General features: G+C 71.7%; 118 protein-coding genes, 2 tRNA genes and 1 pseudogene. 54 read left to right on the top strand and 67 right to left on the bottom strand.

All coding sequences use genetic code 11. The features are described from left to right. Nucleotides 1-5 precede the first annotated feature (5 nt). From ACIBQ8_RS36985 to ACIBQ8_RS36975, 3 genes are all read left to right on the top strand, one after another. Nucleotides 6-413, top strand: a complete 408-nt coding sequence (locus tag ACIBQ8_RS36985; protein WP_397194386.1) for a DUF5655 domain-containing protein — start codon at nucleotides 6-8, stop codon at nucleotides 411-413. A gap of 208 nt (nucleotides 414-621) precedes the next feature. After that, nucleotides 622-1185, top strand: a complete 564-nt coding sequence (locus tag ACIBQ8_RS36980; RefSeq protein ID WP_397194385.1) for a hypothetical protein — start codon at nucleotides 622-624, stop codon at nucleotides 1183-1185. 1986 nt (nucleotides 1186-3171) lie between these two features. Next, nucleotides 3172-3450, top strand: a complete 279-nt coding sequence (locus ACIBQ8_RS36975) for a hypothetical protein (RefSeq protein ID WP_397194383.1) — start codon at nucleotides 3172-3174, stop codon at nucleotides 3448-3450. Nucleotides 3451-3480: 30 nt separating this feature from the next. On the opposite strand, the gene ACIBQ8_RS36970 is transcribed toward ACIBQ8_RS36975, so the two are convergent. The 4 genes from ACIBQ8_RS36970 to pyrH form a co-directional block, all read right to left on the bottom strand. Continuing rightward, nucleotides 3481-3735, bottom strand: a complete 255-nt coding sequence (locus ACIBQ8_RS36970) for a hypothetical protein (RefSeq protein ID WP_357967010.1) — start codon at nucleotides 3733-3735, stop codon at nucleotides 3481-3483. Then, nucleotides 3732-3911 carry a hypothetical protein gene (locus tag ACIBQ8_RS36965; protein ID WP_397173260.1) on the bottom strand — a complete coding sequence of 60 codons (180 nt, stop codon included), beginning with the start codon at nucleotides 3909-3911 and terminating at the stop codon, nucleotides 3732-3734. The genes ACIBQ8_RS36970 and ACIBQ8_RS36965 overlap by 4 nt, the downstream gene beginning before the upstream one ends. A gap of 124 nt (nucleotides 3912-4035) precedes the next feature. Next, nucleotides 4036-4575: an SMI1/KNR4 family protein gene (locus ACIBQ8_RS36960; protein WP_397194382.1), complete on the bottom strand. Its 540-nt coding sequence runs from the start codon at nucleotides 4573-4575 to the stop codon at nucleotides 4036-4038. A 21-nt stretch (nucleotides 4576-4596) separates the two neighbouring features. Continuing rightward, entirely contained in the window at nucleotides 4597-5313 is a 717-nt protein-coding gene (gene pyrH / locus ACIBQ8_RS36955; protein WP_397173256.1) for a UMP kinase, read from the bottom strand. Between the two features lie 126 nt (nucleotides 5314-5439). Between pyrH and ACIBQ8_RS36950 the strand changes: the two genes are divergently transcribed. Beyond that, nucleotides 5440-5676 (top strand): phosphoglycerate mutase family protein, encoded by a 237-nt coding sequence (locus ACIBQ8_RS36950; RefSeq protein WP_397194381.1) that lies wholly within the window; start codon nucleotides 5440-5442, stop codon nucleotides 5674-5676. 387 nt (nucleotides 5677-6063) lie between these two features. Here the strand turns inward: ACIBQ8_RS36950 and ACIBQ8_RS36945 are convergent, their stop codons facing one another. From ACIBQ8_RS36945 to ACIBQ8_RS36930, 4 genes are all read right to left on the bottom strand, one after another. Continuing rightward, on the bottom strand, nucleotides 6064-6525 hold the full coding sequence (locus ACIBQ8_RS36945; RefSeq protein ID WP_397173252.1) for an NUDIX hydrolase: 462 nt from the start codon (nucleotides 6523-6525) through the stop codon (nucleotides 6064-6066). Nucleotides 6526-6594: 69 nt separating this feature from the next. Beyond that, nucleotides 6595-7116, bottom strand: coding sequence for an EF-hand domain-containing protein (locus tag ACIBQ8_RS36940; RefSeq protein ID WP_352355651.1), 522 nt, complete (start codon nucleotides 7114-7116; stop codon nucleotides 6595-6597). Nucleotides 7117-7214: 98 nt separating this feature from the next. Further along, nucleotides 7215-7388 (bottom strand): hypothetical protein, encoded by a 174-nt coding sequence (locus ACIBQ8_RS36935; protein ID WP_397194380.1) that lies wholly within the window; start codon nucleotides 7386-7388, stop codon nucleotides 7215-7217. Nucleotides 7389-7655: 267 nt separating this feature from the next. Next, entirely contained in the window at nucleotides 7656-8180 is a 525-nt protein-coding gene (locus ACIBQ8_RS36930; RefSeq protein ID WP_397194379.1) for a sensor histidine kinase, read from the bottom strand. Nucleotides 8181-8312: 132 nt separating this feature from the next. Here ACIBQ8_RS36930 and ACIBQ8_RS36925 point away from each other — a divergent pair, with 132 nt between their 5' ends. The 3 genes from ACIBQ8_RS36925 (at nucleotide 8313) to ACIBQ8_RS36915 (ending at nucleotide 10076) form a co-directional block, all read left to right on the top strand. Further along, nucleotides 8313-8813, top strand: coding sequence for a hypothetical protein (locus ACIBQ8_RS36925; protein WP_397194378.1), 501 nt, complete (start codon nucleotides 8313-8315; stop codon nucleotides 8811-8813). A 104-nt stretch (nucleotides 8814-8917) separates the two neighbouring features. Further along, entirely contained in the window at nucleotides 8918-9253 is a 336-nt protein-coding gene (locus ACIBQ8_RS36920; RefSeq protein ID WP_397194377.1) for a hypothetical protein, read from the top strand. 10 nt (nucleotides 9254-9263) lie between these two features. Beyond that, a complete protein-coding gene (locus ACIBQ8_RS36915) occupies nucleotides 9264-10076 on the top strand; it encodes an inositol monophosphatase family protein (RefSeq protein WP_397194376.1) in 813 nt (270 codons plus the stop codon). Nucleotides 10077-10187: 111 nt separating this feature from the next. Here the strand turns inward: ACIBQ8_RS36915 and ACIBQ8_RS36910 are convergent, their stop codons facing one another. The 3 genes from ACIBQ8_RS36910 to ACIBQ8_RS36900 form a co-directional block, all read right to left on the bottom strand. Beyond that, nucleotides 10188-10691: an HIT family protein gene (locus tag ACIBQ8_RS36910; protein ID WP_397194375.1), complete on the bottom strand. Its 504-nt coding sequence runs from the start codon at nucleotides 10689-10691 to the stop codon at nucleotides 10188-10190. A gap of 67 nt (nucleotides 10692-10758) precedes the next feature. Then, entirely contained in the window at nucleotides 10759-11325 is a 567-nt protein-coding gene (locus ACIBQ8_RS36905; RefSeq protein WP_397194374.1) for a hypothetical protein, read from the bottom strand. Between the two features lie 79 nt (nucleotides 11326-11404). Next, on the bottom strand, nucleotides 11405-12451 hold the full coding sequence (locus ACIBQ8_RS36900) for a trypsin-like serine peptidase (protein ID WP_397194373.1): 1047 nt from the start codon (nucleotides 12449-12451) through the stop codon (nucleotides 11405-11407). A 173-nt stretch (nucleotides 12452-12624) separates the two neighbouring features. Here ACIBQ8_RS36900 and ACIBQ8_RS36895 point away from each other — a divergent pair, with 173 nt between their 5' ends. Beyond that, nucleotides 12625-12756: a hypothetical protein gene (locus ACIBQ8_RS36895; RefSeq protein ID WP_397194372.1), complete on the top strand. Its 132-nt coding sequence runs from the start codon at nucleotides 12625-12627 to the stop codon at nucleotides 12754-12756. A 5-nt stretch (nucleotides 12757-12761) separates the two neighbouring features. On the opposite strand, the gene ACIBQ8_RS36890 is transcribed toward ACIBQ8_RS36895, so the two are convergent. Further along, nucleotides 12762-13520 carry an NAD(P)H-binding protein gene (locus ACIBQ8_RS36890; RefSeq protein ID WP_397194371.1) on the bottom strand — a complete coding sequence of 253 codons (759 nt, stop codon included), beginning with the start codon at nucleotides 13518-13520 and terminating at the stop codon, nucleotides 12762-12764. Nucleotides 13521-13688: 168 nt separating this feature from the next. Here ACIBQ8_RS36890 and ACIBQ8_RS36885 point away from each other — a divergent pair, with 168 nt between their 5' ends. Together ACIBQ8_RS36885 and ACIBQ8_RS36880 are read left to right on the top strand one after the other, a co-directional pair. Next, nucleotides 13689-14576 carry a maleylpyruvate isomerase N-terminal domain-containing protein gene (locus ACIBQ8_RS36885; protein WP_397194370.1) on the top strand — a complete coding sequence of 296 codons (888 nt, stop codon included), beginning with the start codon at nucleotides 13689-13691 and terminating at the stop codon, nucleotides 14574-14576. 41 nt (nucleotides 14577-14617) lie between these two features. Then, the gene (locus tag ACIBQ8_RS36880; RefSeq protein ID WP_352327393.1) at nucleotides 14618-14845 is read left to right on the top strand and encodes a hypothetical protein; all 228 of its coding nucleotides are present in this window, start codon (nucleotides 14618-14620) and stop codon (nucleotides 14843-14845) included. 264 nt (nucleotides 14846-15109) lie between these two features. Here the strand turns inward: ACIBQ8_RS36880 and ACIBQ8_RS36875 are convergent, their stop codons facing one another. Continuing rightward, nucleotides 15110-16909: an alkyl/aryl-sulfatase gene (locus tag ACIBQ8_RS36875; protein WP_397173235.1), complete on the bottom strand. Its 1800-nt coding sequence runs from the start codon at nucleotides 16907-16909 to the stop codon at nucleotides 15110-15112. Nucleotides 16910-17058: 149 nt separating this feature from the next. On the opposite strand from ACIBQ8_RS36875, the gene ACIBQ8_RS36870 reads away from it, so the two are divergent. From ACIBQ8_RS36870 to ACIBQ8_RS36850, 5 genes are all read left to right on the top strand, one after another. Then, on the top strand, nucleotides 17059-17697 hold the full coding sequence (locus ACIBQ8_RS36870) for an HAD family hydrolase (protein ID WP_397173546.1): 639 nt from the start codon (nucleotides 17059-17061) through the stop codon (nucleotides 17695-17697). Next, nucleotides 17694-18152, top strand: a complete 459-nt coding sequence (locus ACIBQ8_RS36865) for a GNAT family N-acetyltransferase (protein ID WP_397194369.1) — start codon at nucleotides 17694-17696, stop codon at nucleotides 18150-18152. The genes ACIBQ8_RS36870 and ACIBQ8_RS36865 overlap by 4 nt, the downstream gene beginning before the upstream one ends. An 18-nt stretch (nucleotides 18153-18170) precedes the next feature. Next, nucleotides 18171-19109: a ribose-phosphate pyrophosphokinase gene (locus ACIBQ8_RS36860; protein WP_357966942.1), complete on the top strand. Its 939-nt coding sequence runs from the start codon at nucleotides 18171-18173 to the stop codon at nucleotides 19107-19109. Between the two features lie 54 nt (nucleotides 19110-19163). Next, the gene (locus tag ACIBQ8_RS36855) at nucleotides 19164-19910 is read left to right on the top strand and encodes a nucleotidyltransferase domain-containing protein (RefSeq protein WP_397173231.1); all 747 of its coding nucleotides are present in this window, start codon (nucleotides 19164-19166) and stop codon (nucleotides 19908-19910) included. A gap of 99 nt (nucleotides 19911-20009) precedes the next feature. Then, a complete protein-coding gene (locus ACIBQ8_RS36850; RefSeq protein ID WP_397173229.1) occupies nucleotides 20010-20648 on the top strand; it encodes a maleylpyruvate isomerase N-terminal domain-containing protein in 639 nt (212 codons plus the stop codon). A gap of 53 nt (nucleotides 20649-20701) precedes the next feature. Here the strand turns inward: ACIBQ8_RS36850 and ACIBQ8_RS36845 are convergent, their stop codons facing one another. After that, complete coding sequence (locus tag ACIBQ8_RS36845; RefSeq protein ID WP_397173228.1) at nucleotides 20702-21271, bottom strand: TetR/AcrR family transcriptional regulator; 570 nt, start codon at nucleotides 21269-21271, stop codon at nucleotides 20702-20704. 73 nt (nucleotides 21272-21344) lie between these two features. Between ACIBQ8_RS36845 and ACIBQ8_RS36840 the strand changes: the two genes are divergently transcribed. Further along, nucleotides 21345-22520, top strand: a complete 1176-nt coding sequence (locus ACIBQ8_RS36840) for an FAD-dependent monooxygenase (RefSeq protein ID WP_397194368.1) — start codon at nucleotides 21345-21347, stop codon at nucleotides 22518-22520. Between the two features lie 61 nt (nucleotides 22521-22581). Then, complete coding sequence (locus ACIBQ8_RS36835; protein ID WP_397194367.1) at nucleotides 22582-23406, top strand: NmrA family NAD(P)-binding protein; 825 nt, start codon at nucleotides 22582-22584, stop codon at nucleotides 23404-23406. 1 nt (nucleotide 23407) lies between these two features. On the opposite strand, the gene ACIBQ8_RS36830 is transcribed toward ACIBQ8_RS36835, so the two are convergent. Genes ACIBQ8_RS36830 through ACIBQ8_RS36810 form a run of 5 tightly spaced genes read right to left on the bottom strand, consistent with a single transcriptional unit; the run spans nucleotide 23408 to nucleotide 29136 of the window. Then, the gene (locus ACIBQ8_RS36830; protein ID WP_397173223.1) at nucleotides 23408-24412 is read right to left on the bottom strand and encodes an ABC transporter ATP-binding protein; all 1005 of its coding nucleotides are present in this window, start codon (nucleotides 24410-24412) and stop codon (nucleotides 23408-23410) included. After that, nucleotides 24409-25389: an ABC transporter ATP-binding protein gene (locus tag ACIBQ8_RS36825; protein WP_397194366.1), complete on the bottom strand. Its 981-nt coding sequence runs from the start codon at nucleotides 25387-25389 to the stop codon at nucleotides 24409-24411. Before ACIBQ8_RS36825 ends, ACIBQ8_RS36830 begins: the two co-directional genes overlap by 4 nt. Beyond that, on the bottom strand, nucleotides 25386-26267 hold the full coding sequence (locus ACIBQ8_RS36820) for an ABC transporter permease (protein WP_397173221.1): 882 nt from the start codon (nucleotides 26265-26267) through the stop codon (nucleotides 25386-25388). The genes ACIBQ8_RS36825 and ACIBQ8_RS36820 overlap by 4 nt, the downstream gene beginning before the upstream one ends. Then, nucleotides 26264-27319, bottom strand: a complete 1056-nt coding sequence (locus tag ACIBQ8_RS36815) for an ABC transporter permease (RefSeq protein ID WP_397173219.1) — start codon at nucleotides 27317-27319, stop codon at nucleotides 26264-26266. Before ACIBQ8_RS36815 ends, ACIBQ8_RS36820 begins: the two co-directional genes overlap by 4 nt. After that, on the bottom strand, nucleotides 27316-29136 hold the full coding sequence (locus ACIBQ8_RS36810; protein WP_397173218.1) for an ABC transporter substrate-binding protein: 1821 nt from the start codon (nucleotides 29134-29136) through the stop codon (nucleotides 27316-27318). The genes ACIBQ8_RS36815 and ACIBQ8_RS36810 overlap by 4 nt, the downstream gene beginning before the upstream one ends. A 146-nt stretch (nucleotides 29137-29282) precedes the next feature. Here ACIBQ8_RS36810 and ACIBQ8_RS36805 point away from each other — a divergent pair, with 146 nt between their 5' ends. Beyond that, nucleotides 29283-29633: a DUF2809 domain-containing protein gene (locus tag ACIBQ8_RS36805; protein WP_397173216.1), complete on the top strand. Its 351-nt coding sequence runs from the start codon at nucleotides 29283-29285 to the stop codon at nucleotides 29631-29633. Nucleotides 29634-29637: 4 nt separating this feature from the next. Here ACIBQ8_RS36805 and ACIBQ8_RS36800 read toward each other — a convergent pair whose 3' ends face one another. Further along, nucleotides 29638-29898, bottom strand: coding sequence for a heavy-metal-associated domain-containing protein (locus ACIBQ8_RS36800; protein ID WP_352325934.1), 261 nt, complete (start codon nucleotides 29896-29898; stop codon nucleotides 29638-29640). 110 nt (nucleotides 29899-30008) lie between these two features. Here ACIBQ8_RS36800 and ACIBQ8_RS36795 point away from each other — a divergent pair, with 110 nt between their 5' ends. Next, on the top strand, nucleotides 30009-30554 hold the full coding sequence (locus ACIBQ8_RS36795; RefSeq protein ID WP_397173214.1) for a type 1 glutamine amidotransferase domain-containing protein: 546 nt from the start codon (nucleotides 30009-30011) through the stop codon (nucleotides 30552-30554). Nucleotides 30555-30647: 93 nt separating this feature from the next. Here ACIBQ8_RS36795 and ACIBQ8_RS36790 read toward each other — a convergent pair whose 3' ends face one another. Beyond that, entirely contained in the window at nucleotides 30648-31202 is a 555-nt protein-coding gene (locus tag ACIBQ8_RS36790) for a TetR/AcrR family transcriptional regulator (RefSeq protein ID WP_397173212.1), read from the bottom strand. Between the two features lie 92 nt (nucleotides 31203-31294). Here ACIBQ8_RS36790 and ACIBQ8_RS36785 point away from each other — a divergent pair, with 92 nt between their 5' ends. The 4 genes from ACIBQ8_RS36785 (at nucleotide 31295) to ACIBQ8_RS36770 (ending at nucleotide 35336) form a co-directional block, all read left to right on the top strand. Continuing rightward, nucleotides 31295-32209: a zinc-binding dehydrogenase gene (locus tag ACIBQ8_RS36785; RefSeq protein ID WP_397173210.1), complete on the top strand. Its 915-nt coding sequence runs from the start codon at nucleotides 31295-31297 to the stop codon at nucleotides 32207-32209. 97 nt (nucleotides 32210-32306) lie between these two features. After that, complete coding sequence (locus ACIBQ8_RS36780) at nucleotides 32307-33836, top strand: amino acid permease (protein ID WP_397173208.1); 1530 nt, start codon at nucleotides 32307-32309, stop codon at nucleotides 33834-33836. 116 nt (nucleotides 33837-33952) lie between these two features. Beyond that, nucleotides 33953-34789 (top strand): alpha/beta fold hydrolase, encoded by an 837-nt coding sequence (locus ACIBQ8_RS36775; protein ID WP_397173206.1) that lies wholly within the window; start codon nucleotides 33953-33955, stop codon nucleotides 34787-34789. Beyond that, complete coding sequence (locus tag ACIBQ8_RS36770) at nucleotides 34782-35336, top strand: TetR/AcrR family transcriptional regulator (protein WP_397173204.1); 555 nt, start codon at nucleotides 34782-34784, stop codon at nucleotides 35334-35336. The genes ACIBQ8_RS36775 and ACIBQ8_RS36770 overlap by 8 nt, the downstream gene beginning before the upstream one ends. Before the next feature lie 4 nt (nucleotides 35337-35340). On the opposite strand, the gene lipB is transcribed toward ACIBQ8_RS36770, so the two are convergent. From lipB to ACIBQ8_RS36750, 4 genes are all read right to left on the bottom strand, one after another. After that, nucleotides 35341-35976, bottom strand: coding sequence for a lipoyl(octanoyl) transferase LipB (gene lipB / locus ACIBQ8_RS36765; protein WP_352355707.1), 636 nt, complete (start codon nucleotides 35974-35976; stop codon nucleotides 35341-35343). Between the two features lie 97 nt (nucleotides 35977-36073). Next, on the bottom strand, nucleotides 36074-36262 hold the full coding sequence (locus ACIBQ8_RS36760) for a PspC domain-containing protein (RefSeq protein WP_352325923.1): 189 nt from the start codon (nucleotides 36260-36262) through the stop codon (nucleotides 36074-36076). A gap of 62 nt (nucleotides 36263-36324) precedes the next feature. After that, a complete protein-coding gene (locus ACIBQ8_RS36755) occupies nucleotides 36325-36834 on the bottom strand; it encodes an HAD domain-containing protein (RefSeq protein ID WP_397173202.1) in 510 nt (169 codons plus the stop codon). Further along, the gene (locus ACIBQ8_RS36750; RefSeq protein ID WP_397194365.1) at nucleotides 36831-37751 is read right to left on the bottom strand and encodes an AraC family transcriptional regulator; all 921 of its coding nucleotides are present in this window, start codon (nucleotides 37749-37751) and stop codon (nucleotides 36831-36833) included. Before ACIBQ8_RS36750 ends, ACIBQ8_RS36755 begins: the two co-directional genes overlap by 4 nt. Nucleotides 37752-37826: 75 nt before the next feature. On the opposite strand from ACIBQ8_RS36750, the gene ACIBQ8_RS36745 reads away from it, so the two are divergent. Beyond that, nucleotides 37827-38639 carry an NmrA family NAD(P)-binding protein gene (locus ACIBQ8_RS36745; protein WP_397194364.1) on the top strand — a complete coding sequence of 271 codons (813 nt, stop codon included), beginning with the start codon at nucleotides 37827-37829 and terminating at the stop codon, nucleotides 38637-38639. A gap of 142 nt (nucleotides 38640-38781) precedes the next feature. Continuing rightward, nucleotides 38782-39612, top strand: coding sequence for an undecaprenyl-diphosphate phosphatase (locus ACIBQ8_RS36740; protein ID WP_397173197.1), 831 nt, complete (start codon nucleotides 38782-38784; stop codon nucleotides 39610-39612). On the opposite strand, the gene ACIBQ8_RS36735 is transcribed toward ACIBQ8_RS36740, so the two are convergent. Both ACIBQ8_RS36735 and ACIBQ8_RS36730 read right to left on the bottom strand, forming a co-directional pair. Continuing rightward, complete coding sequence (locus ACIBQ8_RS36735; protein WP_397173195.1) at nucleotides 39609-40295, bottom strand: hypothetical protein; 687 nt, start codon at nucleotides 40293-40295, stop codon at nucleotides 39609-39611. The genes ACIBQ8_RS36740 and ACIBQ8_RS36735 overlap by 4 nt on opposite strands. An 80-nt stretch (nucleotides 40296-40375) precedes the next feature. Next, the gene (locus ACIBQ8_RS36730) at nucleotides 40376-41341 is read right to left on the bottom strand and encodes a hypothetical protein (protein ID WP_397194363.1); all 966 of its coding nucleotides are present in this window, start codon (nucleotides 41339-41341) and stop codon (nucleotides 40376-40378) included. A 70-nt stretch (nucleotides 41342-41411) separates the two neighbouring features. Between ACIBQ8_RS36730 and ACIBQ8_RS36725 the strand changes: the two genes are divergently transcribed. Further along, nucleotides 41412-42026: a TetR family transcriptional regulator gene (locus ACIBQ8_RS36725; RefSeq protein WP_397194362.1), complete on the top strand. Its 615-nt coding sequence runs from the start codon at nucleotides 41412-41414 to the stop codon at nucleotides 42024-42026. Here the strand turns inward: ACIBQ8_RS36725 and ACIBQ8_RS36720 are convergent. Beyond that, the gene (locus ACIBQ8_RS36720) at nucleotides 41975-43126 is read right to left on the bottom strand and encodes an MFS transporter (protein WP_397194361.1); all 1152 of its coding nucleotides are present in this window, start codon (nucleotides 43124-43126) and stop codon (nucleotides 41975-41977) included. The two genes, ACIBQ8_RS36725 and ACIBQ8_RS36720, sit on opposite strands and share 52 nt — an antisense overlap. Before the next feature lie 89 nt (nucleotides 43127-43215). Between ACIBQ8_RS36720 and ACIBQ8_RS36715 the strand changes: the two genes are divergently transcribed. Genes ACIBQ8_RS36715 through ACIBQ8_RS36705 form a run of 3 tightly spaced genes read left to right on the top strand, consistent with a single transcriptional unit; the run spans nucleotide 43216 to nucleotide 46593 of the window. After that, on the top strand, nucleotides 43216-43533 hold the full coding sequence (locus ACIBQ8_RS36715; RefSeq protein WP_397173188.1) for an ArsR/SmtB family transcription factor: 318 nt from the start codon (nucleotides 43216-43218) through the stop codon (nucleotides 43531-43533). After that, nucleotides 43520-45907, top strand: a complete 2388-nt coding sequence (gene hrpB / locus ACIBQ8_RS36710; RefSeq protein ID WP_397194360.1) for an ATP-dependent helicase HrpB — start codon at nucleotides 43520-43522, stop codon at nucleotides 45905-45907. The genes ACIBQ8_RS36715 and hrpB overlap by 14 nt, the downstream gene beginning before the upstream one ends. After that, entirely contained in the window at nucleotides 45904-46593 is a 690-nt protein-coding gene (locus tag ACIBQ8_RS36705) for a hypothetical protein (protein WP_397194359.1), read from the top strand. The genes hrpB and ACIBQ8_RS36705 overlap by 4 nt, the downstream gene beginning before the upstream one ends. A gap of 14 nt (nucleotides 46594-46607) precedes the next feature. Here ACIBQ8_RS36705 and ACIBQ8_RS36700 read toward each other — a convergent pair whose 3' ends face one another. Further along, nucleotides 46608-47786, bottom strand: coding sequence for a pyridoxal-phosphate dependent enzyme (locus ACIBQ8_RS36700; RefSeq protein WP_397194358.1), 1179 nt, complete (start codon nucleotides 47784-47786; stop codon nucleotides 46608-46610). A 57-nt stretch (nucleotides 47787-47843) separates the two neighbouring features. Here ACIBQ8_RS36700 and ACIBQ8_RS36695 point away from each other — a divergent pair, with 57 nt between their 5' ends. Genes ACIBQ8_RS36695 through ACIBQ8_RS36685 form a run of 3 tightly spaced genes read left to right on the top strand, consistent with a single transcriptional unit; the run spans nucleotide 47844 to nucleotide 50299 of the window. Continuing rightward, on the top strand, nucleotides 47844-48674 hold the full coding sequence (locus ACIBQ8_RS36695) for an SPFH domain-containing protein (protein WP_397173182.1): 831 nt from the start codon (nucleotides 47844-47846) through the stop codon (nucleotides 48672-48674). After that, entirely contained in the window at nucleotides 48667-48840 is a 174-nt protein-coding gene (locus ACIBQ8_RS36690) for a hypothetical protein (protein WP_357706347.1), read from the top strand. The genes ACIBQ8_RS36695 and ACIBQ8_RS36690 overlap by 8 nt, the downstream gene beginning before the upstream one ends. Nucleotides 48841-48859: 19 nt before the next feature. Continuing rightward, nucleotides 48860-50299 carry an amidase gene (locus tag ACIBQ8_RS36685; RefSeq protein ID WP_397194357.1) on the top strand — a complete coding sequence of 480 codons (1440 nt, stop codon included), beginning with the start codon at nucleotides 48860-48862 and terminating at the stop codon, nucleotides 50297-50299. A gap of 12 nt (nucleotides 50300-50311) precedes the next feature. Here the strand turns inward: ACIBQ8_RS36685 and ACIBQ8_RS36680 are convergent, their stop codons facing one another. From ACIBQ8_RS36680 to ACIBQ8_RS36665, 4 genes are all read right to left on the bottom strand, one after another. Further along, nucleotides 50312-51157 carry an aldehyde dehydrogenase family protein gene (locus ACIBQ8_RS36680; protein WP_397194356.1) on the bottom strand — a complete coding sequence of 282 codons (846 nt, stop codon included), beginning with the start codon at nucleotides 51155-51157 and terminating at the stop codon, nucleotides 50312-50314. A 179-nt stretch (nucleotides 51158-51336) separates the two neighbouring features. Continuing rightward, on the bottom strand, nucleotides 51337-52782 hold the full coding sequence (locus ACIBQ8_RS36675; protein WP_358289725.1) for an aldehyde dehydrogenase family protein: 1446 nt from the start codon (nucleotides 52780-52782) through the stop codon (nucleotides 51337-51339). 84 nt (nucleotides 52783-52866) lie between these two features. Further along, on the bottom strand, nucleotides 52867-55722 hold the full coding sequence (locus tag ACIBQ8_RS36670; RefSeq protein WP_397173176.1) for an AAA family ATPase: 2856 nt from the start codon (nucleotides 55720-55722) through the stop codon (nucleotides 52867-52869). A gap of 105 nt (nucleotides 55723-55827) precedes the next feature. Next, on the bottom strand, nucleotides 55828-55974 hold the full coding sequence (locus tag ACIBQ8_RS36665) for a hypothetical protein (RefSeq protein WP_397173174.1): 147 nt from the start codon (nucleotides 55972-55974) through the stop codon (nucleotides 55828-55830). A 209-nt stretch (nucleotides 55975-56183) separates the two neighbouring features. Between ACIBQ8_RS36665 and deoC the strand changes: the two genes are divergently transcribed. Together deoC and ACIBQ8_RS36655 are read left to right on the top strand one after the other, a co-directional pair. Then, nucleotides 56184-57113, top strand: a complete 930-nt coding sequence (gene deoC / locus ACIBQ8_RS36660; RefSeq protein ID WP_352355741.1) for a deoxyribose-phosphate aldolase — start codon at nucleotides 56184-56186, stop codon at nucleotides 57111-57113. Nucleotides 57114-57142: 29 nt separating this feature from the next. Beyond that, entirely contained in the window at nucleotides 57143-57808 is a 666-nt protein-coding gene (locus tag ACIBQ8_RS36655) for a hypothetical protein (protein ID WP_397194355.1), read from the top strand. A gap of 46 nt (nucleotides 57809-57854) precedes the next feature. Here the strand turns inward: ACIBQ8_RS36655 and ACIBQ8_RS36650 are convergent, their stop codons facing one another. The 8 genes from ACIBQ8_RS36650 to ACIBQ8_RS36615 all read right to left on the bottom strand — a co-directional run bounded on the left by ACIBQ8_RS36650 (nucleotide 57855) and on the right by ACIBQ8_RS36615 (nucleotide 63386). After that, nucleotides 57855-58421, bottom strand: coding sequence for a TMEM165/GDT1 family protein (locus ACIBQ8_RS36650; protein ID WP_397173170.1), 567 nt, complete (start codon nucleotides 58419-58421; stop codon nucleotides 57855-57857). Nucleotides 58422-58647: 226 nt separating this feature from the next. After that, nucleotides 58648-59760: a UDP-N-acetylmuramate dehydrogenase gene (locus ACIBQ8_RS36645; RefSeq protein ID WP_397194354.1), complete on the bottom strand. Its 1113-nt coding sequence runs from the start codon at nucleotides 59758-59760 to the stop codon at nucleotides 58648-58650. Nucleotides 59761-60021: 261 nt separating this feature from the next. Further along, nucleotides 60022-60864 (bottom strand): hypothetical protein, encoded by an 843-nt coding sequence (locus tag ACIBQ8_RS36640; protein WP_397173167.1) that lies wholly within the window; start codon nucleotides 60862-60864, stop codon nucleotides 60022-60024. A 150-nt stretch (nucleotides 60865-61014) separates the two neighbouring features. After that, the gene (locus tag ACIBQ8_RS36635; protein ID WP_397173165.1) at nucleotides 61015-61443 is read right to left on the bottom strand and encodes a MaoC family dehydratase; all 429 of its coding nucleotides are present in this window, start codon (nucleotides 61441-61443) and stop codon (nucleotides 61015-61017) included. Nucleotide 61444: 1 nt separating this feature from the next. Then, on the bottom strand, nucleotides 61445-61894 hold the full coding sequence (locus tag ACIBQ8_RS36630) for a MaoC family dehydratase N-terminal domain-containing protein (RefSeq protein WP_397173163.1): 450 nt from the start codon (nucleotides 61892-61894) through the stop codon (nucleotides 61445-61447). 334 nt (nucleotides 61895-62228) lie between these two features. Next, a complete protein-coding gene (rpmG, locus tag ACIBQ8_RS36625) occupies nucleotides 62229-62393 on the bottom strand; it encodes a 50S ribosomal protein L33 (RefSeq protein WP_019632658.1) in 165 nt (54 codons plus the stop codon). 71 nt (nucleotides 62394-62464) lie between these two features. Then, nucleotides 62465-62538, bottom strand: a tRNA-Met gene (locus ACIBQ8_RS36620). Nucleotides 62539-63065: 527 nt separating this feature from the next. Continuing rightward, nucleotides 63066-63386 (bottom strand): hypothetical protein, encoded by a 321-nt coding sequence (locus ACIBQ8_RS36615; protein ID WP_352355753.1) that lies wholly within the window; start codon nucleotides 63384-63386, stop codon nucleotides 63066-63068. Between the two features lie 1585 nt (nucleotides 63387-64971). Here ACIBQ8_RS36615 and ACIBQ8_RS36610 point away from each other — a divergent pair. After that, the gene (locus ACIBQ8_RS36610) at nucleotides 64972-65538 is read left to right on the top strand and encodes a hypothetical protein (RefSeq protein WP_397173161.1); all 567 of its coding nucleotides are present in this window, start codon (nucleotides 64972-64974) and stop codon (nucleotides 65536-65538) included. A gap of 224 nt (nucleotides 65539-65762) precedes the next feature. Continuing rightward, nucleotides 65763-65987, top strand: coding sequence for a hypothetical protein (locus ACIBQ8_RS36605; RefSeq protein ID WP_397194353.1), 225 nt, complete (start codon nucleotides 65763-65765; stop codon nucleotides 65985-65987). A 57-nt stretch (nucleotides 65988-66044) separates the two neighbouring features. On the opposite strand, the gene ACIBQ8_RS36600 is transcribed toward ACIBQ8_RS36605, so the two are convergent. The 3 genes from ACIBQ8_RS36600 to ACIBQ8_RS36590 all read right to left on the bottom strand — a co-directional run bounded on the left by ACIBQ8_RS36600 (nucleotide 66045) and on the right by ACIBQ8_RS36590 (nucleotide 66707). Continuing rightward, nucleotides 66045-66224 (bottom strand): hypothetical protein, encoded by a 180-nt coding sequence (locus tag ACIBQ8_RS36600; protein ID WP_397194352.1) that lies wholly within the window; start codon nucleotides 66222-66224, stop codon nucleotides 66045-66047. A 139-nt stretch (nucleotides 66225-66363) separates the two neighbouring features. Then, a tRNA-Thr gene (locus ACIBQ8_RS36595) sits at nucleotides 66364-66436 on the bottom strand. 40 nt (nucleotides 66437-66476) lie between these two features. Further along, nucleotides 66477-66707, bottom strand: coding sequence for a transposase (locus tag ACIBQ8_RS36590; protein ID WP_397173156.1), 231 nt, complete (start codon nucleotides 66705-66707; stop codon nucleotides 66477-66479). Nucleotides 66708-66840: 133 nt separating this feature from the next. On the opposite strand from ACIBQ8_RS36590, the gene ACIBQ8_RS36585 reads away from it, so the two are divergent. Continuing rightward, nucleotides 66841-67476 (top strand): hemerythrin domain-containing protein, encoded by a 636-nt coding sequence (locus tag ACIBQ8_RS36585; protein ID WP_397194351.1) that lies wholly within the window; start codon nucleotides 66841-66843, stop codon nucleotides 67474-67476. A 15-nt stretch (nucleotides 67477-67491) separates the two neighbouring features. On the opposite strand, the gene ACIBQ8_RS36580 is transcribed toward ACIBQ8_RS36585, so the two are convergent. The 3 genes from ACIBQ8_RS36580 to ACIBQ8_RS36570 are packed head-to-tail and all read right to left on the bottom strand — an operon-like array spanning nucleotide 67492 to nucleotide 72316. Beyond that, nucleotides 67492-70701 (bottom strand): BTAD domain-containing putative transcriptional regulator, encoded by a 3210-nt coding sequence (locus tag ACIBQ8_RS36580; protein ID WP_397194350.1) that lies wholly within the window; start codon nucleotides 70699-70701, stop codon nucleotides 67492-67494. A gap of 32 nt (nucleotides 70702-70733) precedes the next feature. Beyond that, complete coding sequence (locus ACIBQ8_RS36575) at nucleotides 70734-71264, bottom strand: C40 family peptidase (protein WP_397194349.1); 531 nt, start codon at nucleotides 71262-71264, stop codon at nucleotides 70734-70736. Between the two features lie 53 nt (nucleotides 71265-71317). Next, nucleotides 71318-72316, bottom strand: coding sequence for a lysozyme (locus tag ACIBQ8_RS36570; protein ID WP_397194348.1), 999 nt, complete (start codon nucleotides 72314-72316; stop codon nucleotides 71318-71320). 263 nt (nucleotides 72317-72579) lie between these two features. Here ACIBQ8_RS36570 and ACIBQ8_RS36565 point away from each other — a divergent pair, with 263 nt between their 5' ends. Genes ACIBQ8_RS36565 through ACIBQ8_RS36555 form a run of 3 tightly spaced genes read left to right on the top strand, consistent with a single transcriptional unit; the run spans nucleotide 72580 to nucleotide 74761 of the window. Continuing rightward, nucleotides 72580-73521, top strand: a complete 942-nt coding sequence (locus tag ACIBQ8_RS36565) for an ATP-binding cassette domain-containing protein (RefSeq protein WP_397173148.1) — start codon at nucleotides 72580-72582, stop codon at nucleotides 73519-73521. After that, nucleotides 73502-74245: an ABC transporter permease gene (locus ACIBQ8_RS36560; RefSeq protein ID WP_397173147.1), complete on the top strand. Its 744-nt coding sequence runs from the start codon at nucleotides 73502-73504 to the stop codon at nucleotides 74243-74245. Before ACIBQ8_RS36565 ends, ACIBQ8_RS36560 begins: the two co-directional genes overlap by 20 nt. 9 nt (nucleotides 74246-74254) lie before the next feature. After that, a complete protein-coding gene (locus ACIBQ8_RS36555) occupies nucleotides 74255-74761 on the top strand; it encodes an NUDIX hydrolase (protein WP_397194347.1) in 507 nt (168 codons plus the stop codon). Here the strand turns inward: ACIBQ8_RS36555 and ACIBQ8_RS36550 are convergent. The 3 genes from ACIBQ8_RS36550 to ACIBQ8_RS36540 all read right to left on the bottom strand — a co-directional run bounded on the left by ACIBQ8_RS36550 (nucleotide 74758) and on the right by ACIBQ8_RS36540 (nucleotide 76813). Further along, nucleotides 74758-75423, bottom strand: coding sequence for a flavin reductase family protein (locus tag ACIBQ8_RS36550; RefSeq protein WP_397173143.1), 666 nt, complete (start codon nucleotides 75421-75423; stop codon nucleotides 74758-74760). The two genes, ACIBQ8_RS36555 and ACIBQ8_RS36550, sit on opposite strands and share 4 nt — an antisense overlap. A gap of 68 nt (nucleotides 75424-75491) precedes the next feature. Next, nucleotides 75492-75869, bottom strand: a complete 378-nt coding sequence (locus tag ACIBQ8_RS36545) for a DUF2255 family protein (protein ID WP_358289818.1) — start codon at nucleotides 75867-75869, stop codon at nucleotides 75492-75494. A 68-nt stretch (nucleotides 75870-75937) separates the two neighbouring features. Beyond that, nucleotides 75938-76813, bottom strand: a complete 876-nt coding sequence (locus ACIBQ8_RS36540; RefSeq protein WP_397194346.1) for a LuxR C-terminal-related transcriptional regulator — start codon at nucleotides 76811-76813, stop codon at nucleotides 75938-75940. An 86-nt stretch (nucleotides 76814-76899) separates the two neighbouring features. Between ACIBQ8_RS36540 and ACIBQ8_RS36535 the strand changes: the two genes are divergently transcribed. Together ACIBQ8_RS36535 and ACIBQ8_RS36530 are read left to right on the top strand one after the other, a co-directional pair. Then, nucleotides 76900-78516 carry an AMP-binding protein gene (locus ACIBQ8_RS36535; RefSeq protein ID WP_397194345.1) on the top strand — a complete coding sequence of 539 codons (1617 nt, stop codon included), beginning with the start codon at nucleotides 76900-76902 and terminating at the stop codon, nucleotides 78514-78516. 174 nt (nucleotides 78517-78690) lie between these two features. Next, on the top strand, nucleotides 78691-81183 hold the full coding sequence (locus tag ACIBQ8_RS36530) for a bifunctional copper resistance protein CopD/cytochrome c oxidase assembly protein (protein ID WP_397194344.1): 2493 nt from the start codon (nucleotides 78691-78693) through the stop codon (nucleotides 81181-81183). Here the strand turns inward: ACIBQ8_RS36530 and ACIBQ8_RS36525 are convergent. Then, nucleotides 81167-82147, bottom strand: a complete 981-nt coding sequence (locus tag ACIBQ8_RS36525; protein ID WP_397173137.1) for a helix-turn-helix transcriptional regulator — start codon at nucleotides 82145-82147, stop codon at nucleotides 81167-81169. The genes ACIBQ8_RS36530 and ACIBQ8_RS36525 overlap by 17 nt on opposite strands. A 59-nt stretch (nucleotides 82148-82206) precedes the next feature. Here ACIBQ8_RS36525 and ACIBQ8_RS36520 point away from each other — a divergent pair, with 59 nt between their 5' ends. Both ACIBQ8_RS36520 and ACIBQ8_RS36515 read left to right on the top strand, forming a co-directional pair. Next, nucleotides 82207-82776: a DinB family protein gene (locus ACIBQ8_RS36520; protein ID WP_397194343.1), complete on the top strand. Its 570-nt coding sequence runs from the start codon at nucleotides 82207-82209 to the stop codon at nucleotides 82774-82776. A 28-nt stretch (nucleotides 82777-82804) separates the two neighbouring features. Then, a complete protein-coding gene (locus ACIBQ8_RS36515) occupies nucleotides 82805-83266 on the top strand; it encodes a hypothetical protein (protein WP_397194342.1) in 462 nt (153 codons plus the stop codon). Between the two features lie 13 nt (nucleotides 83267-83279). On the opposite strand, the pseudogene ACIBQ8_RS36510 reads toward ACIBQ8_RS36515, so the two are convergent. Together ACIBQ8_RS36510 and ACIBQ8_RS36505 are read right to left on the bottom strand one after the other, a co-directional pair. Beyond that, nucleotides 83280-83420: pseudogene (locus ACIBQ8_RS36510) on the bottom strand (hypothetical protein); the annotation flags it as partial. A gap of 102 nt (nucleotides 83421-83522) precedes the next feature. Further along, on the bottom strand, nucleotides 83523-84005 hold the full coding sequence (locus ACIBQ8_RS36505; RefSeq protein ID WP_397194341.1) for a hypothetical protein: 483 nt from the start codon (nucleotides 84003-84005) through the stop codon (nucleotides 83523-83525). Between ACIBQ8_RS36505 and ACIBQ8_RS36500 the strand changes: the two genes are divergently transcribed. The 3 genes from ACIBQ8_RS36500 to ACIBQ8_RS36490 all read left to right on the top strand — a co-directional run bounded on the left by ACIBQ8_RS36500 (nucleotide 84004) and on the right by ACIBQ8_RS36490 (nucleotide 88622). After that, nucleotides 84004-85401 (top strand): glutamate decarboxylase, encoded by a 1398-nt coding sequence (locus tag ACIBQ8_RS36500; RefSeq protein ID WP_397173131.1) that lies wholly within the window; start codon nucleotides 84004-84006, stop codon nucleotides 85399-85401. The two genes, ACIBQ8_RS36505 and ACIBQ8_RS36500, sit on opposite strands and share 2 nt — an antisense overlap. 177 nt (nucleotides 85402-85578) lie before the next feature. Then, nucleotides 85579-86313, top strand: coding sequence for an ABC transporter ATP-binding protein (locus ACIBQ8_RS36495; RefSeq protein ID WP_397194340.1), 735 nt, complete (start codon nucleotides 85579-85581; stop codon nucleotides 86311-86313). Then, on the top strand, nucleotides 86310-88622 hold the full coding sequence (locus ACIBQ8_RS36490; protein WP_397194461.1) for an FtsX-like permease family protein: 2313 nt from the start codon (nucleotides 86310-86312) through the stop codon (nucleotides 88620-88622). Before ACIBQ8_RS36495 ends, ACIBQ8_RS36490 begins: the two co-directional genes overlap by 4 nt. A 9-nt stretch (nucleotides 88623-88631) precedes the next feature. Here the strand turns inward: ACIBQ8_RS36490 and ACIBQ8_RS36485 are convergent, their stop codons facing one another. The 10 genes from ACIBQ8_RS36485 to ACIBQ8_RS36440 all read right to left on the bottom strand — a co-directional run bounded on the left by ACIBQ8_RS36485 (nucleotide 88632) and on the right by ACIBQ8_RS36440 (nucleotide 94378). Beyond that, complete coding sequence (locus ACIBQ8_RS36485; protein WP_397173127.1) at nucleotides 88632-88943, bottom strand: gas vesicle protein K; 312 nt, start codon at nucleotides 88941-88943, stop codon at nucleotides 88632-88634. Continuing rightward, nucleotides 88927-89166, bottom strand: a complete 240-nt coding sequence (locus ACIBQ8_RS36480) for a gas vesicle protein (RefSeq protein ID WP_358289850.1) — start codon at nucleotides 89164-89166, stop codon at nucleotides 88927-88929. The genes ACIBQ8_RS36485 and ACIBQ8_RS36480 overlap by 17 nt, the downstream gene beginning before the upstream one ends. Continuing rightward, a complete protein-coding gene (locus ACIBQ8_RS36475) occupies nucleotides 89153-89947 on the bottom strand; it encodes a GvpL/GvpF family gas vesicle protein (RefSeq protein ID WP_397194339.1) in 795 nt (264 codons plus the stop codon). The genes ACIBQ8_RS36480 and ACIBQ8_RS36475 overlap by 14 nt, the downstream gene beginning before the upstream one ends. After that, complete coding sequence (locus ACIBQ8_RS36470) at nucleotides 89937-90317, bottom strand: gas vesicle protein (RefSeq protein WP_397194460.1); 381 nt, start codon at nucleotides 90315-90317, stop codon at nucleotides 89937-89939. The genes ACIBQ8_RS36475 and ACIBQ8_RS36470 overlap by 11 nt, the downstream gene beginning before the upstream one ends. A gap of 26 nt (nucleotides 90318-90343) precedes the next feature. Next, nucleotides 90344-90670, bottom strand: coding sequence for a gas vesicle protein (locus tag ACIBQ8_RS36465; RefSeq protein WP_397173543.1), 327 nt, complete (start codon nucleotides 90668-90670; stop codon nucleotides 90344-90346). 78 nt (nucleotides 90671-90748) lie between these two features. After that, nucleotides 90749-90958 (bottom strand): gas vesicle protein GvpG, encoded by a 210-nt coding sequence (locus ACIBQ8_RS36460; RefSeq protein WP_387658189.1) that lies wholly within the window; start codon nucleotides 90956-90958, stop codon nucleotides 90749-90751. A 58-nt stretch (nucleotides 90959-91016) separates the two neighbouring features. Then, entirely contained in the window at nucleotides 91017-91820 is an 804-nt protein-coding gene (locus ACIBQ8_RS36455; RefSeq protein ID WP_397173121.1) for a GvpL/GvpF family gas vesicle protein, read from the bottom strand. A 1-nt stretch (nucleotide 91821) separates the two neighbouring features. Continuing rightward, the gene (gvpJ, locus tag ACIBQ8_RS36450) at nucleotides 91822-92241 is read right to left on the bottom strand and encodes a gas vesicle protein GvpJ (protein ID WP_397194338.1); all 420 of its coding nucleotides are present in this window, start codon (nucleotides 92239-92241) and stop codon (nucleotides 91822-91824) included. A 56-nt stretch (nucleotides 92242-92297) separates the two neighbouring features. Further along, nucleotides 92298-93821 carry an SRPBCC family protein gene (locus ACIBQ8_RS36445; protein WP_397194337.1) on the bottom strand — a complete coding sequence of 508 codons (1524 nt, stop codon included), beginning with the start codon at nucleotides 93819-93821 and terminating at the stop codon, nucleotides 92298-92300. Between the two features lie 5 nt (nucleotides 93822-93826). Next, nucleotides 93827-94378: a hypothetical protein gene (locus tag ACIBQ8_RS36440; protein WP_397173117.1), complete on the bottom strand. Its 552-nt coding sequence runs from the start codon at nucleotides 94376-94378 to the stop codon at nucleotides 93827-93829. Nucleotides 94379-94756: 378 nt separating this feature from the next. Between ACIBQ8_RS36440 and ACIBQ8_RS36435 the strand changes: the two genes are divergently transcribed. Genes ACIBQ8_RS36435 through ACIBQ8_RS36425 form a run of 3 tightly spaced genes read left to right on the top strand, consistent with a single transcriptional unit; the run spans nucleotide 94757 to nucleotide 96101 of the window. After that, nucleotides 94757-95287 carry a hypothetical protein gene (locus ACIBQ8_RS36435; protein ID WP_397194336.1) on the top strand — a complete coding sequence of 177 codons (531 nt, stop codon included), beginning with the start codon at nucleotides 94757-94759 and terminating at the stop codon, nucleotides 95285-95287. A 35-nt stretch (nucleotides 95288-95322) separates the two neighbouring features. After that, nucleotides 95323-95760 carry a MarR family winged helix-turn-helix transcriptional regulator gene (locus ACIBQ8_RS36430; protein ID WP_397194335.1) on the top strand — a complete coding sequence of 146 codons (438 nt, stop codon included), beginning with the start codon at nucleotides 95323-95325 and terminating at the stop codon, nucleotides 95758-95760. Then, nucleotides 95757-96101 carry an ester cyclase gene (locus ACIBQ8_RS36425; RefSeq protein WP_397173111.1) on the top strand — a complete coding sequence of 115 codons (345 nt, stop codon included), beginning with the start codon at nucleotides 95757-95759 and terminating at the stop codon, nucleotides 96099-96101. The genes ACIBQ8_RS36430 and ACIBQ8_RS36425 overlap by 4 nt, the downstream gene beginning before the upstream one ends. A gap of 199 nt (nucleotides 96102-96300) precedes the next feature. On the opposite strand, the gene ACIBQ8_RS36420 is transcribed toward ACIBQ8_RS36425, so the two are convergent. Both ACIBQ8_RS36420 and ACIBQ8_RS36415 read right to left on the bottom strand, forming a co-directional pair. Beyond that, a complete protein-coding gene (locus ACIBQ8_RS36420) occupies nucleotides 96301-96963 on the bottom strand; it encodes a DUF4097 family beta strand repeat-containing protein (protein WP_397194334.1) in 663 nt (220 codons plus the stop codon). A 166-nt stretch (nucleotides 96964-97129) separates the two neighbouring features. Then, complete coding sequence (locus ACIBQ8_RS36415) at nucleotides 97130-99259, bottom strand: SCO7613 C-terminal domain-containing membrane protein (protein WP_397194333.1); 2130 nt, start codon at nucleotides 99257-99259, stop codon at nucleotides 97130-97132. A gap of 636 nt (nucleotides 99260-99895) precedes the next feature. On the opposite strand from ACIBQ8_RS36415, the gene ACIBQ8_RS36410 reads away from it, so the two are divergent. Then, entirely contained in the window at nucleotides 99896-100450 is a 555-nt protein-coding gene (locus ACIBQ8_RS36410; RefSeq protein WP_397194332.1) for a DUF6461 domain-containing protein, read from the top strand. On the opposite strand, the gene ACIBQ8_RS36405 is transcribed toward ACIBQ8_RS36410, so the two are convergent. Continuing rightward, complete coding sequence (locus ACIBQ8_RS36405; RefSeq protein ID WP_397194331.1) at nucleotides 100437-100805, bottom strand: hypothetical protein; 369 nt, start codon at nucleotides 100803-100805, stop codon at nucleotides 100437-100439. The two genes, ACIBQ8_RS36410 and ACIBQ8_RS36405, sit on opposite strands and share 14 nt — an antisense overlap. A 96-nt stretch (nucleotides 100806-100901) precedes the next feature. Between ACIBQ8_RS36405 and ACIBQ8_RS36400 the strand changes: the two genes are divergently transcribed. Together ACIBQ8_RS36400 and ACIBQ8_RS36395 are read left to right on the top strand one after the other, a co-directional pair. After that, on the top strand, nucleotides 100902-102101 hold the full coding sequence (locus ACIBQ8_RS36400; RefSeq protein ID WP_397194330.1) for a DUF6461 domain-containing protein: 1200 nt from the start codon (nucleotides 100902-100904) through the stop codon (nucleotides 102099-102101). 500 nt (nucleotides 102102-102601) lie between these two features. Continuing rightward, the gene (locus ACIBQ8_RS36395; protein ID WP_397194329.1) at nucleotides 102602-103318 is read left to right on the top strand and encodes a VOC family protein; all 717 of its coding nucleotides are present in this window, start codon (nucleotides 102602-102604) and stop codon (nucleotides 103316-103318) included. A gap of 562 nt (nucleotides 103319-103880) precedes the next feature. Here the strand turns inward: ACIBQ8_RS36395 and ACIBQ8_RS36390 are convergent. Next, nucleotides 103881-104135, bottom strand: coding sequence for a hypothetical protein (locus tag ACIBQ8_RS36390; RefSeq protein ID WP_397194328.1), 255 nt, complete (start codon nucleotides 104133-104135; stop codon nucleotides 103881-103883). A 756-nt stretch (nucleotides 104136-104891) separates the two neighbouring features. On the opposite strand from ACIBQ8_RS36390, the gene ACIBQ8_RS36385 reads away from it, so the two are divergent. After that, complete coding sequence (locus tag ACIBQ8_RS36385; protein ID WP_397194327.1) at nucleotides 104892-105023, top strand: hypothetical protein; 132 nt, start codon at nucleotides 104892-104894, stop codon at nucleotides 105021-105023. Nucleotides 105024-106473 lie beyond the last annotated feature (1450 nt).

The following is a 106473-nucleotide window of genomic DNA, read 5'->3' as shown; positions in this document are numbered from 1 at the left end:
GGTCCATGGACCATGAGACCTGGACGATCGACGACCACCTTGAAGGCAAGCCCGACACATCGGTGGCCCTGTACCGCGAATTCGTCAGGCTGGTTGCGGCATGCGGCCCCTTCACGTATGCGGTGTCCAAGAGCATGATCACCGTCAAGGGAACACGTCGTGGATTCGCCGGAGCGAAGCCGGACGCGCGAGGGCTCCGAGGTTACTTCGACATCCAGCGTACGATCAGCGACGACTCTCGCATCACCAGCGTGGCTCCGTACACGAAGCGGCTGTACGTTCATTCCTTCCGAATCTCTGATCTCGCTGAGCTTGATGAGGAATTCGCCGGCTGGCTCCGCGAGGCGCACGAAGTGGGCCAAGGCGGACACCTGGGAGCTCCACGAGAAGGCCAGCCCTCACACGAGGCGTGAAGCCCCTGGTCAATGGCTGCGGTTCCCAAGCTGACGGCGCGGGTTCGATTCCCGTCACCCGCTCCTGGAGAGCCCAGTTCGTCACCCCTGAGCGCGGTGCCTGTGTTCGGTCTCTCGCACCCGCTGTGCGCCCCTTCACCAATGTCGGCACCGGAACCCCTCGGTATCCGGACGGCCAGGGCTGCAAGATCCGCACTAGCATGCGGCGATGGACTGGGGCGCCTTCGAGAACGCATGGCATGACAGCGCATGCCGCACCCTGAGTGACCTTGCAGCGGCGTCCCCCGGCGAGCGGCTGTACGGCGCGGCCTTCCACCTCTTCTACATGGACGACATCCAGATCCTCCCCCCTGCCCTGGCCGCCAACACTGAGGCAGCGGTGCACGAGGACCATGGGTACTCGACGCGGTTCACCCCGCCGGAGTGGCGGTGGGACGTCCTGGACGTCCCGAGCAATGCGATGTCGCCGTGGTATCACCGTCTCGCCGAAGAGCATTTGGCGCCCACCGCCTCCGAGGCTGATCGGTATGCGGCGTTGAACGCGCTCGATGCGGCGCACGACTCCGCCATGGCCAACGTCTGCAAAGCGATCACCGCGACAGCGCGCCGGGGCGACCTCCACAGCTCACTTCCGCCTGAGTTCGTCGTCGTCATCCTCGAAGGGCAACGCGGGGATGAGGAGGCCGGGCTGATCCGGAAGAGCGTCGACCCGCAGGTTCTTCCGACAGTCCCCGAACTGGCCGAGTACCTGCGGCAACTTGAGGAGGGTTGAGCGCCTGTCCAGCTCGGCGCCCCTCGGTGCAGTCGCGATCACCCGCCCTCCAGGACCTCCGGCTCGGAGGGGGCGTGCCCGTTGCGTGCCCGTTCGGGCGGCGATCAGCGGGGAGTCAGTGGCACCCCGATGCTCAGACATCCACCGCCCCCATCAGCTGGAACGGCGGCCTTGAAAGGACCGGAACAAACCGCGGGCCGGGATGGGGAGCGCCTGATCACGCCGCGCTCCCCTGCAGGTCATGACGCATCCGCAGACGAAGCCATATCCGCTTCAGCCCGAAGCTCCACGCCTAAGCACAACACGCACGCCCAGCTTGCGGCCGCCGTCAGTACGAATATCGAGTCGTCCCATAGCCCAGAAGACTTCTTGGACCGACGGGCTCCTCATCCTGAATGGCGTCGCGCTCTGCGCCGCTGCGATCCGGCCTCGTTCGGTGAAGGCACCCACTGTTTCTCATGTCTGATCGCCAGCCGAACCGCCCAGTAGATAAGGAAGAAGAACGCCGCTGCAGAGCCAGCCCATAACACCAGCAGAGACAGAGCATCAGTCACTACAACCCACCATTCGATCATCGCGACGTTGGGGACAAGAATGCCGCTTCTGCTTTTCAACGTCTACTAACTGGACTGGCGGTTGATGACGCCGCCAGCCCGCACGCCACAAGGAAGGAAACGACGCGAGGAATTGAGCCATACAAGCCTCCGGCTGGGGCTCTCCGGCTCGGGATGACGCTTTCGCCTCTACACGCCACGAGTGGCTGGGATGGAAGCCTGATCATCCCGCCCACCACCGGGCCGGGACAAGCTAGGCAGCCCAGTGCCCGATTACCCTTGCGCGAGTCGACGGGGTGCAGGCAAGCGAAGATGGCGGCCTCTCAGTCGTGTGGGCATCTTCCACCATGAAGGCAGAACGCCCCCGCCCAGGAGTCTGATAGCGGACGAGGTCGAGACGGACGACGGCTACGTGTTCGAACTGGAGTCGCCGCTCCTGCTCAACGTCGGCGATCGGCTCAGCTTCGACAGTGAACGTTCGGTTGAGGAGCGGGCGGCCGGAGATCGACCAGGACCCGACGGAGCATGGTCCACGCGATGCCGTCGCCCCGGGACCTAGGTCACCATTCATGTGACGTCGGCCGATCAGGCGGAGGTGGCCTCGGAAAGGGGTGTGCGCCTGGCTCCTTCGCGCCTACGAACCCCGACATCACCACGCAGGCACCCGCGGTTCGACGTAGCCGCCGAGGGCGTCCGCCGTGCCCCTCGGGAGGTCCGCAGAGGCACAGCCGGTGAGGGTGCTCCTCACTGAAAGCCACAACCCGTTCAACACGTCGCCCCCTTGCGTCTCTGCGCGCTCGGGTCCTCGCGCCGACGACGTCGTTGCCACCAGGCCCAATCCGAATCGGGCGACGTAGGCGACATTGGTGAGGTGCGGCGGAGGTAGTACAGATCGAGCGGCAGGACCGAGGCGTACAGGCGCGCCCTTGCCCACGGTGGTAAGCCGATGAGCGCCTGTTGCAGTCGCCAACGGGGTGCTTCTCCCGTGCACTCCTCGCACTGACACCTGAAGAAGGCACGGCCGGCGGTCCCCATCAGGACCGCCTCCTGCCAAGCCGCAAGGGCCGCCGCCACCGCGCCGGGCCACATGCGGGTGTGTTCCAGGGCGATCACCGCGGCCATCGGACGAGGGCCGAGCCCAGGAACGTGATGGATCACAGCTCTGTGGGTCCCGCACGCCGATCCACGCGTACGGACCTCCGAAGGGCGCCTACGCGGCATGGCCCTTTCTGATCGATGACATGACCACGATGATCGCACACGACACGAACCGAGCGGGCCTTGGACGCTCAACCTCTCCCGCCCCGTAACGACGGCCTGCTTCACCTTCAGACGGAACGGCGGCGGACAACAGCGTCCGACAGCGGAGATGCGCGCGCCGCTGCAATAAACCTATAGTGGCGGAGCTTCACCTACATATTGAGGTGTTCACGTGGCCGAACTGATCGGAATGCTTTATCGGACGACCCCCCTGACAGTGGGCGGAGTCATCCTCGTGGCCTTGTACTTGGCGTTTCGACACACCCAGCGGCACTCCCATTACCTCTTGTGGCCGGCAGCCGCCTGGCTCCTGGCCGCGCTGGACGAGTGGTACATGAACACCTACCAGCCGGAGATGAACATTCGAGTCGACATGCTGCCCTTCTTGGCGATGATGATCATCACCACGTTCGTCTGCGTCCCGCTGGCCTTCCTTCGCCGACGGACGTAATCGCGCGCGTCGCCGGGCAGACCTACTGGTCTATTCGTCGTCCTCGTCGCCCGTGTACGCCTCGTACAGCTTGCGGCGGAGGAGGTCGGTTCGGACGGTCAGGGCGCCGAGGAGTTCCTCATCGCTCAGCCCGTCCGTGGTTCGGAAGGCCCATGAGGAATGGCCTTCCTCGTCGAGGCACTTCACGAGGACTATCGCGCCCAGAGCGGTCCAGCCGTCGGGAAGCGGGTAGACGTCGAGGCCGTTCAGGGCCTGGCCTACGGGTACTTCCCTTTCCTCCGTCACAGGGCCTCCTGATGGCTGGTGGCGGCACGAACCGGGATGTGCTGCTCAAGCGCGTCGCGGCGAACGGCGAAGCCGCTGTGCCGGAGGCATTCGACTTCCCCGGCGCGCGGGCAGTGGTAGATGTCCGAACAGCCGCAGTCGAAGAGCACGGGCAGGGGGTCAGGCAGGGCGGCCACGTCTCAGATGATGTGCCGCCGGCTCCCCGCCGCGCAACCGCTTTGATCTCCGAACGGCAGCAGGTCTCAGCGGACGCCTACGGAAACAGGTCTCCAGGCCAGAAGCGGCCCCTCGAAAGGCGCCTCATTCCGCCAGCCGCTGCTGAGCGGACTCCCATGGCCGCAGCTCACCGTCTTCGTCGGCGCCCTCTTCGTACCAGCCCGTTTCGGAGAGCCAGGTCTCCAGCCACTCGGTCAGGCTCTCCGAGTCGGCATACCAGGCGTGGTGCCAGTCATCGCCGACCCCGTTCGGCTCGAAGAGCAGTACGGCGCCCTCGGGGCTGCGGCAGTCCACGGCGGCGTACATGCCGCACCCCCAGTCCAGGACGGGCAGGACGTCCGCCGGCCAGTGCGCGTCAGCGCCGGGTCCTGAGGTCTCCCGGATCTTGCGGTATTCGTTCACGGCGGTACGTCCTTCTCCGGCGAGCGGGAGAAGCTGGTAGTCGGGGCCGAAGCCGCCGTTGGCCACCTCGCGGTAGAGCCGGGTGAGCAGCGGAGGGAGTCGAAAGCCCAACGCGCGTTCCGCCTGTGCCACCTCCTCCGCCGTCGCGGGAGGAGGAAGGAGCTCCGTGGTCTCGCACGCCTTCGCCGACACGCGCCGAAGGAGATCATCGCTGTCCGTCATGACGGTGATCTTGCCATCGGCTCACGCCCTGGAGTGTTCCGGATCCCGGGTGATCCTCGTTCCCACGTCTTCTCCCTGGCAGATCGCCTTCATCACGCCCGTCGCCGCCACGTCGAACACGTGCATGACCAGCCCTTGTTCGTTGGCGAGCACGAAGGCGCTCTGGTCCATCACCCGCACCCCTGCCGCCAGAGCCTCTCGATAGGTGAGGTCGGTGTACCGCTTGGCGTCCGGGTTCACGTTGGGGTCGCTGTCGTACACCCCGTCGACCCCGCGCTTGGCGACCAGCAGCGCGTCCGCCTCAAGCTCCAGGGCCCGCTGGACAGCCGGATAGTCCGTCGTGACATACGGCTGGCCGATGCCACCGGCGAGCAGGACGATCAGCCCGCGGCGAAGGTGCCGGTCGGCGCGCAGCCGGATGAAGGGCTCCGCGACGCTCTGCATCGGCACTGCCGTCATCACCCGCACATCCGTCTGCGACCGCGCGGTGAGCACGCCACGCAGCATCAGCGCGTTCATCACCGTGCCGAGCATGCCGATGTTGTCGGCTTCGGCGCGGCCTATCCCCCAGCCGTCGGCCATCCGGCCGCGGAAGTAGTTGCCGCCGCCGATGACCACCGCGACCTCGACGCCCAGCGTACTGACGGAGAGGATTTCATCCGCCAGCTGAGCGAGACTCGCCGGATCGCTTCCCCAACCGGCATCTCCGGCAAGCGCCTCGCCGCTCAGCTTCACCACGACCCGTGAGTAACGACTCATCCCGTTCCCTCCACGGCCGCGCCCTCGGCGACCCGATCAAGGATACGAGGCGCACCCTCGCGAGGAACGTCCGACTGCGGGTGCCTCGACGGCCGCCCCCTTGGCATGATCCACAGCATGCGAACTCGGATGTTCTTCGTACGTCACGGGGACTCCCGCCACAAGCAGGAGGGCGTGATAGGCGGCCCGAACGGATGCCGCGGCCTCACCGACACCGGACACTGGCAAGCAGCACAGCTCGGGCGGCGGATCGCCGCGGAGATCGGCGACGACACGACGGCGATCTACTCCTCCCCCCCTGCCCCGCGCCGTGCAGACAGCCGCCGCTCTCCTCGACCGTGAGCTGGAAGCCGAGCTTGCGGTAGAAGTCCTCGGGGCCGCCTTCCCCTGGCTCCCACGTGACGTACAGCCGCGTGCCGCCACAGGCCGGACCTGAAGTCGACGCCCTTGCCGTTCCAGTCGATGTCCAGAAACGCCATGAGGAAACCGGCGGGACGATCACCGTCCAGGATGAGGCGCGGCCGGGCCACCTGCGGCTGCACGTAGGCCTCCGCGAGGGACTTCGCCACCGGCGACACGAACCGCTCCTGATCGGGACGGACCTTCACGGCGAGGGCCATCTCGACGTTGGCAGGGGTGATGGGCGCCAATGGTAGGGACCTGTTCATGGGAGAACCCTGGGGCGGAGATCGTCCTGCCCACGTGGCCCGGTGGGTTCGGGGGGCGGGGTCAGCTGTGGAGCAGCCGGGTGAGCGGCTCGCGCACGTCGGCGGGGTAGAGGCCGAGCCGCCCGAACTCGGCGGCGCTCGCCCACCTGAGCTCGAAGGTGTTGTCCGGCCCGTGGTCCACGGCTTCGTCACCGGAGAGCGACGGGACGCCGAGCACGTCCCGCATGAGGAAGTAGAAGGCGGGCCGGCCGTTGTGCGAGCCGGCGAAGAGCAACCGGTCGATCGTCGCGGTGAGCGTCGTCTCCTCGTGGAGCTCGCGGACCGCGGCGCTCTCCGGCGACTCGCCGTCCTCCACGTGGCCTCCCGGAAGAAGCGCGTAGTGGTGCCCGGGACACGGCTGCCCTTGTCGCCCTTTGGCGGTGCAGATGCCGCAGGCGACGCCGGCGCCGCGCCGGAAGTACCGCTTGATGACCAGGACCCGGCTGCCGTCGACGACCACGGCGACCGCTCGGGGGATCGACATGAGACGGATCATACGATCCGGCCCTGACCCCTGACCCGGCCGCGACGCTCCAGTGGCCCCGGGAAGCGGTCATTCGGGCGGGGCGCCGAACACGTATGAGCCGGGGGCGTCCGGGTCGTCGCCGGCCCAGAACTCGGTCCAGTGGAGGCGGAACTCCTCGCGTGAGAGGTGGCCGTCGCCGTCCAGGTCGAGGCGGGGGAAGATGTCGTCGGTGGCCGAGGGCGCGCCGTTCCACGTCTCGATCAGCGCGCCGTACTCCGAGCGGGAGATGAGGCCGTCGCCGTTGAGGTCGATGGCCTCGAACATCGCGTCGGCGGTGCCGGTGACCGCGTCGGTCATGTCGCCGAGCACGTCGACCACGCTGAGCACCTGGTCGAGGGAGACGCCGGCGTCGCCGCCGGAGGCGGCCCGGAGCACCGGCCACCAGCCGGTCATGACGGAGGTCAGCCGCTCCGGGCCGGCCGGCCCCGCGACGGCCGACCAGCGGTGGGCGAGCGCCTGGAAGTCGGCCTGGGTCAGCCGGCCGTCGCCGTCGACGTCCATCGCCCGGAAGACGCCGCCGACCTTCTTCCGCTGGAACTCACTGGCCACATCTGCCTCCACTCCTCGGGGAGACCCAATGCTGTCGAGTGATCACTTATCGTGACCATAGTCGTTTGAGTGACTAATCCGTTACGTAGGGTGGGGGGTCAGGTGAAGTGCGCGCAGCGGGCCTGCCCGGCGCCCGGCACGGTCACCCGTACGTCGTCCACCTTCACGCCGCGCTCGGCGGCGGTGGCGGCGGCGATCGTGCAGACGAGCTGCCCGGTCGCCGTCCGCGACAGGCCGGCGCCCTCGGCCGGGGCGAACGCGTCGTCGCTCACCTGGACGGCCAGCTTCTCCGGCAGCCTGGTGACGAAGCCCCGCTCGCCTTCCTCCGCGGTGGGGCCGCCGGTCAGCAGCCCGACGGCTTCGGCGGCGTCCAGCGGGGCCCTCGGGGCGGGTGACGGGCACGAGACGGTCGTGCCGCACGAAGTACAGGCTGGTCCCCTGGATGAAGCCGCGCGGCGCCTCGCCGGCGCGGATCACGCCCGTGGGGCCCACTCCGCAGGCCGCGCAGGCGGCCAGGACCAACGCGAGCGGCCAGGCCCTCACGGACGGTTCCTCGGCAGGGTGAGGGTGAAGACGGCCCCCGGGCCGGGGGCCACGGTGAGGTCGCCGCCGTGCAGGAGGGCGTTCTCGCGGGCGATGGCCAGCCCCAGGCCGCTGCCCTCGGAGCGGGTCCGCGCGAGCTCGGCCTTGTAGCAGCGCTCGAAGACGTGCGGGAGCACGTCGGCGGGCAGGCCGGGCCCCTGGTCGGAGACCTCGACGGCGACAGCCCGATCGGTGGCGCGCACCCGGACGGCGACGGGCGGCGCGCCGTGCCGCAGCGCGTTGCCGACGAGGTTGGCCACGATGACGTCCAGGCGGCGCGGGTCGAGGGGAACGCGGACGTCCGGCGACGGCAGGTCGGCGGTGACGTCCGAGCTCCAGCCGCGGGAGCGCAGGCAGGCCGCGACGGCGGCGCCGACGTCCACGTCGTTGAGGTTCAGCGCGGCGGCCCCGGCGTCGAAGCGGGAGATCTCCATCAGGTCGTCGACGAGCGCGGTGAGCCGGGCCACCTCAGCGGTGATCAACCGGGCGGCGGTCCCGGCGTCGGCGTCCAGCCGGTCGGCGCCCGCTTCCGTTCATGACATGGAGCGGACGGGCTCCTCACGACGGCGGGCCACGGTGTTGGGCAGCCCGCCGACCCATTGGAGGAAACCGCGTTGATCAGCACGCGGCGTCTCGCCGTCCTGGCCGCCCTGCCCGTCCTCGCCCTGAGCGCGGCGTGCGGGACGCGGAGCCTCGCCGGCTCGTCCAGCCCCGCGCCCGACTCCGGCAAGCCGAGCTGGCACGAGACCGCGGTGAAGTTCGCCGGATGCATGCGCGAGAACGGGATCGACATCCCGGACCCGGTCAAGGGGCAGGACCTCGACACCAGCGCCGTCAGCAAGGTCACCCAGGCCAAGCTCGACGCCGCCATGAAGGCGTGCAAGGAGTGGGACTCGGCGCTGCTCGGCGGCTCCGAACCGGCCACCCCCGAGGAGGACGCCAAGTTCGCCGCGTGGGCGCAGTGTCTGCGCAAGGGCGGCGTCTGGCAGCCCGTCACCAAGGACGAGACGAAGCCGGCCGGGTTCAAGCAGGTCAAGCCCGGCTCGGCGGCCGAGAGGCAGGTCTTCGAGGGCTGCGACCTGCTCCGGCCGCCCGCCCCGTACGAGGAGAACTGACCACCCCGCACCCCGCCAGGGAAGGGTCGGCGGGACCCCGGCCGGCTCCGGCTCCTGGCCCTCAGGAGCCGGAGCCGGCCGACCCTGGGGGCTACCCTGGGCGCATGGGTCATGCGAAGACGTCGTTCGTCTGCCTGCCTTGCCGGGCCTCGTACAAGCAGCCCTACCCGCTGCCCGGTGACCGGGGACGGTCGTGCCCGCGGTGCGGCGAGCCGCTGATCCACCTGGGTTCCGCCTTCGCGGCCCCCCGGCGGCGCGACACCGCGGCCTGGCGGGTGCTCTCGCTGCTGCTGCACGCGGGCGTCGGCTTCCACAAGAGTTGCTGCGGCGGGCCCGGCTACCGGCCGCGCACGCTCGGCGCTGCTCGCGCGCGGATGGCGCACGCGCGGGCCACCGGAGAGCCGTTCGCCAAGGCCCTGACGCGTTCCGAACTGCCCTAGGACGGCCCGTATGACCATCGACGTCCGGACGCTGCTGCCCGTCGCCGAGCGGGCCGCGTCGATCGCCGGCGAGATCATCACCACCCGGGCTCCCGGCGTCGTCACCGCCAAGGGCGACCGCGACATGGCCACCGAGGTCGATTTCGCCGTCGAGCACGCCGTACGCGAGTTCCTGTCGAAGGAGACGCCCGAGCTGGGCTTCCTCGGCGAGGAGGAGGGCGCGAGCCGACCGGGCCGGGGCCTGACGTGGGTGCTCGACCCCGTGGACGGCACGGCGAACTTCCTGCACGGCATCCCGCTGTGCGGGGTCTCCCTGGGCCTGGTCGACGGGGACGTGCCGCTGCTCGGCGTCGTCGGCCTGCCGTTCCTGGACGTCCGCTACTCGGCCGCCCGGGGCGCCGGTGCGACGGCCGGCGGATCGCCCGTCCGGGTCAGCGGCGCCAGGGAACTCCAGGACGCCGTCGTCGCCCTGGGCGACTACGCGGTGGGCGAGGACGCGGCCGAACGCAACCGCCCCCGCTTCGCCCTGACCCAGGAGCTGGCCGCGCGCGTCCAGCGCGTCAGGATGCTCGGCTCGGCCGCGATCGACCTCGTGTGGGTGGCCGACGGCAAGGTGGATGCCAGCGTCATGCTCAGCAACAACCCTTGGGACACCGCGGCGGGCGTCGTCATCGCCCGCGAGGCCGGAGCCCTGGTTCTCGACCTCGACGGCAGCCCCCACGACCTGTCCTCCGGGGCGACCGTCGCGACGAGCCCCGCCCTCGCCGCCGACCTCCTGAAACTCCTCACCGTCGCCCGCTCCCACGGCGAGTCCCCGGAATAGGGCCGCCCGGCGTCGGCGAGGCATTCGCGTAGGTCGGTCCGGGCGTCGGCGAGGCTTCCGCGCAGGGCCGTCCGGCGTTGAGGCAGGACCGGGCGGTTCCCGGGGTCCGCTTCAGCCGCCGGTGTGGGGCTGAGCTCCGTGGGCCGCGTGCAGTTCGCCGAGTCGGCGGCCGATCTCCTCGCGCACCGGGTCGTGCCGCGGGCCGAGGGCGAATCGCTCGTCGGACCAGCTCTCGGGCGGATACAGCCACACCGGCCGGCCGACCAGCCGGGCCGGTTCCCACTCGTACCGCGGCCAGACGTGGGCGTGCAGGAAGGGGTCGGTGTTGCCGAGGATCTCCAGGTTCACCCGCCGGAACGCCGGGTCCAGCGCGCCGCAGGCCCGCTCGACCGCCTCGCCGAGCAGCTCCATGTCCGACAGGAACGCCATCCGCCTGGCCCGGGGCAGGTCGGACAGCCGTTGGACGCCGGGCTCGTCCGTCAGGAGAACCGAGTATCCCGGCAGGAACTGAGTGTCACCGATCACGGCGAAGCCGGCGTCCAGCCGCCTGAGGACGGTGGGATTCCGGCCCGCCAACGCACTGCCGATCCTGTCCTGCCGCCAGTCATCGCTCATGACGCCCGACCCTACACACGGCCCGAAGCTCGCTGGTGAGCCGGTCGGCGTCCCCGGCCCGGCGCGCTCAGGACAACTCGCCGACCAGCGCGACGACATGCCCTCCACCGCTGGTGCACCGCCAGACAGGCCCGCGATCCTCCCCTCCGACGCGCAGCCCACGGTCGTGCGCGGGGCAGACGGGCCACACCGTCCAGGTGAGCCCCATGAGGGTCTCCTGGACCGCCTCGGCGAGGGACAGCAACGCTCGCTGCGCGTCGCTGCCCCCTTCTGGCGGGATCCCGTTGCCGTGGTAGGAACCCTCGTACTCCACCTGCGCGTCGTGACGCCCGCGCAAGGGATCGGTGATCAGGCGTAGCCGGCCGGTGATCCCGGCAACCCGGACGTCGCGTTCCACGACCTCCAGCGCCTGCTCCAGCGTCGTCCACAACTGGGGGTCGACGGCGAAGCCCGGACGGAAGTCGATGTCGTCGAGAAGACCCTGCCCCAGCCGGGCCAGATCGGCGGCGCTCGGCCGGGCGGCGGAGGACTCCAGGAGCTCCCGCGTGGTCGCAGTGCTCAGACCCCATTCCTCCAGCAGGGAGGCCAGTTCCAGGACGGGGGCGGCGTCGAGGCCGCCGTCCCGCAGAGCCACGTAGACGCGGCTCCCCAGCTCGTGGGCTTGCCCTTCAACAGGATGCACACCGCAGTATCCCCCGGCCCGGTGGCGTGCCCTATGGCAGGACGATGGAGCCGCTCCACTGGGTGCTCGCGTCGGAGTAGACCCCGCGCAGTTCGCCGTCGAAGTACGGCGAGAAGCTCTTGTCGTAGCGCAGGTCGCCGTCGGTGTCGGCGACGCTGATGGTGATCGCGTTGAGGTGGCCCACGCGACTGCTCTTGTCGTAGCGCAGCAGCCAGGAGGAGCCGAGGGAGCCTTCACCGGGGAACGGGGAGTCCACGGCGGCGAGTTCCTCGGCCTTCAGGCCGGGCGCCTGGGCGGCGGAGGTGCGTCCCGTGAAGGTTTCGAGGGTGTCGCCCGGCTGCGGGCGGGAGCCGTCGGGGTGGACGCCGGCCGGGAAGCCGAAGACGTCGACCGAGGAGTCGAGCGGCTGGTTCCAGGCCAGGCCCTGTCCGCCGACCTGGTCGACCAGCCTGCCGGTGTCGGTCAGCTCGCCTGCGGGAGAGGAGGTGACGCCGTTGTGGACGGTGACGAAGGCGTAGTCGCGGTCGTGGTCGCCGTACGCGGGGAAGTCGAAGTGGGTGAAGAGCTGCTTCCCGACGTAGAGGCCGGACGGGGCGGTGCCGGCGGAGTGGCCGGGGACGAAGACCCACTTGCCGAGAGCCGCGCCGTACTGCTGGTCGTACCCGCAATGGCCGGCGGTGGCCACGAGGTTGCGGTACTGCGACTGCATGGCGGTGCCGGTGCACCAGTGCGGCAGGCCGTCGGCGCCGACGAAGAACACCTTGCCCGAGCTGACGGGCCCCTTGCCGGCGTCTCCGGCGCCGTCGGGCGGGAGCACGGGCGGGACGGTGCCGGGCTTGCCGTCGGCAACGACCGTACCGCCGAGGATGACCTCGTCGATGTCGGTCTGGACGGCGTAGGGGGTGGCGTCCGCCAGGTTGGCGCCGCCGTTGCCCAGCCAGAACGCGGCCACCTCGACGGCGGACGTCTGCGTGACCGCCAGCGGGTAGCTAGCCGTGCCGGCCGCTCCGGCGGCGGGCGCGGCCGTGAGTCCGGAGACCAGGAGGCCGGTGGCCAGCACGCCCAGCATTGTCTTCATCCAGCCTGCTCCACTCTGCTCGGGGGGTTACGGCTTTTCGAACATACGATCGCCGTCGAGGGCTGACGCTACCCGCCGAACTCAAGATGATCAACACTTTCGACAGCCGGCTGTCAACCCGACCCCCGCGCACGAGCCCTTGGCGGGCCGGCGGTGATCGACAGCATCGCCCGGTGGAGGATGATCTGCCGTCTCAGCACTTTTCCGACGCGGACTGGACCGTCATTGCCGGAATCCTGGTGTTCCTGATTCTGCTGCCCACCATCGTCTCGATCGTCGTGGTGATGTCGCGCGGCCGGAGGTAGGGCGGTCAGAGGGTGGCGCGGAGGTGGGAGAGCATCGTGCGGGCGGGGCGGCCGAGGACGTTCTCCAGGTCGGGGGTCTGTCTCTCCAGCGCGCCTGCGCGGATCCGGGCGTTCAGCCAGGCCATCGGGCCGGGGCCGGCGTCGGGGACCTCGCGGTAGGGCACGCCCAGCGCTTCGGCCACCTCCGGGTGGGTCCACAGCGGCCCGGTGAAGTCGTAGGCGCGGCCCTCGTGGCCTTCGCCGGTCAGCACGTTGGCCGCCGCCTCGGCCAGGTCCGACCGGAACGCGGTGTTCAGGCCGCGCCCTCCGCCGCTCCCGGTCAGCTCGCCGCCCGCGACCCGGGGGACGAACGCGTCGCCGTAGAAGGGGTGGCGCAGGATCGTGTACGGCAGGCCGCTGCGCAGGAGGGCCTGCTCGGTGGCGTGGTGGGCCTCGGTCATGCCCGTGGCGACGGTGTCGGCGTCCAGGAAGCTGGTGTAGACGACGGCGCCGACGCCCACGTCCGCGGCGGCGGCGAGGGCGGCCAGGTGGTGGCCGATCCGGCGGCCGGGGTCGAGCTCCGGCGACGAGATCAGGAGCAGGCGGGAGGCGCCCTCGAACGCCGTGCGCAGACTCGCCGGATCGTCGTAGTCGCCCCGCCGCACCGGCACGCCCTCGGGCGCGCGGGCCGGATCGCGTACGGCGGCGACGACGTCCGCCCTGGTCCGCAGCCGGTCGATGACGAGACGGCCGAGCGCGCCCGACGCCGCCGAGATAACGATCATGGAGCTCCCTCTTGATCAGGATGGGTGCTCAAAGTGAACTGCCGCGACGTCCTGCGACGCCACCGCTTTTCCGCCCGGGACGGGCCCACGACGGCCCCAGAGGAGCATTTCCGGAGAAGACCGCCCAGGTCACCCGGGTTAGCGTGATCGTGGACCTCTGGAGAGAACATGGACGAGCTCATCACGTACGGCAAATGGGCGTCGGTGCGCGGCTCGCTCAAGGCGGCCACCGACCGGTTCGCGAAGCTGGTCTCCATCGTCGATCCCCACGCCATGGCGACCAAGGAGTGGACCGTCGCCGAGACCGCGGCCCACGTCGCCGCGATCGCCTCGCTCTACACCTGCGTGGTGCGCGGCGACGTGACCACGCCCTTCCCCGAGCTGGCCGGGCCGATACTCGGCGCGAACGTCGACACGGTGAGCGCCCTGAACGAGCTGGCGTTCGAGCACTTCTCCGAGCGGGACCCGGCCGTCCTGGCCGAGCGGCTGCGCGGCGACGTCCGGGAGATCCTGCGCGCCGGCGCGGAGGTCGATCCGGCGACGCCGGTCCCGTGGCTGGGCGACGCGCGGGTGCCCGTCGCGGGCGTGCTGGCCCACCTGCTGAACGAGCTGCTGCTGCACGGCTGGGACATCGCCCGCGCCACCCGTACCCCCTGGTCGGTGCCCGCGCGGGACGCCGGGCTGTTCTTCGACCTGTTCCTGATCGGGATGATCAGGAACGACTACGGACATCTGATGGACACCGGGACGCCCGCCCCGCCCCGCCGGATCACCGTCGGCTTCCACTCCGCGCACACCGCGCCGGCCGCGCTGGCGCTCGACCACGGGCGGGTGTCGGTGGCCGAGCTGGGGCCGCAGGTGGACGCGCACGTGCGGTTCGACCCGGCGGCGCTGAACCTGCTGCTGTTCGGCCGGATGTCCAGGACGCGGGCCGCGCTCACGGGCAAGGTGGCCGTCTGGGGGCGGCGTCCGTGGCTGCTGCCGGCCTTTCTGCGGTTCGTCCGCCTGCCCACGACGACGGTCCCGCGCACGCGCGTCGAGTCCATACAGGTGTGAACGCCACAAAGTATTCACTCGGTGGGCGCATACTGGAGGAGATGAAGCGAGCCAGCGGCGATTCTCGTCGTCACCTGCCCACAAGTCCCTTCAAACCGCCGCCTCCGGCGCCACCCGCGGAGCAGTTCGACATGCACGACCGGGTGAGCCACGACCGATTCGGCCTCGGTGTCGTCATCGGGGTGGAGGACGACGTCGCCGTACTGGTCGACTTCGGATCCCGGCAGGAGCGGATCACCACGCCGTTCAACAAGCTGTACAAACTCTGAGAGCCGGTCCGCGACGCCCGTGTGCCCAGAGGGCCGCATGGGCGGGACCGACGCGCGGCGAGCCCGGCTGAGGGCGCCGGGGTTCAGTGACTCACGGGGACAGAGGCCCGCGGGTCAGCAAGCCATGAGGTCACAGGCCCGAAGGGCCGGGCGGCTCGCGGCGTCGGCGCCTCGTGGAGTCGGAGCTCTGGGAGTCCGAGCTCTGGGAGTCCGAGCTCTGGGAGTCGGTGGCTCGTGGAGCCGGTGGCTCGTGGAGCCGGTGGCTCAGGGGGTGACGATGGCGAAGTCGCGGGCCGGGGAGTCGAGCACGGCGACCAGCCGCTGGAGCGCCGTGATGTCGCCCTCCCGCTCCACCCCCTCCACGCCCTTCCCTGCCAGCAGGCCGAGAAGCTGCGCCCGGGTGAGGCGGAGCGTCAGGTCCACGGGCTCCTCCGGCGGGTTCAGCCGCTGGACGAGCACCCCGTTGGACAGCGTGGTGCGGTACAGCTCCCCCAGGTCCGTCAGGTGCCAGTCGATCGACAGGCTCTCGTGCCAGGCCTTGGGGCCGTCCACGCGGATGGCGAGGGAGTCGAAGATCTGCTCCACCGTCAGGGCCGCGACCAGGTCGGGCGAGGTGGTGGTGACGCGGGTGGGCGCGATGCCGTCGGTCAGTTCCATGGCCCCCGTCAGGTACGAGTTGCGCCACGTCCCGTTCTCCGCGCCCTGGCCGAGCCGGGTGTAGACCTCGGCCAGCAGGTCCCTGGCCGCCTTGTTGCCCTCGTCGGCGAAGACGGCGTGGTTGAGCAGCTGGACGGCGAAGCGCAGGTCGTTCTCCTCGATGTAGCGGCGGGCGAAGGCCACGACGGCTGCGCCGCCACCCATGCACTCGACGTAGCGGATCGCGCTCTCCCTGGGCGGGTGCTCCCACAGGTGGGCGGGGTTGCCGTCGTACCAGCCGAGGTAGCGCTGGTAGACGGCCTTGACGTTGTGGCTGACCGAGCCGTAGTAGCCGTGGGTGTGCCAGACCTGTTCCAGCGCGGGCGGCACCCGCATCTGCTCGGCGATCTCGGCGCCGGTCAGGCCCTTGTTGAGCAGCCGGAGGGTCTGGTCGTGCAGGTAGGCGTACAGGTCTCGCTGTTCCTGGAGGAACCGGACGATGTTGCTCTTTCCCCAGGTCGGCCAGTGGTGGGAGGCGAAGGCGACCTCGGCCTGGTCGGCGAGCAGCGTGAGGGTCTCCGACAGGTAGCGGGCCCAGACGCGGGCGTCGCGCACCTGGGCGCCGCGCAGCGTGAGGATGTTGTGCAGGTTGTGGGTGGCGTTCTCGGCCAGGCACAGGGCGTCGCGGTCGGGGAAGAGGAAGTTCATCTCGGCGGGGGCCTCGGTGCCGGGGGTGAGCTGGAAGACGATCCGCACCCCGTCCACGATCTCCTCCTGGCCGGTGCGGCTGACGTCCACGGTGGGCGGGATGAGGGACGTGGTGCCGGTCGAGGAGGTCATGCCGAGGCCGCAGCCGATCTGGCCGTCCGGGGCGTGCGGCAGGGCGAGGCCGAACATGTAGCCGGCGCGGCGGTTCATGGCGGGGCCGGCGTAGACGTTCTCGGAGACCGCGTGGTCCATGAACCCGGCGGGGGCCAGGATCGGCACGTTGCCGTCGGTGACCCCGCGCACGCCGCCGAAGTGGTCGACGTGGCTGTGGCTGTAGACGACCCCGGTGACCTGCCGGTCGCCGCGGTGGCGGCGGTAGAGGGCGAGCGCGGCGGCGGCGCACTCGGTGGAGACCAGCGGGTCGATGACGATGACGCCGATGTCGCCCTCGACCAGTGTCATGTTGGACAGGTCCAGGCCGCGTACCTGGTAGATGCCGTCGGCGACCTCGTACAGGCCCTGTTTGGCGCAGAGCTGGCTCTGCCGCCACAGGCTGGGATGGGCGGTCTCGGGGCATTCGGCGTTGAGGAAGGCGTAGGAGTCGTTGTCCCAGACGACCTCGCCGCTTCTCGACGTGACCACGGCGGGGGTCAGCTTCGCGATGAAGCCGCGATCGGCGTCCTCGAAGTCGCCCGTGTCATGAAATGGAAGGTCTGCCATGTCTGCTCGCATGCCCCTGAATGGACGCTCGTAGCTCAACAACCAGCCCCAATAGCATGAAACTCGGGCAATAAGGACAGGGAGCGGCGGCGTAGCGGCGCGGACGGTGTGATTGGGTGGTCCCAAGCTGATCTCATCCGGGGGTGGTCATGGAAGCGTGCGTGTTCGACCTCGACGGCGTGCTCGTCGATTCCGAACCCGTCTGGGAGCAGGTGCGGCGCGCCTTCGTCGCCGACCACGGCGGCACCTGGCAGCCCGACACGCAGTCCAGGCTGATGGGCATGAGCACCGGCGAGTGGGCGGCCTACCTGCACGAGCTGGGGGTGCGCCTGACGCCCGGCGAGATCGCCGAGGGCGTGGTCGACCAGATGGCCGAGCGCTACCAAGACGGCGTGCCGCTGCTGCCGGGTGCCCGCGAGGCCGTGCGCCGGCTGGCCGCGCGGTTCACCCTCGGCCTGGCCAGCTCGTCGCCGCGGCGGCTGATCGACGTGGTGCTCGACGCGTCCGAGCTGCGCGAGTACTTCGTCACCACGGTCTCCACCGAGGAGGTCGCGCGCGGCAAGCCCGCCCCCGACGGCTACCTGGAGGCGGCCCGGCGGCTGGAGATCTACCCGAAGGACTGCGTGGCGGTCGAGGACTCCAGCAACGGGCTGCGTTCGGCGCACGCGGCCGGCATGCGGGTGATCGCCGTGCCGCATCCCGGCTACCCGCCCGACGACGACGCCCTCGCGCTCGCCTGGCAGGTCCTGCCCGACCTCGACGCGCTCACGGTCGAGGCGCTGACGTGACGACCGACGGCATGGGCGTCCGCCCCCGCACACCGGCCGACCTGACCGCCTGCACCGACGCCCTTGCCCTGGTGCACGCCGCCGACCGCTACCCCGTCGACTGGCCGGCCGATCCGCAGGGCTGGCTGACTCCGGGCGACCTCCTGCGCGCCTGGGTGGCGGTCGAGGAGGGCCAGGTGCTGGGCCACGTGGGCCTGGCGGGCGCCGCGGAGGGCCCGCAGGTCACCCGGCTCTTCGTGGTGCCCGCCGCCCGGGGCCGCGGGCTGGCCGCCGTCCTGCTGGAGACCGTGCGGAAGGCGGCCGGGGCGCCCGTCGTCCTGGAGGTCTCCGACGAGGGCCGGGCCGCCGTCGCGCTCTACGAGCGGCTGGGCTGGCGCCGCGTCGGCAGCACCCGCGCGCGATGGCTCAACGCCGCGGGCGAACCCGCCCTGCTCCACCACTACGTGAGCCCGTGAAGCTATCCTCTGGGAATCGTGCGAGACATCACGGTATTTTCCGGCAGCGCCCATCCCGAGCTGGCCGAGGAGATCTGCTCCCATCTCGGAACCCCGCTCCACCCCGTCAAGGTCGCCCGCTTCGCCAACGACGCGCTTGAGGTGCAGCTCCAGGCCAACTGCCGCGAGCGCGACGTGTTCCTCATCCAGCCCCTGGTGCCGCCGACGCAGGAGAACCTGGTCGAGCTGCTGCTCATGATCGACGCGGCGCGCGGCGCGTCCGCGGCCAGGACGACCGTGGTGCTCCCCCACTACGCCTACGCCAGATCGGACAAGAAGGACGCGCCACGCATCTCCATCGGCGCGCGCCTGGTCGCCGACCTGATGGTGGCCGCGGGCGCGAACCGGGTGCTGGCCATGACGCTGCACTCGCCGCAGGTGCACGGCTTCTTCAGCGTGCCGGTCGACCACCTGCACGCGCTGCGCGAGCTGGCCGCGCACTTCCGCCGCTACGACCTGTCGAACGCCGTCGTCGTCTCCCCCGACCTGGGCAACGCCAAGGAGGCCGCGCACTTCGCCCGCCTGCTCGGCACCGGCGTCGCGATGGGCGCCAAGCAGCGCTTCGCCGACGACCGCGTGGTGATCAGCTCGGTCATCGGCGAGGTCGCCGGCAAGGACGTGATCATCCTGGACGACGAGATCGCCAAGGGCAGCACGGTCATCGAGCTGCTGGGCCGGCTGCGTGAGCAGGGCGTCAACTCCGTCCGGGTGGCGTGCACGCACGGGCTGTTCGCGGGCGGGGCGATCGAGCGGCTGAGCGCGTTCCCCGAGGTCATGGAGATCGTCTGCACGAACACCGTGCCGCCGCCCAAGCCGAGTGACAAGCTGACGGTGTTGTCGATCGCGCCGGCGCTGGCCGAGGCCATGCGCCGGATCCACGACGGCGAGTCGGTGAGCGCTCTGTTCAGCACGTCCTGACGGCCCGCCCCGGTGATCTTCCGGGACGGCCGGGAATGGATCATAGTGGACATCATGCATGCGGCCACAGACGTCCTGCTCCGGCGGTTCCGAGACGGCGTGGGCGAGGTCGTGCCCCTGGTGTCGCTGTGGGCGCACGGCTCGCTGGGCGCCGGCGACTACCAGCCGGGGCGCAGCGACCTCGACCTGATCGCGGTGGTCGAGACGCCGGTCACGATGGAGCAGTGGCGCCGGATCAAGGGGCTGCACCGCGGGCTCGGCCTGCCGCTCGCCGACCTCCTCCACTGCTCCTACCTGCCGCTGGAGGAGCTGGCCGACCTGCGGGTCGAGCACGTGACGTGGGCCCACGAGCAGATCTTCCGGCGCCCGGTGACGGCGGTGACCCGCCGCGAGCTGCACACGGCTCCGCTCGTGCTGCACGGGCCGCCGCCGGCCGAGCTGCTGCCGGCCGTCTCCGACGCCGTGCTGGCCGACTTCGTCCGTACGGACCTGCGCGAGTTCTGGCTGGACAAGACCCGCGGGCGGCGGCGCTGGCTGCGGGACGTCTGGGTGGACCTCGGCCTGCTGACCGTCGCCAGGGCCTCGGTCACGCTGCGGGAGGGCCGGTTGATCACCAAGCGGGAGGCCCTTGACGTGCTGGCCGGGATGGGCGCGCCGGAGACCGTCCTGGCCGACGTGCGGGCCCGCCGGTACGGCACGCCGCGCCCGGTGCTGAGCCGCTTCAGAAGGGGCAGGCTGACCCGCGCCTTCGTCCGGTCGGCCATCGGGAAGGTGCTGGCGGAGGGCCCCGACGAGACCTGAGCCGCCCCCGTCTCAGTGGGCAGGACGGCGGCACCCCGCGGATCGCCGAGGGATAGTCTTGGCCCCGACTTACCACCCGAACCGGGGAAAGGGCGGCAAATGGGGGAGATCAGGCAGTCCTATCTGGTGGCCGCGACGTCGGCGATGTCGCTGCTGCGCGACCCGGCCGTGCGGGCGGCGTGGGACAAGCCGAGCGCGCTCACCGAGTTCAGCGTCGCGGGCCTGGCCGGGCACCTGGCCCACCAGATCGTCAGGGTCATCGACGTGCTCGACTCCGGCGAGGAGCCCGGGGCGCCGATCCCGCTCATCGAGCACTACACGAGGTCGCCGTGGGTGCAGGCCGGTCTCGACCACGAGAGCAACGTCAGCGTCCGGGTGGGCGGCCAGGCGGCCGCCGCGGACGGGCACGCCGCGCTCGTCGAGCGCACGCAGGCGCTGCTGGACCGGCTGCTGGCCGAGCTGCCCGCCGAGCCGGCGGACCGGATCGTGCGGCTGCCGTGGACCGGCTGGTCGCTGCGGCTCGACGACTTCCTGCTCACCAGGGTGACGGAGCTGGTCGTGCACTCCGACGACCTGGCCGCCAGCGTGGGCGTCGAGACGCCGGAGCTGCCGCCGTCGATCAACGAGCCGGTCGTGGAGCTGCTGGCCCGCCTGGCGGTGCACCGGCACGGCGCCACCGCCGTCATCCGCACCCTCAGCAGGGCCGAACGCGCCCCCGCCACGATAAGCGCCTTCTGATCACCACGCCCGGGGCCGGGACGCGATAGGCGCCTTCTAGGCCCCGGCCCGGTTCACGAGCCGCCCACCAGGCGCAGCGCCTCGGCCACCTCGCGCCCGGACAACGCGCTGTCCGGGTCGAGCAGCCACTGCGCCAGGAACCCCGTCAGCATGGCCTGGTACAGCGAGCCCACCAGCCGGGCCCGCTCGGGGTCCGTCTCCGCCCGCACGTCCTGGAACAGCTCGGCGAGCCCCAGCCGCGCGCCCTTGAGCGCCGGGACGAGCTGCTCGCGCAGCTCCGGCACGTGATCGATCTGCCCGAGCAGCTCAAGCTGGGTGATCCAGAGCGGCCGCAGCCGGTCGAACGACTCCACCACCCGGTCCCACGCCGCCGCGAACCGCTCCAGCGGTGAGGAGCCCTCCTCGACGTCGGCGACGAGCGTCCGCGCCAGGTCGTCGCCCCATTCCTGCATCACCTCGAACAGCGCCTCGTTCATCAGCGCGTCCTTGGACTTGAAGTGGTAGCCGATGCCCGCCAGGCTCACGCCCGACGCGGTCGCGATGTCGCGCGCGGTGGTACGCGAGTAGCCCTTCTCGATCAGGCAACGCTTCGCCCCGGCCAGCAGGTCTTCCCTGTTTCCCATGCCCAGACGTTAACACGAACGTCTGAAAAGTCCGTCCTAGACAAGCGTCTGAGACATGTGTACCGTTCTCGGCATGAAGAACGTCCTGATCTCCGGCGCGAGCATCGCCGGCACCTCGCTGGCCTACTGGCTGCGCCGCCACGGCTGCACCGTCACCGTCGTCGAGCGCGCTCCGGCCCTGCGCACCGGCGGCTACAAGGTCGACATCCGCGGCGCCGCCCTCGACGTGATCGGGCGCATGGGCCTGCTGGACGCGGTCACCGCCCGCAGCACCGGCATGCGCGTGGCCACCCACTACGACCGCAAAGGCCGCCCGGTGGCCACCATGGACGCCGACCTGTTCGGCGGACGCGAGGGCGACGACGTCGAGATCATGCGCGGCGACCTCAACGAGCTGCTGTACGACCTCACCCGCGACGACGCCGAATACCTCTTCGGCGACTCCGTCACCGCCGTCTCCGACGACGGGCTGGTCACCTTCGAGCACGCCGCGCCCCGCCGGTTCGACCTGATCGTCGGCGCGGACGGCATGCGCTCCAACATCCGCAGGATCGTGTTCGGGGAGGACTCCCGGTTCGTCCGCGACCTGGGTTACTACGTCTCGATCTCCACCGTCCCCAACACCCTGGGCCTGGACCGCGAGGAGGCCGTGCACGCCGCCCCCGGCCGCACCGCCAACGTGTACAGCACCCGCCAGGACGGCGCCGCCAAGGCGCTGTTCATGTGGGCCTCCCAGCCGCTGGCCTACGACCACCGCGACACCGGCCGCCAGAAGGACCTGCTGGCCGAGGCCATGGCGGGGGTCGAGTGGGAGGTGCCGGCGCTGCTCGGCGCGGTGCGCGACGCCGACGACTTCTACTTCGACTCGGTCAGCCAGGTGCACATGGACAGCTGGTCGAAGGGCCGGGTCGTGCTGCTCGGGGACGCCGCCTACTGCGCCTCGCCGGCCTCGGGACAGGGCACCAGCCTGGCGATCGTGGGCGCGTACGTGCTGGCGGGCGAGCTGGCCGGGGGCGGCGGCGCGGCGGGCTACGAGCGGGAGATGCGGGAGTTCGTCCGGGTCAACCAGGAGCTCGGGCCGGTGAACGTCAGGGGCATGGTGATGGGCTCACGGCTGGCGCTGTGGTTCCAGCTCAGGATGCTCAAGCTGCTGCCGTACCTGCCGGGCAAGGAGAAGGTCGTCGAGCGGATCGCGGGGGCGATCCACCGGGCGGCCGTGGCGATCCGGCTCAAGAATTACTCGGAATGAAGCGTTCCGTTCTGCTACTATAAGAGCAGAACATTCCGTTCCGAAAGAAGTGGGGCTTCACATGACCATCCTCGTCACCGGTGCCACCGGGACCGTCGGCCGCCTCGTCGTCGAGGAGCTGCTCCAGGCCGGTCAGAAGGTGCGCGCCCTCACCAGGAACCCCGCCGGGGCCGCCCTTCCCGAGGGCGTCGAGGTCGTCGGCGGCGATCTCGCCGAACCGGCCTCCCTGGCCGCCGCCTTCGAGGGCGTCACCGGGGTGCACTTCATCAACTTCGCCGGCGACGACTACGCCCCGCTGCCCGACGGCGCCGGGCTCGCCGAACTGGCCGCCGACGCCGGCGTCCGCCGGGTCACCGTGCTCGGCGGCCGCGAGGACGGCGCGCTGGAGCAGGCGCTCGCCGCCACCGACCTGGAGTGGACGCTGCTCCACCCGGTCGAGTTCATGGCCAACACGCTCAAGTGGTGGGCGCACACGATCAGGACGGAAGGCGTCATCAAGGAGCCGTTCGGCGACCGGCTGAGCGCCCTGGTGCACGAGCGGGACATCGCCGCGGTGGCCGCGAAGGTCCTGACCGAGGGCGGCCACGGCGGCCGGACGTACGTGCTGACCGGCCCGCGCGCGCTCAGCCTGCGGGAGAAGGTCGCCGTCCTGGCCGAGGCCGTCGGCAGGGACGTCGGTTTCGTCGAGCTCACCGTGGACGAGGCGCGGGCCAAGTGGCGCGCCGACGGCATGGGCGAGCAGACCGTCGAGTTCCTGGTCGGCGCGCTGGGCAACACGCCGGAGGTCGGCTACACGGTCGTCCCGACCGTCCGGGAGATCACCGGCCGGGACGCGCGTGACTTCGCCGAGTGGGCGCGCGAGCACGCCGACGCGTTCCGCGGGTGAGCTACCCGCTGACCGCCGCGTAGTGGCAGGCGGCCTGGGCGTCGGGGACCGCGGGCAGGATGCTCAGCGCCTGCGACCGGCAGGCCGCGTCCACGCCCGCCTCCGCCGCTCGGCCGGAGGCCAGCACGTGGCAGCGGGGGTGGAACCGGCAGCCACCCGGCACCCTGGTCGGGTCCGGCGGCTCGCCGGTCAGCACGATCCGCTCGGGCGACTCCGGCAGCACCGACATCAGCGCCTGCGTGTACGGATGCCGCGGCGCCGTCAGCACCTGCTCCACCGGCCCCGACTCGACGATCCGCCCCAGGTACATGACCGCGACCCGGTCGGCGATGTTCCAGGCCAGGCCGAGGTCATGGGTGACGACGAGGGCCGACAGGCCGAGGTCGGTCTTGAGCTTGAGCATCAGCGCCAGGATCTCGCCGCGCACGGAGGCGTCGAGCGAGGCCACGGGCTCGTCGGCGATCAGCACCTTCGGGTCGAGGGCGAGCGCGCCGGCGATCACGACCCGCTGCCGCTGCCCGCCGGACAGCTCGTGCGGGTAACGCAGGAAGAACCGCTCGGGCGGCCGCAGCCCGGCCCTGGACAGGGCGGAGGCCACGATCTCCTCCTCGTCGGGCAGGCCGTGGATGCGCGGCCCCTCGGCGACCGCCTCGTAGACGGTCTGGCGGGGGTTGAGCGACCCCATCGGGTCCTGCAGGACGAGCTGGACCTGGCGGCGGTAGGCCCTGAGCGCCTTGGAGCCGTAGTTCAGCGCGGAGCCGTCGTAGCGGACCTCGCCGGACGTGGGGCGTTCGAGGCCGAGCAGCGTGCGGGCCAGCGTGGTCTTGCCGCAGCCCGACTCGCCGACCAGGGCCACGATCTCGCCCTGGCCGATCGCCAGGTTGACGCCGTCGACGGCGCGGGCGCTGCGGCCCCGCGAGGAGAACGCGACGTGCAGGTCACGGGCCTCCAGCAGCGCGCCCTTGCCCGTCGAGACGGTCTCGGCCGCGGTCTGCGTCTCGGTCATGAAGCCTCGACCTCCTCCTTGGAGCGTACGTGCACGCAGGCCGCGGCGTGGCGGGGACCGGCGGGCCACAGCTCGACGTCCAGGCCCGCGCATTCGTCCAGCGCGACCGGGCAGCGCGGGTGGAACGCGCAGCCGGTGGGGAGCTGCATCGGGTCCGGCGGGTCGCCGCCGAGCCCCTTGGGGGCCAGCCGCGAGACCGGGTCGCCCACAGTGGGGAACGCGGCCGCCAGCGCCCGGCTGTAGGGGTGGCGGGCGTCGTGGAACACCTCGCGGGAGGGGCCGTGCTCGACCACGCGGCCGGCGTACATGACCGCGAGCCGGTCGCAGACGTCGGCCAGCACCGACAGGTCGTGCGAGATCATGATCAGGGAGATGCCGTGCTCGGCGATCAGCTCCTTGATCAGCGTCAGGACCTGCGCCTGGACCATCACGTCGAGCGCGGTGGTGGGCTCGTCGGCGATGATCAGGCGCGGCGAGCAGGCCAGCGCCATCGCGATCATCACGCGCTGCCGCTGGCCGCCGGACAGCTCGTGCGGGTAGCTGCGGGCCCGCCAGGCGGGCAGGCCGACCTGTTCGAGCAGCTCGCCGACGCGTTTGCGGGCGCCGTCCGGCTTGGCCAGGCCGTGGACGAGCAGCGGCTCGGCGATCTGCTCGCCGATCCGGCGCACGGGGTTGAGCCCGTGCTGCGCGCCCTGGAACACGATCGAGGCCTCGGCCCAGCGCACGGCCCGCATGCGTCCCCACTTCATGGTGAGGACGTCGTCGCCGTCGAGCAGGATCCGGCCGCCGACGCGCGTGCTCTTGGGCAGGAGCCTGAGCAGCGCCATGGCCAGCGTGGACTTGCCGGACCCGGACTCGCCGGCCACGCCGAGCGCCGCTCCGGGGTCGAGGGTCAGCGACACGCCGCGCACCGCGGGCACCTCGCCCGACGCGATGCGGTAGGTCACCGACAGGTCGTCCAGTTCGAGGAGACTCATGCCGCCCTCCTGAGCCTTGGGTTCAGCACGGCCTCCAGCGCCCGTCCGACGAGGGTGAACGCCATGACGACCACGAGGATGGCCAGACCGGGGAGGATGATGTACCACCACGCGCCCTCGTTGGCCGCGCCGTAGTCGTAGGAGCCGCGCAGCATCGTGCCCCACGACGTCTTGTTCGCGCTGGCGCCGAGGAAGGCCAGCGTCGACTCGGTGACGATCGCGCTGGCCACCTCCAGCGTCGTGCTGGCCAGCAGCAGCGGCGCCACGTTGGGCAGGACGTGCCGGGTGGTGATGTGCCAGTGGCCGCCGCCGAGCGCCTTGGAGCGTTCGATGTAGGGCCGGGCCTCGACGGCGAAGGTCTGCGCCCTGATCAGCCGGGCCGTGGACGGCCAGGTGGTGACGCCGATCGCCATGATGATGGTGAACGTGCTGCCGCCGAGGATGGCCGCCAGCACCAGCGCGGTCACCAGCGAGGGCAGCACCAGGAACCAGTCGGTGACCCGCATCAGCGCGCCGCCGAGCCAGCCGCCGAAGTGCCCGGCGGCGATGCCGATGACCATGCCGATCACGATGCTGAGCAGCGCGGCGAGGAAGCCGATGAGCAGCGAGGCGCGCGAGCCCCACCAGATCATCAGCAGGATCGACCGGCCCGACTCGTCGGTGCCGAACGGGAAGGCCAGGCTGGGCGCGTCGAACTCGTCGCCGGGGGCGTCGATGACGCTCGTCACGCCCTCGTCGATGAACAGCGGCGCGACCAGCGCGAGCACCACGGCCACCAGCAGCACGACCATCCCGGCCACCCCGGCGCGGTGCCGGCGGAAGTCGGTCCAGAAGTTGCTCAGCGCCTGCCGCCTGCGCGTGGCAGCGACACTCGTCATGCCGACCTCACCCTCGGGTCGAGAACGTGGTAGAGCAGGTCGGCCAGCGTGTTCATGAGGATCACGGCCACGGTGATGAGCATGAACGTGCCCTGCATGAGCGTGAAGTCCGGGACCCGGACCGCCCGGTAGAACAGCTGCCCGAGGCCCGGCCAGGTGTAGATCGTCTCCACGGTGACCGCGCCGCCGACCACGAAGCCGATGCGCATGAAGACCAGCGTCACCGTGGGCAGCAGGGCGTTGGGCACCGCGTGGCGGCGGCGCACCTCGTCGTCGCGCAGGCCCTTGGCACGGGCCACGGTGACGTAGTCCTGGCTGACCTCCTCCAGCAACGACGACCGCATGACCAGCAGGTACTGGGCGTAGATCACCGCGACCAGGGTCAGGCACGGCAGCACCATGTGCGAGGCCACGTCGAGCAGGTACGCGAACCCGTCGGGCGCATCGACGCTCTCGATGCCGCGGAAGGGGAAGATGCCGGGGATCGGGCCGATGCCCACGCCGAGCACCATCATCAGCAGCAGGCCGAGCCAGAACGTCGGCACCGACCACAACACCAGCGACAGACCGGTGGAGAAGCGGTCGAACCGGCTCCCCCGCTGCCATCCGGCCCTGGTGCCCTGCCAGATGCCCAGGCTGACCGCGATGACCAGCCCGGTCCCGGCCAGCAGCAGCGTCGGGCCGATGCGCTCGCCGATGAGGTCGAGCACCGGCCGCTTGTACTCGTACGACGTGCCCAGGTCGAGCCTGAGCGTCTTGCCGACGAAGTCGAAGAACTGGTCGAGCACCGGCTTGTCGAGACCGAGCCGGTGACGTTCCATGTCGAGCTGCGCCGGGGTCATGTTGCGGCCCTGCGCCAGGTTCCGCACCGGATCGCCGGGCAGCATGCGGAAGACGAAGAACGTCCCGACGATCACCGCGGCGATGCTGAACAGCGCCCCGCCGGCCTTCGACAACGCGTACCTCAGCGTGCCGTGGCGAGCGGGGCGGTCCTCACCAGGGCCCGCCGCCTGGACGGCGGCGGGCTCTGCTGCTTCGAGCGGTGTGGTCATTCGCGCTCGTCCGCGGCGCTCTTGCGCCGCCTGGTCAGGAGGAAGGCCACGAGGCCGATGACCACCACGCCGCCGACCACGCCGACGATGAGACCGGTGTTGGAGCCGGAGCCGCCGTCGGAGGCCGAGCCGCCGGCCGCGGTCGCCTTGACGTCGGCCGTGTAGAACGGCCAGTAGCCGCTGCCGCCGTACAGCAGGCCCTTGTCCTCGGGGATCGGGGTGATGCTGGTGATCCGGTCCTTGCGGTAACCCTCAAGGTCGTTGGTGTAGTAGATCGCGATGACGGGGGCGTCGGTGTAGAGCCGCTGCTCCATCTGCTTGATGAGCTCGGCGCGCTTGGGCCGGTCGAGCTCCTTGAGCTGCTCCTGGTAGAGCTTCTCGAAGGTCGGGTCGCAGTAGAACGACTCGGTGCCGCCGCCCTCGCCGCCCGGCGCCGGCCTGCGGCTGCACAGGTGGGTGGCCAGGACCTCTTCGGGGTCGGGGTTGACCGACCAGCCGCTGATCGCGATGTCGAACAGCGCCGTGACGCCGGTCTCCTCGGTGAACTTGCTGGAGTCGAGCTTCTGGGTGGTCAGCGTGATGCCGATCTCCTTCCAGAAGCCGGTCAGGTACTCGGCGAGCTTGTCCTCGATCGGCGTGTCGGTGTGGATGCTGAAGCGGAACTCCAGCTTGCGCTTGCCGTCGGGCATCGTCCGGACGCCGTCGGCGCCCTTCTTGTAGCCGGCGTCGTCGAGGATCTTGTTCGCCTTGGCCACGTCGTAGGTGACCTTGTCCTCGCCCGTCGCCTCCCAGAAGAAGTCCTTGTACATGGGCGGGATGATCGAGCCGTCGGCGGGCTTGGCCAGCCCGCCCTGCACCTCGTCGACCAGCTTCTGCTTGTCGATGGCGAAGTGCAGCGCCTGGCGCACCTTCGGGTCCTTCAGCGCCGGATGGCCGTCGCCGATGGGCTTGTTGTCGGTGGTCGTGGCACCGTGGTTGATCTGCAGGTACGACGCCCGCCTGCCCTGGGTGTTCCACGCCTCGATGTTCGGGTCGTTCTCGATCGCCTGGAACTCCGGCGGCGTCATCCGGCCGAGCAGGTCGATGTCGCCCTTCTTGAGCCCGGCGATGGCGGCCTGCGGGTTGTCGTAGAAGATGAACTGGAGCTCGTCGACCTTCGGCTTGCCCCGCCAGTAGTTGGGGTTGGCCTGCAGCTTGACGTACTGGTCCTTCTTGTGCTCGACCGCGATGTACGGGCCGCTGCCCACGGTCGGGTACGTCTCCGCCTCGTAGTTGGCCATGTCGGTGACCTTCTCCCACACATGCTTGGGCATGATCGGGACCGGGTTCTCCAGCATGGACGCCTGCGGCGCCTTGGTCTTGATGATCAGGTCCTGGCCGTTGGCGGTGACGCTCGCGAAGTTCTCCACGGCGGGGCCGTTGGCCGTCTTGGCCGCCTCGTCCGTCATCATCTTGTTGAACGTCCAGGCGGCGTCCTCGGCCGTGACCGGCTGGCCGTCGGACCACTTGGTGTTACGGATCTTGAACGTCCAGGTGAGCCCGTCGTCGGACGTCGTCCACGACTCGGCCAGGTCGGGGCTGGGCTGGAGCGTCTTGGAGTCAGGGACGGTGAGGAAGCCGTACATCGTGCGCTGGATCGCGGTGGAGACCAGCCGGACCGCCAGGAACGGGTTCATGGAGTCCATCGCCTGGGTGGCGCCGACGCGTAGGATCTTCTTCCCCGCCGCAGGTTCCTGGGCCTGGGCCGCCGTGGCGCCTTGGCCGGCCACTAACAGCGCTACGCCCAGCACAGCCAGGCGTGCGAACCATTTCCTCATGATGCCTCACCTTCAGGCGGGGGATTCCTGTGTAGATGAAGGCACACCATACGGAGACCGCGTGTCAACGAGTCGCGGAAAATTGTTTCATTCTCGTTTCCTTCTGCGGTGTAAATTTTCAGTAGGCTTGGCACTACCGTGATCGGGTGCCCCGCCTGCCCGTTCTCCTCGCCGCCGTCGCGACCGTCGTGGCGGGGCTCGCCGTCCGGGTGTGGTGGGACGGGCCCGTGCCCAAGTACGCGGGCGACGCGCTCTACACCGTACTGATCTACGCGCTCGTCGTGCTGGCGCTGCCGCGGGTGCGGCCGTGGGCAGCCGCCCTGGCGTCGGGCGGGCTGAGCTGGGCGATCGAGTTCGCCCAGCTCGGTGAGATCCCGGCAGTCCTGCGGCCACTGCTGGGCAGCACCTTCAACCCGCCCGACCTGCTCTGGTACGCCGTCGGCGCGGCCGCCGCGTGCGCCGCGCACACCCTGTGGGCTCGGCGCCGATCCCCCTGAGGGGTCAGTGGCAGCCGCCCGAGCCGCAGCACGACCCGGCCTGCGGCAGCAGTTCCCGGCCGCCGCCCAGCTCGTAGCCGGCCTCGACGACGGCCGACTCGATGACGGCCTGGTCGATCGGCGCGCTGCTGGTCACGACCATCTCCTTGGCCGCGAGGTCGACCTCGACCGCCTGGACCCCGTCGACCTTGCCGACCTCGGCCCGCACCGAGCTGACGCAGTGGCCACAGGTCATGCCCTCGACCTGGTACGCGGTGATCACCATGTCCGAACTCCTCTTCTCTCGGCTTCGCGGCCCACTATATACCCCCCAGGGGTAATGAGCGCATACTTCGGCGGCGTCCGGATAGGGGAGGCGAAAACGAAGGGACAGTCATGTCGAACGGCAAGACCATCGCGTTCCTGGTCGCTCCCGAAGGAGTCGAGCAGGTGGAGCTCACCGAGCCGTGGAAGGCGGTCAAGCAGGCGGGCGGCACGCCCCGGCTGGTCTCCACGTCCTCGGGGCGGATCCAGGCGTTCAACCATCTGGACAAGGCCGACACCTTCACCGTGGACGCCACGGTGGACGACGCCGACCCCGGCGACTTCGACGCCCTGCTGCTCCCCGGGGGCGTCGCCAACCCCGACTTCCTGCGCACGGTGCCGCAGGCGGTCCGGTTCGCGCGCGCCTTCTTCGACGCCGGCAAGCCGGTGGCCGCCATCTGCCACGCCCCCTGGACGCTGGTCGAGGCCGACGTCGTGCGCGGGCGCACGCTGACGTCCTGGCCGAGCCTGCAGACCGACCTGCGCAACGCCGGCGCGACCTGGAAGGACCAGGAGGTCGTGGTCTGCACGGACGGCCCGAACACCCTGGTCACCAGCCGCAAACCGGACGACCTCAAGGCCTTCTGCCAGGCCGTCACGGACGCCTTCTCGGCCTGACCGCGGCACGTCATCCCGCTGTCGCCTCGGCCCCTCGGCGGGCGCGGAACAGGGCCTGAAGCGCGAAGCAGAGCCTGCGCGCGGGGCAGGGCCTCAGGTGCGGAGCAGGGCCTCGGCGACGCCGCGCACCGAGGCCCTGAGCCGGTCGGCGCCGCCCTCGGCCATCACGTGCCGGGCGAGGTCGGCGTCGAAGGAGGCCAGCAACGTGTGGGCGGCGAACCCGGCGTCGAGCCCCGGCGCCGCCGCCCCGACCAGCCCCGTCACGTGGGCGTGCCACCGCAGGTAGGTGGGGTCGCGGTATTTGTCGGCCGCGCAGGCCCGTTCGTGCGCGGCGAACAGCGCCAGGTTGCGCTCGGCCAGCCCGGCCAGCTCGTCCAGGAACGCCAGCAGCCGCTCCCGCGGCGGCGTCCCCGGCCCGAGCGGCGAGCCGGGCGACTCGATGGCCTCGGCCAGGGCGGCGGCGCGCTCGGCCAGCAGCTCCTGGAACAGGCCGGTCCTGCTGCCGAAGCGGCGGAACAGCGTGCCCTTGCCCACCCCGGCCGCCGCGGCCACCCGGTCGAGCGAGATGTGCTCGGCGCCGTGGGCGTCCAGGAGCTCTTCGGTGGCCCGCAGGATCGCCTGCCTGTTGCGGGTCGCGTCTGATCGCACCAAGGCCCCTCCTTGCAACCGGACTGTCGGTCCCCATAGTATCCCGGCGATGAAGCGGACCGCCGGTCCGCATGGTTCCGGGAGGATGTCGTATGCGCGCACTGGTGGTCGGCCCGGGGGCCGTGGGACGGCTCGCCGACGTCCCCGAGCCCGTTCCCGAGGCCGGACAGGCACTCGTCGAGGTGCGGCGGACGTCGGTCAACTTCAGCGAGCTGCGGCACATGGACCGCCTGCCGGAGGGCGTCGTGCTCGGCTACGACGCCGCCGGGGTGGTGCTGCGGCCCGCCGCCGACGGCACGGGCCCGGCCGAGGGCGCGCGGGTGGCGGCGTTCGGGGCGGGGGCGTGGGCGGAGCGGGCGGCGTTCGACACCGGCTCGCTCGCCGTGGTGCCCGACGGGGTGGACCTGGCGGTGGCCGCCGCCCTGCCGATGTCCGGCCTGTCGGCCCTGCGCTCCCTGCGCGCCGCCGGCGTCGCCCTCGGGTCGCGCGTCCTCGTGACGGGCGCGTCCGGCTCGGTCGGGCGGCTGGCCGTGCAGCTCGCCAGGCTGGCCGGGGCGCACGTCGTCGCCTCGGTGAGCTCCCCCGCCCGCGCCTCGGCCCTCGGCCCGGACGTGGACGTCGTGACCGCCCTGGACGGCGTGGCCCCCGTGGACGTCGTGATCGAGCTGGTCGGCGGCCCGGCCCTGGTGACCGCCTGGGGCCTGCTCAAGCCGGGCGGCAACCTCCAGAGCGTCGGCTGGGCCGGCGGGCAGCCGGCCGTCTTCCCGCCCGGCTCGACCTTCTCCCTCGGCCCCGCCCGCTCGATGAACTCCTTCGGCGACGTCAGCGCCCCCGGCCCCGACCTGGCCTTCCTGCTCGGCCTCGTGGCCGCCGGCGACCTGACCGTCGAGATCGGCCGCCGCGTGCCGTGGGACCGCCTGGACGAGGCCGCCGCGGCCCAGCTCGACCGCACGGTCACGGGGAAGGTCGTGCTCGACGTCGGCCCGGCGGGAGACGGTCTTTCCTGACCACATCGAAACTCACCTGTCACGCCTTGTCCCTCGGGAAGAAATGGTCTAGACCTAGACCAAACAGAGCGTCCTCCGCGCCCCCCAGGGAGACCTCATGTCACTCGAAGAGGATTCCAGGCGACTCGCCGAGCTCGGCTACAAGCAGGAGCTGGCCCGGACCTGGAGCGGCTTCTCCAACTTCGCGATCTCCTTCTCCATCATCTCGATCCTCGCCGGCTGCTTCACGACCTTCGGGCAGGCCTGGAACAACGGCGGCCCCATCGCCATCTCGTGGGGCTGGCCGCTGATCTCCGCGTTCATCCTGATCATCGGTTTCTGCATGTCGGAGCTGGTCTCGGCGTTCCCGACGGCGGGCGGCATCTACTGGTGGGCCGCCACCATGGGCAAGCCGATCCACGGCTGGTTCACCGGCTGGCTCAACCTGATCGGCCTCATCGCGGTCACCGCGTCGGTCGACTACGGCTGCGCCACGTTCCTCAACATCACGATCAGCCGCCTGACCGGCGGCGCGTGGGAGGGGACGCTCCCCCAGGCGTTCCTGCTGTTCGTGATCATCCTCATCCTGCACGCGCTCATCAACATCTTCAGCCACCGGCTCATCTCGCTGCTGCAGAACATCAGCGTGTGGTGGCACGTCGCGGGCGCGGTCGTCATCGTGGCGATCCTGGTCTTCGCGCCGTCGGAGCACCAGTCGCTCGGCTTCGTGTTCGGCGGCACGATCAACAACTCGGGCTTCGGCGACGGCGACGGCGGCGTGCCCTTCTGGCTGTACGTGCTCCCGCTCGGCTTCCTGCTCACCCAGTACACGATCACCGGGTTCGACGCCTGCGCCCACGTGTCGGAGGAGACGCAGGGCGCGGCCAGGACGGCCGCCCGCGGCCTGTGGCAGTCGATCTTCTACTCGGCGATCGGCGGCTGGATCCTGCTGCTGGCGTTCCTGTTCGCCGCGACGAACGTGGACGAGATCAACAAGCAGTCCGGCTTCGTCGGCGCCATCTTCGAGACCGCGCTCTCCTCCCCGCTGGCCACCGCGATCTTCGCGATCTCCACGATCGGCCAGTTCTTCTGCGGGATGAGCTGCGTGACCTCGATGTCGCGCATGACGTACGCGTTCTCGCGCGACGGCGCGGTGCCCGGCTGGCGGCTGTGGTCGAAGGTGGACCGCAACCGCACGCCGGTCAACGCGATCCTGGCCGGCTGCCTCATCGCGGCCCTGATCACCCTGCCCGCCCTGTACGCCCCGGCCGGCTCGACGACCCCGGTCGCCTTCTACGCCGTCGTGTCGATCGCGGTCATCGGCCTCTACCTGGCGTTCCTCATCCCGATCTGGCTGCGCCTGCGCATGGGCGACGCCTTCCGTCCCGGCCCGTGGACGCTCGGCCGCAAGTACCGGGTGCTGGGCTGGATCGCCTGCGTCGAGATCGTCATCGTGTCGGTCTACTTCGTCATGCCGTTCTCCCCGGCCGGCGTCCCGGGCAACAAGGACTTCACCTGGACGTCGGTCAACTACGCGCCGATCGCGGTCGGCGTCGTGCTGATCGGCATCTGGCTGTGGTGGAGCCTGTCGGCCAGGCACTGGTTCACCGGCCCGCGCCGCACGATCGACGAGGCGCCGATCTCCTGATTTCCACCAGGCGGGCACGGCCGGTCCGGCCGTGCCCGCCGTCTTTCCGGCGCTTGACACCTCTTGGCTAAAGGCTTTAGCTTTAGAGCTATAAGAGTTAGCCGAAGGGGTTGGACATGACCGAGTTCCTGAAGGTCGAGGGCGGGCAGCTCGCCTATGACGTGACCGGCGAAGGGCCGCTGGTGCTGCTGGCGCACGGCATGGGCGACGGGCGGCGGGCCTTCAGGTTCCTGGCGCCGGAGCTGGTGGCGGCGGGTTTCCGGGTGGCGACCACAGACCTGCGCGGCCACGGCGAGTCCAGCGCCGAATGGCCCTCCCACACCCGCACCGACGTCGCGGGCGACCTCCTCGCGCTGGTCCGCCACCTGGGCGGCCCGGCGGTCCTGGTGGGCCACTCGTTCGCGGGCGGGGCCGCCACGATCGCCGCCGCGCAGGCGCCCGAGCTGGTCAGCGCCGTGGTGGAGCTCGGCCCGTTCACCCGGGCGCAGCGGCTCGACGCCGGCGGCCTGCTGCGCGACGCCCGCCACCGCAAGGGCGTCATGCTGCTGCTCGGCGCGGCGATCCTGCGCAGCGTCGGGCTGTGGAAGAAGTACTTCGACCACGCCATGCCCGGCGTCAAGCCCGCCGACCACGCCGAGTACGTCGCGGCGCTCGAAGCCGACCTGCGCCGGCCCGGCCGGATGGCCGCGGTCGCCAGGATGGGCCAGGCCGCCCCCACCGACGCCGGCGCGCGGCTCCCCGACCTGACCCGCGACGTCCTGGTCGTGATGGGCACGCTCGACCCCGACTGGGCCGACCCGCGCGCCGAGGCGGAGGGGATCGTGGCGGCCATGCCCGCCGGGCGCGGCCGGATCGCCATGATCGAGGGCGCCGGCCACTACCCGCATGCCCAGTTCCCGGCGCAGGTGGCCGCCGCGGTGACGTCGTTCGTCAAGGAGCGCGTCCATGCCTAGGGCGGCGTTGTCCCAGGACACGGTCGTCGACCTGGCGGTGCGCGTGGTGGACGAGGGCGGCCCGGAAGCCCTGACGCTCTCGGCCCTGGCGGCCCGCGCCGGGGTCGCGACGCCGTCGCTGTACAAGCACGTGCGCAACCTGGCCGAGCTGCGCGAGCTGCTGTCGGTGCGGATCACCGACGAGATCTCCGACGCGCTGGGCCAGGCGGTGCTGGGCCGTTCGGGCGAGGAGGCCGTCGGCGCGCTCATGGACGCCTGGCGCGCCTACGTCACCCGCCACCCGCACCGCTACGCGGTGGTCATCCAGCAGCCGAACCCCGGCACGCAGGCGGCGGGCGAGCGCCTGGTCGGCATCGTGCTCGCGGCGCTGCGCGGCTACGGGCTGGACGGCTCCGGCGCGATCCACGCGGCCCGCTGCCTGCGCGCGGCGGCGCACGGGTTCGCGGTGCTGGAGGCGTCGGGCGGGTTCGGCCTGCCCGAGCTGCTCGACGACAGCTACGACCTGCTCAAGCACATGGTCGTGGCCGGGCTGGCCACTCCCCGCTGAGCGGTCAGGACGCCTCGAAGGCGGCGGCCACGGCGGGCCGCACGTCCTGCATGGTGATGTCGCCCAGCTCGCGCTTGAGCGAGGTCATGTCCACGTCGGGCATGCCGCAGGCCACCGCCCAGTTCCAGGGCGTGAGGTCGCCGTCGACGTTGAGGGCGAACCCGTGGCTGGTGACGCCCCTGCTCTGGCGCATGCCGATCGAGATGATCTTGCGGCCGGTCGCGGACGTCCAGACGCCGGTCAGCAGCTCCGAGCCCGGCGGGGTGTCCCGCCGCTCGGCGGGCAGGCCGAGCTTGCCGAGGGCCTCGACCAGGCGCAGCTCGACCTCGCGCACGTAGTCGACGATGCCCTCGTCCTCGCCGAGCTTGACGATGAGATAGCCCACGAGCTGGCCGGGGCCGTGGTAGGTGAGCTGCCCGCCGCGCCCGGTCTCCAGCACGGGGATGCCGCGCGCGGGGTCGGGCAGGTGCTCGGCGGGGGTGCGCCGGCCGACGGTGTAGACGGGCGGGTGGCTGAGCAGCCAGAGCGTGTCCGGCCGTTCGTCCCGCTGGCGCTGCCCGACGAGGTCGGTCATGCGCTCCATCGCCGTGTCGTAGTCGACCAGATCGTCCTGGAGAAGTGTCAGCGGCCTTGCCCTCATCCTTCGAGGATAGGACGCCTCCCGGACACCGGCGCACGCACCCCGGGCGCGGTGGCCCGGCGGCCGCGGGCCGCCGGTGCGGCCCGCCGGTCACGCGTCAGTGGGAGTAGCCCCTCGGCTCCTCCGGGACGAGGATCCACATGGCGACGTAGACCACCCACAGCGGCCCGGGGATGAGCGACAGCAGCAGCCAGAGGATGCGGACGAGGGTCGGGGGCAGGCCCATCTTGTCGGCGAGCCCGCCGCAGACGCCGGCCAGAATCCTGTGCTCCCTTGAGCGGTACATGCTGTTCCTCCGTGTCGTGATGACCTACCGGTAAAACGGACAGCAGCGCCGCCGATATCCCGCTAGGGACCCTGAGAAAACCCTGTAAGGGTCAGCCACTCATGAGCCATGCCCAGATGTTCCCTGGTCAGTCCATGCCTGGGATCGACGTGGATCAACAGGAAATTCTCCAGACCCTGATGCACCCTGAGGTACTGCTCGTCCTGCGCCCACACCTGGTCGTCGAACCACACGAACGGCCGCCGCCCGGCGTACGCGGCGACGTGCGGCGTCTTGAACATCTCGCCGTGCTCGGTCCTGGTCCGCTCGGGGCCCATGGTGACGACCGGCAGCGTGGGCAGGCCGATCCTGGGGGAGATCCACTCGTTGGCGTGCTGCTCCCAGGTGGTGGCCCAGACCAGCTCGGCGCCCGTGGTCAGGGCCAGGTCGAGGAGGCGGCGGCCGTGGCGGGGGTTGAGGTGCACGGTGTAGACCTCGGTGCCGATCGTGCAGCGGTAGCGCCGGAAGTCGGGTGTGGGGCGGCCCATCGGGTTGAGCACGCCGTCGACGTCGAGCAGCAGCAGGGGCTTCACCTCGCCGCCCCGGCCCGGTGCGCCTGGGGGCTGACGCCGCGTACGCGCTTGAAGGCCGCGCTCAGCGCGAACGGGCTGCCGTAGCCGACCTTCCTGGCCACCGAGCCGATCGTGGCGTCGGGCTCGCGCAGCAGGTCGGCGGCGAGGGCGAGCCGCCAGTCGGTCAGGAAGGACATCGGCGGCTCCCCCACCAGGTCGGTGAACCGCCTGGCCAGCGCCGCCCTGGAGACCCCCACCTCGGCGGCGAGGGCGGCGACCGTCCAGGGGTGGGCGGGGTTGTTGTGCAACATCCGCATCGCCCTGCCCACGATCGGGTCGCCCATCGCGCGGTACCAGGCGGGCGCCTCGTGCGTGGCGAACCACGACCGCAGCACGGCGATCAGCAGCAGGTCGAGCAGCCGGTCGAGGACCGCGGACTGGCCCGGGTCGTCCTTGACGATCTCGGCGCCGAGCAGCGCGATGACCGGCCCGCCGGGCTGCACGAGGAGCTGGGGCAGCGCGTCGAGCAGGCGCCTGCTGACCTCGCCCTCCAGCGTGTACGTGCCGGTGATCAGCACGGTGCCGCCCGCCGGGTCGTTGCCCCAGGTGCGCACGCCGAGGTCCATCGACTGGTAGAGCGACTCGCCGTCGACGGTGGTGCAGCGCTGGCCGGGGTGGATGACGATCTGCGGCGCGGTGCCGGGGGCGTCGGCCACCACGTACGGCTCCGGCCCCCGCAGGATGGCCACCTGCCCGGGTTCGAGGCGGGCCGGCTCGCCCTTGTCCGGCAGCACCCACGCCTCACCCGACACCAGGGCCACCAGCGTGAGCGGGGCCTCGTCCTGGATGCGCATCGACCACGGCGGGTCGAGGATGGACCGGAGCAGGAAGGCGCTCCGCGCTCTCGGTCCGTCGAGCAATGCCGCGAGCTGATCCATGGGCTAGACGATCGCATATGGCATCGCGCTTCTCAACCATGGAGAGTCTTATGGGTATGACGGCTTACTGGATGCATGACGATTTTGGTTCTGGGCGGAACCGGCAAGACCGGCCGCCGTGTCGCTGACCGGCTCACCTCTCTCGGCCTTCCCGTGCGGATCGGCTCCCGCTCGGCCACGCCGTCCTTCGACTGGGCGGACCGCTCCACCTGGGCCGCCGCGCTCGACGGCGTCGAGTCCGTGTACGTGTCCTACTACCCCGACCTGGCGTTGCCCGGCGCGTACGAGGACGTCCGGGAGCTCACCCGGCTCGCCGCGCAGGCCGGGGTGCGACGGCTGGTGCTGCTGTCGGGCCGGGGCGAGCCGGGCGCGGAGGCGAGCGAGCGGACCGTGCGGGAGTCCGGCCTCGGCTGGACGATCGTGCGCTGCGGCTGGTTCATGCAGAACTTCAGCGAGGGCTTCCTGCTCGACCAGGTGCTCGACGGCGTGCTGGCGATCCCGGTGGCCGACGTGCCCGAGCCGTTCGTGGACGCCGACGACATCGCCAACGTGGCCGTGGCCGCGCTCACCGAGGACGGCCACGCGGGCCGCCTGTACGAGCTGACCGGCCCGAGGCTGCTGACGTTCGCCGACGCGGCGGCCGAGCTGTCGAAGGCCACGGGCCGCACGATCACCTCCGTCCAGGTCACGCCGGAGGAGTACGTGGCCGGGGCGGTGGCGGCGGGCGTGCCGATCGGGGAGGCGGAGGGCCTGACCGGGCTGTTCACCGAGGTGCTCGACGGCCGCAACGCCCGCCTGTCGGACGGCGTCCGGGAGGCGCTGGGCCGTCCGGCCCGCGACTTCGCCGACTATGCCAGGGCCAACGCCGCGGCGTGGGCCGCACGCTGAGCGGGGGCCCCGTCGTGGCGTGGCCGGACCCGGGAGCGGGCCGGCTCTCCCCCGGCCCGCTCAACCTGCTGGGCGGGCAACTGCGCGGCCCCCGTTTCCGCTAACCTCACCCTGGTCACTCCCGTAACCGGAAGGTGTAGTCGTGATCGGCTGGCTCGAAGCGGTGGTGCTGGGGCTCATCCAGGGGCTCACGGAGTTCCTGCCGATCTCCTCCAGCGCCCACATCCGTGTGGTCTCGGCCTTCTTCGGCTGGCAGGACCCGGGGGCGGCCTTCACGGCGGTCATCCAGCTCGGCACCGAGGCCGCGGTGCTCATCTACTTCCGCAAGGAGCTGTGGGAGATCGTCTCCACCTGGGTCCGCTCGTTGTGGGACCGGGAGCTGCGCGGCCACTGGGCGGCCCGCATGGGCTGGTACGTCATCGTCGGCACGCTCCCGATCGGCGTGCTGGGCCTGGTGTTCAAGGACCAGATCGAGACCGTCTTCCGCGACCTGCGCCTGGTGGGCACGACGCTGATCGTCTTCGGCTGCATCCTGTGGTTCGCCGACCGCACCGCGCGCAACAAGCTCACGCTGGAGAAGCACCTCAGCTTCACCCACGCCATCGTCTACGGCTTCGCGCAGGCGCTGGCCCTCATCCCGGGCGTCTCCCGCTCGGGCGGCACGATCACCGCGGGCCTGCTGCTCGACTACCGCCGCGAGGACGCCGCCAAATACTCGTTCCTGCTGGCCATCCCCGCCGTGCTGGCCTCGGGGGCATTCGAGCTGAAGGACATCGGCGAGGGGCAGGCCCCCGCGTGGGGGCCCACCATCCTGGCGACGCTGATCTCGTTCGCCGTCGGCTACGCGGCGGTGGCCTGGTTCCTGAAGTACATCAGCACCCACCGTTTCACCGCGTTCGTGATCTACCGCATCGTGCTGGGCTTCCTGGTCATCCTGGCGGTCACCCTGGGCTGGATCCCGGCCCAGGCCTAGACCGGCACGCCCGTCCGGTCGAGGGCGGGCGAGGGGTAGTAGGCCGCCCAGGCCTCGTCGCCCATGCGCAGCACCTTCAGGCCGGTCCAGCCGAGGCCGGCGACGGGCAGGGCCCAGAACAGCACGGTCACGGGGCCGTACTCGATGGGGAAGGAGACGACGTACCCGACGAAGACGAGCAGCGGCACCCACCAGCCGACGAACCCGGCCCGCCACACGGCGACGGCCAGCAGCGGCAGGCCCAGCACGGCGAAGAACATCCACGGCATCTGGAAGCCGAAGATCACGCCGGGCAGGTTCAGCATCTCGTCGAGGATCTTCTGCGCCTGCTCCGGCGGGTTGTGCCGGCCCAGCCACCACTCGACGGGGTCGATCATCAGCAGGGCCGACGTCGAGATGTAGCCGATGGCCGTCGCGGCCCCGGCGATGTGGCCGAGCACGGTGGCCCTGCGCCTGGTGAGGTGCACCAGGCCGATGGCCGCCAGGCCCATGAGCATCCAGCTCCAGTGGTAGAGCGCCGACTCGGCCTGGGCCAGCGCGGGGTTGTCGCCGTAGCTGACCGCCTCGCGGGAGTCGCCCCACGTGCCGGGGTCGATGACGACGGCCACGAGCTGCAGGAGCGGGGCCGCGATGAGCAACGTGCCCGCCGCGACGCGGCGGAAGGTCACCTGGTTCCTGAACATGGCGGCGACGGTACGTGCCGCCGCCGCCACCCGTCGTCCGCCTGCGGAGCGACCGGAGGTCACCTCCGAGGCGGAGAAGATCAGACGGCCACCGGCGTGCGCGGGGCGGCGGGGGCCGCCTGCGCCCGGCGTCCGGGCAGGGCGAGCAGGACCAGGCCGAGCAGCGCCCACAGGGCCAGCACCCCGATCGGCGTCCACAGGGCGGCCCCGCCGAAGAACACCGTGTTGCGCACCGCCTCGGCGGCCGGGCCCACGGGCAGGACGCGGCCGACGGCGGCGTACCACTCGGGGATGTAACGGGCGCCGAGCGGCCCGCCGCTGGCCGGAAGCCCGATCGGGACGAACAGCAGCGCCGCCACCCCCACCCCCGGCGTGCCGATGACCTTGACCAGCCCGGCGACCACCAGGCCGACCGCCAGCGCGATGCCCGCCGAGACCGCCACCAGCGGGACGAAGCTGCCCGGCAGCGCGCCGAACACCACGTCGGCCAGCCACGCGACGGCCGTGCCCGCCACCAGCGAGCCCACGGCCAGGACGCCCGTCCGCGCCGCCGCGCCCAGGCCCGGCGCGACCCGGGCGAGCAGGACGGCCAGCGCGATCCCCGGCAGGAGCACGCTGAGCACGTAGAACATGCCGGAGATGCCGCCGGCGTCACCGGGCGGCAGCGGGACGGCGTCCTCGACCGTCAGGGCGCGGCCCTGCGCCTGCGCGGCCCCCTGGAAGGCGGCGGTGATCACCGTGGCGCCGGTGCGGCCGCCCGCGCTCGCCACCACCAGCCTGCCCTCCCCCGGCACGAGCACGGCATCCACCTCGCGCTCCAGCAGCGCGGCCCGCGCGGCCGCGGCGGACCCGTACGGGCTCAGCGTGAACGCCCCCGGCCGCCGCCCGTCGATGCCGCTCTGGAGCTGCCGCACCTGCTCGGCGGGCGCGACGACGGCGACGGGCACGCCGTGCGGTTCCGGCGCGTGGAAGGCCCCGAGGAACGACCCGGCGAACACCATCCCGAGCAGCGCGACCCCGACCACGAGGCCAATGATCCTGCGCATTTTCACCACCTGATGAGTTCATCGATGTTGAATTTGAGGGTAGATGAATTCCACGTGGTTGAATAGCCCCATGGCCGAGGAACGCGGAAGACGACCGGGAAACCCGCAGACCAGGCAGGAGATCCTGGAGGCGGCGATGGAGTCCTTCGCCGCCCACGGCTACGGCGGCACCACGATCAGGGCCGTGGCGCGGGCCGCGGGCGTCGATCCGGCGCTGGTGATGCACTTCTTCGGCAGCAAGGACGGCCTGTTCGAGGCAGCGATCAAGGCCAGCATGCCGGTCGCGCTGATGGTCGGCGCCCTCGACGGCGACGCGTCCGGCATCGGCGAGCGCCTGGTGACCCGCTACCTGGAGTTGTGGGAGGACCCCCGGCACGGCCCGCGACTCTCGGCCGTGCTGCACGCGGCCGCCGCCACCCCGGCGACGGCCGCGCTGCTGAAGGAGCTGCTGGGCCGGGAGCTGCTCGCCCCGATCGCCCGCCGGCTGCCCGGCGGGCATCCCGAGGTCCGCGCGCTGCTGGCGGCCTCGCAGCTGCTCGGCCTGGCCATGATCCGCTACCTGCTCAGGCTCGACCCGCTGGCCTCGCTGCCCGCCGGCCAGGTCGCGGCGCTGACCGCGCCCAACGTCCAGCGTTACCTGACGGGCACGCTCTCGCTCGACGAGATCGCCGCCGCCCGCGGGTAGGTCGCCAGGGTGAACAGCAGCGCCGCCACGCCGAGCCCGGTGGCCAGCACGACCACCCCGGCCCTGCCGTAGGCGTCCAGGGCCACGCCGCCCGCGATGCCGGCCGCGAACAGGCCGACGTACTGGGCCGACGACAGCAGGCCGAGCCCGATCGGCACGTTGCCCGGCACCGCGGAGACCGTCCTGAACTGCTGGGCCGGCGCGACCAGCCAGCCGAGCGCGCCCCACAGGAACGCCCAGACCAGCGCGATGGGCAGGGCCAGGTTCGCGACGGGGATCAGCGCCATGAAGACCGTGGAGGCGGCCAGGCCGATCAGCACCATCCTGCGCGGCCCGTAGGCGTCGGTGAGGCGTCCGCCGAGCTGGTTGCCCACGATGCCGCCGAGCCCCCACGCCCACAGCACGGCCGGCAGCGGCAGGTCGAACAGCGACCCGATGTAGGTGTAGGCGGTGAACCCGGCGCCGAACATCAGCAGCTGGGTGACCAGCACCACCAGCACCCGCCGGTCGGCCAGCGGCGCGAACCGCTCGCCGAGCCGTCCCGACACGGCGACCCTGACGTCCGGCACGAGCGCCGCCACCCCGGCGAAGCCGAGCACGCCGAGCCCGACGACCAGCCACAACGTCGCCCGCCAGCCCGAGACCGAGCCCAGCCAGGTGCCCAGCGGCACGCCGACGGCCGAGGAGACGGTCAGCCCGCCCATCACCAGCGCCAGCGCCCGCCCGCGCCGGTCGGGCGAGGTCAGCGCGTTGGCCACGCCGGAGGCGGTCGGGGTGAACATCGCCGCGCCGGCCGCGGCCACCACCCGCGTGGCCATGACCAGCGGGTACGTCGGAGCCAGCGCCGTCAGCACGTTGCCCGCGACGAACACGGCCAGCGCCAGCAGCAGCAGCCGCTTGCGCGACAGGCGGGCGGTGAGCGCGGCCAGCAGCGGGGACAGCACCGCGTACGCCAGGGCGAACACGGTCATGAGCTGCCCGGCGGCGGACGTGGAGATCCCGAGGTCCGCGGAGATGGGGGTGAGCAGCCCGGCGGTGACGAACATGCCAGTACCGATGGCGAAATTTCCGGCAGCAAGGGGATAGAGCCGGGAACTCATGGAACCTCCAGCCAATTAGTTGGACGGACATCAAACTGTCATTACAGTTGGATAGTTGTCAAACAATCAGAGCGAGGTAGGGTTCCACCATGCGCCTGCTACCGCACCCCGCCAAGGAGGACATCCAGCTCACCGAGGTCCTGCGCGCGCTCGCCGACCCCGTCCGGCTGGAGATCGTGGTCCGCCTGGCCACCCTCGGCGAGATGACGTGCACCGCCGCGGGCGACGATCTCGGCGTCCACAAGTCGACGGCGTCCCACCACTACCGCTCGCTGCGCGAGGCCGGCGTGATCGTCTCCAAGCAGGAGGGCCGGCTCAAGTACATCAGCCTGCGCCGCGGCGACCTCGACGAGCGTTTCCCCGGCCTGCTCGACTCCGTGCTGTCGGCCTCGCATGCCCCCGCCTGACCGGCTGCCGATCCACGACGCGCTCCCCGAGCTGCTGGCCACGCTGGAGCGCCACGGCACGGCGGTGCTCACCGCGCCGCCCGGCACCGGCAAGACCACGGTCGTGCCCCTGGCGCTGGCCGAGGCCGGGTTGCGGGTGCTGGTCGCCGAGCCCCGGCGGCTGGCCGTGCGCGCGGCGGCCCGGCGCATGGGCGTCAGCTACACGATCCGCGGCGAGCGGCACACGGGCGCGAACCCCATGGTCGAGGTCGTCACCACCGGCGTGCTGCTCCAGCGGCTCCAGCGCGACCAGGAGCTGGCCGGGGTCGACGCGGTCGTGCTCGACGAGTGCCACGAACGCCATCTCGACGCCGACACCGCCCTGGCGTTCCTGCTCGACGTGCGCGAGACCCTCCGTCCCGACCTGCGACTGCTGGCCACCTCGGCCACCGCCGACGCGGCCCCCTGGTCCCTGCTGATCGGCGGGCCCGTGGTGGCCGCCTCGGGGACGGCCCATCCCGTGGAGACCGTGTGGGCGCCGCCGGAGCGTCCGGTCGCGCCGCCCCACGGCCTGCGCGTCGATCCGGCGCTGCTGTCGCACGTGGCCTCGGTCGTCCGGCGGGCGTACGCCGAGCGCGACGGCGACGTGCTGTGCTTCCTGCCCGGCGTGGGGGAGATCGCCCGGGTCGCGGGGCTGCTGGGCGACCTCGACGTGCTCCAGGTGCACGGCCAGGCGCCGGCCCGCGTCCAGGACGCCGTCCTGTCGCCCGGGGCCGGCCGCCGGGTTGTGCTGGCCACGTCGGTGGCCGAGTCGAGCCTGACGGTGCCGGGCGTCCGCGTGGTGGTGGACTCGGGGCTGGCCCGCGAACCCCGTACCGACCACGCCAGGGGGCTCGGCTCGCTCACCACGGTCCGGGTCTCGAAGGCGTCCGCCGACCAGCGCGCCGGCCGCGCCGGGCGGGAGGCCCCCGGGGCCGTGTACCGCTGCTGGACGGCGGCCGAGCACGAACGCCTGGCCGACCACGCGCGGCCGGAGATCGCGCTGGCCGACCTGACCGGGTTCGCCCTCCAGGCGGCCTGCTGGGGCGAGGCGGAGGCGACCGGCCTGGCCCTCCTCGACCGGCCGCCGCCCGCCGCGATGGCGGCCGCCGTCCGCACCCTTGAGGCGCTGGGCGCGCTGGAGGCCGGCCGGGTGACCGGTCGCGGGCGGCGCATGGCGCTCGCCGGCGTGCACCCCCGCCTGGCCAGGGCGCTGCTCGACCTCGGCCCGCGGGCCGCCGAGGTGGTCGCGCTGCTGTCGGAGCAACTGCCCAGGGATGCGGGCGACGACCTCGCCGAGGTCTGGCGTGCGGCCCGCAGGGGCGGCACCGGCTTCGCGGCCCGCTGGCGTCAGGAGACCAGGCGCCTGGCCCGCGCCGCCGGCCAGGGGCCGGACGTGCGGGAGGTGGGTGACGACGCGCTGGCCGGGATGGCGGTGGCGCTGGCGTTCCCGGAACGGGTGGCGCGGCGGCGCGGCGGCGGCTATCTCATGGCGTCGGGCACGCAGGCCCAGCTCGCCGACGGCTCCAGGCTGTCCACCGCGCCGTGGCTGGCGATCGCCGTCGCCGACCGGCCCACGGGCTCGGCCTCGGCCCGCGTGCGCCAGGCCGTGGTGATCGACGAGGAGATCGCCAGGCTGGCCCTGCCGGTCACGGTCGAGGAAGAGGTCGCCTGGCGGGTGCCGCCGGGCGAGCGGCGCGGCGACGTGTCCGCCCGCGTGGTCGAGCGCCTGGGCGCGATCGAGCTGTCGGCCACCCCGCTCAAGGACGCCGACGTGCGCCCCGCCATCCTGCACGGCCTGCGCACCGAAGACCTGCTGACCTGGACGCGGCAGGCGAAGGACCTCAAGGACCGCCTGACCTTCGCCCACCGCGCGATCGGCCCCCCGTGGCCCGCCACCGACGACCTGATCGCCCTGGCCGACCAGTGGCTGGAGCCGGAGCTGTCCAGGGCCCGCCGCCGCGCCGACGTCGAACGCATCGACGTGGCCGCCGCCCTGCGCCGCCTGATCCCGTGGAGCGAACGCCTGGAGAACGTGGCCCCCGAACGCGTCGAGGTGCCCAGCGGGTCGCAGATCAGGATCGACTACTCCGGCGAGCAGCCGGTGCTGGCGGTGAAGCTCCAGGAGCTGTTCGGCTGGGAGGAGACGCCGCGGATCGCCGGCGTCCCCCTGCTGGTCCACCTGCTCTCCCCGGCGGGCCGTCCGGTGGCGGTGACCGCCGACCTGGCCTCGTTCTGGCGCGAGGGCTACCGGTCCGTACGGGCCGAGATGCGGGGCCGCTACCCTAAGCACCCATGGCCGGAGGATCCGCTCACCGCGCCGCCGACCCGCCGCGTCAACCGGAGCAGAACGTGATCGAAGAAGCCGTACGCGACAACGCCGCCTGGTGCGACACGATGTGCCGGGCGCACGGCCGTCCCGGCGTCTTCGGGCCGCTCGCCTGGACCAACCCGGCCAGGACGCCCGTCCTGTACCCCGACGCCGTCACGCTCTCCCCCGACGCCGGGCCGGCCGACGTGCTCGGCCACATCGACGCGGGCTCGGGCGCCTCGGTCAAGGACAGCTTCGGCACGCTCGACCTGCCGGGCTTCGACGTGCTGTTCACCGCCCAGTGGATCGCCCGGCCCGCGCCCGGCGCGCCCGCGCGTCCCCTCAGGGCGGCCACCGGCGACCCGATCGTGTGGGAGACGGCCACCGACCCCAGGGCGCTGGCCGAATGGGCGCAGGCGTGCTTCTCCGGCGGCGCGCCCGGCCTGTTCCCGCCCGCGCTGCTCGACGAGCCGCAGGTGCGGCTGGTGTGCGGCCGCATCGGCGGCGAAGTGGTCTGCGGCGCGGCGCTCAACGCGAGCGGCCCGGTGACGGGCGTCTCGAACGTCTTCGCCTCGGGCTGCGACGAGTCCGCCGCCTGGGAGGGCACGGTGGCGATGGCGGCCGAGCTGTTCCCCGGCCGTCCGCTGGTCGGCTACGAGAGCGACCCGTCGGCCGCCCTCGCGCACGGCTTCGCCACCCTCGGCCCCCTCCGCATCCTGCTCAAGCCCTGACAGACCGGGCGCGGTCAGTCCGTCAGGTCGGCCACCGTCAGGCCGGCGCGCACCGGATGGACCTCCTCGCCGACGCCCATGTCCTTGAACCCGCTCGACGTGCCCACGCACACCACCGGCCCGTCGAAGTCCCGGCGCAGCTTCCGGTAGCCCGCCAGGCCCGCCGCCCCCGACAGCTCCTGCCAGACGCCCTGCCGCGCCAGGTCCCGCTGGGCGGCGCGCATCTCGTCGTCCGTCACGAGCACCGCCGCGCCGCCGCTGTCGCGGACCGCCAGCACGCCCCGGTGGCCGCCGACCGACCCGGCGATCCCGTACGCCCGGCTGGCCCCCAGCTCGACGACCGCCGCCGGTGAGCCCTCGGCCAGGGCCCGCGCGTTGGGGCCGCCCGCGGCCGGCTCGCAGGAGAACATCCGCGGCACGTCCCCGGTCAGCCCGAGCAGCCGCAGCTCGGTGAAGCCCTTCCACGTCCCGAACAGCAGCTCGGCGTACCCGGTGGGCGCGAAGACCGCCGCGGGCACCCGTCCGAGCTGCAGGAACAGCTCGTACGCGATCGTCTTGTACCCCTCGGGGCCGTACGGGTGGCCGGTGTGGGTCACGGTCTGGTTGCTGACCGGGTGGTAGCCCAGCCGGTCCACGACCTCCCGCAGCAGCGGCCACCGCTCCTCCGCCGGCACGGAGAACACCTTGGCCCCGTACGCCCGCACGAACGCCTGGACGCCGGCCGGCGAGTCCGCCGAGGCCAGCACGATGGCGGGCAGCCCGGCGCGGGCGGCGTACGCGGCGGCCGAGGCCCCGTGGTTGCCGGACGAGGCCACCACCACCCCGGCCGCTCCCTCAGCGAGCGCCGCGCTGACCGCCACCCGGTTGAGCCGGTCCTTGTGCGACCAGGTCGGGTTCTGGGACTCGTCCTTGAGGTAGATCCCGTCGAACTCCAGCAGCGGCGTCCCGCCCTCGCCCAGCGTCGGCGCCTCCAGGGACGGCAGCAGCGGCGACCACCGCGCGATGTCCGCCCCCGGCTCCTGGTCGAACAGGCCCTTGTCGACGCCCGCGTAGTCGTAGACGACCTCGACCGGGTAGGCGATCTCGGCGGTGCTGGTGCGCGGGCAGCCCCTCGTGAGCGGCGGGGTCAGCGGGAACTCGATCGAAGGGTCGCCCAGCGAGCGCTGGCGGATGGCAAGCGAAGATCCGTTCACGCGCATGGAGCTTATATGGCTATCATGGTGATATCACTTCGATAGCAAGGAGTCGCGATGGAACGTCGTGCTTTCCGGGTCAACGGATTCCTCGTCCTGCTTGTCCTCCTCCTGCTGGGCGGCGGCGCGGCGCTGGTCTCGATCGAGACGCTCGGCATAGCCTGGATCGTGCTCTTCGTGCTCGTGGCCTCCGGCTTCACCGTGGTCAACCCCAACGAGGCCAAGGTGGTCCAGTTCCTCGGCCGTTACGTCGGCACGGTCAACGTGGCGGGGCTGCAGTGGGTGACGCCGTTCACCACCAAGCGCCGCATCAGCCTCCGGGTGCGCAACTTCGAGACCGCCAAGCTCAAGGTCAACGACGCCGACGGCAACCCGGTCGAGATCGCCGCGGTGGTGGTCTACAAGGTCACCGACACGGCCAAGGCCGCCTTCTCCGTCGACGACTACGAGGAGTACATCGCGATCCAGTCCGAGGCCGCCGTGCGCCACCTCGCGACCACCCACCCGTACGACTCGCACGAGCCCGAGCGCACCAGCCTGCGCGACGGCGCCGAGGTCGCCGGCGAGCTGACCGCCGAGCTGCGCGAGCGCACCGAGCTGGCCGGCATCGAGATCCTTGAGGCCCGCATCACCCACCTGGCCTACGCGCCGGAGATCGCCCAGGCCATGCTGGTGCGCCAGCAGGCCAGCCAGGTGGTGGCCGCCCGCACCAGGATCGTCGAGGGCGCGGTCGGCATGGTCCAGCTCGCGCTCGACCGGCTGGCGGCCGAGGGGGTCGTGGAGCTCGACGAGGAGCGCAAGGCCCAGATGGTCTCCAACCTCCTGGTCGTCCTGTGCGGCGACCGGGCGACCCAGCCGGTGGTGAACGCCGGCAGTCTGTATGCCTGAGCGCAAGAAGCTCCTGCTCCGCCTCGACCCGGCCGTCTACGACGCCATCGCCAAGTGGGCGGCCGACGATCTGCGCAGCATCAACGCGCAGATCGAGTTCGCGCTGCGGCTGGCGCTGAAGGAGGCCGGGCGGGAGCCGGGCAGGAGCTCTCGCAAGGAAGAGTGAAAACCTGCACACTCTAGACATGTTGTGGGCAGGCAGGACCGCCATCGAGATCGCGGCGGCCGTCCGGCGCGGCGACGTCACGGCCACGGCCGTCCTGGAGGAGCATCTTCACCGCATCTCCGAGCGGGATTCCCGGGTCGGCGCCTTCCGGCTGGTCAGGAAGCAGGCGATGGACGAGGCGCGGGCCGTGGACGCCCGCCGCGACCTGGCCGACCTGCCGCTCGCCGGGGTGCCGGTGGCGGTCAAGGACAACCTGGAGGTGGCCGGCGAGCCCACCCGCGGCGGCTCGGCGGCCACGTCCGGCGCGCCCGCCCGGGAGGACCATCCGGCCGTGGCCCGCCTGCGCGCGGCGGGCGCGGTGGTGGTCGGGCTGACCAACCTGCCGGAGCTGGGGCTGGTCGGGTTCGGCGACAGCCCGTACGGCGTCGTGCGCAACCCCTGGAACCTCGCCCGCACCGCCGGCGGCTCGTCCTCGGGCAGCGCGGCGGCGGTGGCGGCCGGGATGGTGCCGATCGCGCTCGGCAACGACGGCATGGGGTCGCTGCGCATCCCGGGCGCCTGCTGCGGCGTGCTGGCCGTCAAGCCGGGCACGGGCCTGGTCCCGCCGCCCGCCGACGACTGGGACGGGCTCACCGAGAACGGCCCGCTGGCCACGACCGCCGCCGACCTGTCGCTCGCGCTGTCCGTCCTGGCCGCCGACCCGGCGCTGGCCGAGGCGTGGCGTACCGGCCGCCGGGTCGAGCCGAAGCCGCGCATGCTGCGCTCGGTCTGGGCCGACGACGACGAGGTGTGGGAGCCGCAGCCGCCGCAGGACAGCCCGGAGCCGTTCGACCTGCGGGTGGCCTACGCCCCCCAGCCGCTGCCGCCGGGCCTGCCCGTGGACCGGGAGTTCCAGGCGGCGGTGCGAGCGGCCGCCGAGACGTTGCGGCACGCCGGGCACACCGTGGTCGAGCATCCGCACCGCCTGCCCGCCTGGCTCGGCCCCGCCGGGGTGGCCACCTGGCTCGGCCGGGCCGCCGCCGCGGCGGACGGTCTCGATCCGCACGACCTGGAACGCCGTACCCGCGCGCTGGCCCGCGCCGGCCGCGTGCTCACCAGGATCGGCCTGGACGGCCGGCGCGGCCGCGAACGCTGGAGCGGCTACGGCGCCGACACCTGGTTCGGCGACGCCGACGTGATGATCACGCCGGCGCTCGCCGCCCTGCCGCCGCGCGCCGACCGCTGGGGCGGGCGCGGCCTCCTGCCCAACCTGCTGGCCAACGTCAGGTACGCGCCCACCACGGGCCCGTGGAACCTGTGCGGCTGGCCCGCGATGGCCGTGCCGGTCGCCACGCACTCCAGCGCGCTGCCGATCGGCGTGCAGCTCGTGGCGCCGCCGGGCGGCGAGCCGCACCTGCTGGCCCTGGCCGCCCAGCTCCAGGCGGCCCACCCGCCGCTACGCCCGCCCGGCTTCTCCTGACCGCCCGTTCTCCTAGACGCCTGCCGGGTGCCAGACGGTCTTGGTCTCCAGGAACCGCGTCATCCGCCCGAGCCCCGGGTCGGCCGTCCAGTCCTCGCGCACGGGACGCAGCACGCGCTTGAGGTTCTCGGCCGCCTCCTGCTCGCAGCGCAGCGCCAGGTCGGCGTCCTCGACCCCGGTGAGGTCGAGGGCGTTGACGTCCATGTGCGTGGCCAGCCAGGGCGCCAGCTCGGCCTGGCGGCCGGTCAGGATGTTGACCACCCCGCCCGGCAGGTCGGACGTGGCCAGCACCTCGGCCAGCGTGATCGAGGCGAGCGGCGCGGGCTCGGAGGCCACCACGACGCACGTGTTGCCGGTGACGATCACCGGCGCGACCACGGACACCAGCCCGAGCAGCGGATCGGCGGGCGCGACCACGGCCACGACCCCGGTCGGCTCCGGCGAGGACAGGTTGAAGTACGGCCCCGCCACCGGGTTCGCCGACCCGCGCACCGCCGTGATCTTGTCGGACCAGCCCGCGTACCAGACCAGCCGGTCGACCGCCGCGTCCACCGACTCCAGGGCGGCCTTCTTGCCCAGGCCCAGCTCCTCGGCGAACTGCCCGCGCCGCCCCTCCAGCATCTCGGCGACGCGGTAGAGGATCTGCCCCCGGTTGTAGGGGGTCGCGCCGGACCAGCCGGGGAACGCCTTGCGCGCGGCCACCACGGCGTCGCGCGCGTCCTTGCGCGAGGCGCGCGAGGCGTTGGCGAGGAAGTCGCCCTTGGGCGAGGTCACGGGATAGGACCTCCCACTCTCCGAGCGCGGGAAGGCCCCGCCGATGTACAGCTTGTAGGTCTTTCTGACGGACAACCTACTCATCGCCCCGACCTCTCCACGTGGACTCCTGCGACGTCTGGACCGGGGCGAACACCTGGCCGCACCTGCTGACGCCGCAGCGGTGGGCGTACCAGCCGACGCGTACGGGGCGGCCGGCGCGGGCGAAGGCGTGCCCGCGGGTGGCCTGGGCACGCCGCCCGGACCGCCCGGCACGGCGATGATCACACGTCAAGGTAGGCCTCCAGCCCCGCGAGCCCGCCCTCACGCCCGTACCCCGACTCCTTGTAGCCGCCGAACGGCGAGGTGGGGTCGAACTTGTTGAACGTGTTGGCCCAGACGACCCCGGCCCGCAGCCGGTCGGCCATCCACAGGATGCGCGAGCCCTTCTCGGTCCAGACCCCGGCCGACAGCCCGTACGGGGTGTTGTTGGCCTTCTCCACGGCCTCGGCCGGGGTGCGGAAGGTCAGCACGGACAGCACCGGCCCGAAGATCTCCTCCCGGGCGATCCGGTGGGACTGGGCGACCCCGGTGAACAGGGTGGGCGGGAACCAGTAGCCCCGCTCGGGCAGCTCGCACGCGGGCGACCAGCGCTCGGCGCCCTCGTCGGCCCCGGCCTCGGACAGCTCGCGGATCTTGGCGAGCTGCTCGGCCGAGTTGATCGCGCCGATGTCGGTGTTCTTGTCGAGCGGGTCGCCGAGCCGCAGCGTGCCGAGCCGCCGCTTGAGCGACTCCAGCAGCTCGTCGTGGACGGACTCCTGCACCAGCAGCCGCGAGCCCGCGCAGCAGACGTGGCCCTGGTTGAAGAAGATGCCGTTGACGATGCCCTCGACCGCCTGGTCGACGGCGGCGTCCTCGAACACGATGTTCGCGGCCTTGCCGCCGAGCTCCAGGGTGAGCTTCTTGTCGGTGCCCGCGACCGCGCGGGCGATGATCCGGCCGACCTCGGTCGAGCCGGTGAAGGCCACCTTGTTCACGTCGGGGTGGGCCACCAGGGCGGCGCCGGTGTCGCCCGCGCCGGTCACGATGTTGACCACGCCGGGCGGCAGCTCGGCCTGCTGACAGATCTCCGCGAACAGCAGCGCGGTCAGCGGGGTCGTCTCGGCGGGCTTGAGCACCACCGTGTTGCCGCAGGCCAGCGCGGGAGCGATCTTCCAGGCCAGCATGAGCAGCGGGAAGTTCCACGGGATGACCTGCCCGGCCACGCCGAGCGGCTTGGTGCCACTGTGCCCGTCTGTCGTCCTCCGGCCGAACCCGGCGTAGGCCAGCTTGTCGGCCCAGCCCGCGTAGTAGAAGAAGTGGGCCGCGACCAGCGGCAGGTCGACGTCGCGCGACTCGCGGATGGGCTTGCCGTTGTCGAGGGACTCCAGGACGGCCAGCTCGCGGGCCCGCTCCTGGATCAGGCGCGCGATGCGGAACAGGTACTTGGCCCGCTCGGCGCCCGGCAGGGCGCTCCACACGCCGAACGCCTTGCGCGCCGCCTGCACGGCCCGGTCGACGTCGTCGGAGGAGGCCGAGGCGACTTCCGCCAGCTTCTCCTCCGTCGCCGGGTTGACCGTCTTGAAGGGGGAGCCGGAGCCGTCCACGAACTCACCGTTGATGAACAACCCGTACGACGGCTTGAGATCGACAATGTCGCGCGACTCTGGCGCGGGTGCGTAGTCGAACATCGCCATCACGCCAGGGTGAGGTATAGGGACATCACCTTGCCAGCGTAGACGGTCGGTCCGAGTGCTCAGAGGGGCACGGAGCTCCTAGGACAGGAGTGACAGCCGGTGCGCCGCCGCGGCGGCCTCTCCGCGCGTGGTGACACCCAGCTTGGCCAGGATGTTCGAGACGTGCACGCTGACGGTTTTCGCCGAGATGAACAGTTCGGCGGCGATGTCGCGATTGGTGCGGCCCTGGGTCACCAGGCGCAGCACCTCCAGCTCGCGCGGCGTCAGCAGCTCCGACGGCGTCTCCTGGGCCTGCGGGCCGCCGCCCACGCGGCGCGACAGCGCCTCGATCTCCTCGGCGAGGGGGGTGGCGCGCAGCGCGGCGGCGAGCGGACGCGCCTGCCGGAGCCTGGACGCCGCGCCCTCCCTGTCGCCGCTCCTGGCCGCGACGCCGGCCGCCCGCAGCAGGGCCTTGGCCTGGTTGTGCGGACGCATCAGCCGCTCCCACGCCGCCGCCGAGGCGTCGAAGTCACCGCTGTAGGACAGCCGGTACGCCTCCGCCACCGGCCCGCTGATCGTCAGCTCGGCCGCCACTTCCGCGGCGTGCGCCCGTACCGCGGCGGTGCGGCCGGGTTCGAGGTCCTCCGCCGCGTCGCAGACCGTGCGCAGCAGGGACAGCAGCCGCCAGCCCAGCATGGCCTTGCTCGGCAGCCTCGGATGCGACAGCGCCCGCTCGGCCACCGCCAGCGCCGCCCACGGCTCGCCCTTGAGCAGGTGCCAGCCGATGTGCAGGCGCGCGTTGCTGATCACGTCCTGGACGAAGTCCTCGGGGCGGTCCTTCAGCACGCCGATCTCCGACAGGATGCCCTCGACGCGCTGCAGGTCGCCCCTGGCCAGCCCGATGTCGGCCCGGACGCGCAGCAGCGCGTACTGGGTGCGCAGGACGGGCCCGTAGTTGAGCGCGCTGTCCACGAGGTCGAGCGCCTCGTCCCAGCGGCCGAGCGACTCCAGCGCCTCGGCCCAGTTGTTGAGGATGAACAGCCCGCTGCCGCGCAGCCTGCCGTACTTCTTGGCGTACTCCCAGCCCTCCTCCGACAGGCGCAGGGCCTCCTCGGCGCGGCCCATGTCGATGAGGGAGTCGATGTTGTTGCCGATCGCCCTGATGATGATGCGGCCCGAGCCCTCGGCCTTGCCGATGCCCCTCGCCTGCTCGTTGACGGCGATGACCCGGTCGAGCTCGCCTCTCATCGAGTGGCCGAGCGCCAGGTTCATCAGCAGGTCGCCTTCGAGGCACTTGTCGCCGGACCGCCTGACCAGGTCGAGGCCCTCGTGGATCAGCTCCTCGCCCTCGGCCACCTGGCCGCGGAGCATGAGCTGCCTGCTCAGCGGCATGACGACCTCCGCGCGCACCGGGCCGGGGTCGGGCACCAGCCGCAGGGCGTGCCGGAGCAGCTCGATCACGCCCATCTGCCCCTTGGACGCCTTGAACGACGCCTGCCGCACGATGAGCTGGGCCACCCGGCCCGGCTCCTTGGTCTCGTCCAGCTCGGCGAGGGCGGCCTTGACGAACTTGACGCCCTTGTCCACCTCGCCGCCGGCGTTCGCGGCCTCGGAGGCGCGTTCGAGCACGGCGGTGTGGTCGACGCCGATGCGCCGGGCGGCGTCGGGGACCCGGTCCCAGAGCATGAGCACGCGTTCCAGCAGCGGCACCGCCTCGGTGTAGGCGTACGCCTTGAACGACTTCTGCGCGGCCTCCCAGGCCGACACCAGGGCCCAGAGGTCGTTGCGGGCGCCGTACCAGTGGTGGGCCAGCTCGACGGCGGCGCGGCCGGGCGGGACGAGCGAGCGGTCCTTGGAGATCTCCTCGGCGTACCGGGAGTGCAGGCGCTGATGCTCGCCCGGCAGCAGCTCCTCGTGCACGGCCTCCTGGATCAGCGCGTGCCGGAAGACGTAGGCGCGGTTGTCGGCGATCTGCAGCACGTTCCCGGCGATGGCGGGACGCAGAGCCGCCTCAAGCTCGATCTCGGACAGCCCGCTGACGGCGGCCAGCAGCGCGTGGCCGACCCGGTTGCCGCCGGCCGCGGCCATGCGCAGGACGCGCTGGGTGTCCTCGGGCAGCCGTTCGACGGCGCTGAGGATGAGGTCCTGCATCGACTCGGGGAACGTGCAGTCCTCGCCGCCGTCGAGCAGCGCCTCCACGAACAGCGGGATGCCCTCGCTGCGTTCGTATACTTTCTGGACCTTCACATATTCCGGCGCGGCGCCGAGGATGCCGGCCATCTGCGCGGCCACCTCGTCGCGCGACAGGCGGGGCAGGTCCAGGCGGTGGACGCCGTTCACCCGGCCGAGCTCGGCCAGCACGGGGCGGAGCGGATGCTGCCGGTGCAGGTCGTCGGAGCGGTAGGTCATGACGATGAGCACCTGCGGCGCGTGCAGGTTACGGCTGAGGAACGCGATCAGGTCGCGGCTGGAGCGGTCGGCCCAGTGGATGTCCTCGATGACGAGGACCGTGGGGCGGCTGTCCGCGAGGCGTTCGAGAAGGGTGAGGAACTGCTCGAAGAGGCGGGCGCGGCCCGTTTCGGTCTCCCCGTCGCCGCTGGGCTCGCCGAACTCCGGCAGCAGCCTGGCCAGGTCCCGCTGGGCGCCCTCGGGCAGCAGCGCGGCCACCGCGGCGGGGCCCTGCTCCCTGACGAGCTGCCTGAGCGCGGCGGTGAAGGGCGCGTAGGCAAGACCCTCGGCCGACAGCTCCACACAGCCGCCGACCAGCACCTGCGCGCCGTCGGCCGCGCAGGTCTCGGCGAAGCGCTGCACGAGCCGGCTCTTGCCGACCCCAGCCTCCCCGCCCATGAGCACGGCCGTCACCGTGCCCTTACGTGCCTCGTCGAAGCTCTCTGCGAGAGCGGCGAGCTCCTCCGCCCGCCCGACGAAGACGGGACTCACCGAACGTCCCAGCATGTCGTTCAGCATGCCATGCCCTATCAATCAGTTTCGACGGGGTTTAGGGGGGTTCAGAGGCCCGGCCGCCACTACTGACGACGCGGCCGGGCACTCTGGGGGCGGTCATGACGAACGGCGCTTGCCGAAGACCGAGCGACGCTCGGCCTTGTTTCCCTTCATGGCCTCGCGTACTCGGCGGTGCTCGGCGGCGGCCTGCCGGAGCTCGCTGGCGTGGGACTTCATGAGCTCGTACTCGAGTTCGGGGTTCATCGTGTTCTCCTGAACATTTGCTGCTTTTCCCTGACATCTTCAATGTTCGGCCTAAGGCCCGGCCTGCCACATCGGGTGGATGACCTATCTGCCGGCGTACGCGGGGCCGGACATACCTAGGGCAGGGCCCGCCCCGCCTTAGGCGGCGTTCCCGTCCGTCCGGTTTGGAGGTAGTGGCCCTGGTCGGCGATGCTGTGAAGGTGTCAACTGTGACTACCTCGCTCGCGGACGTCGCCTCGTCCCACGCGACGCTGCGCGCCTTCCTGCACGGCCTTCCCGGAGTCGACCGGGTGGGCGCCGACCAGCGGGCGGCCATGCTCGGCACCCGATCCATCAAGACCACGGCCAAGGCCCAGGCCATCGACCTGGCCATCTCCATGGTCGACCTGACGACGCTCGAAGGCGCCGACACGGCGGGCAAGGTGCGGGCCATGTGCACCAAGGCCGTGCACCCGGGCGGCGGCGCCCCCAAGGTGGCGGCGGTCTGCGTCTATCCCGACATGGTGGAGGTGGCCGTCCGGGCGGTGGCCGGGTCGGGGGTCAAGGTGGCCTCGGTCGCCACCGCGTTCCCCAGCGGGCGCTCCTCGCTGGAGGTCAAGGTGAGCGACACCGCGCTGGCCGTGGCCGCGGGCGCCGACGAGATCGACATGGTGATCGACCGCGGCGCGTTCCTGTCCGGCGACTACATGAAGGTCCACGACGAGATCGTCGCGGTCAAAGCCGCCTGCGGCGCCGCGCACCTGAAGGTGATCCTGGAGACGGGCGAGCTGGCGACCTACGACAACGTGCGCCGGGCGTCCTGGCTGGCCATGATCGCGGGCGCCGACTTCATCAAGACCTCCACCGGCAAGGTGTCCCCCGCGGCCACGCTGCCGGTGACCCTGATCATGCTGGAGGCGGTGCGCGACTTCCGCGACACCACCGGCCGCCAGGTGGGCGTGAAGCCGGCCGGCGGCATCCGCACGACCAAAGACGCCATCAAGAACCTGGTGCTGGTCAACGAGACGGCGGGCGACGACTGGCTCTCCCCCGACTGGTTCAGGCTGGGCGCGTCCTCGCTGCTCAACGACCTGCTCATGCAGCGCCAGAAGCTCGCCACCGGCCGTTACGCCGGCCCCGACTACTTCACCCTCGACTGACGGCGACGGCCCTCGGGCGGCTCTACGAGGTGTTCGGAGCCGTCGCGAGGCCCGCGAGCGTGCCCGGCTGCCCCCACTGCGTCGAGCCGGGCGAGCAGGCGTGCCTGCTGTCCGGCCCTGTCCCGGCGATCGAGGCGGGCTCGCTGGCCCGTTACGCGGCCAAGGCGCTCACCACGTGGGGGGACGTCCCCGCCTTCCGCTACTTCCTGCCGCGCCTGCTCGAATGCGCGGCCGCCGACGCGTTCTCCTACCCCGACCCGGAGATCGTCCTCGGCAAGCTCGCCGTCGCCGGCTGGCACGGCTGGCCGGACGACGAGCGCGCGGCGGTCACCGCGTTCCTGCACGAGTGGTGGCTCGGCACGCTGCGCCGCCATCCGTCCCGCCCGCCGGCCGGGACGGTGTTGTGCGCCGTCGCCGCCACCGGCGTCGACCTGGCGCCCTTCCTCGACGCCTGGGCCGGGCTGGAGAGCGAGGCGGCGATCGCCCACCTGCGCGACTTCGTCACCGACGACCTGGCCGGGCAGCGGCTGACCAACGCCTTCTGGGATCGCGACGCCCCCGCCCACGCCCAGGTCCTCGCCTGGCTCGGCGACGGGCCCGCGTCACGGGCGGTGGAGGCCGCCTTCGCCCGGGAGACCCGCGAGCCCGTCCTCGGCCTGCTCGCCGACATCCACGGACGACTGCCGCGCGTCTAGATCAGCGCCTCGACCAGGCTTCTGGATCAGCGCCCCGACCGCGCGTCTAGATCAGCGCCTCGACCAGCAGGACGATGCCGAAGACCGCGAACGCGGCGGCGGCGCCGTACCGGATGACCTTCTCGGGGAGGTGCTTGCCGAGCAGGCGGCCCACCAGGATGGCCAGGGCGTCGGCGGCGACCATGCCCACGGTCGAGCCGATCCACGTGCCGACCCAGCCGTGCTGCGTGGCCAGGGTGATCGTGGCGAGCATCGTCTTGTCGCCCAGCTCGCTCAGGAAGAACGCCACGGTCACCGCGACCAGGACGTTCCTGGTCGTCCGGCGCGCCTTGTCCTCTTCCTCCTTGGTCAGCTCGTCGCCGCGCAACGTCCACAGGGCGAACCCGAGGAACGCGATGCCGGCCACGATCGAGATGGCCGTCGTCGGCAGCGCCTTCCCGACCAGACCGCCCACGGCCACGCTCAGCAGGTGCACGACGGTGGTGGCGATGGTGATGCCCGCGAGCACGGGCCAAGGCTTGAAACGGGTGGCGAACGTCATCGCCATGAGCTGGCTCTTGTCACCGAGCTCGGCCACGAAAATGACCGCGAGACTGATCCAGAACGCTTCCAACCGGTCCTCTTCCCCGCGACCAGACCGGAAGCAGGCACCCGGGGGGATCTTCGGGCACGACTTTCGGCCCGGCAGCGTCTTTGTCCATGACTGCCAGGCCGAAGGTCTCGTCCGCCCGTCAAGGCCCGTGTGACCGGGCGCGATCACGCGCCAGTATGTCGATCACACGATTGGGACTACTCCCCTTCGGAATTACCAACACACCATAACAGCCCACGTGGAGCCGTCATTCCGCCGGTCGGCCCCCCGGCTCGGACACCGGCTCGGACACCGGCTCGGACACCGGCTCGGACACCGGCTCGGCCGTCAGTGTGCAGCCGACCAGCACCGGCTCGTTGACCAGCGTCACGCCGAACTTCTCCCGCACCCCGTCGCGCACCTCCACGGCCAGCCCCAGCAGGTCGGCCGTGGAGGCGGCGCCCGCGGGGTTGGTGAGGGCCAGCGTGTGCTTGGTGGAGATGCGCACCGGGCCGCGCTCGTAGCCCTTGGGGAAGCCCGCCTGCTCGATCAGCCAGGCGGCCGGCACCTTGACGCGGCCGTCGGGCATGTCCCAGCGGGGGTGCCCGGGAGCGCGTCCGGCCAGCTCGGCGGCCTCCTCGGCGGTCAGGATCGGGTTGGTGAAGAACGAGCCCGCGCTGCGGCTGTCGGGGTCGGCCGCCGGGTCGAAGACCATGCCCTTGCCCCGCCGCAGCCCCAGGACGGCCTCACGGGCCAGCCCGAGGGGCACGCGGCCGCCGAGTTCCACCCCGAGCCGCCCGGCCAGCTCCTGGTAGGCCACCGGGCCGGACATGTCCGACACATCCAGTGCGTACGTCACCGCGAGCACCACGTGCCGCGACAGGTCCCGCTTGAACGCGCTGTCGCGGTAGGAGAACCCGCACTGGCGCGCCTCCAGGTCGACCACCTGCCGGGTGAGCCGGTCGTAGGCCCGCACGCACCTGATGGTCTGCGCCACCTCCTGGCCGTACGCGCCGACGTTCTGGATCGGCGTCGAGCCCACCAGGCCCGGGATGCCGGACATGCACTCGATGCCGGACCACCCCTCGGCCACGGCCCGCTCGACCAGCGGATCCCAGTCCTGGCCGGCCTCGACCGTGAGCAGCACCTGCTCGCCGTCCCTGGAGACCGTCACGCCCTCGGTGGCCACCTTGACGACCAGGCCGTCGAAGCCCTCGTCACCGATCACCACGTTGCTGCCGCCGCCGAGCACCAGGGTCGGCACCCCGTTCATGTCGGCCTCGGCGACGAGGGACACGAGCTGCTCCGCCGTGACAGCCTCGGCGAAGTCGCGGGCGGGGCCGCCCAGGCCCAGGGTGGTGTGCGACGCGAGCATCTCCATGGCCCCCAAGCTTATGAGCCCCCCAGCCCCCACAACACCGCCCCGAACTCCGCAGCTCCCTACAACCGCCCCCACCCCCGACGCCCACCTCCGCCGGAAACCAGCCCTCCGACAACAGCGCCCGACGCTTCCTCCGCCCCGGGCTGGACGCCCGCTCACCCGTGCACACGCCCGAGCCCGAGCCCCGCCCAGGCAGCGCCCGCGCCTCCGCCCGCGGCGACGCTGCCGATCGGCCCCCCAGAGGACGGGCCGAGGCGGGAGTCAGCTGTGGAGGGGGTGGGCGGAGCCGAGCCGGTGGACCGGGAGCGGCCCCTCGGGCACCACCAGCCCGCCCTCCAGCGCCCGCGAGAACTCCAGATCGGCCTCCTCGCCGCGTTCCGCACCTTCGGGGAACGCCCCCAGCGCCGCCGCCCTGCGCACCGCCATCAGGTCACAGCGCAACGCCCCCACCCGGCCGGGCTCCTCGGCCTCGGCCGCCTGCCACCCCGCCGCCACCGCCCCTTCCACGATGGCCGCCACCAGCGGCGTCAAGGCGTCCCCCGTCAGCGCGAGCGAGGTCTCCATCAGCACGTGCACCTCGGACTCGTCCAGCCGCAACAGCTTGGTACGGCTCTCCCCCCACCCCGCCGTGCCCCCGGCCGCCCGCGAGGTCTCGGCGACGTGCCACACCACGATCCGCTCCGGATACCGTGCGGCCAGCTCGTCCAGGACGTCTCCCGCACCGTCGACGTTCCCCAGGTCGAGGGCCAGGATCCGGGCGCGGGTGTGCTCGATCACCGACTGGACGCACTCCAGCACCTCCCCGGGCCGGCCGTCCACCAGCAGCCCGGCGGAGACCGACACGTCCTTGGTCTCGACGCGCTGGCGTTCGGTGTTGACGCCCAGGTCGTCCATGCGGTTCGTGGCGAGGGTGCCGTCCCAGACCCGCTGGGCGTGCAGCATCGTGTCGTCGGGGTCGCCGTGCTGGCCGGGGTCGCCGGAGAAACCCAGCGCGGCGGCGGGGTTCCCGTGCGCGCCCGCGCCCCTGGGCCGGGCGCGGCCCGTGCCGACGCCGGTGGCCGAGCCGCCCGTGGTGTCCCGTCCGGTGCCGCTGCTGCCCCCCACCTGTTCAGGGGACGCGGGACGCAGGTGAGCAGGGGGCTTGGCATCGGTCACGGACGACACGGGGATGGAACGGACGGTGGGCCAGACCTGTCGCGCAACTTCACTCATACCAACACGCGCTACCCGCGACCCGCCCGACATATCACGGGATCAGGAGAGCTGTACCACCGCACGCGCCTTCGACAGGACCCTCGCGTCGCCCGCCTTGGCCGTCAGCCCGACGACCACCCGCTTGTCCTCCAGCTTCTCCTCGACGACCCCGCTGACCGAGATCGTCGCGCCCTGGTCGTCGTCGGGCACGATCACCATCGACGAGAACCGCACGCCGAAATCCAGCACGGCGCCCGGATCGCCCGCCCAGTCCGTGACGAACCGGCCCGCCTGCGCCATCGTGAACATGCCGTGCGCGATCACGTCGGGCAGCCCGACCGTCCGGGCGAAGCGCTCGTTCCAGTGGATCTGGTTGAAGTCGCCGGAGGCGCCGGCGTACATGACCAGGTTCAGCCGCCGGACGTTGTAGTCCACGACCGGGAGCTCCTGCCCGACCTCGACCTCGTCGTACCTCACCGTGGCCGCCATCTCAGCCCGCCCCTCCGCGCTCGACGATCGTGTTGTAGGTCGTGCAGACCGGCTCTCCGGCGACCGTCGTCACGTCGCTCCTGATCGTCAGCAGCTCGTTGCGCCCGACGCTCCTGATGTCGGTGATCGTCGCGGTGGTGACCAGCTCGTCGCCCGCGCAGACTGGCCGGACGTACTCGAACCGCTGCTCGCCGTGGACCACCATCGCCAGGTTCAGGCCCAGCTCGGGGTCGACCAGCGCCTCGCCGCCCGCCTGCAGGCTGAACACGATGGGGAACGTGGGCGGCGCGATCACGTCGGGGTATCCGGCGGCCCTGGCGGCCTCCCTGTCGCGGTAGACCGGGTTGTTGTCGCCGATCGCCGCCGCGAACTCCTTGATCTTCACCCGGCTGACCTCGTACGGGGCGGCGGATGGGTAGGTCCTGCCCACGAAGTCACGGTTCAAGGCCATCAGTGCTCCCTCGTATGTCTTCAACGAGCGCTGCTGAGGCAGACGGTAACAGAACAAGGTTCGGCTGTCGCCGCTCATGGCGTGCTTTTTGCCGGGGCCCGGCCGGGGTCGGGTCTGGGCCAGAGCTGGGGCCGAGGTCGGAGCCGGGGCCGGGATTGGAGCGGAGGCCGGGATTGAAGCCGGGGCCGAGGTTGGAGCGGAGGCCGGGATTGAAGCCGGGGCCGAGGTTGGAGCCGGGGTCAGCGCCTAGAAAGGCGCCTCAAAGCAGGGAGAACACGACAAACCGGCGCCCCGTCCGGGACGCCGGTTGTGCGATATGGAGGCAGAAGTACCGCTAGCGGGTTTCGCGGTGCGCGCGGTGGCAGCGGCAGTTCGGGCAGTACTTCTTCAGCTCAAGCCGATCCGGGTCGTTGCGCCGGTTCTTCCGCGTGATGTAGTTGCGGTGCTTGCACTCCTGGCAGGCCAGCGTGATCTTCGGCCTAACGTCGGTGGCAGCCACTTGGGAGTGCCTTTCTACGTTCGGGACATGGACACACCCGTACCCAGGCCGACCGACCTGGGATTGGGTAGTAGCGGAGGCCGGACTTGAACCGGCGACACAACGATTATGAGCCGTTTGCTCTGCCTGACTGAGCTACTCCGCCTTGGCCGGAAACTCCCGGCCCGTAGAGGATACCCGAAGCTGGGAGCACATTAGTAACTCACCTGATCGGGTGGGGTGCTACCAGTATGCCCCAGGAACCTCCGACAACCGAAATCCGATCATGCCACCTGGGTCTCGCCTGGGGAATCACCCGCGGAGGCCACCGCCACACTAGCAGCCCCCCTTTGCCGACGCGAACCCCCGGACCAGGCACGCAGCAGCGGACGCACACCGGCGACGTCCGTCCACGCACTGGTCGGAAGGCCCTCCCGGCGGCCGCCGGCGACGCCCGTCCGTACGGTGAACGGGCGTGCCCCCGGCGAACGCCGGCGGCGCGCCTCCCCGCGTGGGACGAACCCCGCGCGGGTGTTGGAGGGGTGTCCGCGGCGGACGCCGACGCAGCGGCAGAGAGGGCCCGCAGCGGACCCTGCGCCCACCCGAAGGTGTCGCGCAGTCAAAGCCAACGCAGTGGCAAAGCTGTCAGAGCGGACAGCCCTGGGCGGACAGCCCTGGGCGGACGTGGGGGTCTCATGCCTGGCGTTCGTCCACGCCTACGGCGCCGACGCCGCTGCCCCAGCTTGCGCATTTGCCCTCGGACCTGCCCGAGGCGCCGGGCCCGAGCGTGACCCACGGGCCGACGACGTCCGGGCTCCAGCCGCAGGTGATCACGGCGCGATACACCCAGGTCTGGCCGGTCGGGTTGTGGCAGTCGGCGCGGCCGACGTAGCCGTCCTCCGGGGCCCGGCCGCTGTTGCACTGGAGGCTGCCGGCCGAGGCGGGGGCGGACGGGATGACAAGCCCGGAAAGGACAGCGGCGACACCGGCGGCGAGTGCCAGTTTCCTGTTCATGTCGTCTTCCTCTTCTGCTCGTTCTGCTTGTGCTGCTCGGGGTTTCGGCGCTGGTCTGCGCTCGAATGCCAGGAAAGCGACCGAGCGCCGGTGTCCAACAGCAGGGCGGACAGACTCGGCCGGAGTCGTCCACCCGCGAGCCGGGCTCGGACGTCCCTGAAATCCCCCCGGACACGTACGGTCATCGTTCGTACACTGTCGGACAGAAGGCGGCCGGTCGGGGAGAGGGGCGATGGGCGAGGACCAGGAAGGCGCGGAACCCGGCGTGGAGTCGGTGAGCTGTCACGAGGGTCTGGTGAGGCTCCTCGCCGAGCAGTTCGCGCGGGCGGACGTGTCGCTGCGGGAGCTCCAGGCGCGGGCGGACAGGGCGGGCGGGCCCCGGCTCCCCCGGGCGACTTGTGCGGACATGCTGGCCGGACGGCGGTTTCCGAAGAAGGCGGTGATGGTGACGTTCCTGCGGGCTTGCGGGGTGCCCGAGCATCGGGTGCCGGAGTGGGAACGGGCCTGGGAGCGCGTACGGATCAACCGCATGCCCCCGTCCGGTTTCCTGCTCGCCCGGACGGCGCTGTCTCCCGGCGTTCCGTCCTTCGAGGATTTCGGGGTTCCTGACCTCGCCTCCGTCCATTCGCATGACGGTCCCCTCGGGGGGCTGCCTCAGCCGGGTGCCGCGTCTTCTCCGGGGCCGAGCCAGCCTGACGCCGTGCCCGTTGACGGCCGCGCCGAGGCCGGCGGCGGTCTTCCCGTCGATGGCCCCCAGGTCAAGGACCGCCCAGTCGCAGGTCCCCCGGTCGCCGCACTTCCGGCCGACGGTCTCCCAGCCGACGCACTTCCGGGCAGCGCACTTCCGATTGGTGATCTCCCAAGCGGGGGGCTGCCCGGCGGAGGGCTGATGGTTGAGGGCCTTCCGGGCGGGGGGCGGCCAGGCGAAGGGCTGATGGGCGGTAGCCGGCCGGGTGAGGGGCGGCCAGGCGGAGGGCTGATGGATGGGAGTCGGCCTGGCGAGGGGCCTTCAGCGGGTGGGGCTCCGGGAGGTGGTCTTTGGGTGAGTGGGATCCCCGTCGACGGAGGTGCGGAAGATGGGGTTTCCGATGGCTTGTCCGGCGGGGGTGTCGCCTTCGGTGCTTCCCCGATGGGCGCTCCCTCCGGCGGCGCGCTTCCGGCCGACCGGCTTCCCGATGAGGGGAGTTCTGGTGGCGAGCCACCCACGGGCGAATTCGGGACCGCCCTGCCCGTAAGCGGTGTTCCCGCCGCCAGCGGGCTCCCCGCCGGTGTCGCTTACCTGGTCGATGGCCTTCCCGCCGACGCTTCCCCGGTCGGCGGCGGGCCAGGCGTACCGGCAAGTGGGGCAGCGACTCCGGCGGGTGGGGTGGTCGCCACGGCAGGCGGGGCGGCGTCTCCGGCAGGCGGGGTGGTAGCACCCACCGCGGGCGGGGTTGCGACACCGGCGAGTGGGGTGACGGCATCTGCGGGCGGAGTGATGCCCCCTGCGGGTGGGGTGGTGGCCCCTGCGAGTGGGGTGGGGGGCACTGCCGGACGGGTGGGGGCGTCGGGTGGGACGAGGTGGGGGCGGTGGAGGGGGGTTGGGATGGGGGTTTTGGTCGTCGTCGGGGCGGTCGGGGTTGGGGTGGTGGTCGGGTTGTGGGTGGCGCCGCGGCATGCACAGCCCTTCGCGCTCGGACGGCCGGTCTCGGACGACGGGCGCGCCTTCGGCCATGGAGGATCGAGCCGGTTCACGGTGACCGTGGACCCCGCCAACACCGGCGTACGGCTGATCCGCCGCCTGGACGCCGGCATCTCCATGCAGCAGGCCGCCATCACCGTGAACGGCGCCCCCGCCGGCGTGTGGCACCCCCTGCCCGTCGAGAACACCTACCGCTGGCGGGACCAGTCCGTGGACCTGCCGCTGGCTCTGACCGCGGGACGCCGTTCGCTGACCGTGGTCAACACCTTCGTCTCCTCCTCACTCGACTTCAACGAGTTCCTCTACGTCGTCAAGCAGCAGGTGAGGGGGGTGTGGTCGATCGCCGACACCGTGGACGTGGGGCCGTACCACACCACCAGCGAGGCCGCCCACGGCTACCGGCTCACCGGCCCGCAGACCTTCGCCGACACCCGCCACTTCGCCTACCCACCCCTGGACGAGACCGCGTAGCGCCGAGCGTCGAACCCGCGCAACGCCACAACGCCGCGCACACGAAAGCAAGGCCCCGCCCATGCAAGACGATGCCGCGCACACGAGCGGCAACGCGGGGCATGCGAAAGCTCCGGACGCTTCCCCGCGTCCGGAGCTTTCGGGTGTGGGCAACCAACCCTCACCGGCCTACTGCCCGACGGTCCACATTCTATGCTTTTGTCCGTTTTGCGTAGAGTTGTGGCGTGACACGCTGGCACGGCCCCCGCGGCATCCTCGTCGAGATCATCACCCTCGGCGCGAGGCAGCGCATCAAGGTCACCCAGACCGTGAACGGCCGCCGCTACCTCCTCGGCTACTACGGCGCCATCGCCCAGATCGTCCGCCACGTGGACCTCGCCGACCTGGTCGAGGTGGTCGACCTCCACGCCTTCGCGTCCCGGAAGAGCAGCCGGAAGAGCAGAACGTAGGGGCCGTACCTAAGAGCCGCACGTAGGAGCCGTACGACACCGAAGAGCCCGCAGGACCTACAGGTCCTTGCACCACATCCATTTGCCGTCGATCTGGCATTTGTACCAGCCGTCGTTCGCCGGGTTCCACGCATAGGCGGGGCTGCTCGCCACGCTGATCGTCAGCACGGTCGAGACGGAGAGCAGGGCCAGAGCCAGCGCCCGGCGCACACCACGGGCCGCGAACAGGTTTCTCATGACCGTCATGGAACACGCCCGTGCTTGGAGCCCTCTTGGGGCTGACTGAAGCCCCGGGACAAGCGCCATCCAACCCGCACAACGAGAAACGCCCGGCCCCAAGTCACCTTGGCCGGGCGTCGAACCTGCTCATTACAAGAGCCCCCAAACGGAATCGAACCGTTGACCTTCTCCTTACCATGGAGACGCTCTGCCGACTGAGCTATAGGGGCCTGTCCGCTCGCTGCGGACAGGTGTAACCATACACGGCACTCAGCCATGATGCGAACTCGTACGGACCTCCACCGCGCCGCCGGATCCGCGGCGCGCGCCGAGATCGATCACCTCGCACAGATCGGCCAGGTCGACGTGCGCGGCCACCTCCGCCACCGAACGGCAGTCGGCCACCAGCCACCCGTTCCTGCGCACCCGCAGCACCTGCCGGCCCGCCCGCACCGCCGGCACGACCTCGACGCCGTCGAGGCCGACCCATCGCCTGTCCATAGCGGCACACCCTAGCCGCCGGGTCTCTCAATTTCCGTCCGCCACAGGCGTTACCGCCATGCCAAGTCGGCACCAAGAGGTGTCTAAGAGCGGCGTCCCACGCTGGTGCCAAACGGACAGAAGGAGCACCGAAATGGCACCCAACATGCTCGGCTTCCGCATCACGCACCGGGCCATGCGGGCGGACACCCGCCGGCTGGCCGAGGTGATGAGCGCGATCGCCGCCGGCGAGCAGCAGGCCGGCCAGGAGCGGCTGCGGGCGATCGCGACGTTCACCGCCAAGCTGTGCGCGGGCATCCACCACCATCACCAGGCCGAGGACAACGTGTTGTGGCCGGTCATCGTGCGCTCGGCGGGCGCCGAGGTGGACCTGAGCGACCTGACCGACGACCACGCGGCGCTCGACCCGCTGCTGGAGGAGATCACGGCGGCCGCCGCCCAGCTCGGCTCCGACGGGCAGGCGGCCCGGCGGATGGCCAAGTCCATGGCCGCGCTCGCCGACCTGCTGGACGAGCACATCGAGGAGGAGGAGCGGCTGATCTTCCCGGTCGTCGCCAAGTACGTCTCGGAGGCGGACTGGCAGAAGGTCGAGACCGAGGTCAGGAAAGGCGGGGACGCCCGCTTCGACCTGCCGCGGATCGCCCAGTACGCCCGGCCGGAGGAGCTGGCCGAGCTGCGGCGCCTGGCCGGGCCGGTGCTCGTCGTGCTGCTCGCGCTCATGGGACGCGGCCACCGGCGCCGCCAGGCCCTGATCTTCGGCACGCCGTGAGCCTCCCGGGACCGCTCAGCGGCGCGCCCGGCGGCGGCGGGCCGCCTGCGCCCAGTGGGGCGAGCCGACGCGCTCGGCGACCTTCAGAGCCTGCGCGTAGTGGCCGTCGGCCGGCAGCCCGAGCAGCTCGGCCAGGTCTCCGAGCACCAGCGCGACCGGCCCGAGCGTGATCGACCCGCTGCTCATCCCGGCCAGCTCGTCCGCCCACGGCAGCAGGACGCGGTAGGAGCGTGCGGCCACCTCGCGGTCCTCCAGGGCGACGGCGGTCTGGCCGCGCAGCGCCTGCCACATCAGCCAGTAGTAGTTGCGCGGCAACCACGACTCGGGCCGCCACACCCGCCGGGCCGCGTCGAGCTCGCCCGCGGCCGCCAGCGCCCCGGCGTAGATCTCGTGCACGGTGTCGCTGTTCACGCGTTCCCGGATGGCGGCCAGCTCGTCGAGGGAGTCGCGGACGTTCCCACGGGCCATCCGGACGGCGAACCTGCACAGAGCGCCCATGGCCCGCGCGTTGACGCCGCCGCGCTCGGCCATCTGCTCGGTGAGCCCGGTGTAGACGGCCTCCGCCTCGTCGAACTCGCCCTCGACCAGTTTCCGCAGCGCGCCGAACAGCGTCAGGATGGCCAGCGACATGCCGAGCTGGCCGCTGGTGGACACCGCCACGCCGCTGTCGGCGTGCCGCCTGGCCGCCTCCAGGTCGGTGCGTCCGAGTGCGGCCATGAGCAGCGCGCAGTGGCCCAGGGTGAGGTAGCCGACGAGCCGGTGGGTGCGGCCCAGCTCCAGCAGCTCGGCGCCGACGGCCTCCAGCTCGTCCCGCCGTTCGGGGCTGAGCACGGCGAAGTAGCGGGCGTTGAGCGCCAGGCAGAGCAGGTCCGGACGGCCGAGGCGGCGGGCCAGGGCCACGGCCTCGGCGCCGGCGGCGTCCACGCGGTCGTCGTCGTGCCCCTCCAGCTCGAACACGAGCGCGGCCAGCAGGCGGCAGCGCGTCTCGTCGTCGGGGCCGGCGGCCAGCTCGCGCTCCACGGCCTCCATGAAGTCCCTGTTGTAGAGGGAGTCCACCTGGATCGTCCAGACCACGGGGGCCTCGTAGGAGGTCAGCGCGCGGGCGAGCGCGCCGCGTGGCGCGGCCAGCTCGACGGCACGCGTCCTGGCGGCCAGCGCGCCCAGCACGTCGCCCGCGTGGCCCAGCGCCGACACCAGTCCGCACAGCAGGTCGAGCCGGGTCGCGTCGTCGGTGGCGAACTCCAGCGCGGCGCGCCACAGCGCCGCCGCCTCGCGGTGCGCGTGCAGGCCGGACGCCTGGACGGCCGCCGCCCTGGCGTACCGCACGGCGTCCGGCGCGGCGGCCTCCAGCGCGTGGTGGGCCAGGGCGGCCACGTCGTTCGGCCGCAGCCGCTCCAGCACCGACACCACGCGCCCGTGCAGCCTGGTCCGGCGGATCCGCGCGGTGTCCTCGTACAGCGCCTGCCTGACCAGGACGTGCGTGAACCTGACGCGGCCCGGTCCCGGCTCGGCCAGCAGGCCCGTCATGACGCCGGCCTCCAGGCCGTCGAAGACGGTGTCCTCGTCGCCGTCGTGCAGCGCGATCAGGACGTCCACGTCGGCGTCCCTGCCGACGACGGCGGCGTTGCGCAGCACGGTCTGGGCGGTCGCGGGCAGGCGGGTGATGCGGCGGCGGATGAGGTCGCGCACGCCGGGCGGCAGCGCCTCGGCGGCCTGCGGCCCCTCGGAGGCCAGCAGGCGGGCGATCTCGCAGACGAACAGCGGGTTGCCGAGCGTGCGCTCCAGGACCGTCCGGACGGTGGCGGGGTCGAGGCCGGCGCGCTGGGAGTGGCGTTCGAGCAGCGTGGCGACGGCGGCCTCGTCGAGCCCGGCAAGCTCGACGTGCCTGCTGCCGGTGGCGAGCGCGGCCAGGGTGGCGGACAGGTCCTCGGTGGTCTCGGCCGGGCGGTAGGTGGCGACGACCAGGATCCGCGCGGCGGGGTCCAGGTGCCGCAGCAGGTGCAGGGTCTCGCCGTCGGCCCGGTGGACGTCTTCGAGCACCACGAGCAGCGGCGCGCAGCCCGCCAGGTAGCCGGCCACGGCCCTGGCGAGCTGGAACTGGTTCTGGATGGCGACGCCGTCGTTCAGGAGGGGGGCCAGGCGGGCCGCGTCGGCGGCGGCGGGCGGCCGTACGGCGGCGAGCTGCCGGACGATCTCGCTCCACGCCCAGGCGGGCGGCGCGTCACCGTCGATCTCCGGGCAGCGTCCGAACGCGACCCGCCACCCGCGCTCGGCCAGCTCGGCCGCGAACGCCTCGGCGAGCGCGCTCTTGCCCGCGCCCGGCTCGCCGCCCAGCCAGACCGTGCGACGAAGCGGCCGCACGGCCTCCTCCCGCAGCGCGGCCAGCTCGCGGGCCCGGCCCACGATCGAGGGCTCCTGCGCGGCCACGGGCCGTTCCTGGACGTGCTCGATGACCTCGGGCGCGTGCAGGGACTCGGACTGGCGAAGGATGTCCTGTTCGAGCGCGCGCAGGGCCGGGCCCGGATCGACGCCGAGCTCCTCGGCCAGGTTCTCGCGAGCGTGGCGCAGCACGGCCAGCGCCTCGGCCTGGCTGCCGGACCGGTAGAGGGCCAGGGCCAGCAGGCGGACGGCGTTCTCGCGCAGCGGGTGGGCGTCGGCGTGGCCGCGCAGCTCCGGCACGGCCTCGGCGTGCCGGCCCATCAGCAGCGCGGCCTCGGCGCGGTACTCGACGGCGACGAGCCTGAGCTCGGCCATCCTGGCCGCCTCGGGCGCGGCCCACTCCTCGGTGAACTCGGCGTAGGCGGGGCCCGTCCACAGGCCGAGCGCCTGGTCGAGCAGGTCGTGGGCGACGGTGCCCGCGCCCCGCTTGAGTGCCGCGCCGGCCGCGTCGATGAGGCCGGGCAGCCGCCAGGCGTCCACGGCTTCGTCGGGCAGGCAGAGCCGGTAGCCGGGCGGGGCGCTGACGATCACTCCGGCGGGGGCGCGCGGCGGCCGGTCGGGTTCGAGGACGCGGCGCAGGTTCGAGACGTAGACCTGGAGCGCGGCCAGCGCCTTGGGCGGCGGCTGTCCCTGCCACAGGTCCTCGATGAACCGGTCGGTCGAGACGACCTGGCCGTCGGCGGCGACCAGGCGGGCGAGCACGGCGCGCTGCCGGGCGGAGCCGAGGTCGAGCCGGCGGCCGTCCATGGTGGCGTGGAGCGGTCCAAGGAGGTGTAACTGGAGCATGGCACCCTTTTCAGTACCGGTAGCGCCCGCTTTCAGTACCGGTAGAAGCCCGCGAAGTCAGATCTTCGCCCGATATCGTCAATACGCACCGAAGCCCCCGTCTCAGGTGCGTTCATCATCTTCCCACGACCCAGATAGATGCCCACATGATGCGTCTTGATCTTATTTTTCGTGATTTTTCCGAAGAAGACTAAGTCGCCCGGCAAGGCCCGCTCGACGGGTCGCATCCTGCGTACGTGGTCGTCGGTGTTGCCGGGGCCGAGCACGTCCCTCCCGTTGGCCAGGGCGTACACCCATCGGGCCAGGCCGGAGCAGTCGAGGCCGCGGGTGCGCGCGGCCGGGCAGGGCTTGATCCGGCCGCTGTAGCCCAGGCAGGTGCCCTTCGTGGGGCCGGGCCGCTCGCCGTGGCCGCCGCCCCACGAGTACGTGATGTCGTACCGCTCGATCTCGTACGCGATGCGCACGATCCTGGACGGCACGAACGTCGACAACGGCATCGACGCCGCGCCCGCCAGCAGGACGACCAGGACGGTCACCACCAGGACCAGCCGCCGCCGCGCCACCCGTTTCTCCCTTAAGCCGAGATCCCGGGTTTTATCCTACCTATCGCGATATTTCACCTCTTGAGGTCAAGTGTGACCGTTCCTACCTCGACGAGCATCCCGACCCGGCCCTTCGGCTTCGGCCTGGTGGTGAAGGTGAAGGCGGCCTTCTGGCCCCGCTCCAGCTTGCCGACCACGCAGCGCACCGCCGTGCCGCTGAACTTGCAGCCGGGGGCCTTGACCACCTTCTGGCCGCCGTACGCGCGCCCGGAGACCACGATGTCCTCGACGGGGTGCGGGCCGGTGTTCGAGATCGTGACCCGGTAGAGCTTCCTGCCCTTGACCAGGCCGGAGACCGACACCCGGGCGGGCGGGTTGGCCAGCGACCGCAGCTGGGACTCCGAGCCGTTGAAGGAGTTCTGGCCGCCGGCCAGCGAGCCCTTCTCCGCCGACTGCCAGAACGTGTGCCGCTTCCAGCTCTTCGGCAGCTCGCCGGGGTCGCTCCCCCAGCGGGCCAGCCAGAGCGGATTGGCCTTGAACGCGCCCGAGTTGCCGGTGCAGGTCTGCCACCAGCTCGTGGTGGTGTAGATGATCGCGTCCCGGCCGGTCTGCTGCCGGTACTTCCCGGTGAAGTCCTTGATCCAGGAGACCATGTCCTCGGCGGACAGGTCGTAACAGTTGTTCTTGCCGTTCTTGTCCTTGTACGGGTTGTCCTCGATATCGAGGACACCGGGCAGCGTTTGACCGTCGCTGGTCCAGTTTCCGCCGTTCTGAAGGAAATAGTCGGCTTGCGCTGTCCCGTCGGATTCATGCGGTTGCGCAAAGTGATACGCGCCGCGCACGAGCCCGGCCGTCGCGGCCCCGCCGAACTGCGCGTCGAACCGTGGGTTGCGGTAGTTCGTGCCCTCGCTGGCCTGCACGAACGCGAACTTGCCGCCGCCGGAGGCCACGCTCGCCCAGTCCACGTCGCCCGTCCAGTTGCTGACGTCGACACCGGGAACCCCGTCGGCCGCCTCCGCGACCCCTGTCATGCCGACAGCGGCAATTACCGCAATTAACCACAAGCGTTTCACGCCCGAGATCATCGCGGAGTCGCCACTTACGCCGCAAGCACGGAAATGTCACGTCTTTCCGTGAAAAAGCGCGAAACCCCATGTCGAGGCCCGCAAATCCGCGTTCGGCGCCCACCTCTCCGAACGGCGTTTCCGCAGGTCAGAGCCGTATATGAACGTCACATTCGCGTTTGCCAAATCGACACCACTCGGCTCAGACTGAAGCGATCCCCGAAAGGGCCCCTGACCAGGGGCTTCTTCGCCATGCCCAGGAGGCACCACCCATGATCCACACCCGGGCCCTCACCCGAGTGTTCAAGATGAAGAAGGAGACCGTCGAAGCCGTGCGCGGCATCGACCTCGACGTCGAACCCGGCCGGCTCGTCGCCTTCCTCGGCCCCAACGGCGCAGGCAAGTCCACCACCCTCCGCCTGCTCACGACCCTGCTCCCGCCCACCTCCGGCACCGCCGTCGTCGCCGGCCACGACGTCACCCGCGACCCGGCCGGCGTGCGCTCCCGCATCGGCTACGTCGGCCAGAGGAACAGCGCGGGCGAGAGCTTCCGCGTCCGGGACGAGCTCGTCACGCAGGGCCGCTGCTACGGCCTGACCGTCTCCGACGCCGTCGCGCGGGCCGGCGAGCTGATGCGCCTGCTCGACCTGGAGGACCTGGCGGGCCGCAGGCCCGGCACGCTCTCCGGCGGCCAGCGCCGCCGCCTGGACATCGCGCTCGGCCTGATCCACCGCCCCGACCTGCTCTTCCTCGACGAGCCCTCGACCGGCCTCGACCCGAAGAGCCGCGCCGACATCTGGCGGCACATCCTGCGCCTGCGCGAGGCGTACGGCACCACGATCTTCCTCACCACCCATTACCTGGAGGAGGCCGACAACATGGCCGAACGGGTGATGATCATCGACAACGGCTCGATCATCGCCGACGGCACGGCCGAGCAGCTCAAGAACGACCTGGCCGGCGACACCGTCACGGTCACCACCGGCACCGCCCAGGACGCCGCCAGGGCCGCCGAGCTGACCGGCGGCCACGCCGAGGGCCTCACCGTGCGCGTGCGGGTGGCGAACGCGCCCGCCGCGCTCCCCGGCTGCCTGCGGGCGCTCGACGCGGCCGGGATCAAGGTGACCGCCGCCGAGACCGCGCGCCCCACCCTTGACGACGTGTTCCTCACCCTCACCGGGAGAAGCCTCACCGATGACGACCTTCCTGCGTGACACCGCCACCGTCTTCACCCGCGAGTTCCGGCCGGTCCTGCGCGAGCCGGTCGCGCTGCTGTTCGAGATGGGCCAGCCGCTGCTGTTCCTGTTCCTGTTCGGCGCGCTGCTGGACGGCGCGGTGGGCTCGTCGTGGCAGTGGTTCGTGCCGGGCATCCTGGTCATGATGTGCCTGACCGGGCCGATGTCGGCCGGTTACACGCTGCTGGTCGAGCTGATCGGCGGCTCGCTGGAACGCATGCTGGTCACGCCGCTGAACCGGACGGCGATGCTGGTGGGCCGGGCGATGAAGGCGATGGTGGTGCTGCTGGCCCAGGCCGTGCTGATCATCGTGCTGGCCGTCCCGCTGGGGTTCGAGCTGCATCCGGCGGGCGTGCTGGCGGGGCTGGCGCAGCTCACCGTGTTCGGGGTGGGGCTGGGGGCGCTCTCGTTCGTCCTGGCCATCCGGTCGGCGCCGAGCGGGACGCTGTTCTACGTCGTCAGCCAGTCGATCCTGTTCCCCCTGCTGCTGCTGTCGGGGGTGCTGCTGCCCCTGGACACCGCGCCCGGATGGCTGCGCGCCGTCGGCACGGCCAACCCGGTCACGTACATCGTCGAGGGCCAGCGCGCGCTGTTCTCCGGCGACCTGGCGAACCCCTCCGTCCTGTACGGCACCGCGTCGGCCTGCCTGGTCGCCGCGATCGGCCTGTACCTCGGCAACCGGGCCATGCGCAAGGGCGGGTGAAATGGAGGCATGACCCGTGTGATGGCCTCCAGCACCGTGCCGTGGATCCCCGTCGAGCACCGCCTCGACGTGATCCTCTCCTCCGACCTCCCGCCCGCCGACGGCACGACCTCGGCGTTCGCGTTCGTCACCGACAGCATCGGCAGGACCCTGCTCACCTGCGTCGACCGGCCCGGACGCGGCTGGGACGTGCCGGGCGGCCACCTGGAGGCCGGTGAGAGCGCCACCGAGGCCGCGGTCCGGGAGCTCCAGGAGGAGACCGGCCTGCTCCTGGAGCCGCCGGCCCTGTCGGTGTTCGCCTGGCAGCGCGTCGAGCTGCTGCGCCCGGCTCCCGCCGGTTACCGCTACGCGCCGCTGACGTACATGGCGATGTTCCGGGCGCGGCTGGCGGCGCCCGGCGCCGCGACCGCGCCGCCGGCGGGGTCGGAGAGCACGGGCGCGGAGTGGCTGCCCCGGGCGCGGATCATGGAGCTGTGCGCCGACCGCACCTGGCTGCCGCTGCTGGAGCGCCTCTAGAGGGTGCGCGCGCGTTCGAGGTCGGCGCTGCGGTAATGCCGCTCCGGGATGCTCGCCAGGGTGGACGGGTGCACCTGGGGGCCCAGGCCGTACAGCTTCTGGAAGCTCATGATGAGCGGACGCCAGGCGTCGGGGTCGATGTGGTCGTCGGTGCCCTTCATCCGGATGTCCTCGTGCACCCAGACCCGCTGCACCCGCACCTCGAACGCGAGCACCCCGCCGTCGCCGACCGGATGCGTCTCCTCCACCACGACCTCCATGGCGACCGGGCACTCGGCCACCCGGGGCGCGGCCACCGTCTCCGACGGGACGGCGGTCAGCCCCGCGCGCTGGAACTTGTCCGGCACGAACCGGTAGCCGCGCCGGTGCTTGCGCTCGGGCACCGGGTCGCTGCCGGTGGTCAGCGCCAGCCGGTCCACCTGCGGGGCCAGGGCGTCGGACGGCAGGTTGAGCACGCCTTCACCGGTCCGCAGCAGGTTCTGGGACGTCTTCGACCCGGCCCCCAGGCCCAGCATGCCGCGCCAGCCCAGCCAGAAGGCCGACGACATGGGGGCGAGGTTGGGAGTGCCGTCCTCGTTCACGGTGGAGATCAGGACGACGGGGGTGCCGAAGTACAGGATGTTGGGTTCAATGCGGACGTGCTGCTCCACGACAGTGTTCATGCGTCCCACTGTCGCCGCCGGTGAGGGCCGGGCGCTGGCGGCCTTCGGACCTCTCGTTGCCGGGCCGGTCAGGAGCGCGGCACGAGCCTGATCGTGGCGGCCCGCGCCTGCCCGCTGACCACCGAGTCCACGATGCTCTCCGGGTAGTGGCGGTACTTGGCCCGGTACGCGGCGTCGATCCGGTCGTTGAGCTCCTGGTCGGCGTCGGCGAACGTGACGCCCTTGTCGACGCCCCCGGCCTGGATCCGGCCGCGTCCGCGCTCCTGGGCGCCGCGGAACCAGGTGCCGTCCCGCCCGTTCACGGCCCGGACGTACAGGTCGTCGCCGAGGCGGACGACCCAGATCGTCACCGGGCGGCGCAGCTCGCCGTCGCCGCGCAGGGACGCGATCTGCAGCTCCTCGGCGGCGGCGATCCGGTCGAGCTCGTCGTTCGTCCAAGCAGTCATGGTGGGGGCCTACCCGGAACCGGTCGGCCGCGCCGGCGGCCATCGTCCGTAGTTGGTAAATCCGCCGGTCAGGGGAGGTAGCCGGCGCGCCTGGCCGAGACCACACTCTCCATGCGGGTGTGGGTGCCGAGCTTGCGCATCGCGCTGCGCAGGTAGCTCTTGACCGTCTCCGGCTTCAGGTCGAGCCGCCGGCCGACCTCGGCGTTGCCGCAGCCGACCGCGACCAGGGAGAGCACGTCGAGCTCCCGCGGCGAGAGCGGGTTGGCCGGGACGGGAGCGCCGTTCGGCGAGGTCAGCCGGTCGCAGACGCCCTGCAGCCGCTCGCGCAGCACCGGGTCGGCGACCTCCTGGGCGATCGAGCGCAGCTCGGCGTGCGCCTCGCGCAGTTGCTCCCATTCGGGGCCGGCGGGCCGTTCGCGGGCGGCGCCGGTGATCGCGGCCGTCTCCAGGGCGGCCACCCGCCGCTCCACCTCCGCGCGTACGGCCAGCTCGACGCCGAGCCGGGCGGCGATCTGGTTCATGCCGTCGAGGACGCGGGTGCCGAGCGGCAGCGGCTCGCGGACGCCGCCGTAGAGCAGCCCGTAGACCGTCTCGCCCACCACCACGGGGACGGCCGCGATCGCCCGCAGGCCCTCCGCCGCCACCGGTCTGTCGTATTCGTGGCTGATGCGGGCGTCGGTGACGTAGTCCTCGACGCTGCCCGGCCGGGCGGTGACCAGGACCCGGCCGCCCAGGCCGCTGCCGGTGTGGATGGCGAGGCCGCGCAGCACGTCGGTGCGGACCCCCGCCAGCTCGGTGAGCCGCACGGCGCCGCCCGGGGCCGAGACCGCCCCGCCGAACAGGACGGGCAGCCCGACGACCTGCCGCATCCGGGTGAGGGCGGCCCGCAGGAGCACGGCGGCCTGCGGGGCCAGGGCACTCGACGGAAGATGTGTCACCGCCATGTCACCAGCATGGCACGCGGCCGGCGTCCCGCGGCTACCCCTGAACGGGGGTAGCGTGCCGCACCGCCCTGGCGGATGCTTCGGGCATGGGTGACTCACTGCTCTCCTACGCGTCCGGCGTCTCCGCGCTCCCCCTGCTCGGCGAGACGATCGGGGAGAACCTGGAACGCGCCGCGGCCCGGTACGCCGGCCGCGAGGCGCTGGTCGAGATGGCGAGCGGGCGGCGCTGGACGTACGCCGAGTTCGACGCCGCGGTGAACGAGGTGGCGCTCGGCCTGCTGGCCAGGGGCATCGCCAAGGGCGACCGGGTCGGCATCTGGGCCCCCAACTGCGCCGAATGGGTGCTGACGCAGTACGCCACCGCCAAGATCGGCGCGATCCTGGTCAACATCAACCCGGCCTACCGCGCCCACGAGCTGGACTACGTCGTCCGCCAGTCGGGCATGCGGCTGCTGGTCAGCGCCGTCGAGCACAAGACGAGCGACTACCGCGCGATGCTCGCCGAGATCGGCTTCACGCAGGTGGTGTTCATCGGCGAGCCCGGCTGGGACGAGCTGGTCGAGACAGGCCGCCGCGCCGACCCCGCCGCGCTGCGCGCACGGGCGGCCACGCTGTCCTTCGACGACCCGATCAACATCCAGTACACCTCGGGCACGACCGGCTTCCCCAAGGGCGCGACGCTGTCGCACCACAACATCCTCAACAACGGCTACTTCGTCGGCGAGGGCGTCGGCTACACCGAGGACGACCGGGTCTGCCTGCCGGTGCCGCTCTACCACTGCTTCGGCATGGTCATGGGCAACCTGGGCGCGACCTCGCACGGCGCCTGCGTGGTGCTGCCCGCGCCCGGCTTCGACGCCGAGGCCACGCTGCGGGCCGTGGAGGCCGAGCGGTGCACCTCCCTGTACGGCGTGCCGACGATGTTCATCGCCGAGCTGGGCCATCCGCGCTTCGCCGACTTCGACCTGTCGTCGCTGCGCACCGGCATCATGGCGGGCTCGCCGTGCCCGGTCGAGGTGATGAAGCGGGTGATCGGTGAGATGCACATGAGCGAGGTGGCGATCTGCTACGGCATGACCGAGACGTCCCCCGTGTCGACGATGACCCGCCGCGACGACGGGCTGGTCCGGCGCACCGAGACGGTCGGCCAGGTGATGCCGCACCTGGAGGTGAAGATCGTGCACCCGGAGACCGGGCTCGCGGTGCCCCGGGGCGAGCCGGGCGAGCTGTGCACCCGCGGCTACTCGGTGATGCTCGGCTACTGGAACGAGCCGGACAAGACGGCCGAGTCGATCGACGAGGCCCGCTGGATGCACACCGGCGACCTGGCCACCATGGACGCCGAGGGCTACGTCAACATCGTCGGCCGGATCAAGGACATGGTCATCCGCGGCGGCGAGAACGTCTATCCGCGCGAGGTCGAGGAGTACCTCTACACCCATCCCGACATCGCCGACGTCCAGGTGATCGGCGTCCCGGACGAGAAGTACGGCGAGGAGCTGATGGCCTGGATCGTCATGCGCCCCGACACCGAGCCGCTGACCGCCGAGGCGATCAGGAGCTTCTGCGCCGGCCGCCTGGCCCACTACAAGGTGCCCCGCTACGTGCACCTGGTCAACGGGTTCCCGATGACGGTCACGGGCAAGATCCGCAAGGTCGAGATGCGCGAACAGGCCGTCACCCTCCTGGGGCTCCACCCGTGACCCGCTGAACCGCGGGCGGCGCGGGCGCGTACCTCCGCGTGTGCGCTGGAAGCAGACGTCGCTCGCGCCTGGCCCGGCCGAGGGCCCTGTGGGAGCATGTGGGGACCGCGCCCGCCGCGAACGGCACGGGCGGCGCGGCCGGGTTCCTGGCCTCCGACGACGTGGCGGGTCGGCATGAGAGCTTCTGCCCGGACCTACGCCGTGTTCGCGGTCGGCGTGGGCGTCCTGGTGCTGGTCGCGGTGCTGCGCTTCGGCGGCGGCGCCGGCACGGTGGAGGTCTTCGGGCTGCCCACCGCCGGTCCGGTCACCGACTGGGGGCTGCCGCTGGCCCGCCTGGCCCTCGACCTGTGCGCGGTGGCGTGCGTCGGGACGTTGCTGGCGGCGTCCGTGCTCGCCCCGGCCGGCTCGCCGGAGTCGGCGCGGTGCCTGCGCGCGGCGGGCTGGTGGGCGCTGGGGTGGGCGGTCGCCGCCCTGGCCGGTTACGTGTTCACCCTGTCCAGCTTCATCCCGATGCCGGTGCAGATCCTGCTCGCCGAGCCCGGCATGCTCGACTTCGGCACCTCGCTCCCGCAGACGCAGGCGCTCCTGGTGGTGCTGGTCACGACGTTCGCGGTGGCGGTGGCCACGCTCGTGCGCCGGCTGCCCGCCTGGGCGCCGCTGGCCGTGGCGGCGTTCGGGCTGCTGCCGCCCGCCTACGTGGGCCATGCGGCCTCGGCGGCCGACCACGACATCGCCGTGTCCGCGCTGATGGCCCACCTGCTGGGGGTGTCGGTGTGGGTGGGCGGCCTGGCCGCGGTGCTGCTGCACTTCCGGCGCTCGGCCGACCTGCGGGTCGTGCTGCCCCGGTTCAGCACGATCGCGCTGTGCTGCTTCGCCGCCGTCGCCCTCTCCGGCGTGGTCAGCGCGTGGGTGCGCCTCGACACCGTGTCCGATCTGTGGCTGAGCCGGTACGGCCTGCTGCTGCTGGCCAAGGCCGCCGCACTTGCGGTGCTGGCCTGGTTCGGCCGGCGGCACCGGCTGCGTACCGTGGCCGGCGTGGCCGACCGGGGGGTGCGGGGCACGTTCGTCCGGCTGGCCGCGGGCGAGGTGATCGTGATGGTGGCGGCGACCGGGCTGGCCGTCGGCCTCTCGCGCACCCCGCCGCCGCCCGGCGCGGGCGGCGGGCACGACCATCCCGTCCTGGAGTACGCGCTCGCGCCCTTCTCGCCCGGCGCGCTGCTCAGCGAGGTGCGCTTCGACCCGCTCGTCCTGCTGCTGCTGGCGTTGCCCGCCGCCGGTTACCTCGCCGGTCTGCGCCGGGTGCCCGGCTGGCCGGTCCTGCGCACGCTGTCCTGGCACGCCGGGCTGGCCCTGGCCGCGGTCGCGCTGTTCGGCGGCGTGGGCGGGTACGCGCGGGCGATGGCGTCGGCGCAGGCCGTGCAGCACGTCGTGCTCGCCGTCGTCGCGCCGCTCCTGCTGTGCGCGGGCGCGCCGCTCACCCTGGCCGCGCGGGCCACCGGCCCCGGCTCCCAGTACGGCCCGCTCGGCGACCGCGCCCCCGGGCGCCGCCTCACCCGTCCCGCCCTGGTGACGGCCGCCGTCCCGGTGCTGCTCCTGCTGCTGTACGGCACGCCGTGGCTGCCCTGGTCGCTCGCCGGGTACGCGCCCCACCTGCTCACCATGGCCGTGTCCGCCGGGGCCGGCCTGCTGGTCGCCTGGACGGTGCTCGACCTCGACCCGCTGCCCAGGCCGTTCCCGTGGGCCGCGCGGGTCCGGGTGCTGGCGGTGGCCGCCGTCGCGTACCTGGGGCTGGGGACGTACCTGCTGGCGGGCCCGGCCGTCGCGGCTGAGTGGTTCGCCCTGGCGGCCCCGCCCGGGGTGCCCGACCCGCTGGCCGACCAGCGCGTGGCCGGGGCGGTGTTCCTGCTGGCGCCGCTGGCCGCCTACGCGTTCCCGGCCGTACGCCTGGCGCTGCGGCGGCAGGCCGCCCGCGCGCGGCGGCCCCGGTCCGTCCTACACTCATCCCCTATGGGCGATCTCCCGGTCTACGACGTTGTCCTGCTGCCGCCGCACGACGTCAACGCCGAGGCCGTACGGCTGAGCCGGCGTTGCGCGGAGGCCACCGCGACCGAGTTCGTCCTGCGCGAGGACGGCCTCTACCCGCACATCTCGCTCTACATGGCCAATTTCACCCCCGACCAGCTCGAAAAGGCCGTCGCGCTGCTGCGCGACCTCGGCCGCCGCACCCCCGCGACGCTCCTTGAGGGCGAGTCCTTCGCCGCCAACGAGCAGGGCATGGTCGAGCTGTTCTACCGGAAGACGGACGCGATCACCCGCCTCCAGGAGGACGTCGTCGCCGCGCTCAACCCGTTGCGCACGGGCCTGCGCCACCGCGACCCGGTCGGCCGCGTGCTGGCCGACCACCGGCTCACCGCGCCGCCCACGGCCCGCGCCAACCTCGACCTCTACGGCTACGACGAGATCGGCGACCTGTTCCGCCCGCACATCACCCTCACCCGGCTCCAGCACCGCGACCACCCGCTCGACCTGGGCCTCCTCGGCACGCCGTCGGCCTTCACCACCACCTACCAGGCCCTCGCGCTGTGCGTGATGGGCGAGCACGGCACCTGCACCGAAATCGTCGAGACCTTCACCCTCGACACCGCCCCCGTCACCCCGACGGCCTGACCGCCCCGGCCGACGACAGCCTGCGGGCCAGCTCGCGGCAGCGTTCCCCCAGCTCCGGCGGGTCGAGCACCTCGAAGTCGTGGCCCAGCGCGACCACGTGCATGAGCACGTAGTCGAGGCTGCCCGAGCCGCTGACCAGCTCGCACCGGTCGCTCCCCCGCTCCCGCACGACGGCCGCCGACGCGGGGACCTGCGCGCGCACCGTGGCGGCCGGGGCGTGCAGGAGGAAGCGCGCCTGGTGCGGGTAGGCCCGGCTCGCCACGCCCTCCTGCACGTACGCCGCCGCGTCCGGCGCCGGGCGCGGCCGGAACCGGAAGGTGCGCGCGGCCACCCCGGCCATCCGGTCCACCCGGAAGCTGCGCCAGCCGTCCCGGTCGAGGTCGTAGGCGAGCAGGTACCAGCGCCGGTCGGAGGTCACCAGCCGGTACGGCTCCACCCGCCGCCGCCCCACCTGCCCTCCTGACGGGTAGTCGAAGCCGGCCTCGACCTCGTCCCGGCAGGCCCGGGCCAGCGTCATGAGCACCTCGGGATCGACCGGCGCGCGCCCTCCGCCGAACGACTCCACCACCCCGGACAGCGCGCGCACCTCGTGCCGGAGCCGGGCGGGCAGCACCGCGTCGAGCTTGGCCAGCGCCCGGATCGCGGCCTCGCCCGCGCCCGCGACCGCGCTGTCGGCCCCGGCGAGCAGCGACACGGCGGTGGCGATGGCCTCTTCGTCGTCGAGCAGCAGCGGCGGCAGGTCCTGGCCGGGCCCGAGCCGGTAGCCGCCGCCGATGCCCTGGCCGGCGTGCACCTGGTAGCCGAGCGCGCGCAGCCGTTCCACGTCACGGCGGACCGTGCGCGAGGTGACGCCGAGCCGTCCGGCCAGCTCGGGGCCGGTCCAGACCTGACGCTGCTGCAACAGGCCGAGCAGGGTCAGCACCCGCTCGGTCGTGCCCCGCTCCGCGCCGCCCGCCTCGTCCATGCCGCCACCTTGCCAGAAAGCGGACCGATCCTGTCCGCCGATGGGGTGATCGTGTCTCCATGGACGCACACACACTCGACTGGAACCGCGCGTTGCGCGAGCAGTGGGGGTTCCACTGGAACCACCAGCTCCGGGCCCGGCTCGACGGCCTGACCGACGAGGAGTACTTCTGGTCACCGGTGCCGGACGCCTGGAGCGTACGGCCGCGCGGCACCTCCACGGCGCCCGTGCAGGCCGGCGCGGGCGGCCACACGATCGACTTCGCCTTCCCCCAGCCGGCGCCACCGCCCTTCACCACGATCGCCTGGCGGCTCGGCCACGTCATCGTCGGCGTGCTGGCCACCCGCAACGCGGTGCACTTCGGGGGGCCGCCGGCCTCGTACGAGACCTGGGAGTACGCCGGCGGCGCGGCGGCGGCGCTCGACCAGCTCGACACGGAGGCCGAGCGGTGGCTGGCGGGCGTGCGGGACCTCGGCGAGGCCGGCCTGCGCGCCCCCATGGGCGACGGGGAGCCCTTCCCTGAGGCCCCGATGGCCGACCTGGTCCTGCACGTCAACCGCGAGCTCATCCATCACCTGTCGGAGGTCTGCCTGCTGCGCGACCTCCACCTCCACGCCCACCGCCCCTGACCCCAGACGTCGTTTCCTACCCTCTCCCATGAGCACCGACATCTACGGCTTCATCGAGGCCCGTCACCCGCTCGCGCACGAGGACTGGTTCGACGGCGACCCCTGGACGGCCGTGTCCATCCCCCTGTATCCGCTCTACGACGGCCGGGACCACGAGTCGTTCTCCTGCCTGTTCGGCATCCGCGACCGGCTGGGGTGGCCGCCGGTCGCGGCCGGTCGCGGGCTGCCGGACGACGTGTCGGGACCGGTCCGCGCCGACTACGAGGACACCGCCCGCCTCGACCCCGCCGTGCACGGGTGCACCTGGGTCTCCTGGGCGGAACTGCGCGACGTGGACCTGACGGCACGCCCCGCGGCCGGGTCCGCCCCTATGACCCGCGTCGACGTGCTGGGGCCGGGGACCGGGTGGGCGCCCGTCTTCGGGGTGATGCGGGCGCTGGCGCGCCGGTTCGGGGCCGATGGCGTGCGCCTGGTCGTCTGGTTCGACTGAGCGCCCGCATGGCCCTCCGGGCCGCCGTGCCGGCCGGTTCGTCCGGCCCGGCCGCCCAGGCGACGTGCGCGTCCGGACGGATCAGCAGCACGTCGGCCGGGCACTGGTCGGTCTTGGCCGTGCGCACGTCGCCCCGGTCCCGCAGGGCGTGCATCGGCGGGTCGGCCAGCCGGGTGAGATCCAGGCGCACCCCGTCATAAGCCCCGATCGGGCCGCTCAGACCATGCCGCACGCCGCCATGCCCTCGAAAGTCGCCCTAGCCGCTCACCCAAGGCACGACGACCACCTGATCGTCGTCTTCGTAGATGATCCTGCCGGGATCCGCCGATTCGAGGCGTACACACTCCACATCGTGCGCCGCGAGGATCGCCAGATACCCCGGCACCCGCTCGACGAGCCGACCGGCCGACGCCTTGAACCACGCCGCCGCCGCCGGGTTGACGTCACGCCGGTAGACGTCGGGATCCACGGTCGTCGGGTCGGTGAAGTTGGCCTCGTACCAGGCGTTGTTCTCGCGCCTGAAGGCCTCCTCCTCATCCGAGAGGAGACCCTGTTCGGCGAGGTTGTTGACCAGCCCGAACACGCCCGGGTACGTCCCGCGGCCGTTCGGGGTGGGGCTCTGGAACCGCACGAACACCGGCGCTCCTCGCTCTCGGTAAAACAGGCGTTGACTGACAGTAAAAACTTGCCTACTGTGAGTGCTCGACATCACAGAACTCATCGAGAAGGTGAAGCTCATGCTCAGACGAGTCGAATCCGACCGGTGGCAGGAAGCGCTCGATGTCAACCCCCTCTACAACGGGCTGGTGCCCGAGGGCGGCGTGCCCCGCTTCAAGATGCCGGCCAGCCCGATGAACCCCAGCGCGGCCCAGGCTCTCATCCGTGACGAGCTCCTTCTCGACGGCAACGCCCGGCTCAACCTTGCCACGTTCTGCACCACCTGGATGGAGCCGCAGGCCCGCGAGCTCATCGCCGAGACCCTCGACCGCAACATCGTCGACCACGACCAGTACCCGCAGACGGCCGACATCGAGGCGCGCTGCGTCAACATGCTCGACCATTTGTGGAACGATCCAAACGGCGTCAGCGTCGGCTGTTCCACGGGCGGCTCCAGCGAGGCGGCCATGCTCGGCGCGCTGGCGATGAAGTTCCAGTGGCGCGCGCGGCGCCGGGCGGCCGGGCTGCCCGTCGACCGGCCCAACCTCGTGATGGGCACCGCCGTCCACACCTGCTGGCCGAAGTTCTGCCAGTACTGGGACGTCGAGCCGCGCTGGATCCCGATCGAGGAGCCGGCCTACACGCTGTCGGCCTCCCGGCTCAGGGAGTTCTGCGACGAGAACACCATCGGCGTCGTCGGCGTGCTCGGCTCCACGCAGTGCGGCAAGTACGACCCGATCGAGCAGATGTCGGCCGAGCTCGACCGGCTGGAGGCCGAGCGCGGCCTGAAGATCCCGCTGCACGTCGACGCGGCCGTGGGCGGTTTCATCACCCCGTTCCTGGAGCCCGACCGGGTGTGGGACTTCCGGCTTCCCCGGGTGCAGTCGATCAACACCTCGGGGCACAAGTTCGGCCTGGTGTACCCGGGCGTCGGCTGGATCGTCTGGCAGGAGCCCGACGCGCTGCCCGAAGACCTGGTGCTCTCCTGCGACCTGCTCGGCGGCAACATCGACACCTTCACGCTCAACTTCTCCCGCTCGGGCGCGCCGGTCGTCGCCCAGTACTACAACTTCCTGCGGCTCGGCTTCGACGGCTACCGCGCCGTCCAGCAGACCTGCCGCGACGTGGCGACCTACCTCGGCGACGAGATCGCCAAGCTGCCCGAGCTCTCGCTCATCGCCGACGGCTCGGAACTGCCGGTGCTCGCCGTCCGGACCGCGCCGGGCTTCGACGGCTTCACCGTCTTCGACCTGGCCGAACGGCTGAAGATGCACGGCTGGCAGGCCCCGACGTACTACCTGCCGCCCAACCTGGAGCACATCGCCGTCATCCGCTTCGTCATCCGCAACGGCTTCAGCCAGGACATCGCGGCCAAGCTGCTGGCGAACCTGCGTACCGAGGTCGAGTACCTGCGCGACAACCGGGTCCCGCGGCCGCGGACGCCCGCCGAGCAGCCGGGAGTGCCGACCGGCAGATGAGCCGGCGGTCCCGCTGAAGGGCGATCCCCAGGACGACCTGGGGGTCGCCCTTCTCGTTGGCAGCCGCCCATGCCGCGCAGGGGATATGTGGTCAGATGTCCGGATCATGAGGACGTCATGAGCGATCGGTGATCGCGTCTCTGGTCCGCGTACGCGCAGGCCAGCAGGCTTGTCCTCATGACGGACGTGGTGCGGTTGGACGCCGTGAGCAAGGTGTACGGCAAGGGCCAGGGCGCGGTGGCGGCCCTGCGTGAGGTGTCGGTGGGCATCCCGCAAGGGTCGTTCACCGCCGTGATGGGCCCCTCGGGGTCGGGCAAGAGCACGTTCCTGCACTGCGCGGCCGGGCTGGACGTGCCGTCGTCCGGCTCGGTGCGGCTCGGCGGCACGGAACTGTCGGGCATGGACGAGACCGGCCTGACCGAGCTGCGCAGGCAGCGGATCGGGTTCGTGTTCCAGGCGTTCAACCTGATCCCGGCGCTGGACGTCGTCGAGAACATCACACTCCCCCTGCGCCTGGCCAAGGCCCGCGTGGACCGCGCCTGGCTGGCGGAGATCCTGCGCAGGGTCGGCCTGGAGGGCCGGACCGGGCACCGGCCCGCGCAGCTCTCGGGCGGCCAGCAGCAGCGGGTGGCCATCGCCAGGGCGCTGGTCACCAGGCCGGAGGTGGTGTTCGGCGACGAGCCCACGGGCGCCCTGGACACGATGACCGCCCGCGACGTGCTGCGGCTGCTGCGCGAGGTGGTGGACGGCCTGGGCCAGACGGTGGTGATGGTGACGCACGACCCGGTCGCCGCCTCCTACGCCGACACCGTGCTGTTCCTGGCCGACGGCCGGATCGTGGACGCGATGACCGCGCCGACCGCCGACAAGGTGGCCGAGCGCATGACCAGGCTGGGAGCGTGGACGCGATGATCACCTTGGCGTTGAGGACGTTGCGGCACCGGAAGGCCGCCTTCGCGGGCGCGTTCTTCGCGCTGCTGTGCGCCGCCGCGCTGGTGTGCGCGTGCCTGATGCTGCTGGAGACCGGCCTGCGCGGCGGCGTCGCCCCCGAGCGGTACGCCGGCGCCCCCGCGATCGTGGCCGCCGACCAGTACGTGCGCCAGACCGTCGACAAGGGCGACGGCGAGAGCAAGACCAAGGCCAAGCCCCTGACGGAACGCGCCTGGCTGCCCGAGTCCGTCGTGGCGGCGATCCGGGCCGACAAGGTGGTCCCCGAGGTGACGTTCCCCTTCGGCGGCTTCACCGGGCACGGCTGGGAGTCGGCCGCGCTCACCCCGTTCACCATCGCGAAGGGACGCGAGCCGAGGTCGGCGGGCGAGGTCGTCGTCGACGCGCGGGCCGGCCTCGACGTGGGCGCCGAGCTGCGCGGGCACCGCGTGGTGGGCGTCACCGCGCAGGCGCTGCCGAGCCAGGACACCGTGTTCTTCAGCACCGCCGAGGCCCGCCGCCTGGCCGGTCACCCCGGCCGGGTCAGCGCGGTCGGCGTGTTCCCCGGCCTGGACCGGGCGCCCGAGGGCGCGGTGGTCTACACAGGCGACGAGCGCGGCAGGCTGGAGTTCCTGGACGCCGAGCAGGCGCGGGTCAAGCTGATCAGCATGGGCGGCGCGCTGGCCGGCACGTCGCTGCTGGTCGCGATCCTGGTCGTGGTGGGCACGTTCGCGCTGTCCATCCAGCAGCGGCAGCGCGAGCTGGCCCTGCTGCGCGCCGTGGCGGCCACTCCCCGGCAGGTGCGCAAGCTGGTGGGCGGCGAGGCGCTGCTGGTCGCCGGGGCGGCCGGGGTGCTGGGCGCGGCGGCGGGCATCGGGGTCGGGTTCTGGCTGCGCGCCCAGTTCGTCTCGCTCGGGACGGTCCCCGCCAACCTCGGCCTGGTGGTCAGCCCGTTCCCGCCGCTGGCCGCGCTGCTGGCCACGGTGGGCGCCGCCTGGGTCGCGGCCCGCGTGTCGGCCCGCCGGCTGACCAGGATCCGGCCGGTGGAGGCGCTGGGCGAGGCGGTGCTGGACAGCGGCAGGGTGGCCCGGTGGCGGCTGGTGGCCGGGCCGCTCGCCCTGGCCGGTGCGGTGACGCTGACGGTGGTCCTGTCGAACCTGCGTACCGAGGCGGCGGCCACGCCCGTGACGATGCTGACCGCGCTGGTCTGGACGATCGCGCTGACGCTGCTCGGGCCGGTGGTCGCGCGGGTGGCCGCGGCGGTGCTGTCGGTCCCGCTGCGGGCCTCGCGGGTGGGCGGCTTCCTGGCCGCGCGCAACCTGCGCGCCAACTCGGGGTCGCTGGCCTCGGTGCTGTCGCCGCTGACCCTGATGATCGCGATGACCTGCACGATCCTCTTCGTCCAGACCACGATGGGCCACGCCGCGCAGGAGCAGGCCGACGCGGGCACCCGCGCCGAGTACGTCCTGACCGGCGTCTCCGCCGCCGCGGCGGCCCGGGTTCCCGGCGTCGAGGCCGTCACCCCGGTGCTGCGCACGACCGTCCGGGCCGGCCTGGACAAGTACGGCGCGCAGGCGGTCACCTACGACGAGCGCACGATGGACCTGGGCATCGTCGCCGGCTCGATGAAGGACGTGGCCGTCAGCTCGACCGCCGCCGAGCGGCTGGGCGTCGGGGTGGGCGACCCGCTGAAGCTGACGCTGGGCGACGGCACCCCGGCGACGGTGACGGTCAGCGCGGTGTACACCCGCGGGCTGGGCTTCGGCGACCTGACGTTGCCGTACGAGCTGGTGGCGGGCCACGTGGACGACCCCGCGGCGTCCCTGCTGGTCAAGGCGCCAGGGCTGACCGTGGACGCCCTTGCCGGGGCGCTGCCCGGGGCGTCGGTGCTGGAGCGGGCGCGGGCCGCCGAGGTGAGCGCGTCGAACCCGCAGGCCACGTTCGTGGCGCTGGGCCTGATCATCGCCTTCACCGCGATCGCCGTGGTCAACACGCTGGCCATGGCCACCTCGGCCCGCTCGGGTGAGATGCGCGCGCTGCGCCTGGCCGGCACGACCCGGCGTCAGGTGCTGCTCATGCTGCGGCTGGAGACGCTGGGCGCGGTGGCCACCGCGGTCGTGCTCGGCACCGGGGCCGCGCTGGTGACGCTGGCCGCCTTCGGGTCGGGGATGACCAGGTCGGCGGTGCCGTACGTGCCGGTGGGGACGTACGCGGCGGTGGTCGGGGCGGCGGCCGTGCTGGCCTTGGCGGCCACCGCGCTGCCCGCCCGGCTCACGATGCGCTCGGCCGCCTGAGCGAGACGGTCAGTCCACCGGGAGCAGCGTGCCGAGGGGGCCGAGGTCGAGGTTGAGATCGGCGGGCGTCAGCCCGAACCGGTCGCACAACTCGGCCATGGCCTCCTCCAGCCGCATGAGGGTCAGCCCGACCGCCTCAAGCTGCTCCCCGGTCAGGTCGCCGTTGTCCATCCGCCGGACGCACTGGCGCTCCACGAGCTGGCGGATCAGCTCGACCAGCGTCAGCACGAGACGGCTCAGGTCGTGCTGCACCGAGTCGGCGTCCGTCTCCAGCCGCCACTCGCCGGGTTTGGCCACCCGTCCGTCAGTCGGGCTCGTCATGTCGCATCCCTCCTTCGACCGCGTCGCCCTCGCGCACGCTGACCAGCAGGGCCCGCAGGGAGATCCGCACCAGGTCGATGCCGGAGATGGACAGCACGAGGTCGCCGGTCACCACCGCCCCGCCCGCCAGCAGGCGGTCGAGCAGGTCGACGAGCGCCACCCGCTGGTCGGGCAGGCGGCCCTGGGCGGCGAGCCGGGCTCCTCTCGGCTCAGGAGGCGTCACCGTAGGCCGCCTCACCGTCCTGGTCGAGGGCGGCGAAGGAGTAGGGCGCCCACGGGCCGACCAGCTCCACGGAGACCCCTTGCCCGGCGACCTCCTCGATCACCTGCGCGAACTCGGCGGCGCGGTCGTCGTCCACCAGGTAGGCGCCGTTGAGGACCATCTGCTCCCGCCGTCCGGACAGCTGCGGGTCCTGGGCGCGGTGGCATCTGCCGACGACGGCGACGTCCATCAGCGCCTCGTGCACGGCCCGAGCGTGCTCGGCGGCCCTGCGCCAGTCGGCCTCGCGGCTGCGCAGGGCGGCCCGGCGGCGGTTCAGGTAGGCCGCCCCCGGAGACGCGTCCGGCGTCGCGCCCTGCGGCCCGGCCTCCGGCTCGGCCCCGCCGGGAACGGCGTACGCCTTGACGCCCCACTCCCGCCGGCCGGCCACCCGCGCCAGCACGGCGTCGAACTCGTCGTGCCGCTCGTCGAGAAGCTCCCGGACCTGCGCCTCTGCCGTGTAGACGGTGACCAGCCGCACCGGCGCCGTGGGCCTGAGGGCGGCGACGGCCTCCACCACCCGGTGGTGGGTGCGCGCGGTCTCCTCCAGCCAGGCGAGGTCCTCCATCGAGCGGCGCAGCGCCTCCTCGCCGAACTCCGCCAGCGACACCGTGCTGAGGAACGCGGCCAGCCCCCGGTGCGTCAGACGGCGCACGGGCGCGCCCGCCACCCCCGCCAGGCCGTCGGGCCCCTCGCCCTCGTCGCGGGTGACCGCGTAGAGGTAGACGCCCTGGTCAGTGGCCACGCTCGACCGCCTCAGGCACGCGGCCGGGCGCGTGCCCGGCCGCGGCGCCGCCTTCCACCACCCGGGCGGACACCATCTCCTCAAGGGCCGCCAGACGGCGGCGCAGCTTGCGGTTCTCCTTCGCCAGCTCCTGGGTGTCGCCGGTGAGCCACGGGTCGTGCTCCCACCAGTCGATGCCCATCTCGCGGGCCGTGTCGACCGAGGCGATGAGCAGGCGCAGCTTGATCGTCAGCAGCTCGATGTCGAGCAGGTTCACCTGGATGTCACCGGCGATCACCACGCCCCGGTCGAGCACCCGTTCCAGGATGTCGCCGAGGTTGGCCGACTCGCGGCCGCCGTGGGAGGCCGGCTGGTACGAGGCCCCGGGCATGTACGGGCTCGGCCGCACGTTCGCGCTCACCGCGAGCCCTCGGCGAGGTCGCCGCTGCCGCGCTTGTACCGGCGCACCCGGCGGTAGGACAGCAGGCCGCCCGACATGTCGAGTTCGAGCTCGTACAGGGCCAAGGTGTCGCCGGAGGACGGGATCCGGCGGTCCTCCACCATCTCCACGCCGACCAGCCACCCGTCCTCGGCCGGCTCGACCAGCGTGACGCTCTCGGCCTCCTTGCCGGTCAGCTCGGTCATCATCCGCAACCCGACCCCGGCCACCTCGGCGGCCGGCATGTCCGCCGGACGCGTACGCGGCGGACCCTCGCCGGTTTCCGCATGCCTTGTCCCCGGCACGCGCTTGTGTTCGGTCTCCTGCCTGGCAGGCACCACATCACCCCCGTACTCCCCCTGGTGCGGCCCCCCGCTAGCGCCTCACCAGCCGACCATCCCGCGCAAGATCTCCTCCACCGCCCGGTCCTCCTCCTCCGCGGAGATCCGGCCGTCGGCCCTGGCCTGCTCCACCTCCTCCAGGCGGCGCCGGACCACGGCCGGGTCGTGCAGCTCGCGCTCGACCTGGTCGCGCATGAGCTCGCCGAGCTTGACGACCGCGTAGAGCGGCATGAGTGGCCAGCCAAAAAGCAACGTCCCCAGTCCCAAGGATGTTCACTCCTCCCGGGCGCCCGCGTCCGTGCCGGCGCGCTCAGCTCGTGCCGACGAAGTCGTACGGCGCCATCGGCCCGAGCAGCCGCAGGTCGACGCGTCCCGACCAGCGGCCGGCCAGCTCGTCCACGGCCTGTTCGAACTCGGCCCGCCGGTCGCTCGCCACCAGCGCGGCCACGTGCGCGGCGTCCCGTTCGTGGGAGGGCTCGCGTACGGCCAGCTGTTCGCAGACGTCCGAGAGCTCGTCCACCACCGTCGCGGTGTCGGCCTCGCGCTTGTCGGCGATCGTGCCCTCGATGATCTCGCCGAGCCGCATGCGCTCGTTGCGCGTCGCGTCCTCAGGGCGGCCGGTGATCTGCTGCCGAAGACTCGCGGCCTCGCCGTTCTCCCGCAAAATCTCGGTCAGGATCGCGCGCTCGTCGTACCGGCCGTTGATGACGTACTGCGTCCGGCCCTCCACCTCCTGAAGGGCGTCGGCGAACTGGTCGTGGTACGGCTTCAGCAGCTCCTCCACCACGGCCTCGGAGTCCGTCAGCACCGCCCCGAAGCGGAACGGCAGCACCGGCACCTCCGCCGCGGTCTGGTCGAGCAGCCGCTGGTGCGCCTGGAGGTCGCGCGGGCGGCCGAGCGGGCGGTCCGGCTCGACGTCGCTCACCAGAGCGGCGATCTGGCCGAACGGCACCAGCCGCACCTCCCCGCCCGGGTCCCCCACCCCTTGGGTCCCGGGCTCCACCTCGACGTCCATCGGTACGATCCCGTACACGTAGGACGCGTAGCCGTTCATGCTCGCCTGCGCCCTGTCCTCGGACCCGGCGGCCTCCGCGGCCTCTCTGTGTGGCGACATCTCAGCCATCCTCTCTACGACGTGCCCGGCGCGGCTCTTCCTCGCGGTCCACGACCTCCCCCGTGAGCTCCTGCAGCTCGTCGGGCTCGTCGGACGCGGCCTCCAGCTCCCCGGCGTCAGGCTGGCTCGCCTGGCCGACGGATCTGGCCGCCGTCACGCCCTCGACGACCTCCGGCAGGCCCTTCTCGGTGGCCGACAGGTCGAGCCGGTTGGCCGCCTCCGCGAAGCGCAGGTACGTGTCCACGCTGGCCACGACGATCCGGGTGTCGATCGTCAGCACCTCGATGCCGACGAGCGAGACCCGGACGAAGGCGTCGATGACGAGGCCCTTGTCGAGGATGGTGTCGATGACGTCCGCCAGACTTGTCCCCGCGGTGCCGCTGCTGGCCGGTGTACCGCGACCGGCAGGCTGAACGGTCATGTCGTTCCCCCTGGTTCTGGGTGGCCCGGCCTTCGGCGACAGGCCCTGACGAGTGACTACTCGGCTCGGATCCGACGCCGGCGTACCGGGCGGTCGTGCTCGGCGGACCGGCGGGTGGGCGCTCCGGCGCGACGCCGCGCCACGGGCGGAGCCGCGGGACGCTCCTCGGGCTCCTCTTCCTCCTCTTCCTCCTCTTCCCCTTCTTCTTCCTCCTCGGGCTCCTCGAACTCTCCCTCTTCCTCCTCGAACTCCCCTTCTTCTTCCTCGGGTTCCTCCTCTTCTTCCTCTTCCTCCTCCTCGGGTTCCTCCTCTTCTTCCTCTTCCTCCTCCTCGGGCTCTTCGGCCTCGGCCCGCTCGCCCTCCTCGGGCTGCTCCTCCTCGGGCTGCTCCTCGGGCTCTTCCGCTTCGGCCCGCTCGCCCTCCTCGGGCTGCTCCTGCTCGCCCTCCTCGGGCTGTTCCTGCTCGGCTTCCCGCTGCTCCTGCTCCTCCTGGAGGGCGGTCTCCTGATCCTTGACGACCTTGCTGTCGTGGATCTCGCCGCGCCAGCCCTGCAGCTCGTCGGGCTTCAGCAGCAGGTGCGCCATCACGTGCCGTCTGAAGTGCTTGAGCTCCAGGCGTACGCGCCGGCCCTGGGCGCGCCACAGGTTGCCGGTGCGCTCGAACAGGCCCTGCGGGTGGTACTCCAGCACGACCAGGACTCGGGTCAGGTCAGGCGAGACCTCATGGAAGGTCACCGCTCCGTCGACATACCCCTTCGCTCCCTCGGACCGCCAGATGATCCGCTGGTCGGGGATCTGCTCGATGATGTGCGCCTTCCAGGTCCGGTGCGACCAGAAGACCTGGGCCTTCCAGGACACCTCTTCGTCGGACTCCTGGTTGATGGTCTCGACCTTCTTCATGAAGGTCGGGAAGTCCTGGAACTGGGTCCACTGGTCGTACACCAGGCGCCGGGGCGCACCGATGTCGATCGACTCGACGATGTTGGTGATCTTCGCGTGGCCGGCTTTCCCACCGCCACGGCCGGTGATCTTCTGCCAGATGCCTTTGAGTCCTCCCTTGAGTCCTCCCTTGAGTCCTCCCTTCAGACCTCCCGTGAGGCCGCCCTTCAGGGCTCCGCTCATGAAGCCGGGCTTGTCCGAGCCCGTGACCGCGCTCATCAAGCCCTTTCCGCCGTGTTCGACGTAATCGGTGAGCCGGCCGGTCAGTCCTTCGAGCTTGTCCCCGGCGGAGGACAGCACTCGCGTGCCCGCCGCCTGCAGGAGCCCCTGCGCGGATTGCACGAGCCGGTCCATCGGCAGGTTGTCGGCGATGCCCTGGCCGGCCTCCCCGGCCTTACCCGCGACGTCCCCGGCCTTACCGGTGACGTCTTCCGCCTTTCCGGTCACGTCCCCGGCCTTTCCGGTCACGTCCCCGGCCTTTCCGGTCACGTCCCCGGCCTTACCGGTCACGTCCCCGGCCTTACCGGTGACGTCCTCGACCGTGCCCGTCGCGGCCTGACCGGCTCGACGGGCGGTTCCGGCGGCCTTGCCCAGGGCTTCCCCGCCGCTTCCGGTCGCCGTCCTCTTCGCTTCCTCAGTCACCGCACTCACCTCCGTGACTGGCCGACCCGCCGGACAGGACGTGTCCGCCGCTGCCCTCTGTGACCCTCATGGCCCTCTTGACCCTCGGGCCTCCGTCTGGCCTGCTCCGGTACCTCGGGTTCGTCTTCGTCCTCGTCCTCGTAGCGATCGCGTTCGTCGTAGTCCTCCTCGCCGCGGTCGGTCTCCTCGTCCGTGGGGGCCTGCCGCTTCCTGGGTTGAGCCTCGGCTTCCTCTCCCTGCGCGGTCCCGGACTTCTCCCCACGCTCCTGGAGCTTGTGGGTCAGGGAGTCGATCTGCTTGGTGGCCGCGGAGATCACCGCAGCCTTGCCGACTTCCATGAGTTCGCCGCGAAGGCGGCCGGTCATCCGCTGAATCTCGGGATTGGAGCCGAGGGTCTTGACGCCTTGCGCCAGCAGGCCACCGGCAGCACCCTGGCCGCAGCTGGCGCGTCCCGCCAGCCCGGCCGCCGCCAGCGCCGCCGCCGTGCGCAGCTTGTGCCGCCTGCCGAGGTAGTACCCGGCGAGTACGGCAAAGGCCATCTGCAATCTGCTCGACATGGTCAGCTCTCCTTCCGCTCGCTCACCATCTCGACCCGCACCGGGTCCGATTGCGCGTCCTGTGCGCGGTCCTGTGCGCGGTCCAGTGCGCGGTCCTGTGCGCGCGGACAGACCCCGAACACGCCGACGCCTGCTCGCCGCGGCTTGACCTACCCGGAAAACCGACAAAGCACCCAATTGGCGAAAAAAGGGACAGGGAGTTGGTGTCCGGGCGTGAATCCAAGCCGACCCATCAGGGGGCGTTTAGCCCCGCCTGCCCCCGGACCCGGCCCCGCGCAAGCGTCAGGACCTGGGCCCGAGCTGTCCAAGGATCCGCCAACTCCCGAACCGGAGTCCTCGCGCCGAGGTCATAAGGGACCAGACGGCAACCGTCTGAGCGTGATCTCGGAGGCGACCATGAACGACCTGCCATCTTCCGTGTTCAACCGTCCGGGATCCTCCCGGTCCGCGGCACGCGGCAAGGCCGTGCTTCCGCCGTCCGGGCTCTTCCGGGGATCGCCGGTCGCTCCTCGGAGGCGTTTCAGCCACGTCTTCGTCGTCGTCGCGGTCGCCCTCGCGCTCGGAACGGGGGTGTTCGTCGGATTCACCGTCAGCCGCGGGCTTGCGGAGGAAGCCCAGGGGCGCGGGCCGGCGGGCGTGCTGAAGGCGGCCGTCCCGCAGGCGGCCCCGCCCGCGCTTCCCCGGCCGCCGGCCGCGCAACCGCCCCACCCGGCCGCACCGCCGAAGACCACGGCGACCCACACGGCCAAGCACACGGTGAAGCACACGACCGAGCACGCGGTGAAGCACCGGGCCAAGCACCCGGCGAAGAAGGCGCATCACGCGAAGAAGCGCAGGCACCACCACCACTCGCCGTGCGCCAGGTTCGACGGGTTGCGGGCGCGCGTGTGCCACACGATCTTCCGCTGACTCTTGAGCACGTCAAGAGTTGCCGATATAAAAAGATGGTGCACGAAGAGACCGCTGAGGACACGTTCTTCCGGGAGCTGGGAGGCGCCTGCGCCGAGCTCCGCCAGGCGTTCGCCCGGCACGTGGGCATGAGCCCCCACCGGGTCCAACTGCTCATCCGCCTGTGGCGCGACGGCGAGACCAGCCACAGCGAGCTGCGCCGGACGCTCGGCATCGACGGCGCGAGCGTCACCCGGCTGGTCAAGGAGTTCGAGGCCGAGGGGCTGGTCGGCCGCCGCCTGGATCCGGCGGACAACCGCTACACCCTGTCCGCGCTCACCCCCGCGGGCGAGCGATGCGCGGCCGACCTCGACCGCTCGCACCAGGCGTACCAGGAGCGGCTCCTCAGCGGTGTCACGCCGCACCAGCGGGACCTCGTCCTGGACGCCCTGCGCCGCGTCCGCGTGAACATGACCGAACAGGAGAGCCGATGACCGAGGACGCGCGGGCCGCGGCCCACCGCATGTACACCGCCTTCAACGCCCGCGACCACGCCGCCACGACGGAGATCTTCGCGGCGGACTTCCACAGCCACCCTCTGGGCACGACCGGCCCCGACAGCGTCTCCCAGGCGTGGCGGCGGTTCCACGAGGCGTTCCCCGACGTCAAGGTGGTCGTCGAGGACCTGATCGTCGAGGGGGACACGGTCGCCGTCCGCACGAGCGTGCAGGGCATTCCCGACCGCGAGCCACCGACCATGCTGGAGATGTTCCGCGTGCGCGACGGACGGATCGTCGAACTGTGGGGCCTGTCCTCGCTGCGACGCGACTCCTGAGCCCGGCCCCCCACAACACAGAAGAGGCCCCGAAGGGCCTCTGACCTGCTGTTGAACACTGGCGGCCGGCGCAAGATCCCGAACTTGCGCGGGCTGGGCCGACAGTTTCACAGTCCCGCCACACGAGTGCTCTGAACTGCGGCTTCTTCCTGAGGGCGGTTCCGGCGGGTCGGCCCGCCCTCTCGTCGGAAGCCGCGGGTCACAGGCTGCGGGCGGTGATGTCGCCGTTGGCGGTGGTGGCGTGGATGTCGAGCTCGACGGTGCCGTCGTTCTTGAGCGCGTTGGTGACGCGGCCGTGGCCGGTGCCGGCGTCCAGGGCCGCCGAGACGCCGTTGGCGGCGGCGATCGTGATGTCGCCGGACTGGGTGCGGAGCACGACCTTGCCGCCCGCGGCCTCGGCGATCCGGATGTCCCCGCTCGCGGTGCTGATCTCCGCGGGCCCGCCGAGCCGGCCGACCTGGACGTCGCCGTCGACCGCGGTGAGGCGCAGGCTCGCGGCCTCCTCGATCTCGATCCGGCTGTACGCGCCGTCGAAGGAGACGTCGCCGAGGGCCCCGACGGTCCGCAGTTCGGCGCTGGCCGTCTTGGCCTCGACGCGGGAGCCGGCGGGCAGGTGGACCGTCACCTCGATCGACCCGGACGGGCCGAAGTACTGGTTCTTCGCGGTGGTCGCGATCGACAGGACGCCGTCGGCGTAGTCGACCGTGGTCTGCTCCGCCGCCTGCACGTCACGGCTCTTGGCGGCGTTGGCGGGCCGGACCTCGACCGTGGTGCCGGCCCGGTCCTCCGCCACGAGGTGCACGCGTCCGGCGGGGATGTCGAGGACGACGCGGACGGGGGCGGTGGTGTCGAACTGCTGCATGATGCTCTCCTGCGAGTGGTGGTCTTCCGATTGATGGCCCGGTTCGCGGCCCGGAGGCCGTGTCGCTGAACCGTTCATGGGTCAACCATCGCGGGCCGCTCTGATACCGCGCCGTCACCGCCCTGACACGGCCGCTGACACCCGACAGGACGCAGCCCGTCCCCGCTCAGCCCATCGTCGCGAGGGTGTCGCGCAGCCGGCGCAGGTCGCGCATGCGGGCCTCGTACGTCGCCCCGACCACCACGAGCAGCACGCCGCCCACGGCGATCGGCACCCAGCGCGGCACCGCGAGGAACAGCTCCGACACGTACGGAGCCAGTTCCCGCACCACGACCCCGGCGACCACGACCGCCCCGATCGACGTGGGCGCCCGGAGCTTGAACCGGACCCCGGCGAGCAGCACCGCCAGCGCCACCACGCCGAGCGCCAGCGACCGCCGCCATTCGACGTCCGCGTACACCGCCACCAGGCTGGGCAGCATCGTGAAGGACAGCCCCGCCCCGTAGGCGGCCCACGACGAGACGGCCGCGCCGCGCCGCCGCCACCAGCCGGATCCCAGCAGCACCAGCGAGCAAGGCACCGTGTACGCCTCGACGACGGTGACCTCGTCCGCCCCCAGCCGCAGCCACGACGCCAGCAGCAGCAGGACTGCGCCGGCGTACCTGAGGCCGTTCCCGCCGCTCCGGGCGGCCGGGCCCGTCCACAGCGACATGAGCAGCACCAGCATCCCGGCCACGGCGAACCCGACGCTCGCCGCGACCGGCAGGCGCACGCCCAGCGAGAGCGCCGCAGCCACCGCCTCCAGGCCGAGGAACAGGGCGGCGAAGCCGACGCCCCAGAGCCGGAGCTCCTTCAGCCTGGCCGACAGCGCCATCGCGGCGGCCGCCGCCGCCAGGATCGGCAGCACGATCAGCGTCGCGGGCTCGCTGCCGAACGCGTACGCCGCCGCCCGTACCGAGGCGGGAGCGGCGACGAGCGCGCAGGCCACCGCCCACCAGGGCGTCCGGCCGCGGGTGGCGGCCAGCGCGAGCGCGACGGCCGGCGCCGCCTGCACCGCCGTCGCGAGCGGGTAGGGCATCCCGAATGCCTCGGGGGCGACTGTGATCCCGAGCGTCCCGGCGACCAGCGCCCCGGCCGCCGCCGCCTTGACCACCCATCCACCGGAGCCCCGCCCGGCCGTCATTGTCTTTTTCGGACGCCACCCGCTGCCTCGCGCGGCCGCCGCCAGGAGGGCGGTCGCCGGCACGGCCAGGACCACCACGTCCACCGGCGACGCCATCTCGAACGGCGGCCACTTCCGCCCGTTCCAGGCGCCCGTCCACAGGACGTCCAGCCAGGCGAACGGCGCCGCCAGGGTGACCACCAGCCGGGGCAGCACCGTCAGCGTGGTCACCAGCGCCACCAGCCCGCCGGTGCCCATGACCGTCGCCCGTACCCGCCGCCAGGGCAATCGACCGGCGGCGAGCACCACCCCGAGCGCCGGGACGAGGTAGCCCAGGGGACGCCAGTCCGTGCCCGGACCGTCCAGCATCGGTTGCGCCAGCGCCGCCGGCACGGCGATCAGCGTGAGCGTGGTCCCGACGGCGACCGCGGAGCCCCAGATCTCCCTCTCGGCGTCACCCCGCCTGGCCAGCAGCCACGTCACCCACCCGCCGAGCAGCGCCAGGGCGACCAGCGGCACCGACCTGACCAGCGCCTGACCGGCGGAAGGAGATCCCAGCGCGTACGGCACGCCGCTCAGCAGGGCGAGGACCGCGACGCCGCTGCCGGTCGAGGCGGCCGTCACCCGCACCGCTCCCCGGCCGCGGCGGACCAGGACGACGTCCAGCGCCGCCGTCGCCACCAGCGTGGCCACCAGCCACTCCACCGGCCAGTCCCCCGCCAGCAGCGCCAGGACCGGCTGCGCCAGCACGACGGCGACAGGAGCAGGCCCGCGAAGCCGGGTGACCCGGGCATAGGCCACAAGTATCAGCGCGACGAGCCCGAACACGCCCGCCGTGTACTGCAACGCGTCGAGTGAGTCCACCCCGAGGATCCCCACCCGCCTGGCGGCGTAGCCGTCGAGCAGCAGCAACGCGACCGCGAACCCGGCCATGGTCTCGGCCGTCGCGGTGAGCCTGCGCCGGATCAGCACGACCGGCGCCAGCATCACCAGCGCGGTGAACGCGGCCAGCACGGCCACGCGCCCGCCTATGCCCAAGCGCCCCCAGCTCACCACGGTGAACACCGCCGCCGCCACCGTCAGCAGCAGACCACCGAGGATGAGCAGGACGTTCTTCGCCGTGCCCGCGGACACCTCCTGCCTCGCCGCGCCGCCCCCCGCACCCCCGGCCCCACCTGCCGCCCCCGGATAGGGCGGCAACGGTTCCGCACCCCCGGCCCCACCCGCTGCCCCCGGATACGGCGGCAACGCCCCCGCGTAGGGAGGCACCGCCCCTGGATACGGCGGCAACGCCCCCGCGTGACCGTGCCCCGCCGGGGCCGCGCTCGCCCCCCGCTGACTCGCCGCTTCCGCACTCGCCCCTCGCTGCCCCGCCGCTTCCGCGCTCGCCGCTTCGGCGCGTAAGGCTCCGAGCAGTTCCGTACGGCGGGCCCGCAGCCCCGCGAGCTGATCCCCCAGCCTGGCGAGAGCCTGGTCCACCTGCCACAGCTCATGCGCGACGGGCCCCTGCAGAGGCAGCGCACACCCCGGACACCTGGAAACCGGCTCCTGAAGCCCGGCCCCGGACAACATCGCACCGCAGCCAGGACACTTCATATCTCCATGCACCGACACTCCGCTTGAGCCCGACGAGATGCCCCATATTGCACCGTGACGTCCTTGCGAATCACTGTCATCGGTGGTCGTAGCGGACGCCGGCACGACTGATCGAGCAGCGGACCCGCGGCCGCTCTAGGCTTGGCCACCACCCGAAACGATCAAGGAGCGGACATGGACGGAGCGACCTCGGCAGACTACGCCTGGCTGAGCGACCGATGGACCGACGGTCTCGGCACCACCGCCTTGTGCATCACGTTCGTCCGTGACCTGTCCCCCGCCGACGCTCTACGACGGATCAAGGTCACCCCAGGCACTCGCGGCGCCTATGACGTCGCCGCCTACGCCGCCCAGGGCGGAACCGTCCTCACCGACCCCGGATGGGCCACCAAGTACGTCAGCAACCTGGCCGAGCCGTTGTCCTCGGGTACGGCGGCGGCCACGGTGTTCGCCGATGTCGAGGACTCGGACTTCACCTACGAGGTGAATGACCGCCTGATCACCACGTTCGGCCTGTACGGCTACCGCTACCGGGAGGGCGACGATCCCGACCGGCTGCTCGCGGACGTCCGCGAACTGGGCCTGTACGGCGACGGCGACGGTTACGGCGAGGACCCCGTCGCCGGCGCTCTGGCCCTCGCCTCCCGCGCCACGGGCGTGCACCTGACCCGCGCCCACTACGCCCGGCCGGCCCTCACCGGTTCGACCGATCACCTCATGGCACGTTGACCGCGCCGAGGACTTCGCCGACGGCCACCCGGCGGCCCCCCTCGAAGAACTCCAGGTGCTCGCCGACCTGCACCACTGCAGCGGGAAGACTGAGCAGGAACAGCAGTGCCTCGCCCGTCTCCCCCGGCTTGATCCCCCGATCGTTGCGCGGATGCAGCCGACTGTCCCAATGAATCATGCTTCCCGAAGCCATACGTTGCCCGATCCACAGTTGCGAACGGTAACCGTGCCCGATTCGCCCCTGGCGGCCGCCCTCCTCGGTCTTCACGAGGGTCAACCGCACCACGAAGTGCGGCGCACCGCTCGCCAGTAATTGCCGCAGAAAGCGTTTCTGATCCCCCTGGAACTCATCCACCTTTGTCATCCTCGCGGACGCGGACGAGAATCCGGCCTTCCAGAAAATGTCAGATCCTCCTGCCACACTCCACGTGATCACGAAGGAGGGAACCCGGTGCGCGAAATCACGCCCGCGGATTACGCCTGGGAGAACGACTGGCATGAGATCTACACCGTCACCTTCGTCCACGGCCTGGACGAGCGCGAGACCCTCCGGCGGTTCGGCGTCGTCGACGCCAACATCCATGTCGTCCACGACGAGGAGATCGCCGAGCGCACGCAGGTGAACCAGGGCTGCTGCGACGTGGTGCTGGTGACCCGGGCCGGCGACTGGACCGTCGCCTTCGAGGACGGCGGCTGGGAGGGCACCCGCCGCGAGACGCTACGCGAGCTGACCCGCGACGGCGGCGAGGCCGTCTCCGTCATGCGCCACAATTACGCGTCATCACACGACTTCAAACACGCCGTGGACGGCCGGATCCGCACGGCGTTTCGCCCCCAGACGCCCCAGGAGCGCTGGGGCAGCCACCCCGACGCGCTGAACGACGACCTGCGCGAGCTGGGCCTCGAACCCGAACCGGCGGAGGAGTTCCAGTACCTCTCCGGCCGCGTTCCCGCCGCCCTCGCCCTGGCGAGCCGCATCTCAGGAGTGCTGCTCACCCCCGAATTGGTGGCCGCGCCACTGCTGGGCGGCGTCATCACCGACCGCGCCCCGAACGACCCTCCGCGAGGCGACCCGCTCGCCGCACACGCCCTGCGCGCCTTCGACCGGAAGCTCGCCGAGGCCATCGACCACGCCTCCCCCGTCCTCCAGCGGCGGGCCGCGGCCGCCGAGGCCCGCCGCCAGTGTGCGCTGGCCGGCGTGGCCGACCACCCGGTGCTGGCCGCCGCGCTGGCGTCGGCAGAACGGGGCGAGACGGGGCCGGTCGAGCGCGACTCCCCGCTCGCCGAGCTCATCCGCCGGTACGAGTCTGAGCTCACCGGCCATCCGATCGACGAGGCCACCGGCGAGTGGACGGCCGGCCCGTCCGCGCACCACTCACCGGCCGACAGGCGCAAGATCTTCGCCACCGACAACGCGACCGGCATGCCGGCCTGCCCGAGTTGCCGGTGGCATCACCGTCCGGGCGAAGCAGAGCGGGAGGCGATCCGGCCGCGCTGGCAGGCGGCGTCGTCGGTACGCCGCGCCCTGTCCCCCGACGCCAGGACGGCCGCCTACAACACCCACTTCTTGCTGGTCTACCAAGGTCAGGTCATGGCCGACCGCGACCACGCGACGTCCGTCACCGCGGCACTGCGCGCCTCCTCGACGTAACGGACGCCGACCTGCCGATCCCGAACCCGGGACCGCCGCCCGTCTCCGCACGCAGGACCAGCGCCAGGAACGTCACCAGCACCGCGCCCGCCAAATAGTGCAGAACCGGCCCTTCGCTTCAGAGCCGAGGGCCTGCCCCTGCTTCGGGCCCGCTCGGGTCGCGGCGCGCCTCCGCTGGGTCCACCGCAGGCGGACAGGGCGATCATCACGGTGAGGGCGAGCGCGAGAGGGGTCTGCTTCCTCATCGTTGTCCTCCCTCGCGTTCAGGCCCGGCGCGGATGCAAGCCGGCGATGCGGTGAGCATTGCAGGTGTGGACCCACGACCCGCTGGCGTAGCCGCCCTGGACTCGTCCATGGGCGTGGCAGAGCGGTGTACCTGGTCGCCTCTGTCCGGACCGCCCCTGCCGCAAAATTCGGGTGCGACGCCACCTGGACGTCCCTAGGCTGTGCCGACAGAGCAAGCCTCGTATCAATCTGGGCGAATCGGGGATGCGTGAGGCATGACCAGTCAATTGTTCGCAATCTGCTTCAATGCGATCCGTCCCTCGGACCTGGCACAGTTCTGGTCGGGGGTCCTGGGTTGGGAGATGGCCGACGGCCCTGACGACGACGTCGCGATCCTGCCACCCGACCCTTCCGGCTTCCGCGTCCGTTTCCTGCCGAGCCTGGAACCGAAGATCGGCCAGAACCGGGCGCACTTCGACCTGACGAGCACCTCCCCGGACGATCAGCAGCAAACGGTGGCCAGGGCTCTGAGACTCGGCGGCAAGCACATCGACGTGGGCCAACGCCCGGAAGAGGGACACGTGGTGCTCGCCGATCCGGAGGGCAACGAGTTCTGCGTCATCGAGGCGGGCAACAAGTTCCTCACCGACACCGGCCTCATCGGCGCGCTGGCCTGCGACGGCACCCAGGAGGTCGGCTACTTCTGGAGCGAGGCGCTGCGGTGGCCACTGGTCTGGGACCAGGACCAGGAGACCGCGATCCAGTCGCCGAACGGCGGCACGAAGATCACATGGGGTGGTCCCCCAGTGGCGCCGAAGACGGGCCCGAACAGGCTGTGCTTCGAACTGGCAACCCCCACCGACGCCGATCGGGAGGCGGAAATCGATCGCCTGCTCTCGCTAGGGGCAACGCGAGCTGGCGAGGGGAATGACGGCCAAGTCCTGATGTTCGATCCGGACGGCAACGAATTCTCCCTCCGCAGCCCCCGGTAACGCGTCCGTCGCCGGCCATTTCCCGCGCTGGTGCTGGTTCCGAAGTGCGGCCCCCAGAAAGGTAACGAAACCGCCCGCAGCAGCATCCTCCATTTCGGAGGAAAGTCCATGTACAGGAAGCTGACCAGCAAGAGCTGGAGCGGGCGAGGTTCTTCTAGCACTCCCTCTCCTCGCATTGCCTCTGCCTCTCATGCTGCACGTTCTGCCGCGCCAGACTCAGACCCCAGGTACCTGCTTCAGGAGCCCCGCAGAACGGCCTTGAGCCACCTGGCCGGCCTGGGCGACCAGCTTCAAGCCTCTGGCTTGCGCGGTCCACCCGCTGGATGCGGGCAGGGCCCGCTGCTCCCCTTCGGGGTTGAGCTCTCGCGCCATGACCGCCTTGTGGCCGATCGCATGTGTGTGGCCCCCTCTGCGGCTCCCGCTGCGAAGGCTCGTCCCTGTGGTACGGCAGGCAGCCTGCGGACAGCGGGACATCACCGTGCGAGCGCTCGGGCGTACTCCTCTGTCTGCACCACCCCCGGAATGATGCTGCCGTGCAGATATTGGTCGCGATTGCCCGCTCTCAAACCGTAAGGCATGTGACGGCGAGGAACGCGAGCGCACGGCGACGCCCGGCGCTGCTGTCCACAAGCGTCACGTCGATGATGGGGAGTCGCTCCAAGTGCATGGCCATCTGCACCGTGAGCTCGTCCGCCTCCACAGGGCTGACGGAGGGGGTAAAGCCATCGCCCAGAGCACCTACGGCGTCAACGGCACCGATGGCATCAGGTACCCAATCCGTCAAGACGTCCGCCACAAGGCCGCGCGAAAGCACCATGCCGCTGATCGATCACGCTTCCACCCACTCCGACGCCTTTCTATCGCGGCTCATCCCATACGCCAGTTCAACGAGGCGAGAGGGCAAGGGTGGGGAGGTCGGCCACTCACCCCGGTTCCTGCCCCCTTGTCGCGCCGGGTCACGGCCTGGAAATTGGCCGCGTATTGGCCATGACAGGCCGCAGGACACCGGTGATCGTCGTAGACGGCCGGGCACAAAGCGAGAGGCCCGTCACCGCGTTTCCGCTGGTGACGGGCCTCTTCCCGCTGGTATGGCAGGTGCAAGGTTCGAACTTGCGTAGGCTGAGCCGACGGTTTTACAGTCCCGTCGCAACGACCCCCTGACCTGCGCCTTTCTCGGAGACGTAGACCTCTGGGGAACGCATTGGGAAATGATCATGGTTCGGCATGTGTTCGAGTGCCATTCCTCATCGCCGCCCTCGACGTCCACGACGTAAGCGAGAGCTCCGTCTAGTTGCGATCTCTCTAGGTGAGGAGTGACCTGAGCAGTAGCCGGTTCGTGAGCCCCGGCCCTTCCGTTGCGATCCCTCCAGGGTCATGAGTGACCCGCTGGGCGCCGTCGCAATCGTTGTCGCCACGGTGGCGTTGCGTCCCTCCAGGGTGATGAGTGACGCGCCCTTGCCGTCCATGTCTCCCCCATGCATGTCAATTGCGATCCCTCCAGGGTGATGAGTGACTAGATCGGCCGGCCGCTGGCCAGCGTCTCCAGCAGGTTGCGATCCCTCCAGGGTGATGAGTGACCGACGCCGGCGGCGCGGGCGGGGTGACCGGCTCGTGTTGCGATCCCTCCAAGGTGATGAGTGACCTCGGCCGCCAGCTCAACCGGCAACTCTACGGCGTGTTGCGATCCCTCCAGGGTGATGAGTGACGGCAGATCCGGCAGCGCCTCATCTCCATCGTCGGCACGTTGCGATCCCTCCAGGGTGATGAGTGACCTTCGCCGCCGGCGCGGACCTGACCACGCAGTCCAACAAGGTGTTGCGATCCCTCCAGGGTGATGAGTGACCGGCGGACGGCGTCTCGGCGCCGACCGGCGGACCGACGTTGCGATCCCTCCAGGGTGATGAGTGACCTTCGCCGCCGGCGCGGACCTGACCACGCAGTCCAACAAGGTGTTGCGATCCCTCCAGGGTGATGAGTGACCGGCGGACGGCGTCTCGGCGCCGACCGGCGGACCGACGTTGCGATCCCTCCAGGGTGATGAGTGACCGTCAAGACGACACCGCCCGCCGTGTAGCCGGCGCCGTTGCGATCCGGGTGATGAGTGACAAGGCGTGCAGGCGAGCTGGGAGGAGCTGCAGGCGCTGTTGCGATCCCTCCAGGGTGATGAGTGACCTCGCATCCGCGCCTGGAAGCGCGCCGCGGACCTGTTGCGATCCCTCCAGGGTGATGAGTGACCCCGACCGCCAAGGGGTTCGTCTTCCTCTGGCCGGAGTTGCGATCCCTCCAGGGTGATGAGTGACCCTGGGCCAGACCATGATGGCCTCCGGCGTCATCAGTTGCGATCCCTCCAGGGTGATGAGTGACGCTCGGCGTGGACGGCTCCGGCCGCTGGGAGCGGGCGTTGCGATCCCTCCAGGGTGATGAGTGACCTCGCATCCGCGCCTGGAAGCGCGCCGCGGACCTGTTGCGATCCCTCCAGGGTGATGAGTGACCCCAGGGCCGCAAGCTCCGGCCGATCGAGGTCCAGTTGCGATCCCTCCAGGGTGATGAGTGACTGTACTGGCCTCGGGAGTTGACCGGGTCCGGTAGGGTTGCGATCCCTCCAGGATGATGAGTGACGCCTCACCCTCTGCGGCGTCGAGGTCGAACCGGATGGGTTGCGATCCCTCCAGGGTGATGAGTGACCGGGCCCTTCCGCGACTGTCGCTCCACCAGGTGAATGTTGCGATCCCTCCAGGGTGATGAGTGACGGTCGGAACTGGCTGGCCCACTCTGGTCCAGCCAGTTGCGATCCCTCCAGGGTGATGAGTGACAGCCGTGCATCATCGTCAACGGCCGGATCCACGGCAGCATGTTGCGATCCCTCCAGGGTGATGAGTGACCCGAACTCGTCGTACAGGTCGGGGTTTCCGATCAGGTTGCGATCCCTCCAGGGTGATGAGTGACCTCAGACGGGTCGAAGCAGTTCGTCGTCTCCATGTTGCGATCCCTCCAGGGTGATGAGTGACCTTGGTTCGTCGTGCATCGGTGGACGGATCCAGGTTGCGATCCCTCCAGGGTGAGGGCTCACCCCGAAGCGTGGACACGGGTTGTCATGCGGCGAGCAGCACCTTATCGGTGGTTTGCTGCTCGTAGTCGATAGGGCTGAGGTAGCC

Source organism: Nonomuraea sp. NPDC049646 (genome assembly GCF_044465525.1).
In the GTDB taxonomy this organism is placed as follows: Bacteria; Actinomycetota; Actinomycetes; order Streptosporangiales; family Streptosporangiaceae; genus Nonomuraea.
Note: the sequence above shows the minus strand (reverse complement) of the source record. Positions and strands in the feature narration are given on the sequence as shown.

Bases quoted from the DNA above. Each gene is read 5' to 3' on its own strand.
- ACIBQ8_RS36745 (WP_397194364.1), top strand. From the start codon at position 37,827: ATGACGATTTTGGTTCTGGGCGGAACCGGCAAGACCGGCCGCCGTGTC.
- lipB (WP_352355707.1), bottom strand. From the start codon at position 35,976: ATGAGGGCAAGGCCGCTGACACTTCTCCAGGACGATCTGGTCGACTAC.
- ACIBQ8_RS36915 (WP_397194376.1), top strand. From the start codon at position 9,264: ATGACCATCGACGTCCGGACGCTGCTGCCCGTCGCCGAGCGGGCCGCG.
- ACIBQ8_RS36515 (WP_397194342.1), top strand. From the start codon at position 82,805: ATGAGCACCGACATCTACGGCTTCATCGAGGCCCGTCACCCGCTCGCG.
- ACIBQ8_RS36850 (WP_397173229.1), top strand. From the start codon at position 20,010: ATGGGGGAGATCAGGCAGTCCTATCTGGTGGCCGCGACGTCGGCGATG.
- ACIBQ8_RS36420 (WP_397194334.1), bottom strand. From the start codon at position 96,963: ATGCAGCAGTTCGACACCACCGCCCCCGTCCGCGTCGTCCTCGACATC.
- ACIBQ8_RS36610 (WP_397173161.1), top strand. From the start codon at position 64,972: ATGGGGGTTTTGGTCGTCGTCGGGGCGGTCGGGGTTGGGGTGGTGGTC.
- ACIBQ8_RS36500 (WP_397173131.1), top strand. From the start codon at position 84,004: ATGCTCAGACGAGTCGAATCCGACCGGTGGCAGGAAGCGCTCGATGTC.
- ACIBQ8_RS36980 (WP_397194385.1), top strand. From the start codon at position 622: ATGGACTGGGGCGCCTTCGAGAACGCATGGCATGACAGCGCATGCCGC.
- ACIBQ8_RS36720 (WP_397194361.1), bottom strand. From the start codon at position 43,126: ATGAGTTCCCGGCTCTATCCCCTTGCTGCCGGAAATTTCGCCATCGGT.
- ACIBQ8_RS36470 (WP_397194460.1), bottom strand. From the start codon at position 90,317: ATGCCCGGGGCCTCGTACCAGCCGGCCTCCCACGGCGGCCGCGAGTCG.
- ACIBQ8_RS36760 (WP_352325923.1), bottom strand. From the start codon at position 36,262: ATGTACCGCTCAAGGGAGCACAGGATTCTGGCCGGCGTCTGCGGCGGG.
- ACIBQ8_RS36525 (WP_397173137.1), bottom strand. From the start codon at position 82,147: ATGGACGAGGCGGGCGGCGCGGAGCGGGGCACGACCGAGCGGGTGCTG.
- ACIBQ8_RS36920 (WP_397194377.1), top strand. From the start codon at position 8,918: ATGGGTCATGCGAAGACGTCGTTCGTCTGCCTGCCTTGCCGGGCCTCG.
- ACIBQ8_RS36950 (WP_397194381.1), top strand. From the start codon at position 5,440: ATGATCCACAGCATGCGAACTCGGATGTTCTTCGTACGTCACGGGGAC.
- ACIBQ8_RS36690 (WP_357706347.1), top strand. From the start codon at position 48,667: ATGCCTGAGCGCAAGAAGCTCCTGCTCCGCCTCGACCCGGCCGTCTAC.
- ACIBQ8_RS36910 (WP_397194375.1), bottom strand. From the start codon at position 10,691: ATGAGCGATGACTGGCGGCAGGACAGGATCGGCAGTGCGTTGGCGGGC.
- ACIBQ8_RS36725 (WP_397194362.1), top strand. From the start codon at position 41,412: ATGGCCGAGGAACGCGGAAGACGACCGGGAAACCCGCAGACCAGGCAG.
- ACIBQ8_RS36685 (WP_397194357.1), top strand. From the start codon at position 48,860: ATGTTGTGGGCAGGCAGGACCGCCATCGAGATCGCGGCGGCCGTCCGG.
- ACIBQ8_RS36495 (WP_397194340.1), top strand. From the start codon at position 85,579: ATGACGGACGTGGTGCGGTTGGACGCCGTGAGCAAGGTGTACGGCAAG.
- ACIBQ8_RS36485 (WP_397173127.1), bottom strand. From the start codon at position 88,943: ATGACGAGCCCGACTGACGGACGGGTGGCCAAACCCGGCGAGTGGCGG.
- ACIBQ8_RS36855 (WP_397173231.1), top strand. From the start codon at position 19,164: ATGCATGCGGCCACAGACGTCCTGCTCCGGCGGTTCCGAGACGGCGTG.
- ACIBQ8_RS36530 (WP_397194344.1), top strand. From the start codon at position 78,691: ATGAGAGCTTCTGCCCGGACCTACGCCGTGTTCGCGGTCGGCGTGGGC.
- ACIBQ8_RS36900 (WP_397194373.1), bottom strand. From the start codon at position 12,451: ATGAAGACAATGCTGGGCGTGCTGGCCACCGGCCTCCTGGTCTCCGGA.
- ACIBQ8_RS36825 (WP_397194366.1), bottom strand. From the start codon at position 25,389: ATGAGTCTCCTCGAACTGGACGACCTGTCGGTGACCTACCGCATCGCG.
- ACIBQ8_RS36455 (WP_397173121.1), bottom strand. From the start codon at position 91,820: ATGTCGCCACACAGAGAGGCCGCGGAGGCCGCCGGGTCCGAGGACAGG.
- ACIBQ8_RS36395 (WP_397194329.1), top strand. From the start codon at position 102,602: ATGACCAGTCAATTGTTCGCAATCTGCTTCAATGCGATCCGTCCCTCG.
- ACIBQ8_RS36590 (WP_397173156.1), bottom strand. From the start codon at position 66,707: ATGGACAGGCGATGGGTCGGCCTCGACGGCGTCGAGGTCGTGCCGGCG.
- ACIBQ8_RS36840 (WP_397194368.1), top strand. From the start codon at position 21,345: ATGAAGAACGTCCTGATCTCCGGCGCGAGCATCGCCGGCACCTCGCTG.
- ACIBQ8_RS36680 (WP_397194356.1), bottom strand. From the start codon at position 51,157: ATGAGTAGGTTGTCCGTCAGAAAGACCTACAAGCTGTACATCGGCGGG.
- ACIBQ8_RS36880 (WP_352327393.1), top strand. From the start codon at position 14,618: ATGAAGCGAGCCAGCGGCGATTCTCGTCGTCACCTGCCCACAAGTCCC.
- ACIBQ8_RS36600 (WP_397194352.1), bottom strand. From the start codon at position 66,224: ATGAGAAACCTGTTCGCGGCCCGTGGTGTGCGCCGGGCGCTGGCTCTG.
- ACIBQ8_RS36885 (WP_397194370.1), top strand. From the start codon at position 13,689: ATGGACGAGCTCATCACGTACGGCAAATGGGCGTCGGTGCGCGGCTCG.
- ACIBQ8_RS36810 (WP_397173218.1), bottom strand. From the start codon at position 29,136: ATGAGGAAATGGTTCGCACGCCTGGCTGTGCTGGGCGTAGCGCTGTTA.
- ACIBQ8_RS36775 (WP_397173206.1), top strand. From the start codon at position 33,953: ATGACCGAGTTCCTGAAGGTCGAGGGCGGGCAGCTCGCCTATGACGTG.
- ACIBQ8_RS36695 (WP_397173182.1), top strand. From the start codon at position 47,844: ATGGAACGTCGTGCTTTCCGGGTCAACGGATTCCTCGTCCTGCTTGTC.
- ACIBQ8_RS36835 (WP_397194367.1), top strand. From the start codon at position 22,582: ATGACCATCCTCGTCACCGGTGCCACCGGGACCGTCGGCCGCCTCGTC.
- ACIBQ8_RS36615 (WP_352355753.1), bottom strand. From the start codon at position 63,386: ATGAACAGGAAACTGGCACTCGCCGCCGGTGTCGCCGCTGTCCTTTCC.
- ACIBQ8_RS36645 (WP_397194354.1), bottom strand. From the start codon at position 59,760: ATGGAGATGCTCGCGTCGCACACCACCCTGGGCCTGGGCGGCCCCGCC.
- ACIBQ8_RS36430 (WP_397194335.1), top strand. From the start codon at position 95,323: ATGGTGCACGAAGAGACCGCTGAGGACACGTTCTTCCGGGAGCTGGGA.
- ACIBQ8_RS36550 (WP_397173143.1), bottom strand. From the start codon at position 75,423: ATGAACACTGTCGTGGAGCAGCACGTCCGCATTGAACCCAACATCCTG.
- ACIBQ8_RS36560 (WP_397173147.1), top strand. From the start codon at position 73,502: ATGACGACCTTCCTGCGTGACACCGCCACCGTCTTCACCCGCGAGTTC.
- ACIBQ8_RS36845 (WP_397173228.1), bottom strand. From the start codon at position 21,271: ATGGGAAACAGGGAAGACCTGCTGGCCGGGGCGAAGCGTTGCCTGATC.
- ACIBQ8_RS36565 (WP_397173148.1), top strand. From the start codon at position 72,580: ATGATCCACACCCGGGCCCTCACCCGAGTGTTCAAGATGAAGAAGGAG.
- ACIBQ8_RS36490 (WP_397194461.1), top strand. From the start codon at position 86,310: ATGATCACCTTGGCGTTGAGGACGTTGCGGCACCGGAAGGCCGCCTTC.
- ACIBQ8_RS36830 (WP_397173223.1), bottom strand. From the start codon at position 24,412: ATGACCGAGACGCAGACCGCGGCCGAGACCGTCTCGACGGGCAAGGGC.
- ACIBQ8_RS36750 (WP_397194365.1), bottom strand. From the start codon at position 37,751: ATGGATCAGCTCGCGGCATTGCTCGACGGACCGAGAGCGCGGAGCGCC.
- ACIBQ8_RS36410 (WP_397194332.1), top strand. From the start codon at position 99,896: ATGGACGGAGCGACCTCGGCAGACTACGCCTGGCTGAGCGACCGATGG.
- ACIBQ8_RS36875 (WP_397173235.1), bottom strand. From the start codon at position 16,909: ATGGCAGACCTTCCATTTCATGACACGGGCGACTTCGAGGACGCCGAT.
- ACIBQ8_RS36870 (WP_397173546.1), top strand. From the start codon at position 17,059: ATGGAAGCGTGCGTGTTCGACCTCGACGGCGTGCTCGTCGATTCCGAA.
- ACIBQ8_RS36540 (WP_397194346.1), bottom strand. From the start codon at position 76,813: ATGGCGGTGACACATCTTCCGTCGAGTGCCCTGGCCCCGCAGGCCGCC.
- ACIBQ8_RS36555 (WP_397194347.1), top strand. From the start codon at position 74,255: ATGACCCGTGTGATGGCCTCCAGCACCGTGCCGTGGATCCCCGTCGAG.
- ACIBQ8_RS36820 (WP_397173221.1), bottom strand. From the start codon at position 26,267: ATGACGAGTGTCGCTGCCACGCGCAGGCGGCAGGCGCTGAGCAACTTC.
- ACIBQ8_RS36670 (WP_397173176.1), bottom strand. From the start codon at position 55,722: ATGCTGGGACGTTCGGTGAGTCCCGTCTTCGTCGGGCGGGCGGAGGAG.
- ACIBQ8_RS36390 (WP_397194328.1), bottom strand. From the start codon at position 104,135: ATGGTGCTTTCGCGCGGCCTTGTGGCGGACGTCTTGACGGATTGGGTA.
- ACIBQ8_RS36780 (WP_397173208.1), top strand. From the start codon at position 32,307: ATGTCACTCGAAGAGGATTCCAGGCGACTCGCCGAGCTCGGCTACAAG.
- ACIBQ8_RS36440 (WP_397173117.1), bottom strand. From the start codon at position 94,378: ATGTCGAGCAGATTGCAGATGGCCTTTGCCGTACTCGCCGGGTACTAC.
- ACIBQ8_RS36635 (WP_397173165.1), bottom strand. From the start codon at position 61,443: ATGGCGGCCACGGTGAGGTACGACGAGGTCGAGGTCGGGCAGGAGCTC.
- ACIBQ8_RS36945 (WP_397173252.1), bottom strand. From the start codon at position 6,525: ATGTCGATCCCCCGAGCGGTCGCCGTGGTCGTCGACGGCAGCCGGGTC.
- ACIBQ8_RS36815 (WP_397173219.1), bottom strand. From the start codon at position 27,319: ATGACCACACCGCTCGAAGCAGCAGAGCCCGCCGCCGTCCAGGCGGCG.
- hrpB (WP_397194360.1), top strand. From the start codon at position 43,520: ATGCCCCCGCCTGACCGGCTGCCGATCCACGACGCGCTCCCCGAGCTG.
- ACIBQ8_RS36795 (WP_397173214.1), top strand. From the start codon at position 30,009: ATGTCGAACGGCAAGACCATCGCGTTCCTGGTCGCTCCCGAAGGAGTC.
- ACIBQ8_RS36785 (WP_397173210.1), top strand. From the start codon at position 31,295: ATGCGCGCACTGGTGGTCGGCCCGGGGGCCGTGGGACGGCTCGCCGAC.
- ACIBQ8_RS36730 (WP_397194363.1), bottom strand. From the start codon at position 41,341: ATGCGCAGGATCATTGGCCTCGTGGTCGGGGTCGCGCTGCTCGGGATG.
- gvpJ (WP_397194338.1), bottom strand. From the start codon at position 92,241: ATGACCGTTCAGCCTGCCGGTCGCGGTACACCGGCCAGCAGCGGCACC.
- ACIBQ8_RS36630 (WP_397173163.1), bottom strand. From the start codon at position 61,894: ATGGCCTTGAACCGTGACTTCGTGGGCAGGACCTACCCATCCGCCGCC.
- ACIBQ8_RS36675 (WP_358289725.1), bottom strand. From the start codon at position 52,782: ATGTTCGACTACGCACCCGCGCCAGAGTCGCGCGACATTGTCGATCTC.
- ACIBQ8_RS36425 (WP_397173111.1), top strand. From the start codon at position 95,757: ATGACCGAGGACGCGCGGGCCGCGGCCCACCGCATGTACACCGCCTTC.
- ACIBQ8_RS36520 (WP_397194343.1), top strand. From the start codon at position 82,207: ATGGACGCACACACACTCGACTGGAACCGCGCGTTGCGCGAGCAGTGG.
- ACIBQ8_RS36985 (WP_397194386.1), top strand. From the start codon at position 6: ATGGACCATGAGACCTGGACGATCGACGACCACCTTGAAGGCAAGCCC.
- ACIBQ8_RS36715 (WP_397173188.1), top strand. From the start codon at position 43,216: ATGCGCCTGCTACCGCACCCCGCCAAGGAGGACATCCAGCTCACCGAG.
- ACIBQ8_RS36585 (WP_397194351.1), top strand. From the start codon at position 66,841: ATGGCACCCAACATGCTCGGCTTCCGCATCACGCACCGGGCCATGCGG.
- ACIBQ8_RS36735 (WP_397173195.1), bottom strand. From the start codon at position 40,295: ATGTTCAGGAACCAGGTGACCTTCCGCCGCGTCGCGGCGGGCACGTTG.
- ACIBQ8_RS36890 (WP_397194371.1), bottom strand. From the start codon at position 13,520: ATGATCGTTATCTCGGCGGCGTCGGGCGCGCTCGGCCGTCTCGTCATC.
- ACIBQ8_RS36535 (WP_397194345.1), top strand. From the start codon at position 76,900: ATGGGTGACTCACTGCTCTCCTACGCGTCCGGCGTCTCCGCGCTCCCC.
- ACIBQ8_RS36665 (WP_397173174.1), bottom strand. From the start codon at position 55,974: ATGAACCCCGAACTCGAGTACGAGCTCATGAAGTCCCACGCCAGCGAG.
- ACIBQ8_RS36800 (WP_352325934.1), bottom strand. From the start codon at position 29,898: ATGGTGATCACCGCGTACCAGGTCGAGGGCATGACCTGTGGCCACTGC.
- ACIBQ8_RS36960 (WP_397194382.1), bottom strand. From the start codon at position 4,575: ATGACGGACAGCGATGATCTCCTTCGGCGCGTGTCGGCGAAGGCGTGC.
- ACIBQ8_RS36580 (WP_397194350.1), bottom strand. From the start codon at position 70,701: ATGCTCCAGTTACACCTCCTTGGACCGCTCCACGCCACCATGGACGGC.
- ACIBQ8_RS36770 (WP_397173204.1), top strand. From the start codon at position 34,782: ATGCCTAGGGCGGCGTTGTCCCAGGACACGGTCGTCGACCTGGCGGTG.
- ACIBQ8_RS36545 (WP_358289818.1), bottom strand. From the start codon at position 75,869: ATGACTGCTTGGACGAACGACGAGCTCGACCGGATCGCCGCCGCCGAG.
- ACIBQ8_RS36505 (WP_397194341.1), bottom strand. From the start codon at position 84,005: ATGAGCTTCACCTTCTCGATGAGTTCTGTGATGTCGAGCACTCACAGT.